This is a genomic window from Sphingomonas hankookensis, from assembly GCF_001619955.1.
GTDB lineage: Bacteria > Pseudomonadota > Alphaproteobacteria > Sphingomonadales > Sphingomonadaceae > Sphingomonas > Sphingomonas hankookensis_A.
The window spans coordinates 171234-284250 of record NZ_LQQO01000034.1; the positions used below are offsets into that span (position 1 = coordinate 171234).

General features: G+C 67.6%; 105 protein-coding genes and 1 pseudogene (2 of these 106 only partly in view). 63 read left to right on the top strand and 43 right to left on the bottom strand.

Annotated elements, in window-relative coordinates; all coding sequences use genetic code 11:
- The 5 genes in view from mprF to AVT10_RS12775 are tightly spaced (at most 50 nt apart) and all read left to right on the top strand, a layout consistent with a single transcriptional unit that may run on beyond the window.
- Window positions 1–2324 carry the 3' portion of a bifunctional lysylphosphatidylglycerol flippase/synthetase MprF gene (mprF, locus tag AVT10_RS12755; RefSeq protein ID WP_066692029.1) on the top strand. The gene continues 301 nt to the left of window position 1, outside the view, so only the last 2324 of its 2625 coding nucleotides appear in the window; its start codon lies beyond the left edge, outside the window; the stop codon is at window positions 2322–2324.
- On the top strand, window positions 2321–3121 hold the full coding sequence (locus tag AVT10_RS12760; protein ID WP_084401688.1) for an AcvB/VirJ family lysyl-phosphatidylglycerol hydrolase: 801 nt from the start codon (window positions 2321–2323) through the stop codon (window positions 3119–3121). The genes mprF and AVT10_RS12760 overlap by 4 nt, the downstream gene beginning before the upstream one ends.
- A 50-nt stretch (window positions 3122–3171) precedes the next feature.
- The gene (locus tag AVT10_RS12765; protein WP_066692030.1) at window positions 3172–4302 is read left to right on the top strand and encodes an HlyD family secretion protein; all 1131 of its coding nucleotides are present in this window, start codon (window positions 3172–3174) and stop codon (window positions 4300–4302) included.
- 1 nt (window position 4303) lies between these two features.
- Complete coding sequence (locus tag AVT10_RS12770; protein WP_066692032.1) at window positions 4304–5857, top strand: MDR family MFS transporter; 1554 nt, start codon at window positions 4304–4306, stop codon at window positions 5855–5857.
- Window positions 5857–7323, top strand: coding sequence for an efflux transporter outer membrane subunit (locus AVT10_RS12775; RefSeq protein ID WP_066692034.1), 1467 nt, complete (start codon window positions 5857–5859; stop codon window positions 7321–7323). Before AVT10_RS12770 ends, AVT10_RS12775 begins: the two co-directional genes overlap by 1 nt.
- On the opposite strand, the gene AVT10_RS12780 is transcribed toward AVT10_RS12775, so the two are convergent.
- Window positions 7265–7846 (bottom strand): TetR/AcrR family transcriptional regulator, encoded by a 582-nt coding sequence (locus AVT10_RS12780; protein WP_066692041.1) that lies wholly within the window; start codon window positions 7844–7846, stop codon window positions 7265–7267. The two genes, AVT10_RS12775 and AVT10_RS12780, sit on opposite strands and share 59 nt — an antisense overlap.
- Before the next feature lie 387 nt (window positions 7847–8233).
- On the opposite strand from AVT10_RS12780, the gene AVT10_RS12785 reads away from it, so the two are divergent.
- From AVT10_RS12785 to AVT10_RS17920, 5 genes are all read left to right on the top strand, one after another.
- A complete protein-coding gene (locus AVT10_RS12785; protein ID WP_066692043.1) occupies window positions 8234–9625 on the top strand; it encodes an MATE family efflux transporter in 1392 nt (463 codons plus the stop codon).
- A gap of 136 nt (window positions 9626–9761) precedes the next feature.
- Complete coding sequence (groES, locus tag AVT10_RS12790; protein ID WP_066692772.1) at window positions 9762–10049, top strand: co-chaperone GroES; 288 nt, start codon at window positions 9762–9764, stop codon at window positions 10047–10049.
- A gap of 91 nt (window positions 10050–10140) precedes the next feature.
- Window positions 10141–11784 carry a chaperonin GroEL gene (gene groL / locus AVT10_RS12795; RefSeq protein ID WP_066692045.1) on the top strand — a complete coding sequence of 548 codons (1644 nt, stop codon included), beginning with the start codon at window positions 10141–10143 and terminating at the stop codon, window positions 11782–11784.
- Window positions 11785–12012: 228 nt separating this feature from the next.
- Window positions 12013–12777 (top strand): EAL domain-containing protein, encoded by a 765-nt coding sequence (locus AVT10_RS12800; RefSeq protein ID WP_232308022.1) that lies wholly within the window; start codon window positions 12013–12015, stop codon window positions 12775–12777.
- Window positions 12778–12870: 93 nt separating this feature from the next.
- Window positions 12871–13533, top strand: a complete 663-nt coding sequence (locus tag AVT10_RS17920; RefSeq protein ID WP_126013596.1) for a heavy metal-binding domain-containing protein — start codon at window positions 12871–12873, stop codon at window positions 13531–13533.
- Between the two features lie 3 nt (window positions 13534–13536).
- Here the strand turns inward: AVT10_RS17920 and AVT10_RS12810 are convergent, their stop codons facing one another.
- Complete coding sequence (locus AVT10_RS12810; RefSeq protein WP_066692055.1) at window positions 13537–13947, bottom strand: DUF2147 domain-containing protein; 411 nt, start codon at window positions 13945–13947, stop codon at window positions 13537–13539.
- Window positions 13944–14225, bottom strand: coding sequence for an ETC complex I subunit (locus AVT10_RS12815; protein WP_066692775.1), 282 nt, complete (start codon window positions 14223–14225; stop codon window positions 13944–13946). Before AVT10_RS12815 ends, AVT10_RS12810 begins: the two co-directional genes overlap by 4 nt.
- Before the next feature lie 303 nt (window positions 14226–14528).
- On the opposite strand from AVT10_RS12815, the gene mdh reads away from it, so the two are divergent.
- The 9 genes and pseudogenes from mdh to AVT10_RS12860 all read left to right on the top strand — a co-directional run bounded on the left by mdh (window position 14529) and on the right by AVT10_RS12860 (window position 25958).
- A complete protein-coding gene (gene mdh / locus AVT10_RS12820; RefSeq protein ID WP_066692058.1) occupies window positions 14529–15491 on the top strand; it encodes a malate dehydrogenase in 963 nt (320 codons plus the stop codon).
- Window positions 15492–15592: 101 nt separating this feature from the next.
- Window positions 15593–15814, top strand: a pseudogene (locus tag AVT10_RS12825) (GIY-YIG nuclease family protein); the annotation flags it as partial.
- A gap of 103 nt (window positions 15815–15917) precedes the next feature.
- The gene (gene sucD, locus AVT10_RS12830) at window positions 15918–16802 is read left to right on the top strand and encodes a succinate--CoA ligase subunit alpha (RefSeq protein ID WP_066692063.1); all 885 of its coding nucleotides are present in this window, start codon (window positions 15918–15920) and stop codon (window positions 16800–16802) included.
- Between the two features lie 76 nt (window positions 16803–16878).
- Window positions 16879–19842 carry a 2-oxoglutarate dehydrogenase E1 component gene (locus AVT10_RS12835; RefSeq protein ID WP_084401693.1) on the top strand — a complete coding sequence of 988 codons (2964 nt, stop codon included), beginning with the start codon at window positions 16879–16881 and terminating at the stop codon, window positions 19840–19842.
- 42 nt (window positions 19843–19884) lie between these two features.
- Window positions 19885–21129, top strand: coding sequence for a 2-oxoglutarate dehydrogenase complex dihydrolipoyllysine-residue succinyltransferase (odhB, locus tag AVT10_RS12840; RefSeq protein WP_066692070.1), 1245 nt, complete (start codon window positions 19885–19887; stop codon window positions 21127–21129).
- Between the two features lie 16 nt (window positions 21130–21145).
- Window positions 21146–21640 carry a YfbM family protein gene (locus AVT10_RS12845; RefSeq protein WP_066692074.1) on the top strand — a complete coding sequence of 165 codons (495 nt, stop codon included), beginning with the start codon at window positions 21146–21148 and terminating at the stop codon, window positions 21638–21640.
- 25 nt (window positions 21641–21665) lie between these two features.
- Complete coding sequence (gene lpdA, locus AVT10_RS12850) at window positions 21666–23066, top strand: dihydrolipoyl dehydrogenase (protein ID WP_066692078.1); 1401 nt, start codon at window positions 21666–21668, stop codon at window positions 23064–23066.
- 172 nt (window positions 23067–23238) lie between these two features.
- Window positions 23239–24756: a CpaF family protein gene (locus tag AVT10_RS12855; protein ID WP_066692081.1), complete on the top strand. Its 1518-nt coding sequence runs from the start codon at window positions 23239–23241 to the stop codon at window positions 24754–24756.
- 35 nt (window positions 24757–24791) lie between these two features.
- Complete coding sequence (locus tag AVT10_RS12860) at window positions 24792–25958, top strand: aspartyl protease family protein (protein WP_066692085.1); 1167 nt, start codon at window positions 24792–24794, stop codon at window positions 25956–25958.
- A 319-nt stretch (window positions 25959–26277) separates the two neighbouring features.
- Here the strand turns inward: AVT10_RS12860 and AVT10_RS12865 are convergent, their stop codons facing one another.
- The gene (locus tag AVT10_RS12865; RefSeq protein WP_066692090.1) at window positions 26278–26469 is read right to left on the bottom strand and encodes a hypothetical protein; all 192 of its coding nucleotides are present in this window, start codon (window positions 26467–26469) and stop codon (window positions 26278–26280) included.
- A gap of 26 nt (window positions 26470–26495) precedes the next feature.
- Here AVT10_RS12865 and AVT10_RS12870 point away from each other — a divergent pair, with 26 nt between their 5' ends.
- Window positions 26496–27296 carry a class I SAM-dependent methyltransferase gene (locus AVT10_RS12870; RefSeq protein WP_066692094.1) on the top strand — a complete coding sequence of 267 codons (801 nt, stop codon included), beginning with the start codon at window positions 26496–26498 and terminating at the stop codon, window positions 27294–27296.
- Window positions 27297–27680: 384 nt separating this feature from the next.
- Here AVT10_RS12870 and phaR read toward each other — a convergent pair whose 3' ends face one another.
- Entirely contained in the window at window positions 27681–28241 is a 561-nt protein-coding gene (gene phaR / locus AVT10_RS12875) for a polyhydroxyalkanoate synthesis repressor PhaR (protein ID WP_066692097.1), read from the bottom strand.
- 31 nt (window positions 28242–28272) lie between these two features.
- On the opposite strand from phaR, the gene AVT10_RS12880 reads away from it, so the two are divergent.
- Together AVT10_RS12880 and AVT10_RS12885 are read left to right on the top strand one after the other, a co-directional pair.
- A complete protein-coding gene (locus AVT10_RS12880) occupies window positions 28273–29325 on the top strand; it encodes an alpha/beta fold hydrolase (protein WP_232308023.1) in 1053 nt (350 codons plus the stop codon).
- A gap of 30 nt (window positions 29326–29355) precedes the next feature.
- Window positions 29356–30528: an acetyl-CoA C-acetyltransferase gene (locus AVT10_RS12885; protein ID WP_066692100.1), complete on the top strand. Its 1173-nt coding sequence runs from the start codon at window positions 29356–29358 to the stop codon at window positions 30526–30528.
- Between the two features lie 278 nt (window positions 30529–30806).
- Here AVT10_RS12885 and AVT10_RS12890 read toward each other — a convergent pair whose 3' ends face one another.
- Window positions 30807–34091, bottom strand: coding sequence for a TonB-dependent receptor domain-containing protein (locus AVT10_RS12890; protein WP_066692102.1), 3285 nt, complete (start codon window positions 34089–34091; stop codon window positions 30807–30809).
- Window positions 34092–34411: 320 nt separating this feature from the next.
- On the opposite strand from AVT10_RS12890, the gene AVT10_RS12895 reads away from it, so the two are divergent.
- From AVT10_RS12895 to AVT10_RS12940, 10 genes are all read left to right on the top strand, one after another.
- Window positions 34412–35647 (top strand): glutamate-5-semialdehyde dehydrogenase, encoded by a 1236-nt coding sequence (locus AVT10_RS12895; protein ID WP_066692104.1) that lies wholly within the window; start codon window positions 34412–34414, stop codon window positions 35645–35647.
- Window positions 35644–36273 (top strand): nicotinate-nucleotide adenylyltransferase, encoded by a 630-nt coding sequence (locus AVT10_RS12900; protein ID WP_198158588.1) that lies wholly within the window; start codon window positions 35644–35646, stop codon window positions 36271–36273. Before AVT10_RS12895 ends, AVT10_RS12900 begins: the two co-directional genes overlap by 4 nt.
- Window positions 36274–36308: 35 nt before the next feature.
- The gene (gene rsfS, locus AVT10_RS12905) at window positions 36309–36662 is read left to right on the top strand and encodes a ribosome silencing factor (RefSeq protein WP_055757643.1); all 354 of its coding nucleotides are present in this window, start codon (window positions 36309–36311) and stop codon (window positions 36660–36662) included.
- Between the two features lie 13 nt (window positions 36663–36675).
- Window positions 36676–37098 (top strand): 23S rRNA (pseudouridine(1915)-N(3))-methyltransferase RlmH, encoded by a 423-nt coding sequence (locus AVT10_RS12910; protein WP_066692108.1) that lies wholly within the window; start codon window positions 36676–36678, stop codon window positions 37096–37098.
- Complete coding sequence (locus AVT10_RS12915; protein ID WP_084401695.1) at window positions 37095–38249, top strand: murein hydrolase activator EnvC family protein; 1155 nt, start codon at window positions 37095–37097, stop codon at window positions 38247–38249. The genes AVT10_RS12910 and AVT10_RS12915 overlap by 4 nt, the downstream gene beginning before the upstream one ends.
- A gap of 84 nt (window positions 38250–38333) precedes the next feature.
- Window positions 38334–40169 carry a methyl-accepting chemotaxis protein gene (locus tag AVT10_RS12920; RefSeq protein WP_066692110.1) on the top strand — a complete coding sequence of 612 codons (1836 nt, stop codon included), beginning with the start codon at window positions 38334–38336 and terminating at the stop codon, window positions 40167–40169.
- 265 nt (window positions 40170–40434) lie between these two features.
- Window positions 40435–41790 carry a S41 family peptidase gene (locus AVT10_RS12925; protein WP_066692111.1) on the top strand — a complete coding sequence of 452 codons (1356 nt, stop codon included), beginning with the start codon at window positions 40435–40437 and terminating at the stop codon, window positions 41788–41790.
- A gap of 4 nt (window positions 41791–41794) precedes the next feature.
- Window positions 41795–42274 carry a disulfide bond formation protein B gene (locus AVT10_RS12930; RefSeq protein ID WP_066692112.1) on the top strand — a complete coding sequence of 160 codons (480 nt, stop codon included), beginning with the start codon at window positions 41795–41797 and terminating at the stop codon, window positions 42272–42274.
- Window positions 42271–42810, top strand: a complete 540-nt coding sequence (locus AVT10_RS12935; protein ID WP_066692114.1) for a demethoxyubiquinone hydroxylase family protein — start codon at window positions 42271–42273, stop codon at window positions 42808–42810. Before AVT10_RS12930 ends, AVT10_RS12935 begins: the two co-directional genes overlap by 4 nt.
- Before the next feature lie 32 nt (window positions 42811–42842).
- Window positions 42843–43241, top strand: a complete 399-nt coding sequence (locus tag AVT10_RS12940) for a hypothetical protein (RefSeq protein WP_084401722.1) — start codon at window positions 42843–42845, stop codon at window positions 43239–43241.
- 177 nt (window positions 43242–43418) lie between these two features.
- Here the strand turns inward: AVT10_RS12940 and AVT10_RS12945 are convergent, their stop codons facing one another.
- Together AVT10_RS12945 and AVT10_RS12950 are read right to left on the bottom strand one after the other, a co-directional pair.
- Complete coding sequence (locus AVT10_RS12945; RefSeq protein ID WP_066692124.1) at window positions 43419–44711, bottom strand: homoserine dehydrogenase; 1293 nt, start codon at window positions 44709–44711, stop codon at window positions 43419–43421.
- A gap of 190 nt (window positions 44712–44901) precedes the next feature.
- On the bottom strand, window positions 44902–45855 hold the full coding sequence (locus tag AVT10_RS12950) for an isopenicillin N synthase family dioxygenase (protein WP_066692127.1): 954 nt from the start codon (window positions 45853–45855) through the stop codon (window positions 44902–44904).
- Window positions 45856–45973: 118 nt separating this feature from the next.
- On the opposite strand from AVT10_RS12950, the gene AVT10_RS12955 reads away from it, so the two are divergent.
- The 4 genes from AVT10_RS12955 (at window position 45974) to AVT10_RS12970 (ending at window position 48795) form a co-directional block, all read left to right on the top strand.
- Complete coding sequence (locus AVT10_RS12955; protein ID WP_084401697.1) at window positions 45974–47227, top strand: multidrug effflux MFS transporter; 1254 nt, start codon at window positions 45974–45976, stop codon at window positions 47225–47227.
- Between the two features lie 190 nt (window positions 47228–47417).
- Entirely contained in the window at window positions 47418–47759 is a 342-nt protein-coding gene (locus tag AVT10_RS12960; RefSeq protein WP_066692129.1) for a DNA primase, read from the top strand.
- Window positions 47756–48400, top strand: a complete 645-nt coding sequence (locus AVT10_RS12965) for a hypothetical protein (RefSeq protein ID WP_066692131.1) — start codon at window positions 47756–47758, stop codon at window positions 48398–48400. Before AVT10_RS12960 ends, AVT10_RS12965 begins: the two co-directional genes overlap by 4 nt.
- A complete protein-coding gene (locus AVT10_RS12970) occupies window positions 48397–48795 on the top strand; it encodes an acyl-CoA thioesterase (protein ID WP_066692133.1) in 399 nt (132 codons plus the stop codon). The genes AVT10_RS12965 and AVT10_RS12970 overlap by 4 nt, the downstream gene beginning before the upstream one ends.
- Before the next feature lie 134 nt (window positions 48796–48929).
- On the opposite strand, the gene AVT10_RS12975 is transcribed toward AVT10_RS12970, so the two are convergent.
- Complete coding sequence (locus AVT10_RS12975) at window positions 48930–49652, bottom strand: SIMPL domain-containing protein (RefSeq protein ID WP_066692140.1); 723 nt, start codon at window positions 49650–49652, stop codon at window positions 48930–48932.
- Window positions 49653–49847: 195 nt separating this feature from the next.
- Between AVT10_RS12975 and AVT10_RS12980 the strand changes: the two genes are divergently transcribed.
- The 4 genes from AVT10_RS12980 (at window position 49848) to pdeM (ending at window position 56573) form a co-directional block, all read left to right on the top strand.
- Window positions 49848–51056 carry an efflux RND transporter periplasmic adaptor subunit gene (locus AVT10_RS12980; RefSeq protein WP_066692142.1) on the top strand — a complete coding sequence of 403 codons (1209 nt, stop codon included), beginning with the start codon at window positions 49848–49850 and terminating at the stop codon, window positions 51054–51056.
- A 4-nt stretch (window positions 51057–51060) separates the two neighbouring features.
- A complete protein-coding gene (locus AVT10_RS12985) occupies window positions 51061–54258 on the top strand; it encodes an efflux RND transporter permease subunit (RefSeq protein WP_066692144.1) in 3198 nt (1065 codons plus the stop codon).
- A 205-nt stretch (window positions 54259–54463) separates the two neighbouring features.
- A complete protein-coding gene (locus AVT10_RS12990) occupies window positions 54464–55723 on the top strand; it encodes a DUF445 domain-containing protein (RefSeq protein ID WP_066692146.1) in 1260 nt (419 codons plus the stop codon).
- Between the two features lie 187 nt (window positions 55724–55910).
- Window positions 55911–56573 (top strand): ligase-associated DNA damage response endonuclease PdeM, encoded by a 663-nt coding sequence (pdeM, locus tag AVT10_RS12995; protein WP_066692148.1) that lies wholly within the window; start codon window positions 55911–55913, stop codon window positions 56571–56573.
- A 134-nt stretch (window positions 56574–56707) separates the two neighbouring features.
- Here pdeM and AVT10_RS13000 read toward each other — a convergent pair whose 3' ends face one another.
- A complete protein-coding gene (locus AVT10_RS13000) occupies window positions 56708–57538 on the bottom strand; it encodes a zinc-ribbon domain-containing protein (protein WP_066692151.1) in 831 nt (276 codons plus the stop codon).
- A 184-nt stretch (window positions 57539–57722) separates the two neighbouring features.
- On the opposite strand from AVT10_RS13000, the gene ftsE reads away from it, so the two are divergent.
- Genes ftsE through AVT10_RS13020 form a run of 4 tightly spaced genes read left to right on the top strand, consistent with a single transcriptional unit; the run spans window position 57723 to window position 60530 of the window.
- A complete protein-coding gene (ftsE, locus tag AVT10_RS13005; RefSeq protein WP_066692153.1) occupies window positions 57723–58409 on the top strand; it encodes a cell division ATP-binding protein FtsE in 687 nt (228 codons plus the stop codon).
- On the top strand, window positions 58406–59287 hold the full coding sequence (locus tag AVT10_RS13010; protein WP_066692156.1) for a cell division protein FtsX: 882 nt from the start codon (window positions 58406–58408) through the stop codon (window positions 59285–59287). Before ftsE ends, AVT10_RS13010 begins: the two co-directional genes overlap by 4 nt.
- Entirely contained in the window at window positions 59284–59823 is a 540-nt protein-coding gene (locus AVT10_RS13015) for a YdcF family protein (protein ID WP_066692158.1), read from the top strand. The genes AVT10_RS13010 and AVT10_RS13015 overlap by 4 nt, the downstream gene beginning before the upstream one ends.
- Window positions 59820–60530 carry a lysophospholipid acyltransferase family protein gene (locus AVT10_RS13020; RefSeq protein WP_066692161.1) on the top strand — a complete coding sequence of 237 codons (711 nt, stop codon included), beginning with the start codon at window positions 59820–59822 and terminating at the stop codon, window positions 60528–60530. Before AVT10_RS13015 ends, AVT10_RS13020 begins: the two co-directional genes overlap by 4 nt.
- A 33-nt stretch (window positions 60531–60563) precedes the next feature.
- Here the strand turns inward: AVT10_RS13020 and AVT10_RS18300 are convergent, their stop codons facing one another.
- Together AVT10_RS18300 and AVT10_RS13025 are read right to left on the bottom strand one after the other, a co-directional pair.
- Window positions 60564–60980, bottom strand: coding sequence for a hypothetical protein (locus AVT10_RS18300; RefSeq protein ID WP_126013553.1), 417 nt, complete (start codon window positions 60978–60980; stop codon window positions 60564–60566).
- A gap of 95 nt (window positions 60981–61075) precedes the next feature.
- Entirely contained in the window at window positions 61076–63163 is a 2088-nt protein-coding gene (locus AVT10_RS13025) for a malate synthase G (protein ID WP_066692167.1), read from the bottom strand.
- 193 nt (window positions 63164–63356) lie between these two features.
- On the opposite strand from AVT10_RS13025, the gene AVT10_RS13030 reads away from it, so the two are divergent.
- From AVT10_RS13030 to AVT10_RS13045, 4 genes are all read left to right on the top strand, one after another.
- A complete protein-coding gene (locus AVT10_RS13030; RefSeq protein WP_066692169.1) occupies window positions 63357–64262 on the top strand; it encodes a LysR family transcriptional regulator in 906 nt (301 codons plus the stop codon).
- Between the two features lie 53 nt (window positions 64263–64315).
- Window positions 64316–65374: a 4-hydroxyphenylpyruvate dioxygenase gene (gene hppD, locus AVT10_RS13035; protein WP_066692172.1), complete on the top strand. Its 1059-nt coding sequence runs from the start codon at window positions 64316–64318 to the stop codon at window positions 65372–65374.
- Between the two features lie 243 nt (window positions 65375–65617).
- The gene (hmgA, locus tag AVT10_RS13040) at window positions 65618–66898 is read left to right on the top strand and encodes a homogentisate 1,2-dioxygenase (protein ID WP_066692175.1); all 1281 of its coding nucleotides are present in this window, start codon (window positions 65618–65620) and stop codon (window positions 66896–66898) included.
- Entirely contained in the window at window positions 66895–67254 is a 360-nt protein-coding gene (locus AVT10_RS13045; protein ID WP_066692177.1) for a Rieske (2Fe-2S) protein, read from the top strand. Before hmgA ends, AVT10_RS13045 begins: the two co-directional genes overlap by 4 nt.
- Here AVT10_RS13045 and AVT10_RS13050 read toward each other — a convergent pair.
- On the bottom strand, window positions 67251–68285 hold the full coding sequence (locus AVT10_RS13050; protein ID WP_066692186.1) for a patatin-like phospholipase family protein: 1035 nt from the start codon (window positions 68283–68285) through the stop codon (window positions 67251–67253). The genes AVT10_RS13045 and AVT10_RS13050 overlap by 4 nt on opposite strands.
- Window positions 68286–68429: 144 nt before the next feature.
- Here AVT10_RS13050 and AVT10_RS13055 point away from each other — a divergent pair, with 144 nt between their 5' ends.
- Window positions 68430–69047: a YbhB/YbcL family Raf kinase inhibitor-like protein gene (locus tag AVT10_RS13055; RefSeq protein ID WP_066692188.1), complete on the top strand. Its 618-nt coding sequence runs from the start codon at window positions 68430–68432 to the stop codon at window positions 69045–69047.
- Window positions 69048–69079: 32 nt separating this feature from the next.
- On the opposite strand, the gene ribH is transcribed toward AVT10_RS13055, so the two are convergent.
- The 7 genes from ribH to gltX all read right to left on the bottom strand — a co-directional run bounded on the left by ribH (window position 69080) and on the right by gltX (window position 75075).
- Complete coding sequence (gene ribH / locus AVT10_RS13060) at window positions 69080–69502, bottom strand: 6,7-dimethyl-8-ribityllumazine synthase (RefSeq protein WP_066692191.1); 423 nt, start codon at window positions 69500–69502, stop codon at window positions 69080–69082.
- A gap of 2 nt (window positions 69503–69504) precedes the next feature.
- Window positions 69505–70635, bottom strand: coding sequence for a 3,4-dihydroxy-2-butanone-4-phosphate synthase (gene ribB, locus AVT10_RS13065; protein WP_066692193.1), 1131 nt, complete (start codon window positions 70633–70635; stop codon window positions 69505–69507).
- Window positions 70622–71227 (bottom strand): riboflavin synthase, encoded by a 606-nt coding sequence (locus tag AVT10_RS13070; RefSeq protein WP_066692202.1) that lies wholly within the window; start codon window positions 71225–71227, stop codon window positions 70622–70624. The genes ribB and AVT10_RS13070 overlap by 14 nt, the downstream gene beginning before the upstream one ends.
- A 144-nt stretch (window positions 71228–71371) precedes the next feature.
- The gene (gene ribD / locus AVT10_RS13075) at window positions 71372–72325 is read right to left on the bottom strand and encodes a bifunctional diaminohydroxyphosphoribosylaminopyrimidine deaminase/5-amino-6-(5-phosphoribosylamino)uracil reductase RibD (RefSeq protein WP_066692790.1); all 954 of its coding nucleotides are present in this window, start codon (window positions 72323–72325) and stop codon (window positions 71372–71374) included.
- A 41-nt stretch (window positions 72326–72366) separates the two neighbouring features.
- Window positions 72367–72714, bottom strand: coding sequence for a hypothetical protein (locus AVT10_RS13080; protein WP_066692205.1), 348 nt, complete (start codon window positions 72712–72714; stop codon window positions 72367–72369).
- A 274-nt stretch (window positions 72715–72988) separates the two neighbouring features.
- A complete protein-coding gene (locus tag AVT10_RS13085; RefSeq protein WP_066692207.1) occupies window positions 72989–73663 on the bottom strand; it encodes a TonB family protein in 675 nt (224 codons plus the stop codon).
- Between the two features lie 92 nt (window positions 73664–73755).
- Complete coding sequence (gltX, locus tag AVT10_RS13090; RefSeq protein WP_066692209.1) at window positions 73756–75075, bottom strand: glutamate--tRNA ligase; 1320 nt, start codon at window positions 75073–75075, stop codon at window positions 73756–73758.
- Between the two features lie 120 nt (window positions 75076–75195).
- Here gltX and AVT10_RS13095 point away from each other — a divergent pair, with 120 nt between their 5' ends.
- Complete coding sequence (locus tag AVT10_RS13095) at window positions 75196–76131, top strand: ribose-phosphate pyrophosphokinase (RefSeq protein ID WP_066692211.1); 936 nt, start codon at window positions 75196–75198, stop codon at window positions 76129–76131.
- A gap of 24 nt (window positions 76132–76155) precedes the next feature.
- Here AVT10_RS13095 and AVT10_RS13100 read toward each other — a convergent pair whose 3' ends face one another.
- From AVT10_RS13100 to AVT10_RS13125, 6 genes are all read right to left on the bottom strand, one after another.
- Window positions 76156–76656, bottom strand: coding sequence for an Mpo1 family 2-hydroxy fatty acid dioxygenase (locus AVT10_RS13100; RefSeq protein ID WP_066692213.1), 501 nt, complete (start codon window positions 76654–76656; stop codon window positions 76156–76158).
- A 123-nt stretch (window positions 76657–76779) separates the two neighbouring features.
- Window positions 76780–77283 carry a hypothetical protein gene (locus AVT10_RS13105; protein ID WP_126013541.1) on the bottom strand — a complete coding sequence of 168 codons (504 nt, stop codon included), beginning with the start codon at window positions 77281–77283 and terminating at the stop codon, window positions 76780–76782.
- A gap of 458 nt (window positions 77284–77741) precedes the next feature.
- Window positions 77742–78908 carry a hypothetical protein gene (locus AVT10_RS13110; protein WP_066692217.1) on the bottom strand — a complete coding sequence of 389 codons (1167 nt, stop codon included), beginning with the start codon at window positions 78906–78908 and terminating at the stop codon, window positions 77742–77744.
- A gap of 61 nt (window positions 78909–78969) precedes the next feature.
- Window positions 78970–79668, bottom strand: coding sequence for a sulfite exporter TauE/SafE family protein (locus tag AVT10_RS13115; RefSeq protein ID WP_066692796.1), 699 nt, complete (start codon window positions 79666–79668; stop codon window positions 78970–78972).
- A 51-nt stretch (window positions 79669–79719) separates the two neighbouring features.
- A complete protein-coding gene (locus AVT10_RS13120) occupies window positions 79720–80103 on the bottom strand; it encodes a hypothetical protein (protein ID WP_066692219.1) in 384 nt (127 codons plus the stop codon).
- Window positions 80100–80624 (bottom strand): sterol desaturase family protein, encoded by a 525-nt coding sequence (locus AVT10_RS13125; protein ID WP_066692798.1) that lies wholly within the window; start codon window positions 80622–80624, stop codon window positions 80100–80102. Before AVT10_RS13125 ends, AVT10_RS13120 begins: the two co-directional genes overlap by 4 nt.
- A 299-nt stretch (window positions 80625–80923) precedes the next feature.
- Here AVT10_RS13125 and sucC point away from each other — a divergent pair, with 299 nt between their 5' ends.
- The 3 genes from sucC (at window position 80924) to AVT10_RS13140 (ending at window position 84002) form a co-directional block, all read left to right on the top strand.
- Window positions 80924–82123 (top strand): ADP-forming succinate--CoA ligase subunit beta, encoded by a 1200-nt coding sequence (sucC, locus tag AVT10_RS13130; protein ID WP_066692220.1) that lies wholly within the window; start codon window positions 80924–80926, stop codon window positions 82121–82123.
- A gap of 203 nt (window positions 82124–82326) precedes the next feature.
- Window positions 82327–83076 (top strand): electron transfer flavoprotein subunit beta/FixA family protein, encoded by a 750-nt coding sequence (locus AVT10_RS13135; RefSeq protein WP_066692222.1) that lies wholly within the window; start codon window positions 82327–82329, stop codon window positions 83074–83076.
- Window positions 83073–84002 carry an electron transfer flavoprotein subunit alpha/FixB family protein gene (locus AVT10_RS13140; RefSeq protein ID WP_066692224.1) on the top strand — a complete coding sequence of 310 codons (930 nt, stop codon included), beginning with the start codon at window positions 83073–83075 and terminating at the stop codon, window positions 84000–84002. Before AVT10_RS13135 ends, AVT10_RS13140 begins: the two co-directional genes overlap by 4 nt.
- Window positions 84003–84169: 167 nt before the next feature.
- On the opposite strand, the gene AVT10_RS13145 is transcribed toward AVT10_RS13140, so the two are convergent.
- Complete coding sequence (locus AVT10_RS13145; RefSeq protein ID WP_126014991.1) at window positions 84170–84697, bottom strand: hypothetical protein; 528 nt, start codon at window positions 84695–84697, stop codon at window positions 84170–84172.
- 80 nt (window positions 84698–84777) lie between these two features.
- Between AVT10_RS13145 and AVT10_RS13150 the strand changes: the two genes are divergently transcribed.
- A complete protein-coding gene (locus tag AVT10_RS13150; RefSeq protein ID WP_066692229.1) occupies window positions 84778–86010 on the top strand; it encodes a dipeptidase in 1233 nt (410 codons plus the stop codon).
- On the opposite strand, the gene nhaA is transcribed toward AVT10_RS13150, so the two are convergent.
- The 4 genes from nhaA to mnmA form a co-directional block, all read right to left on the bottom strand.
- The gene (nhaA, locus tag AVT10_RS13155; RefSeq protein ID WP_066692232.1) at window positions 85997–87187 is read right to left on the bottom strand and encodes a Na+/H+ antiporter NhaA; all 1191 of its coding nucleotides are present in this window, start codon (window positions 87185–87187) and stop codon (window positions 85997–85999) included. The two genes, AVT10_RS13150 and nhaA, sit on opposite strands and share 14 nt — an antisense overlap.
- Before the next feature lie 156 nt (window positions 87188–87343).
- The gene (dapD, locus tag AVT10_RS13160) at window positions 87344–88162 is read right to left on the bottom strand and encodes a 2,3,4,5-tetrahydropyridine-2,6-dicarboxylate N-succinyltransferase (protein WP_066692234.1); all 819 of its coding nucleotides are present in this window, start codon (window positions 88160–88162) and stop codon (window positions 87344–87346) included.
- Window positions 88159–88821 carry a pyrimidine 5'-nucleotidase gene (locus AVT10_RS13165; RefSeq protein WP_066692236.1) on the bottom strand — a complete coding sequence of 221 codons (663 nt, stop codon included), beginning with the start codon at window positions 88819–88821 and terminating at the stop codon, window positions 88159–88161. Before AVT10_RS13165 ends, dapD begins: the two co-directional genes overlap by 4 nt.
- 185 nt (window positions 88822–89006) lie before the next feature.
- Window positions 89007–90101, bottom strand: a complete 1095-nt coding sequence (mnmA, locus tag AVT10_RS13170) for a tRNA 2-thiouridine(34) synthase MnmA (protein WP_066692238.1) — start codon at window positions 90099–90101, stop codon at window positions 89007–89009.
- Window positions 90102–90214: 113 nt separating this feature from the next.
- Here mnmA and AVT10_RS13175 point away from each other — a divergent pair, with 113 nt between their 5' ends.
- From AVT10_RS13175 to AVT10_RS13185, 3 genes are all read left to right on the top strand, one after another.
- Window positions 90215–90484: a hypothetical protein gene (locus AVT10_RS13175; protein ID WP_198158589.1), complete on the top strand. Its 270-nt coding sequence runs from the start codon at window positions 90215–90217 to the stop codon at window positions 90482–90484.
- A gap of 98 nt (window positions 90485–90582) precedes the next feature.
- Window positions 90583–90885 carry a CtrA inhibitor SciP gene (sciP, locus tag AVT10_RS13180; protein WP_066692240.1) on the top strand — a complete coding sequence of 101 codons (303 nt, stop codon included), beginning with the start codon at window positions 90583–90585 and terminating at the stop codon, window positions 90883–90885.
- Between the two features lie 108 nt (window positions 90886–90993).
- Window positions 90994–91245, top strand: coding sequence for a GlsB/YeaQ/YmgE family stress response membrane protein (locus tag AVT10_RS13185; RefSeq protein WP_066692242.1), 252 nt, complete (start codon window positions 90994–90996; stop codon window positions 91243–91245).
- 61 nt (window positions 91246–91306) lie between these two features.
- Here AVT10_RS13185 and AVT10_RS13190 read toward each other — a convergent pair whose 3' ends face one another.
- Window positions 91307–93292, bottom strand: a complete 1986-nt coding sequence (locus AVT10_RS13190; protein ID WP_066692245.1) for an HWE histidine kinase domain-containing protein — start codon at window positions 93290–93292, stop codon at window positions 91307–91309.
- A 109-nt stretch (window positions 93293–93401) separates the two neighbouring features.
- Complete coding sequence (gene msrA / locus AVT10_RS13195; RefSeq protein WP_066692247.1) at window positions 93402–93944, bottom strand: peptide-methionine (S)-S-oxide reductase MsrA; 543 nt, start codon at window positions 93942–93944, stop codon at window positions 93402–93404.
- A 64-nt stretch (window positions 93945–94008) separates the two neighbouring features.
- On the opposite strand from msrA, the gene galE reads away from it, so the two are divergent.
- A complete protein-coding gene (gene galE, locus AVT10_RS13200) occupies window positions 94009–95004 on the top strand; it encodes a UDP-glucose 4-epimerase GalE (protein ID WP_066692249.1) in 996 nt (331 codons plus the stop codon).
- Between the two features lie 111 nt (window positions 95005–95115).
- Here the strand turns inward: galE and ligD are convergent, their stop codons facing one another.
- Both ligD and ku read right to left on the bottom strand, forming a co-directional pair.
- Window positions 95116–97518: a DNA ligase D gene (ligD, locus tag AVT10_RS13205; protein WP_066692250.1), complete on the bottom strand. Its 2403-nt coding sequence runs from the start codon at window positions 97516–97518 to the stop codon at window positions 95116–95118.
- A gap of 1 nt (window position 97519) precedes the next feature.
- Entirely contained in the window at window positions 97520–98392 is an 873-nt protein-coding gene (gene ku / locus AVT10_RS13210) for a non-homologous end joining protein Ku (protein WP_066692799.1), read from the bottom strand.
- Window positions 98393–98509: 117 nt separating this feature from the next.
- On the opposite strand from ku, the gene pdxH reads away from it, so the two are divergent.
- The 4 genes from pdxH to AVT10_RS13230 all read left to right on the top strand — a co-directional run bounded on the left by pdxH (window position 98510) and on the right by AVT10_RS13230 (window position 101876).
- Window positions 98510–99085, top strand: coding sequence for a pyridoxamine 5'-phosphate oxidase (gene pdxH, locus AVT10_RS13215; protein WP_066692252.1), 576 nt, complete (start codon window positions 98510–98512; stop codon window positions 99083–99085).
- Window positions 99082–100038, top strand: coding sequence for a cation diffusion facilitator family transporter (locus AVT10_RS13220; protein WP_066692255.1), 957 nt, complete (start codon window positions 99082–99084; stop codon window positions 100036–100038). The genes pdxH and AVT10_RS13220 overlap by 4 nt, the downstream gene beginning before the upstream one ends.
- Complete coding sequence (locus tag AVT10_RS13225; RefSeq protein WP_066692258.1) at window positions 100038–100823, top strand: PhzF family phenazine biosynthesis protein; 786 nt, start codon at window positions 100038–100040, stop codon at window positions 100821–100823. Before AVT10_RS13220 ends, AVT10_RS13225 begins: the two co-directional genes overlap by 1 nt.
- 66 nt (window positions 100824–100889) lie before the next feature.
- Window positions 100890–101876, top strand: a complete 987-nt coding sequence (locus AVT10_RS13230) for an LLM class flavin-dependent oxidoreductase (RefSeq protein ID WP_066692261.1) — start codon at window positions 100890–100892, stop codon at window positions 101874–101876.
- A gap of 164 nt (window positions 101877–102040) precedes the next feature.
- Here AVT10_RS13230 and AVT10_RS13235 read toward each other — a convergent pair whose 3' ends face one another.
- From AVT10_RS13235 to AVT10_RS13245, 3 genes are read right to left on the bottom strand one after another with little or no spacing between them, the layout of a single operon-like run.
- A complete protein-coding gene (locus tag AVT10_RS13235; RefSeq protein WP_066692264.1) occupies window positions 102041–103408 on the bottom strand; it encodes a sensor histidine kinase in 1368 nt (455 codons plus the stop codon).
- Window positions 103409–103418: 10 nt separating this feature from the next.
- Window positions 103419–104108, bottom strand: a complete 690-nt coding sequence (locus AVT10_RS13240; protein ID WP_066692267.1) for a response regulator transcription factor — start codon at window positions 104106–104108, stop codon at window positions 103419–103421.
- 21 nt (window positions 104109–104129) lie between these two features.
- Entirely contained in the window at window positions 104130–104432 is a 303-nt protein-coding gene (locus AVT10_RS13245) for a PepSY domain-containing protein (RefSeq protein WP_126012367.1), read from the bottom strand.
- A 98-nt stretch (window positions 104433–104530) separates the two neighbouring features.
- On the opposite strand from AVT10_RS13245, the gene AVT10_RS13250 reads away from it, so the two are divergent.
- Window positions 104531–106300, top strand: coding sequence for an ATP-binding cassette domain-containing protein (locus AVT10_RS13250; protein ID WP_066692273.1), 1770 nt, complete (start codon window positions 104531–104533; stop codon window positions 106298–106300).
- 27 nt (window positions 106301–106327) lie between these two features.
- Here AVT10_RS13250 and AVT10_RS13255 read toward each other — a convergent pair whose 3' ends face one another.
- The 5 genes from AVT10_RS13255 to AVT10_RS13275 all read right to left on the bottom strand — a co-directional run.
- Window positions 106328–107137 carry an ATP-binding protein gene (locus tag AVT10_RS13255; RefSeq protein WP_066692277.1) on the bottom strand — a complete coding sequence of 270 codons (810 nt, stop codon included), beginning with the start codon at window positions 107135–107137 and terminating at the stop codon, window positions 106328–106330.
- A 126-nt stretch (window positions 107138–107263) separates the two neighbouring features.
- A complete protein-coding gene (locus tag AVT10_RS13260) occupies window positions 107264–109318 on the bottom strand; it encodes a tetratricopeptide repeat protein (RefSeq protein WP_232308024.1) in 2055 nt (684 codons plus the stop codon).
- Entirely contained in the window at window positions 109302–110657 is a 1356-nt protein-coding gene (gene prsR, locus AVT10_RS13265) for a PEP-CTERM-box response regulator transcription factor (RefSeq protein WP_066692280.1), read from the bottom strand. The genes AVT10_RS13260 and prsR overlap by 17 nt, the downstream gene beginning before the upstream one ends.
- Window positions 110654–112705, bottom strand: coding sequence for an XrtA/PEP-CTERM system histidine kinase PrsK (gene prsK / locus AVT10_RS13270; protein WP_066692282.1), 2052 nt, complete (start codon window positions 112703–112705; stop codon window positions 110654–110656). The genes prsR and prsK overlap by 4 nt, the downstream gene beginning before the upstream one ends.
- 4 nt (window positions 112706–112709) lie before the next feature.
- Window positions 112710–113017, bottom strand: partial view of a TIGR03013 family XrtA/PEP-CTERM system glycosyltransferase gene (locus AVT10_RS13275; protein WP_066692291.1) — the 3' portion only. Its footprint extends 1081 nt past the window's final position; the window shows 308 of its 1389 coding nt (coding positions 1082–1389); its start codon lies beyond the right edge, outside the window — the gene reads right to left on this strand; it ends in the stop codon at window positions 112710–112712.

The window sequence follows — 113017 nt, forward strand, 5'->3', positions numbered from 1 at the left end:
ACAATCTTGGCCTCGCGCTGCTGACCGGCGGGTCGGCGCGCTACCGCATCTACAGCGCCGCCGGGCTGGACGGCCCCGACGTCGCGCGCGTCGTCGCCATCGCCAGCGGCACCTTCTGGGCCGGAGTCGTCAGCGTCACCGGAGTCGCGCTGCTGCTGCACCCGGGCGCGCTCGACCTTGCCGGCCTGAAACTGTCGGCAACGCAAGTCCAGGCCGCCGGCTGGAGCATCGCCGTGTTGACGATCGCGCTGCTCGGCGCCTGCGCGGTCGTGCGCGCGCCGATCCGCCTGTTCGGCTTTACCCTGCCCCTGCCAAGCCCCGGTCTGCTCCTCCTCCAGATCGCCATCGCGCTGGTCGACATCGCCTGCGCCAGTGCCGCGCTGTTCGTCCTGATCCCCGGCGCCGCGCCCGCTTTGCTGCCCGCCTTCATCCTCGCCTATACGCTCGGCATCGTCGCCGCCGTCGTCACCCATGTCCCGGGCGGCATCGGCGTGTTCGAAGCGGTCGTGCTGGCGGTGGTCCCGGTCGACCGCGCCACCCTGTTCGCCGCGCTGATCGCCTATCGCGTGCTCTATTACCTCCTGCCGCTCGGCTTCGGCGTCTTCGTCCTGGCGTGGCACGAAGGTGCGCGCCAGCGCCGCCGCTCCAGCCGCTTCCTCTCGGGCGTCCGCGCCGTCGCCACCGGAGTCGCTCCGCTGGCGCTGAGCGTCGCGACCTTCATGGCCGGTGCGATGCTGCTGCTGTCCGGCTCGCTCCCCTCGGTTCGCGCCCGCATGGGCGACCTCGCCGCCATCCTGCCGCTGCCGATGATCGAGTTCAGTTCGATCGCTGCCAGCCTGACCGGCACCGCGCTGCTCCTGCTCGCCCCCGCCCTCTATCGTCGCCTCGACGGCGCGTTCCTCGCCACCCGCACGCTGCTGATCGCCGCCGCGCTGTTTTCGATTCTCAAGGGGCTGGATTATGAGGAGGCGACCGCCTGCCTCACCGTCGCCGCGTTGCTGCAATGGACCCGCAGCGCCTTCTACCGCCGCACGGCCGTCACCGGGCAACCGGTCGGTCCCGGCTGGGTCGCGTCGGTCGCCGCCGTGATCGCACTGACGATCTGGGCGGGCTTCTTCGCCTATCGCCATGTCGATTATTCCGAAAATCTGTGGTGGAAGTTTGCGCTGCACAGCGATGCGCCGCGTTTCCTGCGCGCGACGCTGGGCGTCATCGTCATGCTCGCCGGTGCCTGTGTCTGGCGGCTGATGTCGCCGACCGCGACGGCGGCCCGCAGCGCGCTGTCGGAGGTCGATTCGGTGACCGTGCGTCGCATCCTCGCCAGCGCGAACCGGACCGACACGATGCTGGCGCTGACCGGCGACAAGCGCTTCCTGCTGTCGGACGCCGGCGACGCCTTCGTCATGTACCAGGTCCACGGTGCCAGCTGGGTGGTGATGGGCGATCCGGTCGGCCCGCGCGAGGCATGGGGCGAGCTGCTGTGGAATCTCCGCGACCTCGCCGACCGCGACCAGGGGCGGCTGCTGCTCTATCAGATTTCGTCGCCGGTGCTCGATATCGCGATCGGCATGGGGCTGAGCATCGTCAAATATGGCGAGGATGCCGTAGTCGATCTGACCAGCTTCACCCTCGACACCCCCCGCCTGCGCGCGCTGCGCAAGTCGGAACGCGCGGTCGCGCGCAAGGGCGCGCGGATGCACATCGTCGCCGCCAGCGAACTCGGCCCGATCATGGACGAACTCGAATCGGTCTCCGACGAATGGCTCCAGGCCAAGGCACAGCGGGAAAAGGGCTTCAGCCTCGGCCATTTCGACCGCGCCTATCTGTCGTTCTTCGACATGGCGGTGGTGACGATCGACGACCGCATCGTCGCCTTCGCCAATCTGTGGCTGACCGAAAACCGCAAGGAGGCGTCGGTCGACCTGATGCGCCACCGGTCGGACACCCCGCCCGGCACGATGGACTATCTGCTCGTCAACCTGATGCTCTGGGCGCAGCAACACGGCTATGCCCGCTTCTCGCTCGGCATGGCGCCGCTGTCGGGGATCGAGGATCGCCGGCTCGCTCCGGCATGGGCCAAGGCGGCGGCGTTCATCTTCCGCCATGGCGAGCGCTTCTACGGTTTCCGGGGCCTGCGCACCTACAAGGAGAAGTTCGCGCCGGGATGGGAGCCGCGCTACATCGCCGGGCCCGGCGGTGTCGGCCTGTTGCGGGGCCTGCGCGACCTGTCCCGCCTGATCTCGCGGCCCCAGCCCGCGCTCTACCTGCCCCCCGCTCCCGCCGCCGACACCCTCGCGCCCGAACCGAAAGTATCCCAGCCATGAACCGTCTCGACCGTCGTCGTCGCCTGCGCCGCCGTTTCGGCATCGGCGCGCTCCTTGCCGGGCTGCTGGTGCTGCTCGGTCTCGCTGCCCCAGCGCTCCATCTGATCGACAGCCAGTCGCTGCGCCTGTTCGACGGGGGCCGAAAGCATCCGGCGGTCGCCGCCGTCTATATCTCGGGCGACATGGGGCTGCGCTTCGGTCTGGGCAGCGAGGTCGTGCCCGCGCTCGCCGCGCACGGCATCCCGGTGGTCGGGGTCAGCTCCCCGGTCAATTTCGGCACGCGCAAGACCCGTGAACAGGTCGATGCGATCGTCGCGAACGCGATCCGCACCGCGCTGGCACGGACCGGGGCGCAGCGGGTGATCCTGATGGGTCAGTCGTTCGGCGCCGACATGGTATCGGCCACCGCCCCCGACCTGCCCGCCGACCTGCGCGCGAAAGTCGCGGCGATCAGCGTCGTTGTGCCTGCCGAAACCGTCTATTTCCGCTCCGACCCCACCGGCATCCTCTATCACGGCACGCCCGATGCCCGTCCCTCCGCGGCGATGCGTACGCTCGACTGGGCACCGGTCATCTGCATCTATGGCCGCGAGGAATCGGACAGCCTGTGCCCGACGCTCCGCGGCAGCCCTGCGCAGGTCGTCGGCCTGCCTGGCGGGCATTTCCTGCACCATGACGACCAGCTGGTGATCGCCACCATCCTTGCCACGCTGCGCATGGCCGATCCGCGCATCTTTGCCGGAATTTTTGTGCGCCGCACCCAAGCCCGCCTTGATCCGGACAAATCGTCCACTTAATACAGGGTCTGCCGCGACGGGCGGCCGGACAGGGCGGACCCAGGCGACCGATGAGCGACCAACAGCACGACAATCAGCCGGCGGACGAAGCGACCGAGGCGAAGCGCGGCAACGGCCGGGCCAAATGGATCCTGATCGCGCTGGTCGTGGTCGCGGCGGTGGTCGGCGGCTGGTGGTACATCGACTATCAGAACAACGGCAAATTCTTCGAAGAGACCAATGACGCCACCGTGCAGGCCGACATGGTGACGATCGCGCCCAAGGTTTCGGGCTATGTCGAAGAAGTGCTGGTCCGCGACAATCAGGACGTGACCGCCGGCCAGCCGCTGGTCCGCATCGACCCGCGCGACACCCGTGCGCGGGCGGCGCAGGCCGAGGCGCAGATCGCCGTCGCCGGCGCGCAGGCCGATACCGCCCGCGCGCAGATCACCGAACAATATGCCGCGATCGATCAGGCCCGCGCCCAGCTGGCCGCCGCGCGCAGCAAGGCCGCCTATGACGCCGGCGAAGTCGCGCGCTACCGCCCGCTCGCCGCTTCGGGCGCCGAAACCCGCCAGACCCTGGCCCAGCTCGAAGTCACCGCGCGCCAGTCGGCCGACAATGTCCGCGCCGCCGAAGCCGCCGTCGCCGCGCAGCAGCGCCGCGTCGCCTCGCTGCAAAGCCAGGTCGCGCAGGGCCGCGCGCAGGGACAGGCCGCCCGCGCGCAGCTCGCCGCCGCCAGCGTCGATGTCGGCGCGACGCAGCTGACCGCACCGATCGCCGGCCGCATCGGCGACAAGACCGTGACCATCGGCCAGTTCGTGCAGGCCGGCACCCGGCTGATGTCGGTCGTGCCGCTCGACCGGCTCTATATCACCGCGAATTTCAAGGAAACGCAGCTCGCGCTGATGCGCCCGGGCCAGCCGGTCGAGATCGACGTGGATGCGCTCGACGGCGTCCACATCAAGGGCCGGGTCGAAAGCATTGCGCCGGGCACCGGCGCGCAATTCTCGCTGCTGCCGCCGCAGAACGCGACCGGCAACTTCACCAAGATCACGCAGCGCGTGCCGGTGCGCGTCTCGATCGAGGCGACACCGGAGGCCCGCCGCCTGCTGGTTCCCGGTCTATCGGTCACGGTCACCGTCGACACCCGCAGCGCACGCGACGAGCTGAAGCAACTGCGCGAGCAGGCGGGCCGCTGAGATGGCCAGCGCGGCCGTGACCGCCGCCCCGCCACAGCGGGCCGATCTTGCGGCATGGCTGGCGGTGATCGCGGGCAATCTCGGCGCGCTGATGGCGACGCTCGACATCTCGATCGTCAATTCGGCGCTGCCGACCATCCAGGGCGAGATCGGCGCCAGCGGGACCGAGGGGACGTGGATCGCTACCGCCTATCTCGTCGCCGAAATCGTCATCATCCCCATGGCCGGCTGGTTGCAGCGGATGCTGGGGATGCGGACCTTCCTGCTGATCGCCGCCGGACTGTTCACTATCTTCTCGGTCATCTGCGGCATCGCCACGACATTGCCGATGATGATTGTCGGTCGCGTCGGACAGGGGTTCACCGGCGGGGCGATGATCCCGACCGCGCAGACGATCATCGCCCAGCGCCTGCCGCCGCACCAGCAGCCGGTCGGCATCGCCGTGTTCGGCGTGACCGCGATCCTGGGGCCGGTGCTGGGGCCGCTGGTCGGCGGCTGGCTGACCGAGAATATCAGCTGGCACTATGCCTTCTTCCTGAACGTGCCGATCTGCGCGATCCTCGTCACGCTGCTGCTGGTCGGGCTGCCGCATGAAAAGGCGAAGCTGCACCTGTTCCGCGAGGCGGACTGGCTGGGCATCGCCGGCCTCGCGCTGGGACTGGGCGGCCTCACCGTGTTCCTCGAGGACGGGCAGCGCGAACAATGGTTCGATTCCGAACTCATCCGCTGGATGGCGTTCACCAGCGCGGTCGGCTTCGTCCTGCTGTTCTGGGGACAGGCGACCGCGCGGCGCCCGATCATCAAGCTCAAGCTGCTGCTCGACCGGCAATTCGGCGCGGTCGCCCTGATGGGCATCGTGCTAGGCGTCGTCCTCTACGGCACCAGCTATGCCATCCCGCAGTTCCTCGCCGCGCTGGCGAACTATAATGCGTTGCAGGCGGGCAAGGTCGTGCTGCTGTCGGGCATCCCCAGCCTGATCCTGATGACGATGGTCCCGATCCTGCTGAAGCGGATCGACATCCGCATCGCGGTGTCGATGGGGCTGCTGATCATGGGCACCGCCGCGCTGCTCGACGCCAGCCTCACCGCGCAATCCTCCGGCCCGGACTTCACCGCGTCGCAGCTGCTGCGCGGCGTCGGCCAGATCCTGTGCATGCTGTTCCTCAGCCAGGCCTGCGTCCGCTCGGTCCCGCCCGAGGATGCGGGCGATGCGTCGGGCCTGTTCAACGCCTTCCGCAATTTGGGCGGCAGCTTCTCGCTCGCCGGCATCTCGATCCTGCAGGACCAGCGGATGTATTTCCATTCGCGCCGGATGGAGGAGACGCTGAACGCCAACAGCCCCGAGGTGCAGACCTATGTCGCGCAGCTCGGCCACGCGGTCGGCGATCCGGCGGTGGGACTTCGGCTGCTCGCGCAACAGATTTCGGCCGAGGCGCTGACCATGACGTACAACGACATCTTCTGGATCATGGGCATGGGCACCTTCTGCGTCCTGCCCCTCGTCCTGTTCCTCCGCCCCCTGCCCAAGGGCGCCAAACCGGCGACGGTGCATTGATGACGACGCGACCCCTTTCCCTGATCGCCCTGCTGCTGCTCGGCGCCTGCACCGTCGGCCCGAACTATGCCGGCCCGCCCGCGACCGCAGGCGACGCGGTACGGCGTGGATCGTTCGCCCGTGCGACCGACCCCGCCTTCACCGCCGCCCCCGGCCTCGCGCGCTGGTGGGAGGGGCTGAACGACCCGCTGCTCACCCGCCTGGTCGACGACGCGCTGGCACACAGCCCGAGCATCGACCTTGCCCTTGCCCGCGTGCGCGAGGCGCAGGCCCAGCTGACGCAGCAGCGCACCGCGCAACTGCCCAGCGTCAGCGCCAATGCGACCGTGCTCGGCGCGCGCCTGCCCCCGATCGAGCCGGGCAGCGGCAGCACCGATGTCCAGTTCTACAATGTCGGCGCCAATGCCAGTTGGGAACTCGACCTGTTCGGCGGCGGCCGGCGTCGCACCGAACAGGCCCGCGCGACCGAGGACGCCCGGTTCGCCGATCTGGCCGACGTACAGGTATCGCTGTCGGCCGCCGTCGCGCAGGCCTATGTGGCCTTGCGCGACGTTCAGGCCCGCATCGGCTTGAGCGACGCGACCACCCGCCTGCAACAACAGCAGCTGACCCTCACCCGCCAGCGCCTCGCCGCCGGCACCGCGTCGCAACTGTCGGTCGAACGGCTCCAGACCCAGCTGGACAATACGCGGGCGCAGGCGATCCCGCTCGCCGCCCAGCGCGACGAATATTGCAACCAGCTGGCGGTGCTGACCGGCCGCACGCCGGGCGCGCTCGACGCGACCCTCGGCCCCGTCGCGCTCGTGCCGCTGCCCCCGGCACAGGTCGCGGTCGGCGACCCGGCCGCGCTGATCGCGCGGCGGCCCGACGTCCGCGCCGCCGAACGCCAGCTTGCCGCCGGCACCGCCGGGATCGGCGTGGCCAGGGCACGCGAGCTGCCCGGGATCCGTTTCCTCGGCCTGCTGGGGTTGGGCGGCACCTCGCCCGGCGATATCTTCGACCTCGGCAACATCGCCGCGATCGCCGCGCCCTCGCTCAGCTGGTCGTTCCTCGATTTCGGCAAGGCCCGCGCCGCCACCCGCGTCAGCGAGGCGCAGCGTGATCAGGCGGACGCGACCTATCGCAAGACCGTGCTCGACGCGCTGCAGGATGCGGAGACCGCCTTGTCGCGCTATGGCAACAGCCGCCGGCAGCTGGGCCAGCTGGTACAGGCGGAGACGACTGCAAGGCGCGCCACCGCGCTCAACCGCCAGCGCGTGGCGGCGGGCACGACGACGCTGATCGACCAGCTCGACGTCGAACGCCAGCAGCTGTCGGCGACCGCCGCGGTGACGCAGGCCCGCGCCCAGCTGACCCAATATTATATCGCGGTGAACAAGGCGCTGGGCCTTGGCTGGACCGATCCGGTCAGCGCGGACGCAGGCCGTTCAGCAACAGCCGCAACGCCGCCGCCAGCTGCAGGCTGACCTCACCCTCGGTCATATAGGGCTGGACGAGGCTGCTGGCCATCCGGATCGTGAACAGCAGGTCGCGCGGGGTGATGTCGATCGCCACCTCGCCGCGCTGCTGTGCGGCGGCCAGCGCGGGGGCGAGGATCCGCTCCATCCGCAGCCGCAGCTCCTGAAAACGGGAGATGTTGGCGCGGTCGAGGTGCAGTTCGGCCGCGATCCGGGCCTTCAGCGCCAGCGCGTCGGCGCCGTTGCGGACCATCGCCTCGATCGTCTGCGCGATCGGCAGCGACGGGTCGAGCGCTTCCTCCAGCCGGTCGGCCTCACGCGAAAAGATCGCCAGCGCCAGCGCGGCCCGGTCGGGGAAATTGCGGTACAGCGTCGCCCGCCCGACCCCCGCGGCCGCCGCGATGGTTTCCAGCGGCACGCCATAGCCATGGGTCGTGAAGCTGTGGGCAGCAGCAGCGATCAGCGCATCGCGCCGCCGGGCGGCATCGCGACGCGGCGCGCGCGTCGGCCGGGGATCGGCATCGTCGGTCATCGCCCCGTCCTAACCGGAAAAGGGGCAAAGGTCATCGGGCATCCCTGTCGTAGCAGCGCGTGTCGGGACCGATCGACCTTTGACGAATTGCCCTCGTCCATCGTCACCCCGGGCTTGACCCGGGGTCCCGCTTCTTTCCCGCGCCAGAAGAAGAAGCGGGACCCCGGATCAAGTCCGGGGTGACGAAAACTCGTTCAGCCGGTGCCACCCCCCTTTACCGACAAGCATACCCCCCTCGTCACTCCCGCGAAGGCGGGAGTCCATAAACGCTACCTGCGCGGTTCCTGCCGAAACGTCGGCGTGTATGGATTCCCGCCTTCGCGGGAATGACTAGGGAGTTGCCCCCGAAACTGGCGTCCCCGCGCCCAACCGACTACACGCCCCCCCATGACCAACGCCGCCGCCCCCGCCGCGCCCGCGACCGCCCGCGCCGAACTGGGTTCGACGCTGCGCCTCGCCGCGCCGCTGGTCGGCGCGAACCTGTTGCAGATGGCGGTCTATGCCGTCGACGTGGTGTTCGTCGCGCGACTGGGCGAGGTCGAACTCGCCGCCGCGACGCTGGGCGTCTATGTCTATGGCGTCATTCTGTTCGCCATGTCGGGGCTGGTCGGTGCCGCCGCGCCGATCATTGCCGCCGAACTGGGCCAGCGGCGCCATGCGGTGCGCGAGGTCCGCCGCTCCTTCCGCATGGCGGCATGGATCGCGGTGCTGGGCAGCATCCCCTTCATGGCGCTGATGGCGCATGGCGAATCGCTGCTGCTCTTCGCCGGACAGGATGCGCGGGTCGCGGCGCGGACCGATGCGTTCCTCGACATATTGCTCTGGGCGATGATCCCGGCGCTGGCGGGCACCGTCATGCGCATCACCGCTTCGGCGCTGGGCCGGCCCGGCTGGGCGATGGCGATCACCGCCATGGGGCTGGGCGTGTCGATCTTCGCCAACTGGCTGCTGGTGTTCGGCAATCTCGGCGTTCCGGCGCTGGGGCTGGAGGGGTCGGCGATCGCCAGCCTGTCGACCGCGATCGCGATGATGCTTGCCTATGCCGCCGTCCTCGTGGTCGACCGGCGGCTGCGGCGCTTTCGCCTGTTCGGCAACTGGTGGCGCGGCGAAGGGTCGCGCCTGCGCCAGATCGTCGTGCTGGGCGTGCCGATCGCCGCGACGATGACGTTCGAAGGCGCGCTGTTCTCCGCCGCCGGCTTCCTGATGGGGCGGATCGGCGTGACCGAGATCGCGGCCCACGCCATCGCGCTGCAGATCGCGGCCTTCCTGTTCCAGGTGCCCTTCGGCATCGCGCAGGCGGCGACGATCCGGGTCGGCATGGCCTATGGCGCGGGCGACCGGCTGTGGATGGCGCGCGCGGGCTGGTCGGCGCTGGCGGTCGGCACCGGCTTCATGGGGTTCACCGCGCTGCTGCTCTGGCTGTTCCCGCGCGCCTTCCTGTCGGTCTATGTCGATGTCGACGCGCCGGCCAATGCGGCGATGATCGCACTGGCGCTGCAATATCTGGCGATCGCCGCCATCTTCCAGCTGGCCGACGGGGCGCAGGCGGTGGCGGCCGGCGTGCTGCGCGGGGTGCAGGATACGCGGGTGCCGATGGTGATCGCGCTGATCGGCTATTGGGCGGTCGGCTTCTCGGTATCGGTGGCGCTCGGCTTCTGGACGCCGCTCGCCGGGGTCGGCGTGTGGATCGGCCTCGCCTTCGGGCTGCTGGCGGTCGCGCTGCTGCTGGTCGATCGCTGGCGGCGGCGGGAGAAACTCGGCCTGGTGCGCTCCGTCTGACGCACGGCACACATCAGCATCAAATTTGTTCCCGCGCCGCTTGACGGCACCTGAACGGCTCCACATATCCGGGGCGCTGGCACTCCCCACGGGCGAGTGCCAAGACATGTTCAGTTATCGCAAAAGGGAATCGCGCATGAACTTCCGTCCGCTGCACGACCGCGTGCTCGTCCGCCGCGTCGAAGCCGAAGAGAAGACGCTCGGCGGGATCATCATCCCCGATACGGCCAAGGAAAAGCCGCAGGAAGGCGAAGTCGTCGCCGCCGGCGCCGGTGCCAAGAACGACAAGGGCGAAGTCGCTCCGCTCGACGTCAAGGCCGGCGACCGCATCCTGTTCGGCAAGTGGTCGGGCACCGAGGTCAAGGTCAATGGCGAAGACCTGCTCATCATGAAGGAAAGCGACATTCTCGGCATCGTTGGCTGAGAATAAGTTTCCTTTCGCTACTTATATCGTGGCGTGAACCCTCATTTCGCGCCACCTTCGCAAACTTCCAGAATTTGAAAGGGTAGCCACCATGGCAGCCAAGGACGTAAAATTCGGTCGTGACGCCCGCGAACGCATCCTGCGCGGCGTCGACATCCTCGCCGACGCGGTGAAGGTCACGCTGGGGCCGAAGGGCCGCAACGTCGTCATCGACAAGTCGTTCGGCGCGCCCCGCATCACCAAGGACGGTGTGTCGGTCGCCAAGGAAATCGAACTGAAGGACAAGTTCGAGAACATGGGCGCGCAGATGGTGCGCGAAGTGGCCTCGAAGACAAACGACATCGCGGGCGACGGCACCACCACCGCCACCGTGCTGGCGCAGGCGATTGTCCGCGAAGGCATGAAGTCGGTTGCCGCCGGCATGAACCCGATGGACCTGAAGCGCGGCATCGATATCGCCGTGACCAAGGTGGTCGAGGACGTGAAGTCGCGCTCGAAGCCAGTGTCGGGTTCGTCGGAAGTCGCGCAGGTCGGCATCATCTCGGCCAATGGCGACCGTGAAGTCGGCGAAAAGATCGCCGAAGCCATGGAAAAGGTCGGCAAGGAAGGCGTCATCACGGTCGAGGAGGCCAAGGGTCTCGAATTCGAGCTGGACGTCGTCGAAGGCATGCAGTTCGACCGCGGCTATCTGTCGCCCTATTTCATCACCAACCCGGAAAAGATGCAGGTCGAACTCAACGACCCGTACATCCTGATCCACGAGAAGAAGCTGTCGTCGCTGCAGGCGATGCTGCCGATCCTCGAAGCGGTGGTGCAGTCGGGCCGTCCGCTGCTCATCATCGCCGAGGATATCGAAGGCGAAGCGCTGGCGACCCTCGTCGTCAACAAGCTGCGCGGCGGCCTGAAGGTCGCAGCGGTCAAGGCGCCCGGCTTCGGCGATCGTCGCAAGGCGATGCTCGAAGACATCGCGATCCTGACCAAGGGCGAAGTCATCAGCGAAGACCTCGGCATCAAGCTCGAGACCGTCACGCTCGGCATGCTCGGCACCGCCAAGCGCGTCACGATCGACAAGGACAACACCACCATCGTCGATGGTGCCGGTGAAGCCGACGCGATCAAGGGCCGCACGGACGCGATCCGTCAGCAGATCGAAGTCACCTCGTCGGACTATGACCGTGAGAAGCTGCAGGAGCGTCTGGCGAAGCTCGCCGGTGGCGTCGCAGTCATCAAGGTCGGCGGTGCGACCGAGGTCGAGGTGAAGGAGCGCAAGGACCGCGTCGACGACGCGCTGCACGCGACCCGCGCAGCCGTCGAAGAAGGCATCGTCCCCGGCGGCGGCACCGCGCTGCTGTACGCGACCAAGGCCCTCGAAGGCGTGACCGGCGTGAACGACGACCAGACGCGCGGCGTCGACATCGTCCGCAAGTCGCTGACCGCGCTGGTGCGTCAGATCGCGCAGAATGCCGGCCATGACGGCGCCGTCGTCTCGGGCAAGCTGCTCGACCAGAACGACACCTCGTTCGGCTTCAACGCCTCGACCGACCAGTATGAGAACCTGGTTGCCGCCGGCGTGATCGACCCGACCAAGGTCGTCCGCACCGCGCTGCAGAACGCGGCCTCGGTCGCCGGCCTGCTCATCACCACCGAAGCCACCGTTTCGGAACTGCCGGAAGACAAGGCTCCGTCGATGCCTGCCGGCGGCGGCATGGGCGGCATGGGCGGCATGGACTTCTGATCGAATGTGGCCTGCGCGAGCGATGGCTCGCGCAGGACTCACATCGATCCGGCCGGCGGGTGCCTGTCACCCGACCGACGCGCGGCGGCTTTGCCGTCGCGGGATCCAAACCCCAACAGAAAAAGGTCGGAAGGGACACCCCCTTCCGGCCTTTTTTACGTCACCCATATCCACATTAACACCCCCGAAACCTCCCTCCCCTACGCCAGCGTGCGAAGGGATCACCCAATGACGCGATCAGGATGCAGGGGCTGCCGCGAAGACCAGCCCGATTTCGCGATCGCGATGGCGTTCCAGCCGATCGTCGACGCCGATACCGGCCTGCCCTTCGCGTTCGAGGCACTGGTGCGCGGCCGGAACGGCGAAGGCGCCGCGCAGATCCTGGCGCAGGTGACCCCCGACAATCGCTACGCCTTCGACCAGCAATGCCGCACGGCGGCGATCGAAGGCGCGGTCAAGGCGGGCATCCTGTCCACCGACGCACGGCTGTCGATCAACTTCCTCCCCAACGCGGTCTATTCGCCCGTAGCCTGTATCCAGGCGACGCTGACAGCCGCACGGACCCACGCCTTCCCGACCGACCGGCTGATCTTCGAATTCACCGAGAATGAGGAGATGGCGGACACCGACCATGTCCGCACCATCGTCGACACCTATCGCGCGATGGGTTTTGCGACCGCGCTCGACGATTTCGGCGCGGGCCATGCCGGCCTTGGGCTGCTCGCGAACTTCCAGACCGATTATCTGAAGCTCGACATGGACCTGATCCGCGGCATCGACGTCAGCGTGCCGCGCCGGCTGATCGTCGAGGGCATGGTGCGCATCGCCACCTCGCTCGGCATGCAGGTGATCGCCGAGGGGATCGAGACGGCCGAGGAATATGCCGTACTGCGCGACCTCGGCATCCGCTACATCCAGGGCTATCTGCTTGCGCGACCGGGCTTCCGCATCCTGCCGCAGATCATCGTACCGGCCACCACGCTGGCGGCATAAATTGCTGATACTCACGCACGACTGCACATCACCTCACGCTTGTGGCATGATGCAGATCGGATAAGATTAGCTTTGAAATAGGAGCACATAAACTTGGCCGATGAATGCCAAAATTGCGGGTCTGCAATTACGCCCGGCTCGACTTTCAAATCTGCCAACGAGCGTAAATCGAGCGAGACGGTGACGTTCGTCAATCTTATCATGGGCACGAATTACAGCGGCTTGTGCTACAAATGCGGGACGACGCCCGAAGCGCAAGCCAAACAAGCCATCCTTTCGGAACTTGCCGATAAATCCGCACTTGCCCAAGATCGAGTGACGGACTTTCCTATGCTTACGATGTCATGGCTTCCGGCGACCGCCGATATTCGCTTAAAGAACCTAGTAACAGCCAATATTACTGTGGGAACCGGGTTCTTCAACGAATTTACTCAAGGATTTTCTGATTTCGCCGGGATGGTCAATGTTAACTCCGGCATGAGCCACAAGGTCAACAAAGGAGAAGCCGCGGCCAGGTCGCTTCTCGCCATGAAAGCGAGATCGTTGGGCGCAAACTGCATTGTTGGCGTCGACATCGACTACGGCACTACCAACAACAATGCCGCAACCGTCAATATGCAAGGGACGGCCGCAGTCATCACCAATCTTCGCGACATATTGGCGGATGATGCATTCAAAAAGGCGCAAGAACTCGAAGAAATCTACGCCCGCATCGCTCAACTGCAACGCTGGCATACGGGCGACATAGCAAACTAAATTCTACCGCACCGGCTTCCACACCTGAGTCTGGCAGAAGATCGCGATGCAGCCCTGTACCTTGAGCGACCCGTCGGCGTTCTTCGACACGATCGACTTGTAGCTCTTGCCGTTGCGCGGATCATAGATGCGCCCGCGCCAGTCGCTCCCGGCATCGGCAAAGCCCGACAGGATCGGCATCCCCAGGATCGGCCGCGACCGCAGCGCCGGGTCGCTATTGTTGACGTCGGTGGTCGGTGCGCCCGGCGTCGCCTTGATGATGCGCACCAGCCGGCCACAGACCTTGTCGCCGCAGCGTGCCACCTCGATCACGCCCGCGCCGTCCTCGGTCAGATAACGGCCCGCGATCGGCGTCGCGGCAAGCGCCGGCGTCGCCGCCAGCACCGCGACCAAGGCCAGCGCGCGCAACCTCACTTGAAGTTGTCCGCGTAGGCCTGCAGCTTCAGCTTGCGCTCGGGCGCCGGCACGACATGGAACGCGATGCCTTCGCGCGTCGCATAGTCCGTCGCGGCGTCGAGCGACGGGAATTTCAGCTTCACCTGCTCGCGCGTATCGCCCGATCCCGCCCAGCCGGTCAGCGGATCGGCCTGCTTCGGCTCGGCCGGTTCGAATTCCAGCATCCAGGTGTGCGTCTTGGCGCGCCCCGACTGCATGGCGTTCTTGGGGATCTGGTAGATACGGGCGTTGGGCATGGACGAAACCTTGTAAGCGATCGCGAATGTCCCGCCCTGCATAGCAAAGCCCGCGCGGCTTGCCAGCAGAGTCGCACCGCGGTTACGCGCGAATCGGCATTTGGGATACGGAACGCAGCCCGTGGTCGCGATTTTTTAGGAGTTACCTCGCTACTTCCGCGCAATTCCGCCCTGATTGCCGACTATTGCATTTGCGATCTATTATCATTAAAGGGCGCTTTAGGGTTGTTTTGCCGTCCAAAACCCCGTACAGCGCCCGCGTCGCGGCAGGACCGCGCCCGACTTGCTACGGAGAGAGACGTCTTGGCTCGCAAGAAGATCGCGCTGATCGGCGCTGGCAACATCGGCGGCACGCTCGCCCACCTCGCCGCCCTCAAGGGGCTGGGTGACATCGTTCTGTTCGACGTCGTCGAAGGCGTGCCGCAGGGCAAGGCGCTCGACCTGTCGCAGTGCGGACCCGTCGAAGGGTTCGACGCGACGATCACCGGCACCAACGATTATGCCGACATCGCGGGTGCGGACGTAATTATCGTCACCGCCGGTGTCGCCCGCAAGCCGGGCATGAGCCGCGACGACCTGCTCGGCATCAACCTGAAGGTGATGAAGGCCGTCGGCGAGGGCATCAAGGCCAATGCCCCCGACGCCTTCGTCATCTGCATCACCAACCCGCTCGACGCGATGGTATGGGCCCTGCGCGAATTCTCGGGCCTGCCGCACAACAAGGTCGTCGGCATGGCCGGCGTGCTGGACTCGGCGCGCTTCAGCCACTTCCTCGCAGACGAGTTCAAGGTGTCGGTCAAGGACGTCAACAGCTTCGTGCTGGGCGGCCATGGTGACACGATGGTCCCGGTGCTCGAATATTCGACCGTCTCGGGCATCCCGGTCACCGACCTGATCGAGATGGGCATGTCGACCAAGGAGCGCGTCGACGCGATCGTCAAGCGCACCCGCGGCGGCGGCGGCGAGATCGTCGGCCTGCTCAAGACCGGCTCGGCCTTCTACGCGCCGGCGACCAGCGGCATCGCGATGGCCGAAGCCTATCTCTATGACCAGAAGCGCGTCCTGCCCTGCGCCGCCTATCTGTCCGGTGAATATGGCGTCGATGACCTCTATGTCGGCGTCCCCGTCGTGATCGGTGCCGGCGGCGTCGAGAAGATCGTCGAGGTAAAGCTGGGCGCCGAAGCCAAAGCAAACCTCCAAGTCTCGGTAGACGCGGTCAAGGAACTGCTGGTCGCCTGCAAGGGGATCGACGAGACGCTGGCGTAAATAAGTACCGTACCCCCGCGCAGGCGGGGGTCCAGGGTAACAGAGCGTAACGCCCGTGGCTCTGGATCCCCGCCTGCGCGGGGATACGACGGAGCGGCAAGATGAAGGCAGGTTTTGTCTACATCGTCGCCAGCCGTAGAAACGGAACGATCTACACCGGTTCGACCAGCAATCTGATCCAGCGCATTCATCAGCATCGCGGTGGCACGGTTGAGGGATTTACGACCGAGCACGACTGCAAACTCTTGGTCTGGTACGAATGCCATGATGATCTGCAAGAGGCGCGGCTTCGCGAACGGCGGATCAAGAAATGGAACCGCGAGTGAAAGTTGCGGCTGATCGAAGAGAACAACCCCGGCTGGCACGATCTGTTCGGACAGCTGACCTGATTTTCGCTCCGTTACAGGAGCAGCAAGGGAAACGAAGATGAGCATCCTCGTCAACAAGAACACCAAGGTCATCACCCAGGGGATGACCGGCGAAACCGGCAGCTTCCATACCAAGGCGGCGCTGGAATACGGCACGCAGATGGTCGGCGGCGTGACGCCGGGCAAGGGCGGCAGCGAGCATCTGGGCCTGCCGGTGTTCAACACCGTCGCCGAAGCCAAGTCGAAGACCGGTGCCGATGCCTCGGTCATCTACGTGCCGCCGCCCTTCGCTGCGGACTCGATCCTCGAAGCGATCGACGCCGAAATCCCGCTGATCGTCGCGATCACTGAAGGCATTCCGGTGCTCGACATGGTCAAGGTCAAGCGCGCGCTGTCGGGTTCGAAGTCGCGGCTGATCGGCCCGAACTGCCCGGGCGTGCTGACGCCGGGTGAGTGCAAGATCGGCATCATGCCGGGTTCGATCTTCAAGAAGGGCTCGGTCGGCGTCGTCTCGCGCTCGGGCACGCTGACCTATGAGGCGGTGTTCCAGACGTCGAACGCCGGGCTGGGTCAGACGACCGCCGTCGGCATCGGTGGCGATCCGGTCAACGGCACGAACTTCATCGACGTGCTCGAGCTGTTTCTGGCGGACGACGAGACCCAGTCGATCATCATGATCGGCGAGATCGGCGGCGATGCGGAAGAACAGGCCGCGCAGTTCCTGATCGACGAGGCCAAGCGCGGCCGCAAGAAGCCGATGGCCGGCTTCATCGCTGGCCGCACCGCCCCTCCGGGCCGTCGCATGGGCCATGCCGGCGCGATCGTGTCGGGCGGCAAGGGCGACGCGGAAAGCAAGATCGCGGCGATGGAAGCCGCCGGCATCAAGGTTGCGGCTTCCCCCAGCGAGCTGGGTTCGACGCTGCTCGAAGTGCTGAACGGTTGAAGGTGACTTGCCCCGTGCGCGGAACCGCACGGGGCACCGCCCGGTTCGACCGGGCAAAAGCGGACAGGATGTGACCATGGGCTACGAAGGCCAGGATTTCGACATCGCCGCCGGCGTCAGCCCGGCATTCGTGGAAACGCTCTATGGTCGCTACCGCGAGGATCCCTCGTCGGTCGATGCCGGCTGGCGCCAGTGGTTCGAAGGGCTGGAGGGTGCGACCCAGCATCCCAGCTGGCAGAGCAAGCGCTGGCCGCTGACCGACACCGACGAGCTGACCGCCGCGCTCGACCCGACGCAGATGGAGCCGGCGCCCAAGCCCGCGCGCGGCGGCAAGCCTGCCCCGGCAGCGGCCGCCCCCGCCGCGCCGAAGGTCGATGTCGCAAAGGCCGCCGGCGACGCGATCCGCGCGCAGCTGCTGATCCGCACCTATCGCGTGCGCGGCCACCTCGCCGCCAATCTCGATCCGCTGGGCCTCGCCCGCCGCGAGCTGCCCGAGGACCTGCGCACCGAATATTACGGCTTCTCGGATGCCGAAATCGACACGCCGGTGTATCTGGGCGGTTCGCTCGGCCTCGAATGGGCATCGATCCGCGAGATCGTCGACATCCTGCGCGCCAATTACTGCGGCAATGTCGGCCTCGAATATATGCACATCGCGGACGTGGAGGAGCGCAAGTTCCTGCAGGACCGGATGGAAGGCCGCGACAAGGCGATCCAGTTCACCCCCGAAGGCAAGAAGGCGATCCTCGCCAAGGTCATCGAGGCGGAACAGTGGGAAAAGTTCCTCGGCCGCAAGTACGTCGGCACGAAGCGCTTCGGCCTCGACGGCGGTGAATCGATGATTCCCGCGCTCGAAGCGGTCATCAAATATGGCGGCCAGCTGGGCGTGCGCGAGATCGTGTACGGCATGGCGCATCGCGGTCGCCTGAACGTGCTGACCAACGTGATGGCCAAGCCGTTCCGCGTGCTGTTCCACGAATTTGCCGGCGGCAGCGCCAACCCGGACGATATCGGCGGGTCGGGCGACGTGAAATATCACCTCGGCACCTCGACCGACCGCAGCTTCGACGACGTGTCGGTACACATGTCGCTGGTTGCCAACCCCAGCCATCTCGAGGCGGTCAATCCGGTCGTGCTGGGCAAGGTGCGCGCGCAACAGACCTTCCGTGGCGATATCGAAAAGCACGAACAGGTCCTGCCGGTCCTGATCCATGGCGACGCGGCGTTCGCGGGCCAGGGGATCGTGTGGGAATGCCTCGGCTTCTCCGGCATCCGCGGCTACAATACCGGCGGCTGCGTCCACTTCATCATCAACAACCAGGTCGGCTTCACGACCAGCCCGCAGTTCGCGCGCTCGTCGCCCTACCCCTCGGACGTGGCGAAGGGCGTGCAGGCGCCGATCTTCCACGTCAACGGCGACGATCCCGAGGCGGTGACCTTCGCCACCAAGATGGCGATCGAGTTCCGCCAGCAGTTCAAGCGCGACATCGTCATCGACATGTGGTGCTATCGCCGCTTCGGCCATAACGAAGGCGACGAACCGTCCTTCACCCAGCCGCTGATGTACGCCAAGATCAAGGGCCATCCCGGCGTCAGCGAGATCTATGGCAAGCGACTGGCAGAAGAGGGCGTCGTCGACGGCGATTTCGTCGCTTCGAAGACCGCCGAGTTCACCCAGCTGCTGGAAGGCGAGTTCGAGAACGCCAAGAGCTACAAGCCCAACCGGGCCGACTGGTTCGCCGGTCGCTGGTCGGGGCTGCATGCGCCGATGGACCCGGAAGGATCGCGCCGTTCGGTCGACACCGGCATCGAACAGAAGCTGTTCGATTCGCTCGGCCGCACGCTGACCACGGTTCCGGACAATATCCAGATCCACAAGACGCTGGCCCGCGTGCTCGATGCCAAGCGCGGCATGTTCGCGAACGGCGAGGGCTTCGACTGGGCGACTGCCGAGGCGCTGGCCTTCGGCTCGCTGCTGTCGGAAGGCTTCGGCGTCCGCCTGTCGGGTCAGGATTCGGGTCGCGGCACCTTCTCGCAGCGGCACGCGGTATGGGTCGACCAGACCGACGAGCATAAGTTCGTGCCGTTGAAGACCATCGAGCATGGCAGCTTCGAGGTGCTCGACAGCCCGCTGTCCGAATATGGCGTGCTGGGCTTCGAATATGGCTATGCACTGGCGGACCCCAAGGCGCTGGTGATCTGGGAAGCGCAGTTCGGCGATTTCGCCAACGGCGCGCAGATCATGATCGACCAGTTCATCGCGGCGGGTGAAGCCAAGTGGCTGCGCGCCAACGGCCTGGTGATGATGCTGCCGCATGGTTACGAAGGCCAGGGACCGGAACACAGCTCGGCGCGTCTCGAACGCTTCCTGCAGCTGTGCGCCGGCGACAACATGCAGGTCGCCAACGTCACCTCGCCGGCGAACCTGTTCCACCTGCTGCGCCGGCAGATGCATCGCAATTTCCGCAAGCCGCTGGTCATCATGACGCCGAAGTCGCTGCTGCGGCACAAGATGGTCGTGTCGAAGACGGAGGACTTCCTGCCGGGCACCCACTTCAAGCGGCTGCTGTCCGATCCGTCGGCCCCGGCGGATGCGAACACGACGCGGCTGGTGCTGTGTTCGGGCAAGGTCGCGTTCGACCTGATCGAGGCGCGCGATGCGGCGGGCGATACGTCGACGCAGATCGTCCGCGTGGAACAGATCTATCCGTTCCCGTCGGACGCGCTGGTCGCGCGGCTTCGCAACCTGCCGAACCTGACCGATGTGGTCTGGGCGCAGGAGGAGCCGAAGAACAACGGTTCGTGGTTCCTGGTCGAACCGCTGATCGAAGAAGCGCTGGCCGAAGCCGGTTCGAACGTTCCGCGTGCCCGCTATGCCGGTCGCGCGGCGGCGGCATCGCCCGCCACCGGGCTGATGAAGCGCCACCAGGCCGAACAGGGCGCGCTGGTCGCCGATGCGCTCGGCCACAATGTCCGCGACGAAATCCGCCGCACCCGTCAGGCCGAGGGCGATCGCGCCACCGGCAAGGCCGCATCCTAACCGTGTTATTACCCCCGACACGGGGGAGATGAGGAAGATCCGATGGCAACCGAAGTTCTGGTCCCCACGCTGGGCGAATCGATCACCGAAGCGACGCTGGGCGAATGGTTGAAGAAGCCCGGTGAGGCGGTCGCCGCCGACGAACCGATCGCCAGCCTCGAAACCGACAAGGTGTCGGTCGAGGTTCCGGCGCCCGTGGCCGGTGTCATGGGCGCGCACGCCGTACAGCCGGGCGACACCGTGTCGGTCGGCGCGATGATCGCGACGATCGAATCGGGTGACGGTGCCGCTGCCGCGCCGGCTCCCAAGGCGGACGCCGCGCCGGCACCTGTCGCCACCCCTGCCCCGGCAGCCGCACAGCAGGTCCCGGCCGCCGGCGACGCCAATGTCGACGCCGCCGCGCTGTCGCCGTCGGTGCGTCGTGCGATCCTCGAACACGGCGTCGATCCGGCGAAGGTCAAGGGCACCGGCCGCGACGGTCGCATCACCAAGGAAGACGTCGTTGCCGCCGCCGGTGACAAGTCGGCCGCAGCAGCGCCCGCCGCTGCCGCCCCGGCCGCGGCTGCGCCGGCCGCCGCTGCACCGACCCGTGGCGAAGAACGCGTGAAGATGACGCGCCTGCGCCAGACGATCGCCCGCCGCCTGAAGGAAGCGCAGGACACCGCCGCGCTGCTCACCACTTTCAACGACGTCGACATGACGGCGGTGATCGAGGCGCGCGCCAAGTACAAGGACCTATTCGAAAAGAAGCACGGCGTCCGCCTGGGCTTCATGGGCTTCTTCGTGAAGGCCGCGACGATGGCGCTGAAGGATATTCCGGCGGTCAACGCGCAGATCCAGGGCGACGAGATCGTCTATCACGACTATGCCGACATCTCGGTCGCCGTCAGCGCGCCGCAGGGGCTGGTCGTGCCGGTCATCCGCGACGCCGACAAGCTGTCGGTCGCGGGTGTCGAGAAGACGATCGCCGATTTCGGCAAGCGCGCCAAGGACGGCACGCTGAAGATGGACGAGATGAAGGGCGGTACCTTCACCATCTCGAACGGCGGCGTGTTCGGGTCGCTGATGTCGACTCCGATCATCAACCCGCCGCAGTCGGCGGTGCTGGGCCTGCACCGCATCGAGGAACGCCCGGTCGTCCGTAACGGACAGGTCGTGGTGCGTCCGATGATGTACCTCGCGCTCAGCTATGACCATCGCCTGATCGACGGTCGCGAGGCGGTGACCTTCCTCGTCGCGCTCAAGAACGCGATCGAAGACCCGACGCGCCTGCTGATCGACCTCTAAGGAACGGCGAGCACCGATGGGCATGGTGATCTATCTGCGTCGGGCTGGTCAGTCCGACCTCGACCGATTGATTGCCGACCCATCGGTGTTCGAGGAGTTCGTGTTCGAAGAAGCCGTGGAGAATCTCGACCTCGTCGACTTCGACAAGGCGTGGCACGCGGTCCACTACCTCCTCACCGGATCGGCCGACGATGTCGGTCATCCGCTAGGCATCATTATCGCCGCGCTGCCCGAATTGGGCGCAGACGAGAATGGCGAGGGCGGGATCGGCCTGATCTCCCCGCCCATGATGCGGGCGTTCGCCGACGCGCTCGATCGACTGGACGACGCGACGCTCGAACGCCGTTACGATCCTCCGGCCATGCTGCGCGCCGATGTATATCTTGCGGACGTTTTTGTAGACGAGGGTGCCGAGGCGCTCGAATATGTGATGCAGGGGGTGCCGGCGCTGCGCCGCTTCGCTGCGAATTGCCGGGCGACCGGCGACGGTGCGATCCGCGTGATCGCCTGAAACGATTTGGACGGGATGCAAACCAATGGCTGAATACGACTTCGACGTCCTCGTAATCGGTGCCGGCCCGGGCGGCTATGTCGCCGCGATCCGCGCGGCGCAGCTGGGCCTCAAGACCGCTTGTGCCGAGGGGCGCGAGACGCTGGGCGGGACCTGCCTGAACGTCGGGTGCATCCCGTCCAAGGCGCTGTTGCACGCGTCGGAACTGTACGAGGAAGCGACCGGCGGTCACCTTGCCAAGTTCGGCGTCGAGATTCAGGGCGCGTCGCTCAACCTCGACCAGATGCATGCCGAAAAGAAGAAGGCAGTCGGCGAGCTGACCGGTGGCATCGAATATCTGTTCAAGAAGAACAAGGTCGAATGGCTGAAGGGCTATGCGTCGTTCGAGAACGACCACAGCGTAAAGGTCGGCGATCGTACCGTCACCGCGCGCGACATCGTGATTGCGACCGGTTCGTCGGTGACGCCGCTGCCCGGCGTGCAGGTCGACAATGACGCGGCGGTGATCGTCGATTCGACCGGTGCGCTTGCGCTGCCCAAGGTGCCCGAGCATCTGGTCGTGATCGGCGGCGGTGTTATCGGCCTCGAACTCGGTAGCGTGTGGCGCCGCTTGGGTGCCAAGGTTACGGTTGTCGAATATGCCGACCAGATCCTGCCCGGCTTCGACGGCGAGGTCCGCAAGGAATCGGCCAAGCTGTTCAAGAAGCAGGGCATGGACCTCAAGACCGCGACCAAGGTCACCGCGGCATCGGTCGATGGCGGCACCGCCACCCTGACGCTCGAACCGGCGGCCGGTGGCGAGGCCACGACCCTGACCGCGGACGCGGTACTGGTGTCGATCGGCCGTCGCGCGAACACAGAGGGTCTCGCGCTCGACAAGGCCGGCCTGTCGGTCAACCAGCGCGGCCAGGTCGATATCGACGAGGAATTCCGCACCAAGGTCGACGGCATCTGGGCGATCGGCGACGTGGTCCACGGCCCGATGCTGGCGCACAAGGCGGAAGACGAAGGCGTCGCCGTCGCCGAGTTCATCGCCGGCCAGACCGGCATCGTGAACCACGACGTCATTCCGTCGGTCGTCTACACCATGCCCGAAATCGCTGGCGTCGGCCTCACCGAAGAAGCCGCCAAGGAAAGGGGCGAGGTGAAGGTCGGCAAGTTCCCCTTCGTCGCCAACAGCCGCGCCAAGACCAACCGCGACACCGACGGCTTCGTGAAGGTCATCGCCGACGCCAAGACCGACCGCGTCGTCGGCGTGTGGATCGTCTCATCGCTGGCCGGCACGATGATCGCACAGGCGGCGCAGGCGATGGAATTCGGCGCGACCAGCGAGGACATCGCCTATACCTGCCATGCCCACCCGACCCATGCCGAGGCGCTCAAGGAAGCGGCAATGGCGGTGCAGGGCAAGCCGATCCACATCTGATCGGGCGACAACGGCTGCAACAGGGGCGGGGCATGGCGACATGCTCCGCCCTTCTTGCGTCCGGACGGTGCCGTTCCGCGTGGTTAGGAAGTTGTAAAATCTTGTCGCCTAGGCTCGCTCCACAGGATTCGATGGGGTGGCAGGCGTGAACGCATTCGGACGGCGCAGCGGAATGGGCGGATCGGGCGGCAGGCCATCGTTCGGCGTCGCCCGCCCGATGCAGGGATCGGGATCCGCGCGGCCCGCCGATCTCGACCTCGCCCCGCAATTCCCGCCGCTGGGGCAGGTGCCGCTGCCCGGCGGCGACCTGGAACCCATGCCCGGCGAACAGGCGAGCGCGATGCCGCAGGGCGTCGGCGACGCGATGCAGCGCCTCGCCGATCGGCAGGCGCTGTCGGGTGAGGCCGGCAACAGCCGGGTCGAAGGGTTCGAAACCTCGATCCACCGCATCAAGGAACAGGTGCTCCCCCGCCTGCTCGAACGCGTCGACCCCGAAGCCGCCGCGACCCTGACCAAGGACGAGCTCGCCGAGGAATTCCGCCCGATCGTGGGCGAGGTGCTGGCCGAGCTGAAACTGACGCTCAACCGGCGCGAACAGTTCGCGCTGGAAAAGGTGCTGGTCGACGAGCTGCTGGGCCTCGGACCGCTCGAGGAATTGCTGGCCGATCCGGCGATCAGCGACATCATGGTCAACGGTCCCGAACAGACCTTCGTCGAACGCAAGGGCAAGCTGGAGCTGGCCAATATCGCGTTTCGCGACGAGGAGCATCTGTTCCAGATCGCACAGCGCATCTGCAACTCGGTCGGCCGCCGCGTCGACCAGACCACGCCGCTGGCCGACGCCCGGTTGAAGGACGGCAGCCGCGTCAACGTGATCGTGCCGCCCTTGAGCCTCAAGGGCACCGCGATCTCGATCCGTAAATTCTCGGCCAAGCCGATCACCATCGACATGATGGCCGGCTTCGGGTCGATGAGCACCAAGATGGCGACCGCGCTGAAGGTCGCCGGGGCCAGCCGCTTCAACATCGTGATTTCGGGTGGCACCGGCTCGGGCAAGACCACGATGCTCAACGCCCTGTCGAAGATGATCGACCCGGGCGAGCGCGTGCTAACCATCGAGGACGCCGCCGAACTGCGCCTGCAACAGCCGCACTGGCTGCCGCTCGAAACGCGCCCGCCGAACCTGGAAGGGCAAGGCGAGATCACCATCCGCGACCTGGTGAAGAACGCGCTGCGTATGCGCCCGGACCGGATCATCCTGGGCGAAATTCGTGGGTCGGAGTGTTTCGACCTGCTGGCGGCGATGAACACCGGCCACGACGGATCGATGGCGACGCTCCACTCCAACTCCCCGCGCGAATGCCTCGCGCGTATGGAGAACATGGTGATGATGTCGGACATCAAGGTGCCCAAGGAAGCGATCAGCCGCCAGATCGCCGATTCGGTCGACCTGATCGTGCAGGTGAAGCGCCTGCGCGACGGTTCGCGCCGCGTGACCAACATTACCGAGGTGATCGGGATGGAAGGCCCGGTGATCGTCACCCAGGAACTGTTCAAGTTCGAATATCTGGACGAGAGCGCCGACGGCAAGATCATCGGCGAATACCGTTCGATGGGAATGCGCCCCTATACGCTCGACAAGGCCAAACAGTACGGTTTCGACCAGGCGCTGCTGGAGGCATGCCTGTAGCGCCGGGGATTTAGCCGGCCTACAGTCGCGCGGTGATGCTCCGCCTGTCCTTTGCGCTGCTGCTGTGCGCGCCCGTCGCCGCCCATGCGCAGGGGCAGCTTGCCGCCGATGCGGAGGCGCGCTGGGTGCCGTTCACGCTGACCGCCGCCAACCATCTGCGCTTTGCAATGACCATCGATGGCGTCGCGGCGCAGGCGCTGCTCGATACCGGGCTGAACCATAGCGCGGTCAGCCGGGAGTTCGCGCGACGGGCGAAGTTGACCGTCGATACGCAGGATGCTGCCGCCGGCGTCGCGCTGGGCGGGGCGATCCGGGTCGACTGGGCCGCGACGAAAACGGTCGCGTTCGGTGCGTTCAGCCGCAGCGGCGGTCGCGTCGCGGTGATCGACCTGCCGAAACTGCTCGCCAGCGCATCGGGCGATGCCGAGGTGCTGGTCGGCACCGACCTGATCGCGCGCCATGCGATCGACATCGATTTCGCCAATCGCCGCTTCCGCCTGTTGCCGAGCGGCCGGATGCCCTTTGCCGGCACCAGGGTTCCGATGAGCCTGCAGGCGGGCAGCGGACTGTACCTGACCGAAGCGACGCTGGGGAAACATCGCGTCCGCCCGCTGCTGGTCGATACCGGCGATGGCGGATCGCTGAGCGTCGCGCGCAGCCAGTGGCGAGCGGCAGGACTAAAGGGTGCGCGGGTGACCTCGACCATCGCCTTCGGCGCAGGGGGCGTGGTCGATGCAGGGATGACCGTGACCGACAAGGTCGCGTTGGGCGGGGTGCCGACCGGCCCGATCGAACTCCGGATCGAGGGCGATGGCGGCTTCACCAAACAGGTCCGCGTCGCCGGACGCGTCGGGACCGGGCTGCTGCTGCGCTACCGCGTACTGCTCGATCCTGTCGCCGGGCAGATGGTCGTCACCCCCAACCCGTTCGCCCCGCCCCCGCCGCTCAAATCGACCAGCGGGCTGCTGCTTGGCTATGACCGTGCCCGGCTGCGCGTGCTGCATGTCATGTCGGGCGGACCGGCGGCGAAGGCCGGGTGGAAGGCGGACGAACTGATCTGCGCGGTTGAGGGCAAGCCGGTGTCGCTGACCCCCGATGGCGGGGTCGATGTGCGCTGGGGCACCGATACGCCCGGACGGGTCGTGAAGCTGGCGCTGTGCGACGGCGCGGAACGCTCGCTGACGCTGGCGAATTTTTACTAGAGCGATTTCCGACCAGATTGGATCACTGGCACGGAGGTGATTTAGGATCGGGACAAGGCGCGAGGAGGCCGCGATGCATCGGCATCGTCACCGACGAGCAACGCAGCCCCGGACCGACATCACCCCGCCGCGTGAGCGGTTGTCCGCAGGGCGATGACGGTGGTTCAATCTGATCGGAAACCGCGTTAAAGCCTGATCCACCCGCTTCGATTCGAGCGTCATCCCGGCGAAGGCTGGGATCTCCCGGTTGTAGCACGCAGCAGGAACTGGGGAGGCCCCGCCTTCGCTGCGGCGACGTCCGGAACCGGCGGACTTTCCCCTACTTCAACGCCATCGCCACGCCGAACACCATCACCAGCACGGCGATCAGCTGCACCAGCGTCCACGGCATCCAGCCGACCCGGTCGGGATCGCGGCGCAGGGTACGGCGACGTTCCGCCAGCACCGACACTGCAAAGAGCATCGCCGCCGCGCCCGCAATCGTCCATAACCACCGATGTGCGTCGTCCACCCGTTCCTCCCGTTCAGGAGTCTCCCATGCGTCGAACCGCCCTGTTCCTGCCAGTCCTAAGTGCCGCGCTGGTCGCCCTCACCCCCGCCCCGGCCCAGGCACCGCGCCGCCCGCTCGCCGCGGCGGTCGGGTCGCCGCTGCGCAGCCCGGCCAATGTGGCGCGTGACCGCTATCGCCATCCGGTCGAGACACTCACCTTCTTCGGCGTGAAGCCAACCGACACGGTGGTCGAAATCTGGCCCGGCAATGGCTGGTACAGCGAAATTCTGGCGCCGATGCTGCGCGAAAAGGGGCGTTATGTCGCCGCCGGTCCGCTGCCGCGTACATCGGACATGCTGACGAAGCTGCAGGCACGCGACGCGACCGCGTTCGGCAAGGCGCAGGCCGTCGCCTTCCCGGCGGAGGCCGGACAGGCGGGCGTGCCCGACGGCGTCGCCGACAAGGTCCTGACCTTCCGCAACGTGCATAACTGGCGCTTCGGCGGCGCCGACCGGGCGCAGGCGGCGTTCGATGCGATGTTCCGCATGCTGAAGCCGGGCGGCGTGCTGGGCGTGGTCGAACACCGCCTGCCCGAGGCGCGCGACGCGGCCGCCGAGGAGAAATCGGGCTATATGAAGGAAAGCTCGGTCATCGCCTTCGCGACCAAGGCGGGGTTCAAGCTGGCTGCGCGGTCGAACGTCAACGCCAATCCCAAGGATACCGCCGACTGGCCGCAAGGCGTATGGACGCTGCCGCCGACCTATCGCCTGAAGGACGTCGACCGCGCGAAATATGCCGCGATCGGCGAGAGCGACCGGATGACGCTGCGGTTCTTGAAGCCGAAGTGAGCGAAGTGGGGGAGGCAATGTCCCCTCCCCCATACTCCCCGTTCGGTTCGAGCAACTTCGAGCCTGTCGAGAAGCGGCCGTCGAGAACGCTTGTGTGGCCCAACGCTCCCCCGTTGGGGAGTAGAGACTAGGCGAAGCCGAACGCCCCGAACCACCGGTCCGTCGATACGCCGCTTCGACAAGCTCAGCGGCTACTCAGGACGAACGGGTGGGGGTGTCGGCTTTCCCACTTCCCGCTCCCCACTCCCCACTCCGTTCGGTTCGAGTAGCGATCGAGCGAAGTCGAGAGCGCGTATCGAGAACGGGGTTCCGCCGGGCGGGCATTCTCGACCGACGCCTCTCGACACACTCAAAGCCGCTCGAACCGAATAGATCGGTCGAACCTCACCCCAGCTTGTCGACCTTGTCCTGCAACCGTGCCAGTTCGGCCCGCAGCGCGGCCATTTCGTCATTCTTGGCCGGGGCTTCGGTCGCGCCCGGCGCAGGTGTGGCGCCCGGCGCACCCGGCTTGAACGCATGCGCCGCCGCCTCGAACATCGCCAGGTTGCGCTTGGCGATCTCGGCGAAGGGCGAATGGGCGAACGCGCCCTCGACCGCGGTCTTGAACTGTTCCTGGTTGCGGCGGAAGCTGTCCATCGACGCCTCCAGATAGCCGGGCACCATCGCCTGCATCGAATCGCCGTACAGGGTGATCAGCTGGCGCAGGAAGCTGACCGGCAGCAGCGTCTGCCCCCGGCTTTCCTCTTCCATGATGATCTGCGTCAGCACATTATGGGTGATGTCGTCGTCGGTCTTGGCATCGACGACCTTGAAGTCGCGATGCTCGCGCGTCATCGCCGCGAGATGCTCCAGCGTGATGTAGGAGGACGTCTCGGTATTATAGAGCCGGCGATTGGCGTATTTCTTGATGATGACGGGGCTGCCGTCGGCCGCTGCCTTCTTCATGGGAAAAAACCTTTGCGCGAAAGATGACTGGATGGGTACACCGCTTGATACCGCGCCGCAACACGGCCCGCGCCCGCTGACGCTGTTTCTGTCGATGCTGCGCAGCGAAACCGCTAAGGATCCCCATGCCCGCGCCCGCGCACTGGCGGGATTGAGAGCGTATCAGGACGCACCGCGCCTGCCGCGCGTGGCGATGCCGGAGGCGATCGCGTGCGACGGACGCATCCGCTTGCGCGACTATGGCGGCGACGGGCGGCCGGTGGTGGTGGTGCCCTCGCTCATCAACCCGCCCTTCGTCCTCGACCTCGCGCCCGACAATTCGCTGCTGCGCTGGCTGGCCGGACAGGGGCTGCGGGTGCTGCTGGTCGACTGGGGCACGCCGACGCCTGCCGACCGGGCGATGGACCTGGGCGACCATGCGCAGGCGGTGGCGCGGCTGTGCGATGGACTGGACGAACCGCCGCTGCTGGTCGGCTATTGCCTGGGGGGCACCATCGCACTGGCCGCCGCGGCGTTCGCGCCGGTCGCCGGGCTCGCGCTGATCGCGACGCCATGGCGCTTCGACGGGTTCGGCGAGGCCGGGCGCGCCGCGATCGCCGATATGTGGACCGCGGCACAAACGACCGTGGAGCAGCTGGGGCTGCTGCCGATGGAATTGCTGCAATCCATGTTCTGGCAGATCGACCCGGCGCGCACCGTCGACAAGTTCGTCCGGTTCGCCGATCTCGATCCCGTCGGCGCGGCGGCGCAGGCGTTCATCGCGCTGGAGGACTGGGCCAATGGCGGCGCGCCGATCCCCTATGCCGCAGGCCGCGAATTGTTCGACGACCTGTTCGACGCCGACCTGCCCGGACGCGGGCGCTGGAGTGTCGGCGGCCGGATCATGTCGCCGCGCCCGCCGCTGCCGATGGTCGAATTCGTCGCGGAAAGCGACCGCATCGTTCCCGCCGCCAGCGCGATCGGCCTGTCCGACCAGCGGATCGTGCCCGCGGGGCATGTCGGCATGATCGTCGGCAGCCGGGGCCGCGGCGTGTTGTGGGAACCGCTTGGGCGCTGGCTAAGCGACGTTCCTGCCATTAGATAGCGCGCGAACCCTCAGGGAGAAGGATTGCCCATGTCCGACGTCGTTATCGTTGCCGCCAAGCGTACGCCTGTTGGTAGTTTCCTGGGCTCCTTTGCCGCGGTGCCCGCGCACGAACTCGGGCGGCAGGCGATCGCGGCCGCGCTGGAGCAGGCGGGTGTCGCGCCGGAGGATGTGTCGGAAGTGATCCTGGGCCAGGTGCTGACCGCCGGCCACGGCCAGAACCCGGCGCGGCAGGCGTCGATGGCGGCGGGTCTTCCCAAGGAAGTCCCGGCATGGGGCATCAACCAGGTCTGCGGATCGGGCCTGCGCGCGGTTGCGCTGGCGGCACAGGCGATCCAGACCGGCGATGCGACGATCGTCGTCGCGGGCGGACAGGAAAGCATGTCGCTCGCCGCCCATGCGGTACAGCTGCGCGCCGGCACCAAGATGGGCGACGGATCGATGGTCGACACGATGATCAAGGACGGCCTGACCGACGTCTTCAACGGCTACCACATGGGCATCACCGCCGAGAACCTGGCGGCGCAATATGATCTGACGCGCGGCGAACAGGACGCATTCGCCGTCCAGTCGCAGAACCGCGCCGAGGCCGCCCGCGCCGAGGGCCGCTTCAAGGACGAGATCGCGCCGGTCACGATCAAGGGCCGCAAGGGCGACACCGTCGTGGACCAGGACGAATATATCCGCGCCGGTGCCACCGTCGACGGCGTGTCGGGCCTGCGTCCGGCGTTCAAGAAGGACGGCACGGTGACCGCCGCCAACGCATCGGGCCTGAACGACGGCGCCGCCGCGCTGGTCGTGATGTCGGCCGACGAGGCGGCCAAGCGCGGGCTCGAACCGCTGGCCACGATCAAGAGCTGGGCGACCGCCGGCGTCGACCCGTCGATCATGGGCATCGGCCCCGTCCCCGCGTCCCGCCGCGCGCTGGAAAAGGCCGGCTGGAGCGTCGAGGACCTCGACCTGGTCGAAGCCAACGAAGCCTTTGCCGCGCAGGCGCTCGCCGTCGGCAAGGACATGGGCTGGACCGCCGACAAGGTGAACGTCAACGGCGGCGCGATCGCCATCGGCCACCCGATCGGTGCATCGGGCGCGCGGGTGCTGACGACTCTGCTGTACGAAATGAAGCGCCGCGACGCGAAGAAGGGCCTGGCGACGCTGTGCATCGGCGGCGGCATGGGTATCGCGATGTGCGTCGAGCGGTAACGGCCGCTTCGTCGACCGGATAGCAGGGGGCTGTCGGCATGACCGGCAGCCCCTTTTTTTCGGAAACTGGAGTCGAACTCGACCACCTTGATCGCCCTCACCCTTCCGCGGCTGCGCCGCTCCTTCCCTCTCCCGCCGGGAAAGGGACAAGACGCCGAAGGCGGCGATAGGTGAGGGGCGCGGGTCGGCGCGGATTTCGCCGATCTTCCCAGCCGGGATCGGCCATAGAAAAAGGGCCGGCGCAATGCGCCGGCCCCCATAGTTGCGTACCCGTGCGATCAGAAGCGGGCGGTGACGCCCGCGTAGAGGCGACGGCCGATATTGTCGAAGATGCCGCTGCCCGCAGCGGTGCCCGTCGCGCCGAGCGGCGGCAGGCGATCGGTCAGGTTGTCGACCCCGATGTAGAAGTTCGACGTGTCGGTCACGTTGATGCCGAGCCGCGCGCCGATGTAGAGCACGTCCGGATAATATTGGATGTCGAAATCGTCGGCGTTCTGGGGCGGACGGCCCTGGAAGCTCCGCGTATTCTCGATCGCACCGACCGCCTGCTTGCCGAGATAGCGGAACTGCGTGTCGAAGCTGATCGACCCGAAGTTCGCGCCGATGTTCACGTTGACCTGATCCTTCGGCAGACCCAGTTCGCCGACGATCGTGTTGGCGAAGTCAGGCTGCAGCGGGTTCAGGAAGCTGTTGTTCGAGAAAACGTGCGTGTAGATGACCTGACCCGACACCCGGACGTCGCCGATCTTGCGGGTGTACGACAGGTTGGCGTCGATACCGCGGGTTTCCAGCCGGGCGAAGTTCAGCGACGATTGCAGCAGACTGCCTTCGATGATCCGGAACGCTTCTTCCCCGTTCGGACCGGTCGCGCCGGCTCCCACACGCTGGAAGAGCGTGCAGAACTGGTTGTTCTCGATCGAGGGCGTGTCGTAGCAGTTGTTGATGATCCCCTGTGCCGACACGGCGCTGATCACGTCGTCGACCTTGATGTTGTAATAGTCGACCGACAGCGACAGCCCGGGGACGTAGCTGGGCCGATAGACGCCGCCATAGGTCCACGAGTCGGAGGTCTCGACCAGCAGGTCGGGGTTGCCGCCGGTGCGGATTTCCAGCGTCTGGACGTAGCGATAGTTATACGACGCCGGAATGCCCGCCGCACGACAGTTCGCTTCGCGGAACTGGGTGCCGGCACCGATATTGTCCGATGAGCACGGATCGCTCACGCTCGCGAAGTTCTGACCCGCGGCCGAGAATTGTTCGTCGAGGTTGGGCGCACGGACCGCGCGACCGTAATTGGCACGCAGACGCAGGTCTTCGATCGGCGACCATTCGACGCTGCCGTTATACGCCCAGACCCGGCCGGCCGTCCCGCGATAGTCGGACACGCGGGCAGCGCCCGAAACCGTCAGGTCGCGCAGCAGCGGCAGGTCCTTCACGATCGGGATCGAGAGTTCGCCGAACGCTTCCTTCACTTCGAACGCCGGCGGGTCGAACGTCGCCAGCGCGTTGTAGAAGGTGTAGCCCGCCTCGACCGCCGGATCCGCCTGGAAGAAGTTGGTTTCCCGGCGATATTCGCCGCCCAGCGAGAACTGGACCGGGCCGCCCGGCAGCGTGAACAAGGCGGAGCTGTCCCCCGCGATCGAGCCGACGACGTTGAACTGGCTGATCTTGCCCGCCGAGGTGGTGTTGCGCAGGATGTAGTTGATCGCTTCGGGCGAGGCCGAACCGACCCCGAACGGGTTCAGCGGCTGACAGTTGGTGATGTCCGCGGTCAGGTTGGCCGCGTCGCCGTTAAAGTCGATCCCCGGCGTCGAACCGGCATTCGCGCGCGCACGATTGAGCTGCGATCCGCAAACGATGCGACCGGTCGCGGGGTCGCGAACCGCATCCAGGGCGAGGTTCAGGCGCTGGACGTCGACGTTGCCGAGGACCTTCGTCTGTTCCTTGAACTCGCCATAGTTGACGGCGAAGTCGTAGTTGAAACCGCTGCCCAGATCGCCGCGCGCGCCCGCCACGACGCGGAAGGTTTCGCGCAGCGCATCCTCACGACGCGAACCCAGATCGGTCAGGTTCTTGCGCAAGATGAAGCGATACGATCCGTCGGCGATCTGGGCCCGCAACGTGGCCTGCTGCGCCGCGGTCAGCGCCACCGCAGAACCGTTGGGGTTGATGCCGTTGTTGACCGAGTTCAGCAGCTGCGCCGACAGCGTCGCGCGCGCCGGGGCGCTCAGGAACGGGTTGTCGAGCCGCGGACGTTCGTAGATGTCGCCGAGCGTGCCGCCGACGAAGAATGCCGGGCCGGAACCGCCCAGACCGACGCTTTCGACGCGCACATATTTCGCTTCGATATACGGCACGAACGCCGGCGACACGTCGAAGTGGCCGATCAGGTTCGCCGAATAGCGGTTGAGCTGCGGCAGAAGCTGCAACAGCGTGCCTTCGCGACGGGTATTGCCGTTACCCCCGAGGAAGCTGCCGCCGGGGGCGGCGCTGGCCTGTGCCGCGCTGCCGTTGGCGATGCCGACGCGCGTTCCCGTCTGCTGCGCGAGGCTGCCGCCGGGCTGGAACAGGAAGTTGCAGGTATAGGCGCGGCCCAGCGGATCGCGACCGCACGCCGCCGGCGACGTCGCACCGATGCCGGCGCCCGCGATCGATACGAGACCGCCGTCCGAGAACGTCCCGACGCGGATATCGCGCATGAAGATGGCATCGGGAACGCCGTTGAAGTTGGGCAGGCCGTTCAGGCCCGGCCCCGCGGCGTCGATCCCCGTCGTGATGAACCCGTCCGCCTGACGATATTGGCGACGGTCCGACGCGAAGAAATCTTCCGACCGGGCGTATTCGAGGCTGATCGCGACGTTGCCGCGGCCGTCGGCGAAGTTCTTGCCGCCGGTCGCGCTGATGAAATATGAACCCGCATCGCCTTCGTCGGTGATGCTGCCCTGCGCACGAAGCTGCAACCCTTCGTAATTGGTCTTCAGGCGGAAGTTGACCACGCCGGCGAGCGCGTCGGAACCATAGACCGCGGAAACGCCGCCGGTCAGGATGTCGACGCCTTCGAGCAGGTCGGTCGGGATCGTGTTGATGTCGACGGCGGTCGCGCCGCCCAGGATGTTGGACGCGACGTGACGGCGACCATTGACCAGCACGAGCGTACGTGCCGTGCCCAGACCGCGCAGGTCGAGCAGGTTCAGACCGGCGGTGCCGAGGAAGCGGGTCGAGTTCTGCTGGCTGAAGGTGCTCTGCAGCTGCGGCAGGTCGTTCAGCACGTCACCGATCGAGACGCGGGCGGTCTGGGTCAGTTCCGCGGCCGAAACCGTGGTGATGGGAGCGGGCGACACGTCGTTCGGACGCGAGAGACGCGAGCCCGTTACGACGATCACGCCGTCGGTGGCAGGTTCGCCATCGGCGTTGGTGCGCGTTTCATCCTGCGGTGCGCTGAGCGAGGTGCCCGCACCGGGGGCAGCGGCACTGTCGGTGCCCTGTTGCGCCGATGCCGTACCGGCAAACAGCAACAAAGAAGAGGCCAAGGCGGTCGATCGCGCCAGAACGGTAAACTTCATGAAACCCCCTTTTTCGGGCCAATTAACCCTTGCCCGATTGTCGATCCCCGAAAACTCTCGGGGTCGCTGCACGCATCAGATCGTGCATGTTCTACGATGTGAAGGGGGTTCCTGACATTTCGTTCACACTGTTACCAGTTCGCAACACTTAGCAATGTTTAGAAACACTTGTTTATTACTGTATTATTACAGCAATACAGCAGAGGTTTTGTTGGCGTAAGGCTTTCTTGCTGGACGTTGCGGTGCCCCACCCTCTACCCCGTGGACAAGGCCCCGATGGTGACGAAAAGAGCGACGCAGTGACGACGACGATACAGCCGATGTTGCGCGGGTTGGGAAACGATGCCCGCACCGCCGCCCAGGCGCTCGCCACCATGCCGACCGCCACCAAGGCCGCCGCCCTGCGGGCCGCCGCCGCCGCGATCCGCGAGGACGCCGCCCGCATCCTCGCCGCCAATGCACAGGACATTGCCGCGGCAGAGGGGAACGGCCTGTCGGGGGCAATGCTCGACCGGTTGCGGCTCGATCCCGCCCGGGTCGAGGCGATGGCGGTCGGCGTCGATGCGGTGGCGGGCCTGCGCGATCCGGTGGGCGGGGTGATCGACCGCAGCGAACGGCCCAACGGGCTGGCGCTGTCGCGGGTGCGCGTGCCGATCGGGGTAATCGGCATCATCTATGAAAGCCGGCCCAATGTGACCGCGGACGCTGGCGCGCTGGCGGTGATGGCGGGCAATGCCGCGATCCTGCGCGGCGGGAGCGAGGCGATCCGCAGCAACCGGGCGATCCATGCGGCGATGGCGCGGGGGCTGGCGAGTGCCGGCCTGCCCGAGGGCGCGGTGCAATTGATCCCGACGACCGATCGCGCGGCGGTGGGGGACATGCTGCGGGCGGATGGCATGATCGACTTGATCGTACCGCGCGGAGGCAAGAGCCTGGTCGCGCGGGTGCAGGCGGAGGCGCGGGTGCCGGTGCTGGCGCATCTCGATGGCCTCAACCACAGCTATGTCGACCGCGCCGCCGATCCGACGATGGCTGAGGCCGTGGTGGTGAACGCCAAGCTGCGCCGGACCGGTGTGTGCGGCGCGACCGAGACGCTGCTGATCGACCGCGGCTATGCCGATCCGCTGCCGATCCTGTCCGGACTGATCGCCGCCGGGTGTGAGCTGCGCGGCGATGCGGAGGTTCGGGCGCTGCATCCCGCCATCCTCGAGGCGAATGACGACGACTGGGACACCGAATATCTCGACGCCATCCTGTCGGTGAAGCTGGTCGACGGGGTGGACGACGCGATCGCGCATATCGCGGCGCATGGATCGCACCATACCGATGCGATCCTTACCGAGGATGCGGCGACCGCGGAGCATTTCCTGGCGCGCGTCGATTCGGCGATCGTGATGTGGAACGCCTCGACGCAGTTTGCCGATGGCGGCGAGTTCGGGCTGGGCGCGGAGATCGGCATCGCTACCGGCCGCTTGCACGCGCGCGGGCCGGTCGCGCTGGAGGGGCTGACGACGTACAAGTGGATCGTGCGGGGCACCGGGCAGACGCGGCCTTGAAGGCGAAGGCGATCGGGCTGCTCGGCGGATCGTTCAACCCGGCGCACAAGGGCCATCGCCGGGTGTCGCTGGCAGCGAAGCGTGCGCTGGCGCTGGACGAGGTGTGGTGGCTGGTGTCGCCGGGCAATCCGCTGAAGCCCGCGGCGGGCATGGCACCGCTGGCCGCGCGGCTGGCCTCGGCTGAGCGGGTGGCGCGCCACGCACCGATCCGGCCGACCGCGATCGAGCGGCGGCTGGGCACCCGCTATACCGTCGATAGCTTACGCAAATTGGTGCGGTTGTATCCGCAGCATCGCTTCATCTGGTTGATGGGCGCGGACAATCTGGCGGAGTTCCACCGCTGGCGGGACTGGCGCGGGATCGCGCGGACGGTGGCGATTGCGGTGGTCGCGCGTCCGGGCTATGATGGACGTGCCCTCGCTAGTCCTGCGATGGGTTGGTTGCGGCGCCATGCGCGGCCCGCAGGCCAGGCGAAACGATGGACGATGTGGAGTTTGCCGGCACTGGTCCGTTTGCGCTTCCGTCCCGATCCGACGTCGGCGACCGCGATCCGCGCCGCCGACCCTGCCTGGCACCGCCGGATGATCTCGTCCGACCGGTCCGGCGCACAGGCCCCTGAAAGCTGATGAACTTGCCGACCCCTACCGACCCGAGCGATGCGATGAACGAGACCGAAGCGCTGCATCGCATGGTGCTGGCCAGCCTCGACGACGACCAGGCGGTCGAAACGGTGTCGATCCCGCTCGCCGGCAAATCGAGCATCGCCGATTACATGGTGATCGCCAGCGGCCGGTCGAGTCGGCAGGTGGCGTCGATGGCGCAGAAGCTGGCCGAGCGGGTGAAGGCCGAATTCGGGCGTCCGTCGCGCATCGAAGGGCTGCCGACCGCCGACTGGGTGCTGATCGATACCGGCGACGTGATCGTCCACCTGTTCCGCCCCGAAGTCCGCACTTTCTACAATCTGGAGCGGATGTGGGCGTTCGGCGATACGCTGAACCCGACCGCGCACGCCTGAACCGGACCCGCCCGTGCTGCTGCATATCGTCGCGCGCGGGCGGATCGGGCGCAGTCCCGAGGGCGAGTTGATCGAGCGCTATCTGAAGCGCGTCAGCTGGCCGACGAAGATCACCGAACTGCCCGATACCGGGGGCAGGATGCCGGCGGTCGATCCGGGGACGCGGATCGTGATGCTGGACGAGAAGGGCCGTGACCTGCCGTCGATGGCGTTCGCGACGCAGCTGGGCCGCTGGCGCGACGATGGCGTGCGCGAGACGCGGTTCCTGCTGGGTGCGGCCGACGGCTTCGACGATGCGCAGCGGGAAGCGGCCGATCTGTTGCTCGCATTCGGACGGGCGACATGGCCGCATCTGATGGCGCGGGCGATGTTGGCCGAACAATTGTGGCGCGCGACCAGCATCCTCGCCGGCCACCCCTATCACCGCGAAGGATGAGGCGCGCGTTCGTCCCGATTGCCGCCCTCGCCGTGCTGGCAGGGGCGGCGGTTTGGGCGCAGGACGACCCCGTAGCGGCCGGGCGCGAACGGTTGGGTGCCGCGAAGCGCGCAGCGGTCGAGGCGGCCGCCCGGTCGAAACGGCTGGAACAGGCGGCGCGGGCGGCACAGGCAGGAGCCGAACGGACCGGTGCGGCGCAGGCAGCCCTCGCCGCGCGGATCGCGGCGGCAAAGGCAAGTCGCGCGGCGGCGCAGGCCCGCGTGGCGTTGATCGGCGAGCTGCTCGCCAGGCGGCGTGCCGATCTGGCGGCGCGGCAGGCGCCGGTCGCGCGGCTGGTCGGCGCGTTGCAGTCGCTCGCCACGCGGCCGGCATGGCTGGCGGTGGCGCAGCCGGGGTCGACCAACGATCTGGTCCATGTCCGTGCGGTGCTGGGAACCGTCGTGCCGGCGATGCAGCAGCGCACCGCCGCGGTGCGGGCCGGGGTAACGGACGCCGCACGGCTGCGGTCGCAGGCCGGGGTCGCGCTGGCGGCGCTGGCGGCGAGCAATGCCCGGCTGGAAGGCGAGCGGCTGGCGCTGGTCCGTGCGGAGGCGGCGCAGCGGCTGCGGTCGCGCGAATTGGCTCGTGGGGCGATGGTCGAATCCGACCGCGCGATCGCGCTGGGCGAACAGGCCCGCGACATCGTCGACCGGCTGGAGGAACTGGGCGAGGCGCGCGATACCCGTGCCGCGCTTGCCGCCCTGCCCGGCCCGCTGCCCCGCCCCGATGCCGCTGCGCCGGCGTTACCCCCGCCGGCCTACCGCCTGCCGGTCAAAGGTGCGGTCGCCAACGGCTTCGGCGAGATCAGCGACAGCGGGGTGCGTGCCCGCGGGCTGACGCTGACCGTCGCGCCCGGCGCGACCGTCGTCGCGCCCGCGCCGGGGCGGATCGCGTTCAGCAAGCGGTTTCGCGGTTATCGCCGCGTCGTGATTCTCGACCATGGCGATGGCTGGACGACGACGGTTACCGGCCTTGCCGCCAGTGTCGGTCCGGTCGACGGCCGGGTCGTCGCCGGCACGCCCATCGGCCGCGCGCCGACGGGCGACGCGCCGCCGGTGACGATCGAACTGCGCCGCCGCGGCGTGCCGGTCGACCTGGCGGCGATGCTGTAGGCCAGAGCGTCAATGGCAGGGTAACCGTATATTATCCGTTGGCGTCCATACCGTACCGAACGACAGATTCGGAGGAACGGCCGCATGCAATCGATCAACCGGATGGTTCTGGCGGCCATCGCCGCAATCGTGCTGTTGGTATTGGGATCGGCCGGTGCCCGGGTCTGGTCCAACGGACGACAGGCCGATGCCCGCGCCAGCATCACGCAGGGGACCGCCCTGCTGCGCAACCACATGACCGCCGACATGATGCACGATGCGATTCGGGGCGACGTCTTGTCGGTGCTGCGCGCCACGTCGGCCGGCGATCTCGATCTGGCGGCGAACCGGCAGGCGCTGACGGACGACTCGGCGGCGTTGCGCAAGGCGCTGGCTGCCGACGCCGCCTATGCCGACGCGCCCGCCATCTCGGCACAAGCCCGCCGCATCCAGCCGCTGGTCGACGCCTATATCGCCACCGCAGAGCGCATCGCCGACGCCGCCGCGACGAATCCGGCGCGTGCCACCGCGCTTCTGCCCGGCTTTCTGGAAGCGTTCGAAAAGCTGGAGGGCGGCATGAGCACGCTGTCCGATGCGATCGAAGCGCATCTGGCCAGTGTCAGTGCCGAAGCGAACGCCATCGCCCGGTTCGCCAACATCCTGTTGATCTTCACGACCTCCGCGACGCTTGCCGTCGTCCTCGCGATCGGCTTCGCGACCCGCCGCTTCGTCCTGTCGCCGCTGCTGGCGCTGGTCGATGCGCTGAAGCGCATGACGTCGGGCGACATGGCGGTGACCATTCCCGCCAACGACCGCCGCGACGAATTGGGCCAGCTGGCCGGTGCGACGCAGGAATTGCGCGATCAGCTGGTCGCCGCCGAACGGGCCAAGGAGGAACAGACGACGCTGATCGTCGACAGCTTCGGCACGGCGTTGACGAAGCTGGCCGAAGGCGATCTCGTCTCGCGGATCGATGCCGATCTGACCGGGCCGTTCGCCCGGATCAAGGCGGACTTCAACGCCGCCGTCGCCGCGCTCCAGTCGACGCTCGCGACCGTCACCGAGGCGGCGAGCAGCATCAACAACGGCGCCGACGACATCCGCCAGGCGTCCGACGACCTGTCGCAGCGGACCGAGCAGCAGGCCGCGAGCCTTGAGGAAACGGCGGCGGCGATGGACGAGATCACATCGACCGTGCGCGAAACCGCCGCCGGCGCCGCGCAGGCCAACCGCATCGTCAGCGAGGCGCGGGCCGAAGCCGACCAGTCGGGCGAGGTCGTCCGCCGCGCGGTGGAGGCGATGCACGGCATCGAACGCGCCTCCGCCGAGATCAGCGACATCATCAGCGTGATCGACGGCATCTCGTTCCAGACCAATTTGCTGGCGCTGAACGCGGGGGTCGAGGCAGCGCGGGCGGGCGACGCCGGCAAGGGCTTTGCGGTCGTCGCCAGCGAAGTGCGCGCGCTGGCGCAACGCTCGGCCGATGCCGCCAAGGACGTGAAGACCCGCATCACCGCATCGTCGAGCCAGATCGGCAGCGGCGTGCAGCTGGTCGTCGAAACCGGCGATGCGCTGACCCGGATCATCAACCGGATCGGGCAGATCGACGGACTGGTCGCCAGCATCGCGGCATCGGCCGAGCGTCAGGCGACCGGCCTGCACCAGATCAACACCGCCGTGTCGGAAATGGACGGCATGACCCAGCAGAATGCGGCGATGGTCGAGGAGGCGACGGCGGCGGTGCGCAGCCTCGCTTCGGACGCCGACGGCATGGCGCGGCAGATCACCAGCTTCCGCCTGGGCGAACCCGGCCACCGCATCGCCCCGGTCCGCGCCGTCCCGGCGCCGGCTCCCCGACCGGCAACCGTCGTCCCGATGCGCCCGCAAGTTGCCGGCAACACCGCGCTGGCGGTCGTGGAGGATGACTGGTCGGCGTTCTGAGGATCGATCGACTTCGACGAATCGAACAAACGTCTGCGTCACGCCGGACTTGATCCGGAGTCCCGCTTCTCTCCAACGGTAGAAAAGAAGCGGGACCCCGGGTCGAGCCCGGGGGAACGGCTTCCTGTGATACCGGCGTCGCCCGTCGACGCCGAGCGGACCATGGCCGAACGTCACCGCCCGTTCAGCAAGACAGCGCTTTGATCGCGGCGCGAATTATCGCTAATGTGACAAACGTACCGCAGTCGAAAGCATCCAAGCGTTTATGCGTAGGTCCCGTTCGTTCTTTCAGGCCACCGCCATCGTCGGTGCGCTGGCGCTGGTTCCCGTTGCCACCGGCGCGATGGCGCAGGCCGATGCCGGCAGTTTCCGCGAACTCGACAACTTCATGGACGTGTATAATCGCGTGAAGGCGAGCTACGTCGACAAGGTCGACGACAAGACGCTGATGGAAGGCGCGATGCGCGGCATGCTGGCCGCGCTCGACCCGCATTCGAGCTATCTGGATGCGAAGGATTTCGAGAATCTGCGCATCGCCACCACCGGCAATTATTCGGGCCTTGGCCTGTCGGTCACGCTGGAGGACGGCGCGGTCAAGGTCATTACGCCCACCGAGGATACGCCGGCGGCGCGCGCCGGGATCAAGTCGGGCGATTACATCACCCATGTCGATGGCAAGCTGATCGTCGGCGGCACGCTGGATGAGGCGGTCGCGCAGATGCGCGGACCCACGGGGTCGAAGGTATCGCTGACCATCGTCCGTCCCGGTCGCGACAAGCCGATCGAGCTGACGCTGGTGCGCAGCACGATCGTGCAGAAGCCGGTGAAGTGGGAGGTCAAGGACGGCATCGGCGTCATCAACATCAACACCTTCAGCGAGACGACCGGCGCCGATACCCGCGCCGCGATCGCCGGGATCGACAAGGCGCTGGGCCACAAGCCCAAGGGCTATATCATCGACCTGCGCGACAATGGCGGCGGGCTGCTGACCCAGGCGATCGAGGTGTCCGACACCTTCCTGGCGCGCGGCGAGATCGTGTCGCAGCGCGGGCGCGACAAGGCGGATACCGAACGCTATTTCGCCGAGGAAATGGTGCCGGGCGACCTGGCGCAGGGGCTGCCGATCATCGTGCTGACCAATCCGGGCACGGCATCGGCGTCGGAAATCGTCGCCGGCGCGTTGCAGGACCATCACCGCGCGATCGTGATGGGCGAGCGCAGCTTCGGCAAGGGATCGGTCCAGTCGATCTTCGACCTGTCGAAGAACACCGCCGTCCGCCTGACCACCGCGCGCTACCATACGCCATCGGGCCGGTCGGTGCAGGAAGGCGGCATCGACCCCGACCTGAAGGTGCCGCAGATTTCCGACCCGGATTACAAGGACCGGCCGGTGTATCGCGAGGCCGATCTGCGCCGCCACCTCGTCAACGAGGCCGGGGTCGACGACAAGACGCTGACCGAGGATACCAAGGACGATCCGCGCTTCGCCGAAAGCGCCGAATCGCTCAAGAAGCGCGGTATCGAGGATTTTCAGCTCTATTATGCGCTCCAGACCATGGGTCGCGTCGGCCCCACCACGCGCATGGCAGCGGCGCCGGCGCCCAGGCCGGCGAAGCGCTGAGCGGATGCGGGCCAACGACCTGCCGCTCGCGCGCTGGATCGCGCTGCTGCTGCCGCTCACGCTGATCGCCGGCGCGCTGGCGTCGCAATATCTCGGCGGGCTGTACCCGTGCGAGATGTGCCATTGGCAGCGCTGGCCGCATTATGCCGCGATCGGCCTTGCCGCGCTGTCGTTCGTGGTGCCGCGCACGTCGGGCAAGCGGGCGCTGGTGATCCTGGCCGGGATCGCGATCCTCGTCAGCGGCGCGATCGGCGTGTTCCATGCCGGGGTCGAATATCATTGGTGGCAGGGGATCACCGCCTGCGCCAACACGCTCGGCGCGACCGGGGGGGATTTACTGGCGGCGATCGTGCGGCAACCGGTCGTACGCTGCGACGTGCCGCAATGGACGTTGTTCGGCATTTCGCTGGCCGGATTCAACGCGATCCTTTCGATCACTGGTGCGTTGGCGGTACTGATCCTCGCGACACGGAGGCGGACATGACCAAGTGGCGACCCGGCGACCGCAGGCCCGGCGGGCTGGAATCGATGATCCGCGTCGATCAGGCGGGCGAATATGGCGCAACCCGCATCTATGCCGGGCAGCTGGCGGTGATGGGCGACCGCAGCCCCATGTCGGCGGCGATCCAGGGCATGGCGTTGCAGGAGGCGGAACACCGCGCCTATTTCGACGCGCTGATCGCCGAGCGCGGCGTGCGACCGACGCTGATCCAGCCCTTCTGGGACGTGGCGGGCTTTGCGCTGGGCGCGGTGACGGCGGCGATCGGGCCGGAGGCGGCAATGGCCTGCACCGCGGCGGTCGAGACCGAAATCGACAAACATTATGAGGATCAGCTCGCCGAACTGGGCGACGATCATCCCGAGTTGAGCGAGGCGATCGCCCGGTTCCAGGCCGAGGAACTGGAGCACAAGGAAGCGGCGCTGGCGCATGGTGCCGAACGCGCGCCGGCCTATCCCGTGCTGTCGGCGGCGATCCGCGCGGGATGCCGCGTCGCCATCGAAGTTTCGAAACGTATTTGACCGACCGGGCGTTATCCGGACAGGAGGAAATGATGACCCGCATGCTTCTGGCCGGTGCCGCCGCGATCGCCGCCTTCACCCTGCCCGCCGCCCCTGCCGCCGCACAGGTGCAGAACGGGACGCTGGTCATTTACGGCAATGACAAATGCCCGACCAATGCCGATGGCGAGGAAATCGTGGTCTGCGTCCGCCGCAGCGAGCGCGAGCGCTTCCGCATCCCGAAGGAACTGCGCGACGCCGAACCGACGCGCGACGGCGAAAGCTGGGCGACGCGGGTCGAAGACAATCTGAACGCCGGCTCGTTCGGCACCGGCAGCTGCTCGACGGCGGGCGTCGGCGGGCAGACCGGGTGCTTCGTGCAGCGGGCCAATGCGGCGCGGGCGGAACGGCGGGCGCGGGCGAAGGCGGAGTCGAGCATTCCGCTGCCGTAAGGGATTGTCGGTCGGTCCCGGTGGCCTTGGCGTTACCGTCCTTGGCATCCGTCACCCCGGGCTTGACCCGGGGTCCCGCTTCTTATTTTACGACGGTCGGTAGAAAGCGTCACCCCGGATCAAGTCCGGGGTGACGCATTAGCTCAGTTGTCCGCCGCGGTCAGGCCGTGGGCGCCCTCACCCGCCCAGCACGTGCATCCACATCGGACGGCCGAGCACGCTGGCCGAGCTTTCCAGCTTTTCCAGCGCCTGCGCGATGCAGCGTTCCGGGCCTTCATGGGTGACGATCGCGACCAGCACGCTGCCATCGGCGTTCGCGCCGCGCTGCATCAGGCTTTCGATCGATACGCCCGCGTCGCGCATCGCGGCGGCGATCTCGGCCAGCACGCCGACCTTGTCCGCGACATGCAGCCGGACATAAGCGCGCCCGCGCCGCTCGCTCGCCTGTTCGGGCGCGGCGGCGGTGAGCGACGCTGCGGGCATCGCATAGGGCGGGCCGAATTCGCCGCGGGCGATGTCGATCAGGTCGGCGACCACCGCGCTGGCGGTCGGGCCGTCCCCGGCCCCGCGGCCCTGGAAGAACAGGCGGCCGACGAAATTGCCCTCCGCGACCACCGCGTTGAGCGAGCCGGTGACATGCGCCAGCGGATGGTCGAGCGGGACCAGATGCGGATGCACCCGCTGGAACAGCCCGTGCGGCCCGGCCTCGCCCACCCCGACCAGCCGGATGCGATAGCCCAAGGCCGCCGCCTCGGCGATGTCGGCGGCCAGCACGTGGCGGATGCCGGTCACCGCCACCGCATCGAATGCCGGGCGGGTGCCAAACGCGATGCTGGCGAGGATTGAGAGCTTGTGCGCGGCATCGACGCCGTCGATGTCGAAGCTGGGATCGGCTTCGGCAAAGCCCAGTGCCTGCGCCTCGGCCAGCACCTCGGCGAAATCGCGGCCTTCGCTTTCCATCTTCGACAGGATGAAGTTGCAGGTGCCGTTGAGGATGCCGAAGACCTGCGAAATCTCGTTCGCCGCCGCCCCTTCGCGCAGGCCCTTGATGACCGGCACGCCGCCCGCGACCGCCGCCTCGAACTTCAGCGCCACGCCCTTGGCCTCGGCGACTTCGGCCAGTTCGAGACCGTGATGCGCGATCATCGCCTTGTTGGCGGTGACGAAGCTCTTGCCCGCCGACAGCGACGTGCGCGCCAGCGTCAGTGCCGGGCCGTCCGATCCGCCGATCAGCTCGACCACGACATCGGCATCGCCGGCATGGACCAGAGCGGCGGTGTCATCGACCCATTGATAGCGCGACAGGTCGACGCCCCGGTCGCGCGAACGGTCGCGGGCCGACACGGCGACGACCTCGATCGGGCGACCGGCACGCCTAGCGATCAGCTCGCCATTGGTCTCGATCAGCCGAATGACCCCCGCGCCCACGGTTCCGAGACCGGCGATGGCGATGCGGAGCGGTTGGGTCATATATTCCTCTTGTTGCACACGTAACAAAATTGCGGCCGGAGCATCGCTCCGGCCGGTTTCATGTCTCTAGAGGGTGTGGCGCGGGAGGGGAAGGGTGTTGGCATACCCCGCTGTTCCCGTTGGCAACGCGTTCTCGACGGACGCTTCTCGACTTCGCTCGAAGCTGCTCGAACCAAACGGTTTCTACAAACTACTTCTTGATAAGACCGATCTCGACCAGTCGCTGGTAGAGATAGTCGTGCGCGGTGATCGGGGTTTCGTAGCGGTTGGGACGCTCCTCGCTGACGCAGCCGGGCAGCGTCTCGATCAGGAAATCGGGCGCGGGGTGGAGGAAGAACGGCATCGAATAGCGCGAATGGCCGCGGCGTTCGGGTGCCGGGTTGACGACGCGGTGGGTGGTGGAGGGCAGGACATGGTTGGTCAGCCGCTGCAGCATGTCGCCGACATTCACCACCATCGCGCCGGGCGGCGGGGCGACCGGCAGCCAGCGGCCGTCGCGGTCGAGCAGTTCGAGGCCGGCTTCCTCCGCGCCCAGCAGCAGGGTGATAAGGTTGATATCCTCATGCGCGCCGGCGCGGACTTCGGGGGCGTCGGCGGGAACCGGCGGATAATGGAGCAGGCGCAGGACCGAATTGCCGTCCTTCACCGCGCGGTCGAACCAGTTCGGCTCCAGCCCCAGATAACGCGCGATCGCCGAGAGCAGCCGGTCGCCAGCCGCATCGAGCGCCGCGAACAGGTCGAGGAACGCCTCACGAAACCCCTCCGGCCGGTCGGGCCAGACATTGGCGGGCATGACGTCGCCATAGCGGTGGCCGGCGGCCAGTTCGCGGCCGACATGCCAGAATTCCTTGAGGTCGACATGGGTCGCGCCCTTGGCGATTTCGGTCTTGAACGGGGTATAACCGCGCGCGCCGCCGCCGCCCTCGACAAAATAGCGGCGCTTTTCCGCCTCGGGCAGGTCGAAGAACGCCTTGGTCATCGCCCAAGCGCGATCGATCACGCCCTGATCGACGCCATGGTCGGACACCATCGCAAAACCGAAGCGTTGGAACGACCCGCCGAAGTCGCGGGCGAAACCGTCGGGGTCCTGCTCCGCCTGCGCCATCGAAATCAGCGGAACCTGCGAAAGCGGCGTGTCAGCCATGAGTCTCAACATCCTGAACAATACGGGTATGCGCATGAAGATAGACGTAGGCGAGCGGCAGGAACAGGGTCATCCTGTGCGTGACCCGGCGGGCGACATGGGCCATGGAGGCTCCGTTATGTCGCAGACCATCGAATCCCCCGCCGAAACGCGCACGCCCCCGCCCTCCGCCGACCGTTCGCCGCTCCCGTTCGGCGAGTTCGTGACGCTGATCGCGGCGCTGATGGCGCTGACGGCGCTGGGCATCGATTCGATGCTGCCCGCGCTCCCCGCAATCGGCGAGACGCTGGACGTCGCCGAGCCCAATATGCGGCAGTTCGTCATTACCGCCTTCCTGATCGGCTTTTCGGTCGCGCAGCTGGCCTATGGGCCGCTCGCCGATCGCTATGGCCGGCGGCCGGTGCTGATCGTCGGGCTGGTCGCCAGCGCGATCACCAATCTGGTCGCGGCGATTTCGGGCAGCTTCATGCTGCTGCTGATCGCCCGGCTGGCATCGGGTGCCGCCGTGGCGGCGGGACGGGTGGTGACCATCGCGCTGGTGCGCGACTGTTATTCGGGGCGGGCGATGGCACGGGTGATGAGCCTGGCGTTCATCTTCTTCATGGCCGCCCCCGTGCTGGCACCGTCGTTCGGCGAACTGGTGCTGGTCTTCGCGTCGTGGCGCTGGATCTTTGGCGGGATCGCGATCGTCACCGCGATCATCCTCGCCTGGTTCGTGCTGCGCATGCCCGAGACGCTGCCGGAATCGGAGCGCCAGCCGCTCCAGCCCAGCCGCATCCTCGCCGGCTATCGCATCGTGCTGCGCGATCGCTATGCGGTGGGCTACACCATCGCCGCCGCATTGCTGTCGGGCGGGCTGTTCGGGTTCGTCGGGTCGATCCAGCAGATCATGGAGGTGACGTTCGAGCGGCCGAAGCTGCTGACGGTCGTCTTCGCCTGCGTCGCCAGCACGATGGCGGCGGGATCGTTCTTCAATTCGCGGATCGTGATGCGCTTCGGCACCCGGCTGATCTCGCACGCGGCGCTGCTCGGGCTGGTCGCGGTGGCGGGCGTGCACCTGGCGGTGACGCTGGCGGGTGTCGAATCGCTGGTCAACTTCATCGTGCTGCAGGCGATGATGATGGCGTGCTTCGGCCTCGCCACCTCCAATTTCTCGGCGATGGCGATGGAGAATATGGGGTCGATCGCCGGGACCGCGTCGTCGTTGCAGGGATTCGTGTCGATGCTGGGCGGCGCGGTGCTCGGCGCGATCATCGGCCAATCGTTCGACGGGACGACGGTGCCGCTGTACGGCGGGTTCCTCGGCCTCGGCCTGCTTGCTCTGCTCGTCGTGTTTCGCACCGAACATGGCCGGCTGTTCCGGCGTGGGTAGTGGCCGATCCAGCGAAGCTGGATCAGGGCGGTGCCGGCCCACTCCCCCACCCGGCCACTCACAGCGTATCCTTAATGGGTGGCCGGGTGGGGGAGTGGGCCGGCACCGTTTCCACGTCAGTGGATCGAACTTTAGGAACCCGCCCGGCGGCATGCGGGTTTCCCCAGCCTGACTGGATAGGAGACGCGCCATGGGCGGGCATCAGGTGAATGGACAGGGCACCGGCGACGACGGCTATGACGAGGACGGCTATGACGAAAGCCAGCGCGCCGAAATCCTCGAGGCGACGCGCGACGGGCCGAGCGACGGCACTATCCTGACCGACCTCGAACCCGATCTGGGCATGTCCGACGACGAGGACGAGGACGAACTCGACATGGTCGACGACGAACTCGCCGAGGAGGACGAGGATGTGACGATCACCGGACAGGGCGACCAGTCCGAGGACGAGTTGCAGGAAGATTTCGACGACGACAATCTCGCCGAGGACGACGACCTCGACGATGCCGATCGCGACGCGATCGAGCCATGAGGATCGCGGGCGGAGCCGTGCTGGCGTTGCTGCTGGCAGGATGCGGGGGCGGCGGTTCGGCAGACAATGCCGCGGTCGTCAACCAGACGGCCGAAGCCGATCTGGTGGCGGCGCCGCCCGAGCCCGCCGCCGGAGCGCCGACGCCGGTGACGCCCGCGACCACCATGCCGGCCGGCGAGGGTATCCCCGGCGTGTCCGCGCCGCCCCCCGCGCCTGCCCCCGCCCCCAGCGGGACCATGGCCGAGCCCGGCGCGGATGCGGCGGTGCAGGTGCTGCGCGACTATTTCGCCGCGATCGGCGAGCGCCGCTATGGCGATGCGTGGCGGCTATGGGGCAATGGCGGACAGGCATCGGGCATGTCGCAGGCGGCCTTTGCCCAGTCCTTCGCCAAATATGCCGACTATCGCGCGGTCGTCGGCGCGCCCGGACGGATCGATGCCGGGGCAGGACAGCGCTATATCCCGATTCCGGTGCGGGTGACGGGCAAATTGCGCGACGGAACCCCGGTGGCGATGACCGGGCCGGTCACGTTGCACCGGAGCGGCGATATCGATGGCGCGACCGCCGAACAACGGGCATGGCGGATTTCGGACAGCGGCCTGAAGCCCCGTCCCGCAACGGAGCCGATCGTCCCGCAATGACCGCCCCCCGCTTTACCCGTTCGATCACCGCCGGCCCCGACGATATCGACGAACTGGGCCATGTGAACAACGCGGTCTGGGTCCGCTGGATTCAGGATGTGGCGGTCGAACATTGGATGGCGGTCGCGACGCCCGAACAGCAGGCCGCCTATGTCTGGGTCATCACCCGGCACGAGATCGATTATCGCGGTAATGTCGCCGCCGGGGAAACGGTGACCGCCGAGACCTGGGTCGGCGAGGCGCCGCGCGGGGCACGGTTCGACCGCCTGATGCGCTTCACCGGCGCGGACGGGCGGGTAAAGGTCGATGCGCGGACGACCTGGGCGGTGCTCGACCGGCAGAGCGGGCGGCTGGTGCGGGTGCCGGCGGATGTTGCCGAGCGGTTTCTGGGGTAACCGCCCGACCACCCTTCGTCACTCCCGCGAAGGCGGAAGTCCATACACGCTGCCGTCGCGGCTGGTTCGCAAGCGGAGGCGTCAATGGATTCCCGCCTTCGCGGGAGTGACGAAGAAGGGGCGCACCGCGCCCTTTACCGCAGCAGGAAACGCACCGACACGGTTGCCCGCAGGTCCTGCTCCCCCGCCGCCAGCGGGGTGGAGTCGGCCATCTTCACCATCCGCGCCTGTGCCATGACCGGCATCGGCATCGGCGGCTGGTCGCCGCCATTCTCGACGATCGACACGATCCGGTCGACGCGCATCCCCGCCGCCTTGGCATAGAGTTCGGCGCGGGCGCGGGCGCGGCGGATCGCGTCGGTGCGCGCCTCGTCCAGCGCGGCATCGGCGGCATCGACCGAGAGGTTCGGCCCGTCGATCTGGTTCGCGCCCTGCGCCACCAGCGCGTCGAGGATCGAGCCGCTCTTCGCCACGTCACGGAAGCGGACCGAGACGCTGTTGCTCGCCTGATAACCGGTGATCGCCGGCGGCTGATTCTCGGCATAGCGATATTGCGGCTGGAGCTGGATCTGCGCGGTCTGGATATCGCGGTCGGCGACGCCCGCCTTGCGCAGCGCCGCGACGACCCGGGTCATGCGTTGCGCATTGTCGGACAGCGCGGCGGCGGCGGTCGGCGACTGGCTGACGACGCCGGCGCGAATCGTCGCGATATCGGGGACGCGAGTCGCCTTTCCTTCGGCCACCACGTCCAGCAGCGTCGCATCGGTCAGGACCGGCGCGACGGCGGGCGCGACCTGTTGCGCGGCGGCGGGCAGCGCGCCGCCGATGGCGGCCAGGATCAGGGCGGAACGGAGCATCGGCACATCCTCTTTCGAAATCAATTTGCAACGGCACGGCGGTCGTTACGGGACCGCGCCAAAACGCACGCTGAACGCAATCGATGCGAGGCTTGTCGTTCTTATCGAAAAACGCGATGTGTATGCTTGAGAAAGGTGCTGTATTAAGATAATACAGCTCGGCCGGGGCTGGGGGCCCTCAATGGGATGGGGTGGATGAATTACGAATCGACGTCGATCGCGGGGGACCGCCAGATGCTGACCGGCCCGGACGGCACCAAGCGATCGCGCCACCGCGCGGTCATCGTCGGGATCGTCGTCATCCTGCTGGTCGCCATCGGCGCCTTCTGGGCATTCGGTCGCAAGGGCGGCGATGCCCCGGCAGCCAAGGCGCCGCCCGCCGGTGCCGCCGCTGGCGCATTGCCCAAGGTAACCGTTGTCGTACCCGGCCGCGACACCGTGACCCGTACCGTCACCGGCACCGGTTCGCTGGCCGCCCGGCGCGAGATGCCGGTCGGCGTCGTCGGCGAAGGCGGGCTCGTCACGCAGGTCCTGGTGGAACCGGGCAGCTGGGTCGGCGCCGGACAGGTGCTGGCCACGGTCGACCGGTCGGTGCAGGCGCAGACCGCCGAGTCGCTGGCCGCGCAGGTCCGCGTCGCCCGCGCCGACGCGCAGATCGCGCAGACCGAACTCGACCGGTCGAAGCAGCTGGTCGAGCGCGGCTTCGTGTCGCAGGCCGATATCGACCGCAAGACCGCGACCCGCGACGCCGCCAATGCGCGCGTGAGCGTCGCGCAGGCGCAGCTGGCCGAGACGCAGGCGCGCAACCGCCGGCTCGACATCCGCGCGCCCGCCGCCGGCCTCGTCCTGACCCGCGCGGTCGAGCCGGGGCAGGTGATCGGCGGGGGCAGCGGCGTGCTGTTCCGCATCGCGATGGGCGGGCAGATGGAAATGCGCGCGCAGCTGTCCGAAGCCGATCTGGCGACGGTGCGCGCGGGCGTGCCGGCGGAGGTCGTGCCGGTCGGCGACACCCGCGTGTTCAAGGGGCAGGTGTGGCAGGTCTCGCCGATCATCGACCCGCAGACGCGGCAGGGCATCGCCCGCATCGCGCTGAACTACGACCCGGCGCTGCGGCCCGGCGGCTTTGCCAGCGCCCGGATCGGTGCCGGCGCGTCGACCGCGCCACTGCTGCCCGAATCGGCGGTGCTGAGCGACGACAAGGGCAGCTATGTCTATGTCATCGATGCGCAGGACAAGGCGGTGCGCCGCGACGTGAAGGTCGCCGAGGTATCGGACGAAGGCGCGCTGATCGCGTCGGGCCTGATGGGCGACGAGCGCGTGGTCGCCAGCGCAGGCGCCTTCCTCAATCCGGGTCAGCAGGTGGTGCCGGTCCGCGCCGCCGCCACCCCCGCCCGCAAGGAATAGCGCCATGGGTTTCCGCAACATATCGGCATGGTCGATCCGCAACCCGGTGCCGCCGCTGGTGCTGTTCCTCGCGCTGACGATCGCGGGGATCGTCAGCTTCATGCGGATGGACGTGAACCAGGACCCGGACATCGAATTCCCGGTCGCGATCGTCGTCATCAGCCAGCCAGGCGCCGCCCCGACCGAGCTCGAGACTCAGGTGACGCAGCGGGTCGAGGCCGCGGTGCGCGCCCTGCAGGGCATCGACCAGATCGAATCGACCGTGACCGAAGGGTCGTCGACCACCGTCATCCAGCTCGACATCGGCACGCCGATCGACCGCGCGGTCAACGACGTGCGCGAGGCGGTGAACCAGATTCGCAGCCAGCTGCCCGACGGCATCCTCGAACCGCAAATCTATCGCGCCAATACGACCGATTCGGATATCGCGTCGTGGACCGCGATCGCCGACGACATGACGCCCGAACAGCTCAGCTGGTATGTCGACAATACGGTGGCCAAGGAATTGCTGTCGATCGACGGCATGGCGACCGTCGAACGGGTCGGCGGCGTCGACCGTGAAATCCGCGTCACGCTCGACCCCGCGCGGTTGCAGGCGCAGGGGCTGACCGCATCCCAGGTCAACCAGGCGCTGCGGCAGGTCAATCTGAACGCGGCAGGCGGTCAGGCGGAAATCGCCGGGTCGCAGCAATCGGTCCGCGTGCTGGGCAATGCCTCGACCGCCTATGCGCTGTCGCAGACGCAGATCCCGGTCGCCGGCGGACGGTCGATCCGCCTCGCGGACATCGCCGATGTCCGCGACGCCTATGCCGAGCCCAAGAGCCGCGCCGAATATAATGGCCGTCCGGTGCTGGCGTTCGACATCAAGCGTGCCAAGGGCGCGTCCGACGTCACCGTCTTCCACGAAGCGGAAAAGAAGCTCGCCGAGCTGCAGAAGCGCAACCCGCAGGTCCGCTTCGCCCTGCTGTCCAATTCGGTCGAGTTCACCGAAACCCAATATCATTCGGCGATGACTGCGATGTACGAGGGCGCGCTGCTCGCGATCGTCGTCGTGTTCATCTTCCTGCGCGACTGGCGCGCGACCTTCATCTCGGCACTGGCCATCCCGTTGTCGGCGATCCCCGCCTTCTGGTTCATGGACATGCTGGGCTTCACGCTCAACCAGATGACGCTGCTGGCGCTCAGTCTGGTCGCGGGCGTGCTGGTCGACGATGCGATCGTGGAGATCGAGAATATCGTCCGGCACATGCGGATGGGCAAATCCGCCTATCAGGCATCGATCGATGCGGCGGACGAGATCGGCATCGCCGTGCTGGCGACCACGATGGCGATCGTCGCGGTCTTCCTGCCGGTCGGCCTGATGCCGGGTATTTCGGGCCAGTTCTTCAAGAATTTCGGCCTGACCGTCGTCGCGTCGGTGTTGATGAGCCTTGCCGTCGCGCGGCTCATCACCCCGATGATCGCCGCCTATTTCCTGAAGGCCCACGGCACCGCCAGCCATGGCGAAGGCTGGCTGATGGACCGCTATATGGGCGTGCTGCGCTGGACGCTGCGCCATCGCTGGTCGACGGTCGTCGCCGCCATCGCCGCGCTGGCGCTGACCGTCGTCATGTTCATGGTCCTGCCCCAGACGTTCCAGCCGCCGCAGGATCGCGAGCGGGTGACCGCGACGGTCGAAATGGTCCCCGGCACCACGCTGGAACAGACCGCCGCCGTCGTGAAGCGGGTCGAACGGCTGCTCGCGTCGCAGCCGATGGTGAAGTCGGTCTATTCGTCGAGCTATGCCGGCAATGGCCGCGTCACCGCCGAGCTGATCGACAAACCCAGCTTCGGCGAGCGCGTCCGCCACAGGTTTGGCCTGCTGGACGACGAGGAATTTGCCGCCAAGCGAACGGTCAAGAGCACCGAGTTCGAACGCGGCCTCGCGCCCCAATTGGCGGCGATCCCCGATGCGCGCGTGTCGTTCCGGTCGCAGTTCGGCTGGGGCGGCTCCAGCCGCGACCTGTCGATTACGCTGGGCGGTGACGATCCGGCGAAGCTGAACGAAACCGCGAACAAGCTGGTCAAGGAGATGGAGAAGCTGCCGATGATCGTGGCGCCGCGCGTGTCGGGCGATCTGAAGCGTCCGGAAATCATCATCCGCCCGCGCAGCGACCTCGCCGCCAGCCTCGGCGTCACCACCGCCGCGCTGTCGGGTGCGATCCGCATCGCGACGCTGGGCGATATCGACCAGAACAGCGCGCGCTTCTCCTTGAGCGACCGGCAGATTCCGATCCGGGTCGCGCTGTCGCGCGATGCCCGCTCGCGGCTGTCGACGATCCAGAACCTGCCGTTGCCGACCGCCAATGGCGGATCGGTCCCGCTGTCGGTCGTCGCCGATATCGGCTTCGGCGCCGGCCCGACCAAGATCGACCGCATCAACCAGCAGCGGCGCCTGGTCGTCGGTGCCGACCTGGCCCCCGGTGTCGTGTCGGGTGTCGCGATGAAGGCGATCCATCAGCTGCCGACGATGCAGAACCTTCCGCTGGGCGTCACCGAACTGACCGTCGGTCAGGCGAAGTGGCAGGGCGAGATGATCCAGAACTTCATCGTCGCGGTGATTTCGGGCATCTTCCTCGTCTTCGCGGTGCTGGTGCTGCTCTACAAGCGGGTCATGCCGCCCTTCGTGAACATGGGGTCGCTGTTCCTGGCGCCGCTGGGCGGCCTGCTGGCGCTGTGGGTGACGGGCAACCCGATCTCGATGCCGGTCTATATCGGGCTGCTGATGCTGCTCGGCATCGTCGCCAAGAACTCGATCCTGCTGATCGACTTCGCGCTGGAGGAGATGGAGAAGGGCGTCGAGAAGGAGGTCGCGATCCTCGATGCCGGGCACAAGCGGGCGCAGCCGATCGTGATGACCACGGTCGCGATGGTCGCCGGCATGGTGCCGACCGCACTGGCGCTTTCGGGCGATTCGTCCTTCCGCGGGCCGATGGGGATCACCGTGATCGGCGGCCTGACGCTGTCGACGCTGCTGACGCTGCTGATCGTGCCGGGCGCGTTCAGCCTGGCGGTCGGCCTCGAACGCTGGATCGGCCCGCGCCTGTCGCGGCGCCTGCTGACCTATCGTCCGGGCGATGCCGATGGCCTGGCGATCGACCACAAGCCCGGTGCGCCGCTGCCGCCGGGTGATGGGCCGAAGTCGCTGCCGGCGGCGGAGTAAGTCGGCTTTCCCCCGTTCGGCCAGACCGGACGGGGATGGAACCCGCCCGGCCCCAAGCGTCACCCCAGCGCAGGCTGGGGTCTCCCGGTGACAGCACGCAGCAAGAGCCGCAGGAGACCCCAGCCTTCGCTGGGGTGACGTATTTGAGTGGGGGCGGCGTACCGCTCCTATTGAACTTTCCGGCCATCCGGCGATTGTTTCGGGGATGGCATCCCCTCTCACCCGCGCCGGCGATGCGGTTCCCGTTCCGCTCCGCCGGATGCGGCGGCTGGCCACGTTCATGCTGGTGGCGATGGCCGCGCTGTTCCTGCTGTCGCGGCGGATGGAAGGCGTCCATCCCGCCTGGGGCTTCGTGCAGTCCTTTGCCGAAGCGGCGATGGTCGGTGGCCTTGCCGACTGGTTCGCGGTCACCGCGCTGTTCCGCCATCCGCTCGGCCTGCCGATCCCGCATACCGCGATCATCCCGCGCAACAAGGACCGGATCGGCGATACGCTGGCCGCGTTCCTGCGCGACAATTTCCTGACGGCGCGGGTCGTTGCGCGGCGGATGCACCGGGTGGATGCGGCGGGGGCGGCGGGCAAGTGGCTGGCCGATCCGGCAGCGCGCAGCGGGCGGCTGCGCCATGGCGCGTCGCGGCTGGCGGTCAATGTCCTCGAAGGGCTCGACCCCGACCAGTTCGGGACGATGGTGCGCGGTGCGCTGGCCAACCGGCTGCGCGCGATGCAGGTGTCGCCCGCACTCGGCCGCACGCTGGAGGCGGCGATCGCCGACGACCGGCACCTGCCGCTGGTCGATGCGATCATCCGCTGGACGTCCAAGACGTTGGACGCGAACGAGGAACTGGTCCGCGCGATGATCCAGAAGCGCGCCGGGGCGGTGCTGCGCTGGACCGGCCTCGACGAGACGCTGGCGACGTCGGTGGTGCGCGGCCTGCACAAGATGCTGGCTGAAGTCGCCGAGGACCCGGCTCACCCACTGCGCGCGAAGGCGAATGAGGGCCTCGCGCTGCTGGCGCACGACCTGCAACATTCGCCGGAGATGCAGGCGAAGGTCGAGCGGTTGAAGAACGACCTGATCGACAATCCCGCGCTCGCCGGATGGTGGATGGGGGTGTGGGAAAAGATTCGCGGCGGCATGCTGCGCGCCGCGCGCGATCCCGACCGCGCGCTCGCCGGGCCGATCGGTGAGGCGATGCGCCAGCTCGGCCGGACGCTCCAGTCCGATCCGGTGCTGAAAGCCAAGGTCAACCGCTTCGCCCGCCGTGCGGTGGTCGGCGCGGTCGCCGATTATGGCGACGGCATCGTCCGGCTGGTGTCGGACACGGTACGCGGCTGGGATGCGCAGACGATCACCGGCCGGCTGGAAAACGCGGTCGGTCGCGACCTGCAATATATCCGCATCAACGGCACGCTGGTCGGCGGCATGGTCGGGCTGGCGATCCATGTGGTTGATGTTTGGTTGTAAGAGCGGGGGTGCTTACACATACCGTCACCCCGGGCTTGACCCGGGGTCCCGCTTCTTCCCGCGGCTAGAAGAAGAAGCGGGACCCCGGATCAAGTCCGGGGTGACGATTGGGTTGGGGCAGTGCCGCAAACACGATCGTTACGCCCCCGCGGCTTGAGCGCCACACGCGCTGCGCTATAGGCATGCCATGGTTCGCCTTTCGTTCGCCGGCCACGCCTTTGCCGCCCTCCCGGCCGGTGCCCTGTACTGGCCGGCGCGGCGCGCGTTGCTGCTGGCCGACCTGCATTTCGAAAAGGCCAGCTGGTTCGCGCAGTTCGGGCAGATGCTGCCGCCCTATGACACCCTTGAAACGCTGGCCGGGATCGAGGCGGTGGTCTCCCGGACGCAGCCGGCGGAAATCTGGTGCCTGGGCGACAGTTTCCACGATATCGGCGGGTGCGACCGGCTGTCGGAAGAGGCGCAGGCCCGGTTGCGTGCGCTGACCGGCGGGGTCGACTGGACGTGGATCACCGGCAACCATGACCGGATCGTCGCCGACCATTGCGGCGGGCGGTTGGTCGACGAGGCAGTGGTCGACGGCGTGGTGCTACGCCACGAAGCCGATCCGGCCGAGCCACGTCCCGAATTGTCCGGCCATTTCCATCCCAAGCTGCGGGTGAAGCTGCGCGGGCGCGGCGTATCGCGGCGCTGTTTCGTCGCGACCGCCAGCAAGCTGATCCTGCCGGCGTTCGGATCGTTGACCGGCGGGCTGGACGCGCATCATCCGGAGATCGTGCGCGCGGTCGGGACCGGCGCAGAGGCGCTGATCGCGCTGGAGGACCGGCTGCTGCGCTTTCCGATCGCGGCGTGAATCCTGCTTTTCACGTCACCCCGGGCTTGACGCGGGGTCCCGCTTTTTATCTGCCGCGCGAAAAATAAGAAGCGGGACCCCCGATCAAGTCCGGGGTGACGATGGGGGGAGGTAGCGCGCTGTGCCCGACCGTCTTACAGCCCCGAAGCGAAACTCAGTTCGAGTTCCTTGGCGTTCGCCGGCACGTCCAGCGCGGCGCTGTTGAAGCTCAGGCTCCCGCTCGGCCCGATGACCCGCGTCTGCGGCTTGATCGTCCAGCTATAGACGTCGCGGTTCTGGCTGTCCTTCAACACTGCGCGAATGTCGGGAATGCGCTGGCGGCTGCCGGTTTCGTTGATGATCCGCCCCGACACCGCGAACAGTTCGTTGCCGCTCGACAGCAGGCGGCGTTCGGGCGTGTTGATCGCGAATTTCAGCGCGTCGCTGGCGCTCGACGCGATCGGCAGGCCGAGCTGTTCGGCGATGCCGGGCGTTCCGGTGTAGAGGATGCCGCCACAGGCCGCGAGCATCGCGACGCCGGCGGCGACCGCGATGGCGGTGCGGCGGCGCGCCGGGTTGCGGCGCGGCACGAACGGGGCCTGATGGGCGAAGGCGTTGATCGGTTCGCCCCGCTCGGCGCGTTCGGCCTCCGGATCGACATAGCAGCGCGGTTCGGTGCTGCGCGCGCGCAGCGGCGCGGGACGCGGCGCTTCGGCATAGGGCGCGTCGGGCGTCGCCGCCGGCGCCACCGGCGGCGCGCTGCGCGGACGGGGGGCGTCGGCAGCCGCATCGGCCATCGCCGGCTGGGCCACGCGCGCCGGCTCGCTAGGCGGGGTGACCGCGGCGGTGGTGCCGAGGTCAAGCATCGCGGGCGGCTGGAACCAGCTATGCCGGCAACCGGCGCAACGCACGGTGCGCCCGGCCGGTCCGATCGCGGAATCGGCGACCAGATAGCGCATATGGCATTGCGTACATTCGAGGATCATCGTCCCCTGCCCCCTGCATGGGCCGCGCCGGGCCGCCAACCTGCGGAGCCAACTGGGCGCGACTATAATCCGAGCGCCGAATCTACGGCGGGTTGGCGGTCCATGGCAAGGCGCGATTGCGTGATGCTTGAGACAATCGCGACCTTGTGCGATGGGCGGAAGACCGGTGGAAGCAAGGGCGCCCGTGGCCAGCATCGTTCAGTTCGAAAATGTCGGCCTTCGCTATGGTCAGGGGCCGGAAACGCTGAGCGATGTCAGCTTCACGCTCAGTGCCGGGACGTTCCATTTCCTGGTCGGCGCATCGGGCGCGGGCAAGACGTCGCTGCTGCGCCTGCTCTATCTGTCGCAGCGGCCCAGTCGGGGCGTCATCCGCCTGTTCGGCGAGGATATGGTGACCTCGCCGCGCGGTCGCCTGCCAGGGTTTCGCCGCCGCATCGGCGTGGTGTTCCAGGATTTCCGGCTGGTGCCGCACCTCTCGGCACGCGACAATATCGCGCTGCCGCTGCGGGTTGCGGGTATGCCGGAGGAGGACATTGCCGAGCCGGTGGGGGAGATGCTGGCCTGGGTGGGCTTAAGCGATCGCGCCGATGCGCGTCCGCCGACGCTGTCGGGCGGGGAGCAGCAGCGCGTCGCCATCGCCCGCGCGGTCATCAACCGGCCCGAAATCCTCGTCGCCGACGAACCGACCGGCAATGTCGATCCCGACATGGCCGAACGGTTGCTGAAGCTGTTCGCCTCGCTTAACCGGCTGGGCACAACGGTTGTCATGGCGACGCACGACCACCATTTGCTCGACCGCGTACCGGATGCCCGGCTGATGCAGCTCGATCGCGGGCGGCTGGTCGATCCCTTTGTCGCAGGCGCGGCATGACCGCACGCTCGGCCGCACAGCCGCTGCTCGACGACCGGCAGGGGCGCCGCGCGATGGTGTGGATCATGGCGATCATGATCTTCCTGACGACGCTGAGCGCCGCGCTCGGCCTATCGACGCGCAATGCCGGGGGGGCGCTCGACCGCCAGCTGGCCGCGCGACTGACGGTGCAGGTGATCGAAGGCGACGCCGCCCGGCGCGATGCCGAGGTCGTCCGGCTGCTGGCGCGGCTCAAGGCCTCGGCCGACGTCGCCCGCGCGGCGGAGGTCGACCGTGCCCGCCTCGCCGAATTGCTGCGACCCTGGCTGGGCGAGGCGGGGCTGGACGCCGACCTGCCGATGCCGGCGATGATCGACGTCGACCTGCGCAGCGGCGACGACGCGGCGGTCGCGCGGGTCGAGGCGCTGGCCAAGGGCGTCGGCGCAGGCATCCGGGTGGACCGCCATGCGACGTGGCTCGCCCCGGTGCGCAGCTTCGTTGGCGCGATCGGGCTAACCGCGTTCGGACTGGTGCTGGTGATGGCCAGCGCAACCGCCGCCGTCGTGCTGCTCGTGGCACGCGCAGGGCTTGATACGCATCGCGGAACGATCGACATCCTGCATATGCTGGGTTCGACCGACCTTCAGATCGCACGCCTGTTCCAGCGCCGCATCGGGCAGGATACGCTGACCGGTGGGCTGATCGGCGCGCTGGCGGGCGCGCTGGTGATCGTGGCGCTCGGCGAACGCATGGCGACGCTCGAATCGCAGCTGGCCGACGGCGTGACGCTGGCGGGTGCCGACTGGGCGCTGATCGCCGCCCTGCCCTTCGCCTTTACCGGCCTTGCGATGCTGGCGGCGCGGATCGCGGTGCTGCGGCGACTGGCGCGGGTGCTGTGATGGGGCGCATCTTCGCGGTCGTCCTGCTGCTCTATGCGCTGGGCTTTGCTCTGTTCTCGGTCACGCTGCCGACGCCGCTCACCGATGCGCGCCGCACCGATGGCGTGGTGGTGCCGACCGGCGGCCCCGGTCGCATCGAGCGCGGCCTTGCCGTGATCGAGCGGGGCGAGGCGAGGCGGATGCTGGTCACCGGCGTCGATCCCGATGTGCGCCCCGACGAACTTGCCGCCGCGAACGGTGCGCCGCGCCGGCTGTTCCGCTGCTGCGTCGATCTGGGCCATGAGGCGGTCGACACCCGGTCGAACGCCGACGAGACCGCCGACTGGGTCCGGCGCAACCGCTATCGCTCGATCCGCCTCGTCACCTCCAACTGGCATATGGCCCGGGCAGCCATGGAGCTGCGCCATGCGCTCGGCAACTCGGTCGAGATCGTGCGCGATCCGGTCACCGCCAATCCCGGCTTCGCGCTGCTGTTCGGCGAGTACAACAAATATCTGGTGCGGGGATTGGTGATGCGGCTGGGGATCGATTTGTGATCGCGTGGGTCCGCACCTGGCTGTTCCGCATCCTGTTCTATGGCGCGTCGGTGCCGATCGTACTGACCGCGCCGATCTCCGCCGCGATCGGCCGCGACGCGATGCACGGCCACGCCCATGTCTGGATCCGCGTCCACCGCTTCCTCGCCCGCTGGATATTGGGCGTTCGGGTGCGGGTGGAGGGGGAGCGCCCGCGCGGCACCTATCTGTTCGCGGTCAAACACCAGGCGATGTTCGAGACGCTGGAGATGGCCGAATTGATCGATGGTCCGCTGATCGTGATGAAGCGTGAGCTGATCGACATGCCCTTCTGGGGCAAGACGGCCAAGGCCTATGGCGCGATCGGTGTCGACCGGGACGCATCGTCCAAGGCGCTGCGCCAGATGCTGAAGGAAGCCGCCGTGGCGCGGGCGGAGAACCGCTCGGTGCTGATCTTTCCCGAAGGCACGCGGGTGGCGGTCGGCGAAGCCCCGCCGCTGCGATCGGGCTTCGCCGGGCTGTACAAGGCGCTGAATATGCCCGTGGTCCCGGTCGCGCTCGACAGCGGGCATTGCATGCCGCGCAAGGGGCCGAGCCGGCCGGGGGTGATTACCATCAGCTTCCTCGATCCCATCCCGGCCGGTCTGCCGCGCGAGGAGATCGAGGCGCGGGTCCATGCCGCGATCAATGCGCTGGAGCCGGCGGCGGGCGGTGTCGCGGCGGGGTGACAAGTTTCCGGTGGGAAGCGGACGTTCGCCTGTTCAGCGCCAGATCGCGAGAAAGACTTGAATGTGCCGTTGGCGTCCGTCCTCGGTGGGTGTCGGCCATGGCCGCGCCGGCAGCCCAATCGCAACCCTGTCCGGAAGGACGCCTCTATTCTTCAAGTGGTCAAACACTACAGATGCCCGCCGCCTTTGCAAATCAGGCGGCCCGTCATCGGAAGGATAGCTTTCGATCATCATTACACCACCGCAGTGCTTTGCTTCCGATCGAACCGTGGCAAGCACCTCTCTATGCCATTCCGTAAGCTGTGCCGAGCCGCGCTCGAAAGTGAGCACGAAGGGACCCGCGAAGCAGTGATCGTAAGGCGGGGGAGCGCCGGCTTGAGCGGACGCGAAATTCGCGACACACCCGGCCATCGTCGCCATCGCAATGCAAAGTGCGGGCATCATCTTCATGGCGGCTAGTCTAGTGGATGCCGGTGCGTCCGCAACCAGGCGTCAGCAGACGCACTAGCGGGGAGAGCCATGCAACGATGATCCATACCGCCCGCTCACCCCGCTGCCTTCCTGACCGCCCGATACGCGTGCAACAACGGCTCGGTATAGCCATTGGGCTGCTCCAGCCCCTCGAACACCAGCGCCCGCGCCGCCTGTAGCGCGATGCCGCTCGCCAGCGGCCGATACGCCGGGTCGTCGGCATTCTGCGAATCGACCTTGACCGCCATCCGTTCGAACGCGGCATCGACGTCGGCGGTCGTGCAGACCCCGTGCAGCAGCCAGTTGGCGACATGCTGCGACGAAATGCGCAGCGTCGCGCGGTCCTCCATCAGGCCGACGTCATGGATGTCGGGCACCTTCGAACAGCCGATCCCCTGATCGATCCAGCGCACGACATAGCCGAGAATGCCCTGGACGTTGTTGTCCAACTCCCGCGCCACCTCCGCCGCGTCCCAGTTGCGCCGCCCGGCCAACGGCAGCGTCAGCAGCCGGTCGAGCGACGCCACCGGCTCGCCGGCCCTTGCCGCCTGCCGCGCCGCGACGTCGATGGCGTGATAATGCAGCGCATGCAGCGTCGCCGCGGTCGGCGACGGGACCCAGGCGGTGCTTGCCCCGCTCATCGGATGCGCGATCTTCTGGCTAAGCATGTCACCCATCCGGTCGGGCGCGGCCCACATGCCCTTGCCGATCTGCGCCCGCCCGCCGAGACCACAGGCAAGGCCGATCTGGACGTTGCGATCCTCGTACGCCACGATCCAGTCCGCGCCCTTCATCTCGCCCTTGGGAATCATCGCCCCGGCATGCATCGCGCTGTGCAGTTCGTCGCCGGTGCGGTCGAGGAAGCCGGTGTTGATGAACACGATCCGGTGCCGCACCGCATGGATGCAGGCGGCCAGATTGGCGGAGGTCCGCCGCTCCTCGTCCATCACCCCGACCTTGATCGTGTACCGCGGCAGGATCAGCAGGTCCTCGACCGCATCGAACAGCCGGTCGGTAAAGGCGACCTCCTCCGGGCCATGCTGCTTGGGCTTGACGATATAGATCGATCCGGCGCGGCTGTTGGCGCGCGGGCCGTTCAGGTCGTGCAACGCGATCAGGCTGGTGACGATCGCGTCGAGCATGCCTTCGGGCGCATCGCTGCCGTCCGGCAGGCGGACGGCGGGCGTCGTCATCAGATGCCCGACATTGCGCACGAACAGCAGCGAGCGCCCCGGCAGCACCAGTTCGCCATCCTCGGGCGTGACATAGCGGCGATCCTCCGCCAGCGCCCGCGTCACCTCGCGCCCGCCCTTGGCGAAGCGCGCGGTCAGCGTCCCCTGCATCAGCCCCAGCCAGTTGGCGTACGCCGCGACCTTGTCCTCGGCATCGACCGCCGCGACCGAATCCTCCAGATCGCAGATGGTGGTCAGCGCGGATTCGAGCAGGATGTCGGCCAGCCCGGCGGGATCGCCGGCGCCGATCGGGTGGGCGCGGTCGATCACCAGTTCGATGTGCAGCCCATGGTGACGCAGCAGCCAATTGTCGCCCGCCCGCCCGACCAGCTGCGAAGCGTCGGCAAGCTCGGGCGTACCACCGTCCCAGTGGCGCCAGCTGCCGTTCGCCAACGGAACTGCCTCGTCGAGAAACGCCCTGGCCCGCTCGATCACCGCCGCCCCGCGCGCCGCGTCATAGCCGCCCGCCGCCGGCGCGCCGGGAAGCGCATCGGTGCCGTACAGCGCGTCGTACAGGCTGCTCCAACGCGCATTGGCCGCGTTCAGCAGGAAGCGCGCATTCAGGATCGGCACGACCAGCTGCGGCCCGGCCAAAGTCGCGATCTCCGGGTCGACATTGTCGGGATGCACCGTGAACGGCGCCGGCTGCTCGACCAGATAGCCGATATCGCGCAGGAACGCCGACTGCTCGGCCGGATCGATCGCCTGCCCCTGCCGTTCGACGAACCAGGCATCCAGCTGCGCCTGCAACCGGTCGCGCTGGGCCAGCAGCTCGCGATTCTCCGGTGCGAACCGGGCGAAGATCGCGGCGGTCCCTTCCCAGAAGGAGTCCGCCGGAATGCCGGTGCCGGGCAGCGCATCGCGTTCGAGGAAGGCGGCCAGTTCGACCGCGACCCACAATCCTGCGCGTTCGACGAAGGTTTCCGGCATAGCATTGTCTCCTATTCGTCATCCCGGCGCAGGCCGGGATCCATGGTCACGAAGCGCCGCGAAGGGGCCGCCACGTCCCGAATCCATGGATTCCGGCCTTCGCCGGAATGACGATATGGCAGGAACCATACGCCCTCGTCTTTCCCGCCGGAACCACCCATAATCGCAGCACAGCCATTCCGCCGAGGAACGAATGCCGCTCGATCCCGACCACGAACTGTTCGCCGCGATCCTCGACACCGGCAGCATCGCTGCCGCCGCGCGGGTGCTGAACATCTCGCCCGCGATGGTGTCGAAGCGGCTGGCCCGGTTCGAGGCACGGCTCGGCGCCCGGCTGATCGAACGGACCACGCGGCGGCTGCACCCGACCCCGGTCGGGGCGCAACTGCATGCCGACCTGGCGCCGATCCTGTCGGCACTGGCGGCAGCCGAAGCGCGGGTGACCGGGGCCGCCGCCGCCCCCGCCGGCCCCTTGCGCATTGCCGCGCCGACCTCGTTCGCGCGGCTGCATGTCGCGCCGCATCTGGGCGACTTCCTGCGCGATCATCCGGCGGTGCAGCTCGAACTGTCGCTGTCCGACAGTTATGTCGATCTGGCGGCCGAGCGGATCGATTGCGCGATCCGCATCACGGCCGATCCGCCCGCCGGCCATGTCGCGCGGCGGCTGGCCGATAATCGCCGCATCGTCTGCGCCAGCCCGGCCTATCTGACCGAGCATGGCGTACCCACCCACCCCCGGGAACTGGCCGGCCACCGGCTGCTCGCCGCCGAGGGCCAGTTGCCGTGGGCGCTGCTGCGCCCCGGCGGTCGGGCGCAGGTGACCGGCCGCAGCCATGTCCGCACCAATTCCAGCGAGATCGTTCGCGAACTGGCGCTGGCCGGGGTCGGCATCGCGCTGCGTTCGCTATGGGATGTCGGGCCGGCGCTGGCCGAGGGGCGGCTGGTGCGCGTGCTGCCGGCATGGGAGGGGCCCCGCGACCTCGCCATCCACGCCGTTCATGGCGAAGACCCACGCCCGGCGGTGACCGCCTTCATCGACCACCTCGCCGCACGCTGGTCGCCGCCGCCATGGGAGACGCTTGACTCGACTGATCCATAGGAACAGATTGGTATCAATTGATACGAATTGGAGAGGATGCAGCCGTGGACCACATGGACGTCAACCCGATGGGCCTCGACGGGTTCGAATTCTGCGAATTCACCGCCCCCGATCTCGACCGCATGGCTGGGCAGCTGGAACAGTTCGGCTTCGTCGCCGCCTCGAAGCACCGCACGCGCGACGTGGTCCGCTACAAGCAGGGCCGCATCAACCTGCTGCTGAACCGCATTCCGGACGGCCATGCTGCGGAATTTGCTGCGCAGCACGGCCCATCGGCGTCGGGGATGGCGTTCCGGGTGGCGGATGCGAAGGCGGCGTTCGACGCAGCGGTCGCGCGCGGTGCCAAACCGGCCGACGCGTCGCGCGGCGTACTGGGCGAAGGCTATGCGCTGGAGGGGATCGGCGGGTCGATGCTATATCTGGTCGACCAGCATGGCGATGCGGGTTCGCTGTACGACGATTGGGAAGCGGTGCCGGGCGCGGCGGAAGCGGAGGCCGAGAACAATGTCGGCCTCGACCTGCTCGACCATCTGACCCACAATGTGAAGCGCGGGCAGATGCGGACCTGGTCGACCTTCTACAACCAGATTTTCGGGTTCGAAGAGCAGAAATATTTTGACATCAAGGGCAAGGCGACCGGCCTGTTCAGCCAGGCGATGATCGCCCCGGACAAGGCGATCCGCATCCCGCTGAACGAAAGCCAGGACGACAAGAGCCAGATCGAGGAATTCATCCGCGACTATAATGGCGAAGGCATCCAGCACCTCGCCTTCACTACCGAGGATATCTTCGAAACCGTCGAAAAACTGCGCGCGCGCGGCGTGAAGCTGCAGGATACGATCGAGACCTATTACGAACTGGTCGACAAGCGCGTGCCGGGCCATGGCGAGGACCTCGAACGCCTGAAGCGCAACCGCATCCTGATCGACGGCAATGTCGGCGACGAAGGGCTGTTGTTGCAAATCTTCACCGAGCCGATGTTCGGGCCGATCTTCTTCGAGATCATCCAGCGCAAGGGGAATGAGGGCTTCGGCAACGGTAATTTCCAGGCGTTGTACGAGAGCATCGAGCTGGATCAGATTCGGCGCGGGGTGATTACGGTCGACGCCTAAGCGTCGAGCGAATGCCGGGGCGAAGGCCCCGGCCCCGCGCCCGGCCAGCGCGACGGAGCCGGGCCACAGGGCGCGGCTTCGCTGCGACTGACGGCCCGGCGGGCAACGACCGGGTCGACCCAACCACGACGTCACCCCGGGCTTGACCCGGGGTCCCGCTTCCTCTCCGACAGTAGCGAAGAAGCGGGACCCCGGATCAAGTCCGGGGTGACGACAGAACGCCGGACGAAAGATGAGGTGACCATGACCTACCACCCCGGTTTCGCCAACCACATCGCCACCGAAGCCGTCACCGGCGCGCTCCCCATCGGCCGCAACAGCCCGCAACGCGTCCCCTTCGGCCTGTATGCCGAGCAACTGTCCGGCACCGCCTTCACCGCGCCGCGTGCCGAGAACCGCCGGTCATGGCTCTACCGCCTGCGCCCGACCGCCAATCACGGTGCGTTCGTGCCCTATGTGGGCGCCAGCCACCTCCAGTCCGCCCCCATAGACACCCCGCCCAGCCCCAACCGGATGCGCTGGGACCCGCTACAGCTCCCGAGCGATCCGACCGACTGGGTCGACGGCCTAGTCACCTATGGCGCAACCGGCGATGTCGCCGCGCAGAGCGGCGTCGGCGTCCACCTCTATGCCGCGACGAAGGACATGGACCGCGCCTTCTTCTCGTCCGATGGTGAATTGCTGATCGTGCCGCAACAGGGCGCGCTGGCGATCGACACCGAACTGGGCCGGATCGACGTCGCGCCGTTGCAGATCGCGCTGATCCCGCGCGGCGTCCGCTTCCGGGTGAAGCTGCCGGACGGACAGGCGCGCGGCTATGTCTGCGAGAATTACGGCAGCCTGTTCCGCCTGCCCGACCTGGGGCCGATCGGCGCCAACGGCCTCGCCAATCCGCGCGACTTCGAAACGCCCTCCGCCTGGTTCGAGGACAGCGACGCCCCCTGCGACGTCATCCAGAAATTTCAGGGCGGGCTGTGGATAACTACCCTCGACCATAGCCCGTTCGACGTCGTCGCATGGCACGGCAACCTCGCCCCCTGCCGCTACGACCTGACCCGCTTCAACACGATCAACACGGTCAGCTTCGACCATCCCGATCCGTCGATCTTCACCGTGCTGACATCGCCCAGCGAGACGCCCGGCACCGCCAATTGCGACTTCGTGATCTTCCCGCCGCGCTGGATGGTGGCGGAGGACACGTTCCGCCCACCCTGGTTCCACCGCAACGTCATGAGCGAGTTCATGGGGCTGGTGACCGGCGCCTATGATGCGAAGGAAGGCGGCTTTGCGCCCGGCGGTGCATCGCTCCACAACCAGATGAACGGCCATGGCCCCGACCAGGCGAGCTATGAGAAGGCCGTCGCCGCCGATCTGAAGCCGCACCGCATCGCCGACACCATGGCGTTCATGTTCGAGACCCGCCACGTCGTCCGCCCGACCGCGTGGGCGATGGCCACGCCGACGATGCAGCTCGACTATGACGATGTGTGGACCGGTTTCGCCAAGGCGCAGCTGCCCGGATGACCGACGAACGCGTCTTCGCGACCCCGGCCGGGGTGACGATCGGGCCATTGAGCGACATCCCCGACGGCACCGCGCGCAATTACGTCCTGCAACTGCGCGCCGGACGCTTCCACGGCTTCGTCGTCCGGCAAGGGCAGGCAGTATTCGGCTATGTCGACCGCTGCCCGCATATGGGTCTGCCGCTGGCGCAAACGCTCGACGCCTATCTGACCCCGGACCGCAGCGCGATCACGTGCAGCTGGCATGCCGCGCTGTTCGCGATTCGAGACGGCCGCTGCCTCGGCGGCCCCTGCCCCGGCCGGTCGCTCACCCCCTGGCCGGTCACCGTCGTCGGCGGGGCGATCGTGACGGCCTAAGCCGTCACCGCCTCGGGCAGGGCGGTCAGCGTCGACTTGCGGCCGAGCTTTGCGCCATGGTCCCGCAACCACGCATCCGCCGTTTCGCGGCCCAGTTCGCGCAGGCCATCGAGCTGCGAGCGGCGCGTGTCGATCTTGCCGGTCGGCCCCCGCGCCGCCAGCGCGTGCGGTGCCTCCATCAGATGCAGGTTGGTGTTCGCCAGCGCGGTGAAGTTATCGTCGATCGGCGGCGCGCGCCGGGCGATCTCCTGCACCTGTGTCAACGCCTTCAGGTCGCGCAGCAGGCAAGCGTTGAAGCCGATATCGCTCATCCGCCCCATCACCTCGACCAGCGACTCGGGCGTGTCCTGCGTCACGAACGGCGTGATCTGCACGATCAGCAGGTCGCTCTGTCCGTGCCCGTCGAAGATCAGCGGCTCGAGCGCAGGGTTCGCCGAAAAGCCGCCGTCCCAATAGGGTTCGTCGTCGATCGTCACCGGGCCGAACAGGTCGGGCAGGCAGGCCGAGGCCATCAGCGCGTCGAGCGTGATCTCCGCATTGCCGAACAGCCGCGCCGCACCCGTCGACACCCGCGTCGCCGCGATCGACAGCGGAATGGCACGGGGATCGGTCAGCAGCGACAGGTCGAGGCTCGCCTCCACCACCCGCCGGAGCGACCGCATGTCGCGCAGGGTCGGCGACAGCGGCGCGACATAACGGCCGAGCAGCTTGCCGACCTCCAGCGAGCGGCGCAGCGCCGGTTCGAACAAGGGCGGTGCCCACATCCCGAAGTCGAACACCTGCAGCGGCGAATTGCGCGACACCGTGTCCCATAGCCGTTCGAGCGCGTCCTTCGCCCCCTGCCGTCCGCCCGCCGCCAGCCCGGTGACCAGCGCCGCACCGTTCAGCGCCCCCGCCGACGCGCCGCTGACCGCGACGATAGGCAGATCCTCTTCCAGCAGCCGGTCGATGACGCCCCAGCCATAGGCGCCATGCGCGCCGCCGCCCTGCAACGCGAGCGCGAGGCGCGGTGTTTCGGTGGATGCGGACATGGACGGCTCCTTGCGGCAAGTTCCCTTGCTGCAACGCAGCAACCCCGCCGGGTATCCGATCGTGCCCCGTCCAAAATTTCCGCACCACGGACCCCGCCGCGCCCTTCGCCGGTTCTGGTTCCGACCATTATCGAAAGGACCGACATGCTCGAACATGTTCCGGGATGGCTGGGCGCGTTGTTGCGCAACGTCCGTGCGGGCGCCTCCAAGCTGACGATCGTCGATCCGGCGCTGGGCAGCTTCGACAGCCTTGACCTCGCCAGCCTCGCCTTTGCCGATGGCCAGCGGCTGCCCGACCGCTTCACCGCCGATGGTGAGGGGGTGTCGCCGCCGCTCCACTGGCGCGGCGTGCCGGCGGCTGCCACGTCGCTGGCGCTGATCGTCGAGGATGCCGACGCCCCCTCGCCCCAGCCGCTGGTCCATGCGATCCTGTGGGACATCGCCCCGGCCGATGGACAGCTGGCCGAAGACGCGATCCAGCCCGATGGCGACGGCGACGCGGTACACGGCGATGTCGGCCGCAACAGCTATCTGCGCGAAGGGTGGCTGCCGCCCGACCCGCCGACCGGCCATGGCGAGCATCGCTACGCCTTCCAGCTGTTCGCGCTGAAGGACGCCCCGCACCTCGATCCCAATCCGGGCCGCAGCGCGGTGGTGGAGGCGATGGCCGGCCGCGTGCTGGCCGCCGGGCTGCTCACCGGTGTCTATTCGCGCGGGGAACCGGCGGAGGTGGGGCCGGTCGGAGAGGTAGCGCCGGCTTGAAAACTCCTCCCCGCGGGCGGGGAGGAGCTAGGTCACACCGAAAACCGCTCGCGCAGCGCCAGCATCGCCAGCGCCGCCTTGGCCGCCTCGCCGCCCTTGTCCTTCTCGTCCTTCTTCGCCCGGGTCAGCGCCTGCGCCTCGTTCTCGACGGTCAGGATGCCGTTGCCGACCGGCACGCCTTCGAGGCTCAGGTTCATGATCCCGCGCGCGCTCTCGTTCGACACGACCTCGAAATGATAGGTCTCGCCGCGGATGATGACGCCCAGCGCGACGAACGCGTCATAGGTCTCGGCGGCGTCGGCGATCGCGATCGCTCCCGGCACTTCCAGCGCGCCCGGGACGGTGACCGTCTCATGTTCATGCCCCGCCGCCTCGATCGCCGCACGCGCGCCTTCCAAGAGCAGGTCGTTCAGATGGTCGTAAAACCGCGCCTCGACGATCAGCACCTTCGCCATGTTCAATCCTCCGTGATCGGCCGTTCGCCGACGATTTTCAGCCCATAGCCGTCGAGCCCGACCAGCGTGTGATGGGTGTTGGTCAGCAGCACCATGTCCTCGACGCCCAGTTCGTTCAGGATCATCGCCCCGACGCCATAGTCGCGCAGTTCCTCCATGTCGGGCACCGGCGCCCCGCTGCGGGCGTGGATGGCGAGGGTCAGCCCGTCGGGACGCGGGCGGTTGATGACGACGACCACACCCGCCCCTTCCTCGCCGATGATCCGCATCGATTTGCTGAGCAGCCCGCCGCGCTCGCCCCCCTCGCCGAACAGGTCGGCAAAGGGCGACAGCGCGTGCATCCTGACCAACGTCGGCTTGCCCGGATCGATCAGCCCCTTGACCAGCGCGACCTGCTCGCTGCCCGTCGCCTTGTTCCAGAAGGTCATGGCGCGCCATTCGCCGCCCCACTCGCTCTCGAACACCGTCTCCGCGCGCTTTTCGACCAGATGGTCGTGGCGCCGGCGATAGGCGATCAGGTCGCGGATCGTCCCGATCTTCAGGCCATGCAGCTGCGAAAAGCCGACCAGGTCGTCCATCCGCGCCATGGTGCCGTCCTCGTTCATGATCTCGCAGATCACGCCCGAGGGGTTGAGCCCGGCAAGGCGCGATACGTCGACCGCCGCCTCGGTATGGCCGGCGCGCACCAGCACCCCGCCTTCGCGCGCGACCAGCGGGAAGACATGGCCGGGCGTCACGATCTCCGACGCTTCCTTGCTCGCATCGATCGCCACCGCGATGGTCCGCGCGCGATCGGCTGCCGAGATACCGGTCGTCACCCCCTCGCGCGCCTCGATCGAGACGGTGAAGGCGGTTTCGTGCCGCGTGCCGTTGTTGCGCGCCATCAGGTCGAGACCCAGTTGCTCGACCCGCCCCCTGGTCATCGCGAGGCAGATCAGCCCGCGCCCGTGGCGCGCCATGAAATTGACCGCATCGGGCGTCGCCATCTGCGCCGGGATGACCAGATCGCCCTCATTCTCCCGGTCCTCGTCATCGACCAGGATGAACATCCGCCCGTTGCGGGCCTCGTCGATGATCTCTTCGGGGGACGACAGGAAGGCGTGGCGGAGACCCGCCAATTCAGCGTTGGCCACGGACTTGTTCCATTCGCATCAGATAACGGGCGAGCACGTCGATCTCGATATTGACCGACTGCCCGATGGCAAGGGTCCCAAGCGTGGTGACCGCCTGGGTATGGGGGATCAGGTTGACGGTAAAGCGCGTGCCCGCCGCATCGTCGGCGACGTCGTTGACGGTCAGCGACACGCCGTCGATCGTCACCGACCCCTTGGTCGCGACGAACGGGCTGAGCGCGCGGGGAATCGCAAAGGTCACGCGGGTCGAATCCTGGTCGGCCTCGACGTCCACGACCGTGCCGACGCCATCGACATGGCCGGTAACGATATGCCCGCCCAGCTCGTCGCCCAGCTTCAGTGCGCGTTCGAGGTTCAGCGGACGGCCCGCGACCCATTGGTCGGCGGTGCGCGACACGGTTTCGCCCGACACATCGACCGCGAACCAGTTCGGGCCCTTCTCGACCACGGTCAGGCACACGCCCGAACAGGCGATCGACGCGCCCATGTCGATGGTCGTGGTGTCATAGGCGCATGCGATCTTCACGCGCAGGTCGCCCGGCCCGTCGATCGATTCGATGCGCCCTACGTCGCTGACTATCCCGGTGAACACGCTTCGCTCCTTCTCACGGATCGCTCGGTAACTGCTCCTTCGTCATTCCCGCGAAGGCGGGAAGCCATAGCCGCTGACGGTTCGGCACGTTCGCTACCGACGGCGTATACGGATCCCCGCCTGCGCGGAGATGACGAACGGGTGCTATCGCCCGATCCTGACGCGCTCGTAGACCTCCAGCCGGTCGCTGCCAAGCATCCGGGCGTCGTACAGCCGCCACCGCCCATGCGCCTGTGCCAGATCGGGCAATCCGATATCGGGCAGCGTCCGGCCATGGCCGATCAGGATCGGCGCCCGGTACAGCAGCAGCCGGTCGACCACATCCGCGCGCAGGAACGCCGCCGCCGTCGCCGCCCCGCCCTCGACCAGCACATGATCGCCGGAGAGGCTGGCCAGCGCATCGATCGACGACAGCATCGCGAACCCGTCCAGCGCCGCGCTGTCCGCCGACAGCACCACCCGCTGCGGACTGCGTTCGGCCAAGCCGGGCAGGCGGACGTTCAGCGCCGGCCGGTCGATCTCCGCCGTGCCGCGTCCGACCAGGATCGCCTCATGCCGGCTGCGCTCCAGATGGCCGTGCGCGCGCGCCTGGGGTCCGGTGATCCACTGGCTTTGCCCGTCGGCGCGCGACACCGCCCCGTCGAGCGACAGGGCGAGCTTCAGGGTGACGAACGGCCGCCCGAGCGCCCGCCGCTTCAGGAACCCGGCCATGCTGCGTGCCGCATCGTCCGCCCGCACGTCGCAGACGACATCGATGCCCGCTGCCCGCAGGCGCGCGATGCCCTGTCCGTTGGTCCGCGGATCGGGATCGGTCAGGGCGATGACGACCCTTGCTACCCCGCTGGCCACCAGCAGGTCCGAACAGGCCGGCCCCCGCGTCGAGACATGCGCGCACGGCTCCAGCGTGACATAGGCGGTCGCGCCGCGCGCCCGTTCCCCGGCCTGTGCGAGCGCCGCCGCCTCGGCATGGGGTCGCCCGCCGCTCTGGGTCCAGCCGCGCCCGACCATCCGACCGTCGTGGACGATCACGCACCCGACATTGGGATTGGGCGCGGTCCGTCCCCGCGTCCGCTCGGCCAGCGTCAGCGCGACGCCCATCCAGCGCGCGTCGTCGGGCGTCCCGGCGGTTGCCAAGCGGGTCAGATGCCCCAGCTTTTCAGCTTGTCGTCGATCTTCTTCCATTCCGCCTGCCGCGCGGCACGTTCGCGTTCGAACTCGGCGGCCTCGGCGCGTTCCTTGGCCAGGTCGATCTGCTGCTGGGCGATGATCTCTTCGTCGGTGCGGTTCGCCGGCCAGCTTTCGACATAGATGATGTTCGGCTTGTACTCGCGTTCGAAATGCGAATCGTGGACGAACGCCCAACCGATCACCAGCACGACGCAGATCGATGCCAGCAGGAACCACCATTCATGCTTTTCGCGCGCGCGGGCGAAGTTCACGAAATCGCGAATGGCATGAACCGGCGAGAATAGATGGCGAATCTTCACTCCGGCCAAGATAGTCGCGGGGGCGTCTGATCGCCAGCCCCTCGGGACGGGTGCAGAAGAAGGATGGTTCACGCGGAGGCGCGGAGGCGCGGAGGGGTTGCGTTCCAGGCGAGTCTCTCGCGAACGGGAGACGATTTCGCCGCTTGCCCCGGTCGATCCGAGGCTGCTGGCGCGGATCGGGTTGCAGCGGACGCACCCCCTCCGCGCCTCCGCGCCTTCGCGTGAACCAACTCTTCTAAAGGCCCGCACCCCGGCGAGGTACGGGCCACCCCGATCAGCGATCCTCCATGGTGAAGCGCACCGTCATCTCGCGCCAGCTCTCCACCGCCACCCCGTCGCGGGTCGCCGGGCGGAAGCGCCATTTCGACAGCGCGCGCCGCCTGGTCGCTTCGAAGAACGCATCGCTCGTAGCGCTGACCTGCTCGACCGCGCTCACCCGGCCATTGGCACCGACCAGCACGCGCAGGACCACCACGCCGTCGCGCGCCAGATTGCGTTCGATCGCGGGATAATCGGGCTGGAAATCGGCGCGGTAGCGCGGGTCGATGCTGGCATTGACCAGCACCGGCAGCGGGCTGGCGACCGTCACCGGGCTGCCGGTGCCCGTACCGCCGGGCGCGGTCACCACCGGGGCGACGGGCGGTGGCGCCACCGGCATGTCGGTCGTGGTGGTCATGATCGGGCCCGGCACCGGGATCGGCGCGGGCGGTGCGTAGAGCGGCGGGACCGGCGCGGGATCGGGCAGCGCCTTTTCGACCGGCTTGGGCATATCGACGGGCGGGGGCGGCGGTTCGATGGGGACGTTGACCGCTTCGATCGGCTTCCACGGATCGATCCGCGTGACCACCGTCGTCGCCGTCAGGATCGCCACGGCCAGCAGGCCGCCGTTGATCGCAATCGCAATGCCCAATCCCACCGGGTTCAGGCCACGTTGTCCCTGATATGCCATGCCACCTTCCTTCTCGATTCGTATCTCCTGCCGTCCAGTCGGCCGATGCGATGAGATACCCTATCGAGGGCGGTGTAAAGCTGACGTGCGCGTCAGCCCGTCAGGCGTGCGACCGCCCGCTCGCGCCCGATCAGCGGCAGCAGCGCGGCCATGTCCGGCCCATGGTCCATACCGGTCAGTGCGCGTCGCAGCGGCAGGAACAGCGCCTTGCCCTTGCGGCCCGTCTCGGCCTTCAGCGCACTGGTCAGCTCCGCCCACGGATCGACCCATGCCAGCCCGGCGGCAACCTCCGCCGCGCGGGTCAGGAACGCACGATCCTCCTCCGCCACCGGCAGCGCATCGACCGGCCCGGTCACCACCCGCCACCAGTCGGCGGCGTCCGCGACCCGCTCCAGATTGCCGCGCACCGCATCCCATGCCGCCGCGTCCATCCACTCGGGCAGCGCCTGCCGCACCCGCTCGAACGGCAGCTGGTGCACGATCCGCGCATTCACCTGCGCCAGCTCGCCCTCGTCGAACCGCGCCGGCGCGCGCCCGAAGCGGCCGAAATCGAACGCCGCGATCAACGGCGCCGGATCGACCACCGGCTCGACCGGATCGCTGGTCCCCAGCCGCGCCAGCAGCGCGACGACCGCCTCCGGCTCGATCCCTTGCTCCCGGAAATGCTCGACGCCCAGCGACCCCAGCCGCTTCGACAGCTTGCCTTCGTTGCCGACCAGCAGCGCCTCATGCGCGAACGCCGGCGGCGTTGCGCCCATGGCGGCAAACATCTGCATCTGCGTCGCGGTGTTGGACACATGATCCTCGCCGCGCACGACATGGGTCACCCCCATATCGGCATCGTCGATCACCGAGGGCAGCAGATACAGCCACGACCCGTCGGCGCGCCGCACCACCGGATCGGACAGCAGCGCCCCGTCGAACCGCTGCGGCCCCCGCACCATGTCGTCCCATGCGATCGGCTCCGCCTCCAGCCGGAACCGCCAGTGCGGCCGCCGCCCCTCTTCCTCCAGCCGCGCCCGATCCTCGTCGCTCAGCTTCAGCGCCGCACGATCATAGACCGGCGGCAGCCCGCGCCCGGCCAGGATCTTGCGCCGCAAATCCAGCTCTTCCGGCGTCTCATAGGCCGGATAGATCCGCCCGCGCGCCACCATGTCGGCGAACACCGCCTCGTACCGATCGAACCGCGCCGACTGCCGCTCCTCGCCATCGGGCACCAGCCCCAGCCACGCCAGATCGCGCCGGATCGCCGCGACGAACCGCTCTTCGCTGCGCTGCGCATCCGTATCGTCGATCCTGAGCAGGAACCTGCCCCCCGCCTTCTTCGCGAACATCCAGTTGTGAAGCGCGGTGCGCAGGTTGCCGATATGGAGAAAGCCGGTCGGGCTGGGGGCGAAGCGGGTGACGGTCATGGCGCAGCCCTCTCGCCCATTTGTCGCATCGGCGCAAACGCGGGCGTCACATGGGTTTCACAATTCGTCCGCGCGCTCTATGGCGCACCCATTCTTTCCATCATGGATACGGGCGCACCCATGAAGCTGCTGGCGGGCAATTCCAACCTTCCCCTGTCGACCGCGATCGCGGACTATCTGGAAATCCCGCTGACCAAGGCCAGCGTGCGGCGCTTCGCCGACGAGGAAATCTTCGTCGAGGTGCTGGAAAATGTCCGCGGCGAGGACGTGTTCGTCGTCCAGTCGACCAGCTATCCGGTCAACGACAATCTGATGGAGATGCTGATCATGATCGACGCGCTGAAGCGCGCGTCGGCACGGCGCATCACCGCCGTCATCCCCTATTTCGGCTATGCGCGGCAGGACCGCAAACCCGGCCCCCGCACGCCCATTTCGGCCAAGCTGGTCGCCAACATCGTGACCGAGGCCGGCGCCGACCGCGTGCTGTGCGTCGATCTCCACGCCGGGCAGATCCAGGGCTTCTTCGATATCCCGACCGACAATCTCTATGCCGCGCCGGTGATGTCGGAGGATATCAAGACCCGGTTCGGCGAACATAACCTGATGGTCGTGTCGCCCGACGTCGGCGGCGTGGTCCGCGCGCGCAGCCTCGCCAAGCGGCTGCACAACGCCCCCCTCGCCATCGTCGACAAGCGCCGCGAGCGCGCCGGCGAATCGGAAGTGATGAACATCATCGGCGATGTCGAGGGCCGCTTCTGCGTCCTGATCGACGATATCGTCGATTCGGCCGGCACGCTGTGCAACGCCGCCGCGGCGCTCAAGCAGGCCGGCGCGGTCGGCGTCGTCGCCTATTGCACCCACGGCGTCCTGTCGGGCGGCGCGGTCGCCCGGGTCGAGGCATCGGCGCTCGAGGAACTGGTCATCACCGATTCGATCGGCAACCACGACGTGATCGCGCAGGGGCAGAAGATCCGCCACCTGACCATCGCCCCGCTACTCGCCGAAGCGATCCGCCGCATCGCCGACGAATCGTCGGTGTCGAGCCTGTTCGACTGATCCGGACGGGCCGCCCCGCCCGCGTCAATGCGGGCGGAGGGCCCCTTCCATCGCCCGCCGCACCGGCTGCCGCAGGCCCAGCATAAACGCCGCCTCGGCCACCACGAACAGCGGCCCGACGAACAGGCTCGACAGGTCGTCGACGAATGCCGGTTTGCGCCCTTCGAAATAATGGCCGACGAACTGCAGCGTCCACCCGACCACGAAACTGCCCAGCCCGACCGCCAGCCACGCGCCGGTCGACCAGGCGGCCACCCCGCTCCCCGCCCACGTGATCAGCGCGAGGAACGCCGCGAGCACCGCACCGAACATCAGGTCGAGCCGCAGATAGCCGGCCGCCGCAACCGCCGCGACGATCATCATCGGCGTGACCACCAGCCCCTCGCCCAGCGCGATTGCCGGCCGCGACAGCAGTACGGCGATGGCGAACAGGATCAGCGGAATGCCGACCATGTGCGTCGCGACATTATGTCCGTTGCGATGATATTCGGCATAGGCCGACAGCTGCCTGACCAGACGCGACATCGATCCTCTCCTTCACCAGCCGCCGGGCGAGTCGTTCGTCCGTTTCGGCAGCGTGCGGTTCGATCCTGTCACGTCCCATCGCTCGCGTCACCTTGCAGCGCGACGTAGGACGTAGCGGGTCGCCTATTCCCCGCCTGCACGAAACGTCACCGCGCGCGCTCCGTCGGGCATCGGCACCGCCAGCGTCACCCTATCGCCGATCGACAAGGGCGTGTCGTTCGCCCGCGCGAACTCGATCTGTACCCGCGCCTCGCCGTTGGCCGCGATCGTCAGCGGCGCCTCGTCCAGCAACGGTCGACCGATCGCATTGCCGGGAAAGGGTTTCGTGCGGTCCCACGCGGAGGTCGCCGGGCGGGCGATACCTGTCGCTCCGCCCCGTATCGCGATACGAACCGGCACCGCTCCTGCCCGATAGCGTATCTCGATCGTCTCGTTCTGCTGCGACCAGCGCCCGGTAACGTCAGCCGTAACCCCGCTGCCGGACAGGCGTGCGGTGTCGTCCGGCAGGCCTTCGGTCGATGCCAGCGTCACGCCCGGACCGGCGACTGGTGAAAGGTCGCCGCGATTTGCTGGCGAACAATTGGTCAGGAGCAATAGCAGCGCAACGGAAAAGCCTGTTCGTCCCATCGACGGCGCTGCCAAACCACCGTGCTGCCGCTCTTGCCGGTCAGAACGATAGGACACCGTAGGAATAGCCGACCTGCAGCGGGATCTGCAGCGAAATGTAAACACCAACCAGTTGCAGCATCCACGGCAGGCCACGAAAACCGTGCCCAAAAGCAACGCCGCAGGCAGCAGCCAACCCAACCGCCACGCATCCCCATAGCCAAAGCGTCCCCGGCGGGGCCGGGAACGTGCTACGCAAAAATCGGGAGACGAATATTCCACCTACACCTACCGCCAAGGCAAGAATGTCAGAGAGTGCTTAGCGGGATTTCTTAGCGGGCAAGTCCATCAAAAATTATCCTCGCCTAAAGTGCGTGGGAGCGTTGAGATTGACCCCGCAAGATTCGTCAGGCTGATAACGAAAAGGCGCCGGGACAACGCTCTGGACACGCATGCCGAATACGATGGCACAGCCCCCCCTACTCCTTCGCGGCCATCGGTACGTCCACCACCTTCAGCTGATACCGCCCGGGCGGCAGTAGCAGCGCGATATCCTCGCCCGGCCGGATCGCCACCCGGTCCATCGGCACCGACGCCTCGCTCTCCCCGACCGGCCGCGCCTCGACGATCCGCCAGCCTTTGGCCGGGCGCAACGCGGTTGGGATCGACACCACCCGGTCGCCTGCCGCCACCCGCCATGCCGGACGCCCGCGCACGAACTTCGCCGTCGGATGATCTACGACCACGTCGAACGTACCGGGCCGCTGCTCGGCGGGCAGCACGGCAAGCCGCTCCCGGCTACCGCCGCCCCGGCAGGTCGTCTGCGACACGGTCAGTGGGTCGATACCCGTGATCGCCTTCAGTCGCGTCGCCATCCATCGTTGGCCGTCGGCACGCGGCACTTCGGTTGCATGCGAATAACCGACATGGATCAGCAGCTTGGCCTTGGGATGCGCGGCGATGTAGGCGGCGAGCTGCTCCGCCTGTGCCGTTTCGCGCCGGGCGATGCCCTCATCCAGGGACAGGGTCGCTGCCGTCTCGCTGAACCGCTCTTCATAGGGCAACAGGCGATACCCCAGCGCCTTTGCCTCCCGCCCCAGTCGTCCGAAACCGGCTTCATAGAGGTAATAGCCGTCGGTATCTTCGAAATACAGCTGATCCGGTCGCTTGAGATAGGGCGGCAGGAATTTGTCCGGCGTTCCCAGCGCCGGGATCGACAATGTCTCCATTGCCAGTACGTCATAGCCGAGCGGACGCAGCGCACGCGCAACCCGCGCCGTAAAGCCGCGATGCTCGGATCGCTCATGGCTTTCATTGACGATCACGATCGAGGTTTTGCGGGCACGTTCGATGATCGTCCCGATCGCATCCCCCGCCCCTGCGATCGGCGAACACGCCGTCGGCTTGTAATCGCTGCTGGTGCGGGCGATCAGGTCCTCGCGGCCGAACAGGCTGAGCGTCTGCCCCGCCATTGCTCCGGCCAGGGGTTGTGCGGGATCGACGTCCGCGAGTGACCGTACCTTGTAATCGTCTTTCGCTATTGGCGCTGCGATCGGTGTCGGCGGCGGGATCAGCGTCACCTGTCCGGCACATGCCGAAACAAACAGGCAAATGACGGGTGCGAGCGGACGACGGTGAACGGCCATGGCATAGCCTAGGGTGCCGAAACGACACAGGCCATCGTCTTTTCGCGGCATGCCTGCCCGGCTAAACCACCCCGTCCCACACCAGCTTCACCCCCACCACGATCATCAGCACATAGATCAGCGTGTAGAACCGCTTCGCCGACACCCGCTGCACCAGCCACACCCCGCCGAACGTCGTCGCGATCGCCACCGGCAGCAGCGCGGCCGATGTCAGCAGGTTCGCGCGCGTGAACTGGCCAAGGCCGATATAGGCCGGCACCTTCAGCCAGTTGACCGCGCAGAAATACAGCGCGGTCGTCCCCACCAGCACGTCGCGCGGAAGTTGGCGCGGCAGTACCCAGAGCTGGAACGGCGGCTGTCCGGCATGGGCGATCTGACTGGTGATGCCCGATGCGACGCCGAACAAGGTGCCGACCCAGCCCGGCGAACGGCTGGCGACCGGCATGCCATGGCGCTCGGTCCACAATCGCCAGCCACCGAACAGGATCGAGATCAGCCCGACCGTCGCCAGTACCGCCGAAGGTGACACCAACGCCGCAAAGCCATAGCCGAGGGCGATGCCGATCACCGCGCCCGGCAGCATCCATGCCAGCACCCGCCCGTCGAAGGTCCGCCGGAACGCCCATACCCCCACCACGTCCTGCACGATCAGGATCGGCAACAGGATCGCGGCGGCGCGGACCGGATCGATCGCCAGTGCCAGCAGCGGCATCGACAGCGCGCCCATGCCGGCGAACCCGCCCTTGGCCAGCCCCTGCATCGCCACCGCGATGACGGCGACGACATAGAAGAACGGGTCGACGATCACCGGCTAATCGCGCCGCTCGGACAGCACCTGTGCGATACGGAACAGCGCCAGCACCCCGACCGCCAGCACCGCGACCAGCGCCAGCACGGCATAGGTCAGCACCGCCAGCCAGTCGGCGACCTTGCGCGTCGCGGCGGCCTGCGCGGCGACGGCGATGCTCTGCGGCGTCTCGACGCGCGGCGCGCCGGTGGTGAAGGGCGCGGGCGGCGGCACTGGCGCGCCGGTGCGCGGATCGACCTGCCGGGTGGCGTCGCTGTCAACTTCGGCGCCCGATCGTGTCGGTCCGCCATTGGTCGACATCGTCGCCACCGCGCCGACCATCGCCAGCGTGGCGAAGATCGCGAGCAGCCACGACAGCGCCCGCGCCTGCCATCCGCCGGCGGTCATGGATGCTCGACGCGGTCGCGGGTCGTCGCGGTCGCCGCGCGCACCCCGGCATTGCCGCGCCGCTTCAGTTCGGCCTTCAGCTCCTCGGGCCTGGGCGCCCACAGGAAGCCGAAGCTGACCGTGCCGTCCTTCGTCTCGACCGCATGGTGCAGCCGGTGCGCGGAAATGATCCGCTTCATATAGCTGGATTTCGGCAGATAGCGGTGCTGCAACCGGCGATGGACGATGATGTCGTGGAAGCCGAAATAGATCGCGCCATAGGCGGCGATGCCCGCGCCGATCCAGATCGTCCCCGGCCACCACCCCCATTGCACCCCGCCCAGCAGCAGCACGATCGACGGCACCGCAAAGATCGCGGCGTACAGGTCGTTCCACTCCCAGTTGCCATGGCGCGGGCGGTGGTGGCTGGCGTGCAGGAACCAGCCCGGCCCGTGCATCAGCCAGCGATGCGCGACATAGGCGAAGCCTTCCATGAAGATCACGGTGGCGAGGAAGATCAGGATGCCGATTGCCCAGTGCATCGCGGGCATATAGCGGCTCGGCCATGACATTGCGACGCCTTACCGCCCTGTTGGTCCTCGCCGGCCTCACGGGCTGCGCAGTGCCCGAGGCGCGGTTGCGCAGCGGCCTGCAATCCGCCGGCCTGTCGCGCTCTCTGTCGGCGGGCATGGCGGCGCTCTGCGCGACCGCTCTCTCGTAAAGCATCTGCGACGCAATCGCATTAAGGTCGATTTGGGCTGGATTCGACCTCCCGCATGTGCTTTAGCGCGGCAACTTTGCCAACTATCAGGCACCCACCCGAGAGGCGGAAGGCGAATCCATGAACATTCACGAATATCAGGCCAAGGAACTGCTCGCGAAGTTCGGCGTGCCCGTCCCCGCCGGCTTCTCGGCGATGAGCGTCGAGGAAGCGGTCGAAGCATCCTCGAAGTTGCCCGGACCGCTCTATGTCGTGAAGGCACAGATCCATGCCGGCGGCCGCGGCAAGGGCAAGTTCAAGGAACTGGGTCCGGATGCCAAGGGCGGCGTCCGCCTCGCCAAGACCGCCGACGAAGTCCGCGCCCACGCCACCGACATGCTCGGCAACACGCTGGTCACCATCCAGACCGGTGACGCCGGCAAGCAGGTCAACCGCCTGTACGTGACCGACGGCGTCGACATCGCGAAGGAATTCTACCTCGCGCTGCTCGTCAACCGCGCGACCGGCCGCGTCTCGATGGTCGCCTCGACCGAAGGCGGCATGGATATCGAAACCGTGGCGCATGACACGCCCGAAAAGATCCACTCGATCGACATCGACACCGCGACCGGCTTCATGCCGCACCACGGCCGCGCCGTCGCCGCCGCGCTCGAACTGACCGGCGACCTCGCCAAGCAGGCCGCCAGCGTCGCATCGAAGCTGTACGACGCGTTCCTCGGCACCGATGCCGAGCAGATCGAGATCAACCCGCTTGCCGTCACCGACGACAACAAGCTGGTCGTGCTCGACGCCAAGGTCGGCTTCGACGGCAACGCCATGTTCCGTCACAAGGACCTGATGGAACTGCGCGACACCACCGAAGAAGACGCGATGGAGCTGGAGGCGTCGAAGTACGACCTGGCCTACATCAAGCTCGACGGCGATATCGGATGCATGGTCAACGGCGCCGGCCTCGCCATGGCGACGATGGACATCATCAAGCTGAACGGCATGTTCCCGGCCAACTTCCTCGACGTCGGCGGCGGCGCGAACAAGGAGAAGGTCACCGCGGCGTTCAAGATCATTCTCGCCGATCCGGCGGTGAAGGGCATTCTCGTCAACATTTTCGGCGGGATCATGAAGTGCGACATCATCGCGGAAGGCATCGTTGCCGCCGCGAAGGAAGTGAACCTGTCGGTGCCGCTGGTCGTCCGCCTCGAAGGCACGAACGTGCAGGCCGGCAAGGACATCCTCGCCAATTCGGGCCTCGCGATCGTCCCCGCCAACGACCTGGGCGATGCCGCCAAGAAGATCGTCGCGGAAGTGCAGAAGGCGGCCTGATCGCCCTTTGCCTGCGACGGACAAGGGGTCCGGACGGAAACGTCCGGGCCCTTTTTCGTTGGGGTGGCAGGGCGATTCGCGCTAGGGTCGCCACCTGCCGCTACGGCGTCGCTGCGTTTCCATACCGGACTTGCGAAACCCACGCAAAACCGCCAGAGAAACGCGCGATGCCACCGCGTAAAACGTTTTGAGAGGGAGTGCTCATGAAGGTGCTGGTGCCGGTCAAGCGTGTGCTTGATTACAATGTGAAGCCCCGCGTGAAGGCGGACGGGTCGGGTGTCGACCTGGCCAACGTCAAGATGAGCATGAACCCGTTCGACGAGATCGCGGTCGAGGAAGCGATCCGCCTGAAGGAAAAGGGCGTGGCGACCGAGATCGTCGTCGTTTCGATCGGCGAACAGAAGGCGCAGGATACGCTGCGCACCGCGCTGGCGATGGGCGCCGACCGCGCGATCCTCATCACCAGCGAGACCAAGGTCGAGCCGCTGGGCGTCGCCAAGCTGCTCAAAGCCGTGATCGACGAGGAAGCGCCGCAGCTAATCATCCTCGGCAAGCAAGCGATCGATGACGACAACAACCAGACCGGCCAGATGCTGGCCGCGCTGACCGGCTATCCGCAGGGTACTTTCGCCAGCAAGGTCGAGGTCGCGGGCGACAAGGTCAACGTGACCCGCGAAGTCGATGGCGGGCTGGAGACGGTCGCGCTCACCCTGCCGGCGATCGTCACCACCGACCTGCGCCTCAACGAACCGCGCTACGCGTCGCTGCCCAACATCATGAAGGCCAAGTCGAAGCCGCTGGCGGCCAAGACCGCCGCCGATCTGGGCGTGGACGTCGCGCCGCGCCTGACGACCGTGAAGGTCGAGGAACCGGCCAAGCGCCAGGCGGGCGTGAAGGTCGCCGATGTCGACGAACTGGTCGGTAAGCTCAAGACGCTGGGAGTGGTCGCATGAAGACGCTGGTTTGGGTCGAACATGACGGGCAGTCGGTCAAGGACGCAACCTATGCCACCGTCACCGCCGCTGCGAAGCTGGGCGAGGTCGAACTGCTCGTCGCGGGTCAGGGCGTCGATGGCGTGGCACAGGCCGCCGCGCAGATTGTGGGCGTCACCAAGGTGCTGGTCGCCGACGATGCCGCCTATGCCCATAACCTCGCCGAAAACGTCGCGCCGCTGGTCGTCGAGTTGATGGGCAGCCATGACGCCTTCCTGGCGCCGGCCACCACCACCGGCAAGAACATCGCGCCGCGCGTCGCCGCGCTGCTCGACGTGATGCAGATCAGCGAGATCCTCTCGGTCGAGGGGCCGGACAGCTTCACCCGCCCGATCTATGCCGGCAACGCGATCGCGACGGTCAAGACCAGCGATCCCAAGCTGGTGCTGACGGTGCGCGGCACCGCGTTCGACAAGGCGGCAGCGACCGGTGGATCGGCCACGGTCGAAGCGGTCGCCTCGACCGGCGACAAGGGCGTGTCGAGCTTCGTCGGCGCCGAGATCGCCGCATCGGAACGCCCCGAGCTGACCAGCGCCAAGATCATCGTGTCGGGGGGTCGTGCGCTCGGATCGGAAGAGCAGTTCCACGCGCTGATCGATCCGCTCGCCGACAAGCTGAACGCCGCCGTCGGCGCTTCGCGTGCGGCCGTCGATGCCGGCTATGCGCCGAACGACTATCAGGTCGGTCAGACCGGCAAGATCGTCGCGCCGGAAGTCTATATCGCGGTCGGCATTTCCGGCGCGATCCAGCATCTGGCGGGCATGAAGGACAGCAAGGTCATCGTCGCGATCAACAAGGACGAGGACGCGCCGATCTTCCAGGTTGCCGATGTCGGGCTGGTGGGTGACCTGTTCAACGTGGTGCCGGAGCTAACCGCCAAGCTTTGAGCGAAGCAGCGCAAGCTGCTGACCGGTGCGCAAGGGGCAATGCCCCAAGCGCACAAGGCGGCGACGGCCGGCGTCGCCATAGCGACGACCGACGACGCGGGATTCACTCCCGCGTCACCCCCGGAGGCGAAGATCCTCCCCGGCACGGGGAGGATCTTCGAGCCCCCCTACTTCGCCGCTACGGCCGCTACCGGCAACGGCACCGCCGGATCGAGCGGGATCGCCACGCGCTTCGCCCGCTCCTTCTTCGACGGGCCGCCCTTGATCCCGCGCACGATGTCGCCGACCAGCTTGCCGACATCCTTGTATTCGTCCGGTTCCTCACAGCAGCTGCCCGGGTCGATCAACTTGCCGATCGCGCGAATGGCAAAGGTGCCGCCACCGAAAATATCGACGCCGGTGGTGCAGCCCTGCGACAGGGTGGCACATGGGCTGTCGGCCGCCAGCTCCGCACCCCGCCCATCGGCATAAGGATTGGATGCGAGCGGACGGTCGGGGGGCGCGCGTTCCGATGGCAGCGGCAGACGCGGCTCGCGCACGCCCTCCCCGCAAACCAGGATTTCGTCGTCCTGCGAATTGCGCCGCTGCGACGCGCAGGGATCGACCAGGATCGAGATTCGCTCGGGCGGGCCTGGCAGCGGGACGGCGGGCGTCGCGGCCTGTCCCAGCAGCAACAGCATGGCGTACATCGGCACGTCTCCCATATCCCCGGCGCATGGCCGATGCCATGCGTAGCACTTGTCCGGCCTACGCGCGACGGATTAGCGTGGGATCCATGATCCTGCCGCTCCTGCTCCTCGCCGCCGCACAGGCCCCCGCCCCTTCCGCACAGGACCGCGCACGGGCCGAACGGGTGCTGGAACGCGCGCCGATCATCGACGGGCATAACGACTTGCCGTGGGGCATTCGCGAACATCATCACGCGGCGGTCGAATCGGTCGACCTGACCAGCGATACGAGCAAGATCGATCCGCCGCTGCAGACCGACCTCGCCCGCCTGAAGCGTGGACATGTCGGCGGGCAATTCTGGTCGGTCTGGATCCCGGCAACGACGACAGGTCCGCAGGCGGTCGAGACGACGATCGAGCAGATCGACATCGTCCGCCGGATGATCGGCGCCAATCCGACCCGGATGGCGCTGGCTCGCGATGCGGCGGACATGGCGCGCATCGCCAGGAGCGGCCGCGTCGCCTCGCTGATCGGCGTGGAGGGCGGGCACCAGATCGACGGGCGGCTGTCGGTGCTGCGGCAATATTACAATCTCGGCGTGCGCTACATGACGCTGACGCATACCAAGAGCGTCGGCTGGGCCGATGCGTCGACCGATACGCCGCAGGCCAACGGCCTGACCCCGTTCGGTCGGCAGGTGGTGCACGAGATGAACCGGCTGGGGATGCTGATCGACGTCGCACACGTGTCCGATGCGACGATGGCGGCGGCGCTGGCCGAATCGAAGGCACCGGTGATCGCGTCGCACTCCAACGCCCGCGCGCTCGCCGACCGGCCACGCAACATTCCCGACGATCTGCTGCGGGCGATCGGCGCGAAGGGCGGGGTGGTGATGGTCAATGCCTATCCCGCCTTCCTGTCGGCGGAGTGGAACGCATGGGACAATCGCCGCGGCGCCTTTGCCAAGGCACAGGGGCTGCCGGGCAACCTGTATGGTGCGCAGGCACCGGCAGCGGTAAAGGCTTGGGAAGCCGCCAACCCCGCTCCGCGCGTGACGGCGGCAACGATGGCCGACCATGTCGAACATATCGCGAAGGGCGCCGGTCGCGCGTCGGTCGGCATCGGCGGCGACTATGACGGTATTTCCGGCACTGGTCCCGAAGGCATGGGCGGGGTCGACGGCTATCCGCTGCTGTTCGCCGAACTGGCGCGGCGCGGGTGGAGCGATGCCGACCTCGCGGCGCTGGCGCAAGGCAACGTGTTGCGCGTGCTGGGTCAGGCCGAAGCGGTGGCGAAGGCGATGGCCGGGCAGCGCCCGGTCGACGCTACCTACCCCTGACCGGCGCGAGGCGGAGGAGCGTCGCGCCGAGCAGCGCGGACAGCAGCGACCCGGCCAATACCCCGATCTTCACCTGATCGATGGCCGCCGCGTCATCGGCAAAGGCCAGCCCGCCGATGAACAGGCTCATGGTGAAGCCGATCCCGGCCAGCGCGGCGACGCCCCAGAGCTGCATCCAGTTCGCATCGCCCGGCCGGCACGACAGCCCGCTGCGCACCGCCAGCCAAATCGCGCCCAGCACACCGACCTGCTTGCCAACGAACAGCCCGACCGCGACCGCCAGCGGCAGCGGCGCCCACAGGATCGACAGCGGCACGCCGGTCACCGCGACCCCGGCATTGACGAAGCCGAACAGCGGCACCACGCCGAACGCGACCCAGGGATGGATGGCATGTTCCAGCCGGTGCAGCGGCGAATCGATCGCCTCCGGTGCGCCCGGCGTCGGCTTGACCGGGATCGTCATCGCCGCCAGCACCCCGGCAACCGTCGCGTGGATGCCCGACAGGAACACGAAGTACCACAAGGGTACGGCCAGCAGCAGATAAGGTGCCAGACGCATCACCCCCGCCCGGTTGAGCGCGACCAGCATCGCCAGCACCAGCACCGCACCGCCCAGCGCCGTCAGGTCGAGATCGCTGGTATAGCCGAGCGCGATGATCGCCACCGCCCCCATATCGTCGACGATGGCGAGCGTCGTCAGGAACAGCTTCAGCGCCGCCGGTACCCGCTTGCCCAGCAACGCCATGACGCCCACAGCAAAGGCGATGTCCGTTGCTGCCGGGATCGCCCAACCCTGCGCGAGACCCGGCGTCGACCGCGCGACCAGCAGGTACAACATCGCCGGGACGCCCATGCCGGCGATCGCCGCAATCACCGGCAGGCGGCGTTGCTCCCACGTGGCGAGCCGCCCGTCGACCAGCTCGCGCTTGATCTCTAAACCGACCAGCAGAAAGAACAACGCCATCGCCGCGTCGTTGACCCACAAATGCAGCGTCATCGGCCCATGCCGGTCGCTCAACACCGGCCCGGTCACGATATGCAGCGCGTGGAAATAGGCGGTGTCGATGCCGGGCAGATTGGCAAGCAGCAGTGCCAGCGCCGAGGCGAGCATCAGGACGATACCGCCCGACGCTTCGCCATGGAGAAAGCTGCGGATCATGGAACGGGGGCGGGTCATGGTGTCGGCCTACCAGTTCCTCTCCAGTACGGGGAGGGGGACCACGCCCAGAGGGCGGGGTGGAGGGGGGGTACTCACAAAACGCAACGGTGGTGGACGAGGACACCCCCCTCCACCAGCTTCGCTGGTCCCCCTCCCCGTGCCGAGGAGGATATATTAGTCGCGCAGCAGGTCGTTGATGCTGGTCTTCGAGCGGGTCTGGGCATCGACCCGCTTGACGATTACCGCGCAGTACAGCGCCGGCTTGCCGTCGCCGCCACCGATCGATCCGGGCACGACCACCGCATAAGGCGGCACTTCGCCCCGGAACACTTCGCCGGTCGCCCGGTCGATGATCTTGGTGGACGCGCCGAGATAGACGCCCATCGACAGCACGGCACCCTCACCGACGCGGACACCCTCCGCCACCTCGGCCCGCGCGCCGATGAAGGCGCCGTCGCCGATGATGACCGGATCGGCCTGCAGCGGCTCCAGCACACCGCCGATGCCCGCACCGCCCGACAGGTGGACGTTCTTGCCGATCTGCGCGCAGCTGCCCACGGTCGCCCAGGTGTCGACCATCGTGCCTTCGCCGACATAGGCGCCGATATTGACGAAGCTCGGCATCAGGATCGCGCCCTTGCCGATGAAGGCGCCGCGCCGCACGATGCTGCCCGGCACCGCACGGAACCCGGCGTCGCGGAAGCGATGCTCGCCCCATCCGGTGAACTTGCCCGGCACCTTGTCGAACCAGTTGGTGCCGCCCGGGCCGTCCATGATCTGGTTGTCGTTCAGGCGGAACGACAGCAGCACCGCCTTTTTCAGCCACTGGTTAACCTGCCAGCCGTCCCCGACCGGTTCGGCCACCCGCGCCTCACCCGAATCGAGCAGCGCCAGCGCAGCGTCGACGGCGACGCGGACCTCGCCCTGGGTATGGACGGTCAGTTCGGCACGGTTTTCCCAGGCGGCGTCGATCTGGGCGGCAAGGTCGGTCATGATTCCTCCACGAAGCGTAGCCACGCGACGATGTCGTGCGTGATGTAATCGATATGGTCGCGTGCCGTCCCCGGCCCCTGTTCGGACCCGTTGTCGACCCACACGGTGGTCATTCCCGCCGCCTTGGCCGGTACGAGATTGCGGGCCATGTCCTCAGCGAACAAGGCGGTCGTCGGGTCGATCTCCCATGCCGCGCACAGCCCTTCATAGGCGCTGACATGCGGCTTGGGATGATAGGCGGTGGCATGGATATCGTGGATGCCGGCGAAACTGTCCGACAGGCCGAGCTTCGCCAGGACGCGGCCGGCATAGGCCGCGTCGCCATTGGTGAAGACCAGCTTGCGTCCCGGCAGCGCTGCCAACAGGCGCGGCAGGTCGGGATCGGGCACCAGCGGCGACAGGTCGATATCGTGGACGAAATCGAGGAAATGGTGCGGATCTACCGCCTGTTCGGCCATCAGCCCCGACAGCGAGGTGCCGTGATTGTGGAAATGCAGCTTCTGTACCCGACGGGCTTCTTCCGCATCGCAGCCGAGCAGGTCGCAGATATAGTGCCCCATGCGCGCCTCGATCTCGGCGAACAGATTGGACGACGCCGGATAGAGCGTATTGTCCAGATCGAAGATCCAGTCGCGGACATGGGCTAGCGCGGGCAGCATCGGGTCGGGGCTGTAAGGGGACGAAGCGCAAGCGGCAAGCCGATCCTCCCCATATCATGGGGAGGGGGACCATGCGCAGCATGGTGGAGGGGGTAGGCCGCGCAAGGCAACCTCGCCGCATGCCGCCAGCCCCCTCCACCACCGCTTCGCGGCGGTCCCCCTCCCCGCAAAGCGGGGAGGATCCTTCAGGCCGCCTCGGTCCCTTCGATCCAGCCGCCGCCCAGCACGCGGTCACCGGCATAGAGCACCGCCGCCTGTCCCGGCGCGACGCCATATTCGGGCGCGTCGAACACCAGCCGTTCGCCCGCCAGCCGCGCCGGCACCGGCTTGGCCATCGATCGTACCTTGGCGGTCAGCGGTCCGGCATGGTCGCCGCCGATCCAGTTGATGTCGGAGAGCCGCGCCGCGCCGACCGCCAGCGCGCTGCGCGGGCCGACGACCAGCCGCTTCGTCGCGGGTTCGAGGCGTACGACATAGAGCGGTTCGGCCAGCCCGCCGATCTCGAGGCCGCGCCGCTGCCCGACGGTATAGCCGACCAGTCCGCCATGGCGGCCCAGCACCCGCCCTTCCAGATCGACGATCTCGCCACCGTCCTTCGCCTCGGGCCGCAATTTGCGCACCAGCCCGGCATAATCGCCATCGGGGACGAAGCAGATGTCCTGGCTGTCGGGCTTTCCGGCGACGCCCAGCCCCAGTTCGGCGGCGATCTCGCGCACCCTTGCCTTGGGCATCGCGCCCAGCGGGAAACGCAGGAAGTCGAGCTGGGCCTGCGTCGTCGCGAACAGGAAATAGCTCTGGTCGCGCGCCGTATCGATCGCACGGTGCAATTCGGCCCCGGCCGGCCCCATCACCCGCCGGATATAATGGCCGGTCGCAAGGCAATCGGCACCCAGGTCGCGGGCCAGCGCGAACAGGTCGGTGAATTTCGGCCCCATATTGCACTTCACGCAAGGGATCGGCGTGCGCCCGGCCAGATAGGCATCGGCGAAATCGTCGATCACCGTCTCGCGAAAGCTGCTTTCATGGTCGAAGACATAATGGGCGATGCCGAGCCTGTCGCACACCACACGCGCATCGCGAATGTCGCGCCCGGCGCAGCATGATCCGGCACGTCCTACCGCCGCGCCATGATCGTAGAGCTGCAGCGTGACGCCGATCGTCTCCGCCCCGGTCGCATGGGCGAGTGCGGCGACCACCGAACTGTCCACGCCGCCCGACATCGCCACGACGATGCGGCGCGCCGAAACGGGCGCATCCAGTTGAAATTCACCAAGGTCCATGGCCCGCCAGATAGGCGCTTCGCGCGTCGGTTGCAAAAATGCGGTGCCATTTACCGGACCTTCAACGTTGTCGAGGTAACACCATCCCCTAAGTCCTGTTGCTGGAAGAACATTTGGATCTGAGTTTCGCCCGTTTCGACCGTGGTTCCACGGTCACCACCCTGCCGACGGAGCTGGCCGTGTTGCTGGCGGCTGCGACCGGGCGGCAGGCGGCGACGCCGACGGCGCGACTGCAGACCCGACTGGCATGGAACCGCGCGCCGGTGTCCCTGCTCAATCCGGCGGACGGGGCGTTCAACGGGTGGACTGCCGCCCTGCTGAGGGCATGTGTCGTACCGGAACACCGGCCCGTCGCGAAGGGATGGCACGATGCGAACGGATGAAGACGATGTTTACCTAGCCGTTTTAGCCGATGTTCAACCGCGTTCGCGTATGACCGCGCAAGAAGGTTTGAGGGGGCGACCCCGGCTCGAGGTCCAGTATGATTGAGAACCACAAAATCCGTCCGGCAAAAGTGATCGGTCCGCTCGGCGAACCGCTGACGATCGATTCGCTGCCGCCGCCCGATACGACCCGCTGGGTCGTGCGACGCAAGGCGGAAGTGGTCGCAGCGGTCAATGGCGGCCTGCTGAGCGTCGACGACGTGTGCCAGCGCTACAACCTGTCGGCGGAGGAATTCGCCAGCTGGCAGCGCGCGGTCGACCGGTCGGGGATGCCGGGCCTGCGCGTGACGCGGATCCAGCACTACAAGTCCCTGTATGAGCGGCAGCAGCGCAAATATTGAGCCTATCAGTTAAAACGGAGGCGGAACAAGCCGGACGTTTGTGAGTCTTTCCCTCAGTACTCCCGGTACGAAATTGCCGGGTTGCAGGCAGCAATGGAGGGACGTCACATGGGTATCATCATCTGGCTGGTTGTTGGTGGCATCGTCGGCTGGCTCGCCAGCATCATCATGCGGACCGATGCGCAGCAGGGCATCATCCTGAACGTCGTCGTCGGCATCGTCGGTGCCGTGATCGCCGGTTTCGTGACCGGTGCGAACATCAACAACGGCATCACCGTGATGAGCTTCCTGTATTCGCTGGTCGGCGCGATCGTGCTGCTGGCAATCGTGAACCTCGTGCGTCGCGGTTCGGTGCGCTAAGCACCTGCCGTAACGGTACAGGATACGGGCCGTCCCTGTCGGGGCGGCCCGTTTTCGTTGGTCAGCCGCCGACCAGATCGGCAAGATTGGCGCGCATCGACACGCGGACGCCCGCCGGATCGTAACAGATTTCACTGTCCCCCGTTCCCGCCAGGCCCAGCCGCAACAGCTTCGACCCGAACCCCCGGCGGGCCGGTTGCTGCACCGACGGGCCACCGCATTCCCGCCACGTCATGCTCAGCTGATCGTCGGCCACCTGCCAGTCGAGCAGCACCGACCCTTCGACGGTCGACAGCGCGCCATATTTGACCGCGTTGGTGCCCAGTTCGTGCAGCATCAACGCCAGCGCCAGCGCCGCCCGGGCGCCGAGCGCCACGTCGGGACCGGTCAGCGTAATGCGGTCGTCGCAGCCGAACACCGCCATTACCTGTCCGATGGTCGTCGCCATGTCGGCACCAACCCAGTTGCGTTCGACCAGCACGTCATGCGCCACGCCCAGCGCCTGCAACCGGCGTTCGAACGCGTCGAGCGGCGCGCGGTCGACCGACCCGCGCAGCGTCTGCGAGGCGATCGCCTGCACCATCGACAGGGTGTTCTTCAGCCGGTGAGCGAGTTCTTGGATCAGCAGATTCTGCCGCGCTTCCGATTCGACCTGCGCCATGCCGACCTCGACCCGGTCGGCCACCTTGCGCAGGAACACGATTTCCTCCCCGGTCCATTGGCGCGGACCGGTCATGCAGACGAGGAATGCGGAAACGATTCGTCCGTCGCGGCGCACCGGTACGATGACGAACGCGCCGATGCCGCGCGCGATCAGCGCATCGGCATGCCCCGCCGTCCGACGATCGTGCTGGACATCCGCGACCACTATCGCGTCGCCCCGTCCGATATCGCCCGCCAGTTCACCGAAGGTGTCGAGCGCCTGTCGCCCCGTTAGCGACGCGCCGCCGGTCACGGTCCAGTCGGGACCGATTTCCACCTGCGTCAGACCGGCGTCGATCCGGCCGAACCCGGCACAGCTGACGTCCAGCGCCTGCCCGATCAGCGCCGACGCCGCCCGCGCGACATCGGCGACATCGTGGCAGTCGCGCAGCAGGTCGCCGAGCTGGATCAGCGCGGACTGGCGGCCATCCGCTGCGCGTTCGGCGGTGATGTCGCGCAGGATCGCGCCGAACCGGTCGCCCTCGATGCGGAAACAATGGCCGCGGAACCAGCGGCGCAGATGGGGGATGTGGTGGACGAAACCGATCGGCACGCCGTCCGACAGCATGCCGTGCAATTCGTCGGCCCAGTGCGCGGGGGCAGCCGGATCGAGCCGCCGTCCGGTCAGTGCCAGCATCCGTTCGCGGTCCACGCCCGACAGCGCGAACCACGCCGGATTGGCGTCGACGAACTGCCAATCGACCACCTGCCCGTCCGGGTCGCGGATCGCCTCGCCCAATGCAAAGCCGTCGCTGATATTTTCGAACAGTCGCTGCCAGCGTTGCTCGTTGCCGCTCAGCGCCGCCTCGGTCTCGGCGATGCGGCGCAGGGTTTCGTCGCGTTCGGCGAGCAGCCGTCGCAGTTCGAGCGTGGTTACCGCCTGCCGCGCGAGCCGCAGCAGCATGTCGCGCTGGGTGTTGCTCAACCCTTGGGGACGGGCGACGACATCGATCACGCACAGCGTCCCGACCGGAACCCCTTCGGCAATGCGCAGCGGCACGCCGGCATAGAAGCGGATATGCGGTTCCCCTGTCACGATCCCGCTGTTGCAGGTACGCGGATCGGTCGAGAGGTCGGGAATGACGAGGATGTCTTCGACATCGAGCGCGAGGGTGCAGATCGCATCGCCCAGCGACGTGCCGCACAGATCGGTGCCGACCGCCGCCACGAACCATTGCTGGTCCGCCGCGAGCAGGGTGACCAGCGCCACCGGCGCTTCGCAGATTTCGGCGGCAAGCCGGGCAAGGTCGTCCTGCCCGCCATCGCCAATCGCCTCGATCAGCCGATAGTCGCGGATCGCGGCGAACCGCCGGTCCGATCCGGTCGTATCGATCGTCGCCCCCATGTCTCGTCGCCCCTGTGGCCGGGATCGGGATAGCAATTTACCCGAAACGACACAAGGGCCGCGCAGTCTTGGCACGGCCCTTGCAAACTTATGATAACCGAGTGGCGGTTCAAGCCGATTCGGCCGCCTTGCTCCGCGCGGCGAAACTCTTGCGCAGCTTTTGCAGCTTGGGCGGGATCACCGCCAGGCAATAGGGATTACGCTGGCCTTCGCCGTCCCAATATTCCTGATGATAATCCTCGGCCGGATACCAGGTGGCGAGCGGTTCGATGGTCGTGACGATCGTGCCACGCCCTTCGCCCGCGCGCTCGATCCCGGCACGCGCCGCCGCTTCCTGTTCCGGCGAATGGGGGAAGATCGCCGAGCGATACTGGGTGCCGACGTCGTTGCCCTGCCGGTTCAGCTGCGTCGGATCATGCGTCGCGAAGAAAATGTCGAGCAGATCGTCGTAACCGATGACGGCCGGGTCATAGGTGATGCGGATAGCCTCGGCATGGCCGGTGTCGCCACCGCACACCTGCTTGTAGGTCGGATGCTCAACCGTGCCGCCGATATAGCCGCTTTCGACCTGCTCCACGCCGATCACGTCGCGAAACACCGCCTCGGTGCACCAGAAACATCCGCCGGCGAAGGTCGCCTGTTCGGTAGCCATTGCGTAATCTCCTTTGGTCGCAGAGATAGGCGCGCATCACGGCGACGCAATCGGGGGTACGGTAATGGGCAAGGTTCTGGTCACGGGCGGTGCGGGCTATATCGGCAGCCATGCGGTGCTGGCGCTGCTCGACGCGGGCCATGAGGTGGTGGTGGTCGACAACCTCGTCACGGGCTTCGACTGGGCGGTCGATCCGCGCGCGACATTGGTCGTGGCCGATATCAGCGACGACGTGGCGGTGCGCGCGGCGATGCGCGACCATGACGTCCATGCCATCCTGCACTTCGCCGGATCGGTGGTGGTGCCGGAGTCGGTCGAGAACCCGCTAAAATATTATCGCAACAACACCGCCGCCTCGCGCAGCCTGATCGAGAGCGCGGTGGGCGAGGGGGTGAAGCACTTCATCTTCTCCTCGACCGCCGCGACCTACGGCATACCCGAAGTCGTGCCCGTGCGCGAGGACAGCCCGAAACAGCCGATCAATCCGTACGGCATGTCGAAGCTGATGACCGAGATCATGCTGGCCGACGTCGCCGCCGCGCATCCGATCAACTATGCGGCACTGCGTTACTTCAACGTAGCGGGCGCCGATCCGCAGGGGCGCAGCGGCCAGTCGACGGCGGGTGCGACCCATCTCATCAAGGTCGCGGTCGAGGCGGCGACCGGCAAGCGCGGCCATGTGGGCGTCTATGGCACCGATTTCGCGACCCCCGACGGGACCGGCGTGCGCGACTATATCCACGTCACCGACTTGGCCGATGCCCATGTCCATGCACTCGACCTGCTGATGGCCGATCCGGCGAAGAGCCACACGATGAACGCGGGCTATGGCCGCGGTTATTCGGTGCTCGAAGTGCTCGACGCGGTCGACCGGGTGACGAACATGACGATCGACCGCCGGCTGGAAGGCCGCCGCGCCGGCGATCCCGACGCGCTGGTCGCCGACAACAGCACGATCCTCGCCACCCTGCCATGGCGGCCGCAGCATGCCGATCTCGACCAGATCGTGCGCGACGCGCTGGCGTGGGAGCGCAAGTTGGCGGAGCGGAGCGGCCAATAGCCGAGGCGTGCCCCCGCGCGGGCGGGGGTCCGGAGCCCCGAACGCAACCGGTGCAAGAAGCAACCCTGGATTCCCGCCTGCCCGGGAATACGGTAGTGGCCGGTGGCGCGCTTACCGGTCCGGCAACACCTGATCCGCGACGCCCCAGCCGGTCAGCAGTCGGCTGTCGGCGCGCTTCAGCAGTTCGTCGGCGTCGCGGATCGTCCAGCGGCCTGCGCTGTCGATGTCGTCCAGCTCGCGCCACGCGACCGGGGCCGCCACCGGCGCGCCGGTCCTTGCGCGGGCCGAATAGGGTAGCACGGCGGTACTGCCGCGCTGGTTGCGCAGCCAGTCGATGAAGATGCGTCCTTTCCGCTTCGCCTTCGCCATCGTCGCTACGAAGCGGTCCGGCTCGGCCTGCGCCAGCGCGCGGGAGAAGCGGTCGGCGAAATCCTTGACCGTCGGCCACTCGGCTTGCGGGGTGAGGGGAACGACGACATGGACCCCCTTGCCGCCCGACAGCATCGCGAAGCTCGCCAGCCCCAGATCGCCCAGATGCCGGCTGATATCATGTGCCGCGCGCTTCACATCGGCAAAGTCCAGCCCCTCGTCGGGATCGAGGTCGAACACCATCCGGTCGGGCCGCTCGACATCGCCGACGCCCGATCCCCAGCCATGGAATTCGATCGTCCCCATCTGCACGCAGGACAGCAGCCCGGCGGCATCGCGGACATAGAGATACGGTTCGCGCTTCCCCTCCTTCTCCGCAATATCGATCGCATGGACCGCATCGCCGAAGCTGCCGGCGTCGTGTTTCTGGAAGAAGCACGCCTTGCCCCGCCCCTGCGGACAGCGCACCAGGCTGAGCGGCCGGTCGGCGGCTGCGGGCAGCAGCAACGGCGCGACCCGCTCGACATAGGCTGCCAGATCGCCCTTGGTCAGCCGGTCGCCGGGAAAGATCACCCGCTCGGGATGGCTGATGCGCACCGCCGGCGCGGCATCGGCGGCGACCGGCGTTTCGCGCACCACGTCCTTGGCCGCCTTGTCCCCCCGCAAGGCAATGAAGCTCGCATGGCGCACCAGCCCGTCGGCGGTGAATTCGGCAAAGGCGATCTCCGCCACCAGCTTCGGCGTGACCCAGCGCGCACCCCGGCGTTGCACGGCGGGCAGCTCGACTGGTGGCGTCTTGCGCGCCAGCGGGGCCAGTGCCGCCGCCACCTCCGCCATGTTCGCCGCGTCGAATCCGGTGCCGACCTTGCCGGCATAGCGCAGGCCGCCTTCCTCCTGCACACCCAGCAACAACGACTTGAACGGCCGCCCCTTCGCCTCGCTCGGCAGCCAGCCGAGGATGACGAATTCCTGCCGATGGGTGCATTTGACCTTCAGCCAGCTGCGCGAGCGGGTGCCGCGATAGGGGGCATCGGCGCGCTTCGACACGATCCCCTCGAACCCCTCCGCACACATCGCCGCGAACAGCTTCTCGCCCGACCCGGTGACATGGTCGGAATAGGCGATGCGCGGATCGGCCCCGGCCAGCACCCGCTGCAACCGCTCCTTGCGCCGCACCAGCGCCTCGTCGCGTCGGTCGCCATCGGCATCGCGCAGCAGGTCGAAGGCGAAGCAGCGCATTTCCCCACCGTCCTTGATCGCCGCCTGCAAGGTCGAGAAATCGGGCTTGCCGTCTTTCAGCGCGACCACCTCGCCATCGAGCAACAGGCCCGGCGGCAGGCTTGCCGCCGCCTCGGCAATGCCGGGAAACTTCGCCGTCCAGTCCAGCCCGGTGCGGGTGTAGAGTCTGGGACCGGTGCCACCGGTCGCGATCAGGATGCGATAACCGTCATATTTCACCTCGTGCAGCCATTCGCCGCCCGTCGGCACCGCATCGACCAACGTCGCAAGCTGCGGTTCGACGAACGCCGGGCGCTTCGCTTCGGCCGCCACCTTGCGCGGGGCGGGCTTGCTCTCGGCAATCTCCTCCATCGTCCGCCCGGTGGTCACGCTGGTCAGCATCGTTGCAGTCAGCGTGTCGGTGCCGCCCGCTTCCCCATCGGCGACCTTGCGCAACAGCCAGTTCTCGCGCTTCTCCTTGCCACGGGGCTTGAGCCGGACCAGCAGCCATTCGCCGCGCATCCGCGTGCCCGCCAGCACGAAATGGAGATGCCCCTTCTTCAAATCCGTCGCCGATTTGCCCGCGACCGGCGACCAGGTGCCCTCGTCCCACAACATCACCGTGCCGCCGCCATATTCGCCCGCCGGGATCACCCCTTCGAACCCGGCATAATCGAGCGGATGATCCTCGGTGCGTACCGCCAGCCGCTTCTGATCGGGGTCGAGACTGGGTCCGCGCGTCACCGCCCAGCTTTTGAGCACCCCGTCCACCTCCAGCCGGAAATCATAGTGTAGCCGTGTGGCGTCATGCTTCTGCACGACGAAGCGGTTGCCTTGCCCCTTGGCCAGCGTCCCCGCTGGCTCGGCGGTGCGCGCGAAATCGCGCTTGGCGTTATAGGTGGCCAGCGGATCGGACTTGCGCGCCATGTCAGGCCCGCTTGCGCGTCGTGGCGGCCTTCTTCGCCGGTGCGCGCTTCTTCGGCGTGGTCTTCTTCGCCGGTGCCTTGGCCGCCGGCTTCTCGAGCGATTTCTTGAGCGCCGCCATCAGGTCGACGACATTGCCGCCGCTCGGTCGATCTTCGTTGGGGTCGGTATCGACGATCTTACGCCCCTTCGCCTTGGCCTTGCGCTCGATCAGGTCCTTCAACGCATCGACATAGCGGTCGTGAAACTCCTGCGGGTCGAACGCGGCGGTCTTCTTGGCGATCAGCGTCTCGGCCAGGTCGAGCAGATCGGCATCGGGCCTGGCATCGGGAATGTCGCGGAAATAGGACTGGGCGCGATTGACCTCGTCGGCATAGCGGAGCGTCTCCAGCACCAGCCCGCGCCCGCACGGCTTCAGGCTGACGACATATTCCCGGCCGCGCAGCGCCAGCTGGCCCAGCCCGACCTTCTTCGTGCGCTTCAACGCCTCGCGCAGCACGACGAACGCTTCCTCGGCAAGGTCGTCGGCGGGCACCACGAAATAGGGTTTCTCGTAATAGATCACGTCGATCTCATGCGCGTCGACGAACTGGGTCAGCTCCAGCGTCTTCTTCGACTCCAGCTTGACCGCGTCGATCTCGTCCTGGTCGAGCAGGACATATTCGCCCTTTTCGAGCTGGTATCCCTTCATGATCTCGTCCGGGTCGACCGGGCCGATGCCGGTCACCGATTTCTCGTAATGGATCGGCTTGCCGCTGGGTTCGTGAATCTGGCGAAAGCTGATGCTCGCCCCCGATTTGGTGGCGCTGTAGATTTCGACCGGGATCGATACGAGGGCGAGGCGAATCTGCCCCTGCCAATATGCGCGTGCCGTCATGCCGGTTGTCCCGAAATCGTTGCTCAACCGATTCAATTCGCAGGGGAAAGAGTCGTTCCGCGGCGCTGCCCATCGGGCCGGGGTGAAATCGCCTGCGAAAGGGCGTATGGGCGGGCCATGACCGATCCCTTTGCCCTGTTCGACGAGTGGTTCGCCGAGGCGCAGACCAGCGAGCCGAACGACCCCAATGCCATGGCGCTCGCCACCGCCGATGCCGCGGGGAGGCCGTCGGTGCGGATGGTGCTGCTGAAAGGGCATGGCCGCGACGGATTCGTGTTCTATACCAATCGCGAAGGGCGCAAGGCCGGCGATCTGGCCGCCAATCCCAACGCGGCGCTGCTGTTCCACTGGAAGTCGCTGCGCCGGCAGATCCGGATCGAGGGGCCGGTGACGCTCGCCTCCGACGCCGAATCCGACGCCTATTTCGCCTCGCGCGGGCGCGATTCGCAGCTGGGGGCATGGGCCTCCGAACAGTCGCGCCCCCTCGACAGCCGCGACACGTTCGAAGCACGCTTCGCCGAGGTACAGGCGCGATTCGACGGGCAGGACGTGCCGCGCCCGCCCTTCTGGGGCGGATACCGGGTTACCCCGCGGACGATCGAGTTCTGGCAGGACCGCGCGCACCGGCTGCACGAACGCCGGGTCTTTACCGCGACCGACGACGGCTGGAGCCAAGGACTGTTGTTCCCGTGACCGAGACCGAACGCAAGCGGGTGATCCCACTCGCCACCCGCGCCGCCATCGCGTCGGTGACGATGGCGCTGTTCCTGCTGGGGCTGAAGGGCTTTGCCGCATGGCATACCGGGTCGGTGGCGATGCTCGGCAGCCTTGCCGATACCGCGCTCGACCTGCTCGCCAGCCTCGTGACCCTGTACGGCGTGCGCCTCGCCGCGACGCCCGCCGATCACGACCATCGCTTCGGCCATGGCAAGGCGGAGGCGCTGGCCGCGCTGTTCCAGGTCATGCTCATCACCGCATCGGCGGCGGGTATCGCGTGGCGCGCCATCGCCGCGTTCGGCGCGCCGGGCGAGACGCAGGACGTGGAGTTCGGCATCGGCGTGTCGGTGATCGCGATGATCGCCACCTTCGCACTGCTGGCGTATCAGAAGTCGATCATCAACCGCACCGGATCGGTCGCGATCCGTGCCGACAATGTCCATTATCAGAGCGACCTGCTGCTCAACCTCGCGGTCATCGTCGCGATGGTGCTCGACCAGATTTTCGGGATTCGCGGCGCCGATCCGGTGATGGGCATCCTGATCGCGCTATGGCTGGGCTGGGGCGCGTTCCAGGCGTCGAGCCAGGCGATCGACCAGCTGATGGACAAGGAATGGCCGGAGGAGGAGCGCCGCGCCTTCCTCGACGTCGCCGCCCGGCAGGAGGGGCTGCGCGGCATCCACGACTTCCGCACCCGCCGGTCGGGCAGCCACGATTTCGCGCAGTTCCACATGGAGGTCGCCCGGGACATGACCGTCGCCGATGCGCATGACGTGGTCGAAGGGGTCGAACGCGCGCTGCGCCAGGCATTCCCCAAGGTCGAGGTGCTGATCCATCTTGACCCCGAAGGCCATGTCGACACCGACAATCCGCTGGTCGAGGCGGACGTGACGCCGCACTGGTTCGGCAAGCGCGTGGGAAGCTATTGATGGCGATGCCCTTCACCGTGGTCGACGCCTTTGCCGACAGGCCCTTCGCGGGCAATCCGGCGGCGGTGATGCCGCTCGACGCATGGCCCGACGATGCGCTGCTCCAGTCGATCGCGCTGGAGCATAACCTGTCCGAAACCGCCTTCGTCGTGCCGGCAAGCGACGGCGAGGCGGAGTACGAACTGCGCTGGTTCACGCCGACCGTCGAGATCGCGATGTGCGGCCATGCCACGCTCGCCAGCGGCCATGTGCTGATGGGGACGCGCGACGCGGTGCGGTTCGCGACACGCAAGGCGGGGGTGCTGATCGTTCGGCGGGAGGGCGATGGCTATACGCTCGACCTGCCGGTGACGCGGGTTGCGCCTGCCCCCGATGTGGCGTTGCTGGCGGCGCTGGGCGTCGAGGGCGAGGTGTTCGCGAGCGTGTCGGGCGCGCAGGAAACCAGCATCATCCTGGTGAAGGATGCGGCGACGGTGCACGCCTGCACGCCCGACATGGCGGCGCTGTCGGCCTGTCACGTCATGGCGATCGTCACTGCGCCGGGCGATATCGCCGATGTCGTCAGCCGCGTCTTCGTGCCCGCCTGGGGCGTGGACGAAGACCCGGTGACCGGATCGGCGCATGCCGCGCTCACCCCGTTCTGGGCAGAGCGTCTGGGCCGCGACCGCTTCACCGCGTTTCAGGCGAGCGCACGCGGCGGGCATCTGACCTGCACGCTGGACGGGGATCGCGCGGTGCTGGGCGGACAGTGCGTGACGGTGATGCGCGGCGAGCTGCTGCTGTAAGCCCGGCTTGGGCGCGGCCAATGTGGGATTGGTGGCAATTCGCAACCTGCTCCCCATCTCTCTCGAATGACCCGCTATTCGATGCTCGACCTCGTCCCCGTCCGTCAGGGGGGCACCCCAGGCGAAGCGCTCGCCGCCGCCGCCGACCTTGCCGCCCATGCCGAGGCGGAGGGATTTCACCGCTACTGGGTGGCCGAACATCACGGCATGCCGGGAATTGCCAGCGCGGCGACGGCGGTGGTGATCGGCCATGTCGCCGCCGCGACGAAGGCGATCCGCGTCGGTGCGGGTGGCATCATGCTGCCCAACCATGCGCCGCTGACCATCGCCGAACAGTTCGGGACGCTCGACGCGCTCTATCCGGGGCGGATCGACCTGGGGCTGGGCCGTGCGCCGGGATCGGACCAGATGGTTGCGCGGGCGCTGCGCCGCACGCTGGACAGCGACCCCAACGCCTTCCCGCAGGACGTCGTCGAATTGCAGAGCTATTTCGCGGACGACGGCCGCACCGGCATCCGCGCGGTGCCGGGCGCCGGTGCCAACATCGACCTGTGGATATTGGGGTCGTCGCTGTTCGGCGCGCAACTCGCGGCCATGCTCGGCCTCCCCTACGCCTTTGCCTCGCACTTCGCCCCCGCCGCGCTCGACCAGGCGCTGGAGGCGTATCGGCGTAACTTTCGTCCCTCTTCGGTGCTCGACAAACCCTATGCCGCCGCCGCGTTCAACGTGCTGGCAGCGGATACCGACGAAGAGGCCCGGCTGCTCGCCAGCTCGACCGAACAGATGTTCGTCGCGATCCGTACCGGCCAGCCGATCGAACTGCCCCCGCCCGTCGCGAACTACCGCTCGCAGATCGGGGCGCAGGGCAATGCGATCCTCGACCATGTGCTTGAATGCTCGGCGATCGGCGGACCGGACACGGTGCGGGCGGGACTGGCGAAGTTCATCGAGCGGACGCAGGTGGACGAGGTAATCGTGACCGGCGCGATGTTCGATCCGGCGGCGCGCAAGCGGAGTGCGTCGATCGCGGCGGCAGCGATGCGGGGGTTGTAGGCTCCGTCCCCCGTCCCCCGTCCCCCGTCCCCCGTTTGCTTCGAGCGCAGGTTCGAGCCTGTCGAGAACCGTAGTCGAGAAGGGGTTGCCCCAAACGCATGGTTCTCGACGGGCGCTTCTCGACAAGCTCGAAGCTGCTCGAACCGAACGGAGGGAGACGGGGGTTACGCCGACGGCAACCTCAGCCGCACCAGCAACCCGCCCAGATCCTCGCTCTCCTCGAGCGACGCTGTACCCTCGTAAATCTCCGCCACGTCGCGCACGATGGCGAGGCCGAGACCGGTGCCGGGTTTGCCCGAATCGAGCCGCACGCCGCGATCGAAAATGCGCAGCCGGTCCGCCTCCGGAATGCCGCGACCGTCGTCCTCGACCAGCAGTTCGACGAAGCCCGCATCGGCACGCGCGGTGACGAAGACGCTGCCGCCGCCATATTTGGCGGCATTCTCGACCAGGTTGCCGAGGATTTCGTCGAGGTCCTGCCGCTCGATCCGGGCGATCAGGTCCTTCTGCCCGTCCACGTCGATGCGGACATTGGGATAGAGCCGGGCGACGGCGCGTTCGACCGCCTCGACCGAGGCCCATACGTCCGCCCGGCTGTGTGCCGATCCGCGCCGCCCGACCGCGCGGGCGCGGGCGAGGTGGTGGTCGACCTGCCGGCGCATCGTCCGCGCTTCGCGGATCACCGTGTCGGCAAGGTCGTCCTGTCCCGCGGCGGAGGCATTCATGATGACGGTCAGCGGGGTTTTCAGCGCATGGGCAAGGTTGCCGGCATGGCGCCGCGCCTCCTCCGCCTGCTTGTCGTTATGTTCGACCAGCGCGTTCAGTTCCTCGACCAAGGGTGCGACCTCGGCCGGCATCGCCCCTTCGACCCGCGCCGATTGGCCTGCGCGCAACCGGGCGATCGCATCGCGAACGGCGCGCAAGGGCAGCAGGCCGTACCAGGTCTGGAGCGTCGCCATGACGATCAGCCCCAGCCCCAGCAGCGCGAACGAGCGCACCAGCGTCTTGCGCAAAGCCGCGATCAACCCGTCGAGCACGTCGCGCGATTCGGCCACCTGAAACCGCCAGACGGTCGGCGATCCGGGCAGCGTCAGGTCGCGTTCGACGATGCGCAATTTCTGGTCGGGGAACGGCCGCGCGTCATAGACATGGACGTCGGTATAGCGCTTGCCATCGACCGGCAGTTTGCGGTCCCACAGCGAGCGCGACGGCCAAGTCTCGTGCCCCGGCCCGCTCACCTGCCAGTAGAGGCCGGAATAGGGTTCGAGGAAGCGCTGATCCGACAGCTGCCGGTTGAACGTCACCTCGCCCGTCGAATCGATCTCCGCCGACACGATCAGCGAATTGAGCAGATATTCGAGCCCGTCATCGGTGTTGCGGGTCACCGCCGACACCAGCACCCGGTCGAGCGCGAAGCCGCCACCGGCCAGCAGCAGCATGATCCACAGCGCCGCGACGAGGATCATCCGCCGCGACAGCGATCCCGTCACCCGGACATAGGTGCGCGGGGCAGGATCGGTGCCGCTCGTCATGACGCTCGCTTCAGTCCTCCGCGCCCGCCGGCTTCGGCGCGCCCGGTTCGTCGAGGCTGTAGCCCAGACCCCGGATCGTCGTGATGACGTCGGCGCCCAGCTTCTTGCGGATGCGCGTCACGAACACCTCGATCGTGTTCGAATCGCGGTCGAAATCCTGGTCGTAGATATGCTCGATCAGCTCGGTGCGGCTGACCACCTTGCCCTTGTGGTGGAGCAGGTACGACAGGAGCTTGTATTCCTGGGCGGTCAGCTTCACCGGTTCGCCGGCCTTGGTCACCTTGCCCGAGCGGGTGTCGAGGCGGATGTCGCCGGCGGTCAGTTCGGCCGAGGCATTGCCCGAGGCGCGGCGGATCAGCGCGCGCAGGCGGGCGATCAGTTCCTCGGTCTGGAACGGCTTGGCGACATAATCGTCGGCGCCCGCATCCAGCCCGGCGACCTTGTCCGACCAGCTGTCGCGCGCGGTCAGCACCAGCACGGGGGCGGTGCGCCCTTCCTTGCGCCAGCGATCGAGCACGGTCAGCCCGTCGAACTCGGGCAGGCCCAGGTCGAGGATGATCGCGTCATAGGTTTCAGTGGACCCGAGGAAATGCCCCTCCTCGCCATCGGTGGCGAGGTCGACGGCATAGCCCGCACCCTCCAGCGTGGCGCGCAGCTGGCGGCCGAGATTGGGTTCGTCCTCGACGATCAGGACGCGCATCGGCTGTTCTCCCCTAGTTGCTTAACGGCTGCGGCCGGTAACCTGACCGGTCCGGGCATCGACATCGACCCAGATCACCGCCCCATCGCGCAGGAATTTGAGCGTGTAAATCCCGCGATCGGGATCATAGTCGAAGCCGAGATACTGGGCACCGCGCATCTGTGGCAGGACGCGGCGTTCGATCTCGCGCATCGGCAGGATGCGGCCCTCCGCCCGCGCGGTGCGCGCGGCCTGGTGATCGCGCAGCACCTGGTCGGGCAATGCCTGCGCATTTCCCGACACCGCCAGCAATCCCAGCACAAGGAACCGAACGACCATCGACATGAGGCGTGGCATAGGGGCAACGCGTTGAACAGCCCGTGAATAGGGCAGACAGGCTGGCGTAACTTGCTTCGTTCGCGAGTGCGGCTTACCTGCCACACATGGCTGCACCGATATTGTCCTATGAGGGCCTTGGATTGATCCAGGGCAATGGCTGGCTGTTTCGCGGGCTCGACATCCATGTCGGCACACGCGACCGGCTGGCGCTGATCGGGCGCAACGGGGCGGGCAAGACGACGCTGCTGAAGCTGATCGCGGGGGGAATCGATGCCGACGAGGGGCGCCGGACGATCGTGCCGGGCACCCATGTCGTGCTGCTGGAGCAGGACCCGAAGGTCGATGGCTACGCGACCTTGCGCGACTTTGCGCTCAGGGGGCCGCGGGCGCCGGCCGAGCATGAGGTCGATGCGATCGCCGACCAGCTGGGCATCGACCTGAACCGCGAAGCCGCCACCGCTTCCGGAGGCGAGCGGCGGCGGGCAGCGATCGCCCGCGCGCTGGCCGAGAATCCCGACGTGCTGCTGCTCGACGAACCGACCAACCATCTCGACCTGTCGGCAATCGAATGGCTCGAGGAATGGCTGAACCGCTATAATGGCGCGTTCATCGTCATCAGCCACGACCGGACCTTCCTGACGCGGCTGACCAAGTCGACCTTGTGGCTCGACCGCGGTGGTATCCGTCGGGCGGAGATCGGGTTCGGCGGGTTCGAGGCATGGATGGAACAGGCCGCCGCCGAAGAGGAGCGCGCCGCGCAACGGCTCGACGCGAAGCTCAAGATCGAGGAGCATTGGCTCCACCGTGGCGTCACCGCGCGACGCAAGCGCAACATGGGGCGGCTGGAAAAGCTGCATGAACTGCGCGCCCAGCGCGCGGCGATGCAGGGGCCGCAGGGCACGGCCAAGATCCAGGTCGAAGCCGACGATACCAAGACCAAGGTCGTGATCGACGCCGAGCATGTGACCAAGGCGTTCGGCGACCGGACGGTCCTCAAGGACTTTTCGCTGCGGGTGCGGCGCGGCGACCGGATCGGCATCGTCGGCGGCAATGGTGCGGGCAAAACGACGCTGCTGCGGCTGCTGACCGGCGATCTGGACCCGGACGCGGGCAAGATCATGCGCGCGCAGACGCTGGACGGGATCGTCATCGATCAGCAGCGCAAGCTGATGGCACCGGAAAAGCGGGTGCGCGACGTACTGGCGGACGGTGGCGACTGGATCGAGGTCAATGGCTCCAAGAAGCACGTCCATGGCTATCTGAAGGAATTCCTGTTCGATCCGTCGATCGCCGAAGCGCGGATCGGCACGCTGTCGGGGGGCGAGCGGTCGCGGCTGCTGCTGGCGCGGGAATTTGCGCGGCCGTCGAACCTGCTGGTGCTGGACGAACCGACCAACGACCTCGACCTCGAGACGCTCGATCTGTTGCAGGAGGTGATCGGCGATTATGCCGGGACCGTGCTGATCGTCAGCCACGACCGCGACTTTCTCGACCGGACGGTGACGGTGACGCTGGGGCTGGATGGTTCGGGCCATGTCGATGTCGTGCCGGGCGGCTATGCCGACTGGGTCGCGAAGCGGCGCGAGCGGACGGTGGCGAAGGCGAAGGTCGCCAAGCCGGTCGAGGCGGTAGCGAAGCCCAAATCGACCAAGATGAGCTACAAGGACCAGCGCGACCTCGACCTGCTGCCCGGCCGGATCGAGGAGCTGGAGGCGGCGATCGCGCGGGACGAGGCGCTGCTGGCCGATCCGGCGCTGTACACGAAGGACCCGAAGCGCTTCGCCGCGCTCACCGCGCAGATCGACAAGGCACGCGCGGAGAAGGATGCCGCCGAGGAACGCTGGCTGGCGCTGGCCGAGATGGCCGAGGCGTAAGGCTCCTCCCCGTGCGGGGAAGGACCTTTACACCGCTTTCCCGTGCCGGCCGGCCAGGTCGGTCACATATTGCCACGCCACCCGGCCCGAGCGGCTGCCGCGCTTTGTCGCCCAGTTGATCGCTTCCTGCGCATCGAACGGCAGGTTATAGGCGGCGCAATAGCGTTCGACGATCGCGACATAATGGTCCTGATCGACGACGTGGAAGCCCAAGGACAGGCCGAAGCGGTCGGCGAGTGCCAGCGCATCGTCGATGCCGTCGCGCGGGTTGATGGCGCTGTCCTGTTCCTTGAGGTCGCGGGGTACGAGGTGGCGGCGGTTGGCGGTGACGATCAGGCGGACGTTGCCGGGCCGTCCCTCGGTGCCACCCTCCAGCAGCGAGCGCAGCGCGCGGCCATCGGCAGGGGTGTCGAAGCCGAGATCGTCGACGAATACCGCAAAGGCGCGCGGCACGGCGGCCAGCAGCGCGAACAGGCGGGGCAGTCCGGCCAGCGCGTTGGCCGGTGCCTCGACCAGCGCCAGTGCGCCGCCGGTCGCCTGCACCTGCCCGACCGCGGCCTTGACCAGTGCCGACTTGCCGGTGCCGCGTGCGCCCCAGAGCAGCACGTCATGCGCCGCCGCGCCGGCCGCCAGCCGGGTGAGATTGTCGGTCAACGCCGTCTTCTGCGCGTCGATGCCGACCAGCCGGTCGAGCGGAAGCGGGCGGAAGCTGCGTGCCGCACGCAGCACCATGCCGTCCCAGCCATAGGCGGGATGGCCCAGCGGATCGGCGGCGGGTGGCGGCGGAGGCGACAGGCGTTCGAGCGCCTCGGCGATGCGGAGCAGCGGGTCGGTCATGGGGCGGCCCTAGCGCAAAGGCCCAGGGCACGTCATCCCGGCCTTGCGCCGACGTCCCGCCTTTGATCGAACGCAGAAGAAGAAGCGGGACCCCGGATCAAGTCCGGGGTGACGGGTTTGGTGATCTCAGCTCCCGGCGATCAGCGTTTGTGCCGCTGCGCGGTCGGCGAAGCGGGCGTCGGCCAGTGCCGCCTGCGCATTGGCGATGGCGACCGGGCGGTTGCCGGCGGCGTCGGCGATCTGGGCCATGTGCCAGCGGATCGTGGCATCGCCGGGCGACAGCCGCACCGCCTTGACCGCCAGCGGCACCGCTGCCCCCACATTGTCACCGGCATAGAGCGCCCAGCCGAGCGCATCGGCCGTCATCGGGTTGGACGGAGCGAGCGCATAGGCCGCGCTGGCATAGCCCTGTGCCGCCTCCGGCTCGCCCGCGCCGGCATAGGCGAAGGCGAGCAGCGCCAGCACCGCCGCGTCGCGATCGCCGATGCGTTCGCGCAAGCGCTCGAGCGTCTCGATCGCCGCGTCATGCTCACCCGCCGCGACCTGCCATTCGCCCAGCAGGCGGAGCGCGACGACATTGCCGGGGTTCTGGGTCAGGAACAGCGACAGGGTGGCGCTCGCCTGATCGCGCTGCCCGGCGCGGTCGCGGGCATCGACCAGCCGCAGCATCGTGGCTTCGTCGAAGCGAGTGGCGGCGGCACGGGCATAGGCGGTCGCCGCCTCTCCCATCCGCCCCGCCCCGGCCAGCGCATCGCCCAGCACCAGTTGTGCGGCGGGCGAGCCGGAATTGGCATCGGCCAGCGCCTGCGCCGCCGACAGGGCGCCGGCCGCATCGCCGCTTGCCGACAGCGCGCGGACATAGGGCAGCGCCGCCGCCGGATTGCCCGGCGCGGCGGCCGCGTCGTTGGCGAGCGTCGCGAGATTCTCGCCGGTGGCAAAGGCACCCGAGCGGCCGCGGGTCAGGGCGGCGGCACGGTCGAACAGCGGCGCGGCATTGGCGCGGTCGCCGATCCGCTCCAGCGCGCGGGCGGCGAGCAGCAGTGTGTAGCTGTCGGCATCGCTGCGCGAGGCGACCGGCAGGATGGTGTCGAACGCCTCGCGCGCCGAATCGGTTTGCAGCAGCGCCAGCGCCAGCAGCTTGCGCGCGGTGATGTTAGTCGGTTGCCGTGCGACGAGTTCGCGTAAGGGGATAGCCGCCTGTGCCTCTTCGCCGGCGGCGAGGCCGATCGAGCCGCTGAGCAGCAGCGCGCCGGGCATGCCCGCCAGCCCCCGCCCCGCCTTGTCCAGCACGCTGCGCGCGGTCGCGAGGTCGCCGGCGCGCGCCGCGAGCACCGATTGCAGGTACAGCCCCTGCGGACTGCCCGGCCGCACCGCCATCGCCCGGCGTACCGCCACCAGCATGTCGCGGGCGCGCCCAACATCGCCGAGCGTCGCGGCATAGTCGATCAACGTGTCATGGGCGTAGGGGTCGCGCGCCAAGGCCGATTCGAACCATGGCAGCGCGGCGACGAGGCCATATTGCGTCCGCATCGTCTGTGCCCGGAGCCGCAGCGCGTCGGGCGAGGCGGGGTCGGCGCGGACGGCGGCGGCACTGGCGTTGATCGCGCCGACCATGTCGCCCGCATCCTGCTGCATCCGGCCGAGCGCGACCCACGCAAATGCGTCGCGCGGGGCTGCTGCGACCCGGTCTTCCAGCGTCGACAGCCCGGCGCGGACATCGCCGCCGGCCGCCAGCGCCTGGGCGCGGATGGTCGTGGCATAGCCGCGATAGCGCGGGGTGGTGCGGTCGGCCTCGGCAATCGCGCCGGCAGGATCGCCCTGCAGCAAGCGGGCATGGGCGTAGAGCTGATGCGCGCGGGCGACAGCGAACCCGGCCTTGGTCGCGCGGTCGAGCGATGCCTGCGCCCCCGCCCCGTCGCCCAGCGCCAGTTGCGTGCGGGCCAGCACCGCCTGCGCAAAGCCCGATGCCGGATCGGCCTCGGTCGCGGCACGGGCACGGTCGCGAGCCACGGTCCAGTGGCCGGCTTCGAACTGCGCCAATGCCTGCGCGACCCGGGTCCGCGCATCGGCGTCGGCACGCGCCGGCAGCACGCCGCCGAGCGAGGCCAGCGCGGCGGCGACGACCGCCAGCCCGCCCATGCCCAGCAGCGCGCGGAACGATCGGTCAGGGTTGCAGGTCATAGCTCTTCATCAGGTCATAGAGGGTCGGGCGGCTGATGCCGAGCAGGCGGGCGGTGCCCGAGATATTGCCCTGCGCCTGTGCCAGCGCCGAGCGGATCGCCGAGCGGTCCGCTGCTTCCCGCACCGCCTTCAGGTTGATCGGGCCGGACGCCATGTCGGGACTGGCGAGGTCGAGATCGGCGGCGGTCACCGCCTTGCCATCGGCCATGATCGCGGCGCGCTTCACCCGGTTCTCCAGCTCGCGGACATTGCCGGGCCAGCCCCATGCCTCGATCGCGGCCAGCGCATCGGGGGCGAAGCGCTTCGGCCCCAGCCCCATCTGCGCGGCGTGGCGGTCGAGGAAGTGGCGGGCGAGCAAGGCGGGATCGCCGGGCCGTTCGGACAGCGAGGGGATGCGGACGACGATCTCGGCAAGGCGGTAATAGAGGTCCTCGCGGAAGCGGCCGTCGGCGACCATCGCGTCGATGTCCTGATGCGTCGCGCAGACGATGCGGGTGTCGACCGGGATGGCTTTCCGCCCGCCGATGCGTTCGATCACCCGTTCCTGGAGGAAGCGCAGCAGCTTCACCTGCAAGGGCAGCGGCACGTCGCCGATCTCGTCGAGGAACAGCGTGCCGCCCGCGGCCTGTTCGATCTTGCCTTCGGTGGTCTTCACCGCACCGGTGAACGCGCCCTTTTCATGGCCGAACAGCTCGCTTTCGAGCAGGGTTTCGGGGATGGCGGCGCAGTTGATCGCGACGAAATTGCCGCGCTTGCGCCGCGATGCGTCATGGACGCCGCGCGCGAGCAGTTCCTTGCCGGTACCCGATGCGCCGAGCAGCATCACCGAGACGTCGGCCGGGGCGACGCGTTCGATGGTGCGGGTGACCTTCAGCATTTCGGGCGCGGCGGTGATCATGCCGCCCAGCACCGCCTGCCCCTCGATCCGGTCGGCGAGACGGCGGTTCTCTGCCTCCAGCGCATGGACGTGGAAGGCGCGCGCGACGATCAGGCCCAGCGCGTCGATGTCGATCGGCTTGGCATAGAAATCCCATGCGCCCAGATCGATGGCGCGCAGCGCGCTCGACCGGTCGCCATGGCCGCTCGCCACCACGACCTTGGTATCGGGCTTCATGGCGAGGATGGCTTCCATCGTCGCGAAGCCTTCGCTCACCCCGTCGGGATCGGGCGGCAGGCCGAGGTCGAGGGTGACGACCTGCGGTTCCTCGGCGCGGACGGCGGCGATCGCCGCCTCGCGGTCGCCGGCGACGACGATGTCATAGCCCTCATAGGCCCAGCGCAACTGGCGTTGCAGCCCGGCATCGTCCTCGACGATCAACAGGCATTTGCGTGTCGTCATGCCGCCTGCTCCAATGTGGGCGTCGCCGCCGCCAGCGTGACGCGGAAGCGCGAGCCGCGCCCCGGATGGCTCTCCACCTCGATCGTGCCGCCCATGGCGTGGGCCAGCTGCCGCGCCTCGAACGCGCCGATGCCGAAGCCGGTCGGCTTGGACGAGACGAAGGGGCGGAACAGATCGTCGCGGACGAACTGCTGGGTCATGCCGGCGCCGGTGTCGACCACGTCGATCCACACCCGGTCGCCGTCCTGCCCCAGCACCACGCGCACCGGATCAGGGCCGCCGGCATCCAATGCGTTCAGCACCAGATGGTCGAGCACCTGTTGCAGCCGGGCGGGATCGGCCGCGGCGTGGAGGGTGCTCGTCCCCTCCACCACCACTGCCCCGCGCGCCCGAAAGCGCTGGACCGACTGGGCGGCGATCGTCGCCAGCGCGACGGCGCGCGGCGCTTCGATGCGGGGCGGTTCGCGTTCGGACAGGCGGGCGAGCAGGTCGTTCATGCGGGTCGCCGATTCGTTCAGCGTCGCGACCATGTCGGCGCGGAAGTCGGGATTGTCGGCGTGGCGCGGGGCGTTGCGCGCAACGAGGCTCAGCTGGCTCACGATATTCTTCACGTCATGCAGGATGAAGGCGAAGCGGCGATTGAATTCCTCGAACCGGCGCGCTTCGGACAGGGCGGACTGGGCGCGTTCCTCGGCCAGGTAGCTGGCGACCTGTCGCCCGGCGATACGCAGCAGGTCGAAATCCTCCCAGTCGAGCGAGCGGGCGAGGATCGGCCGGGCGAGCAGGATCGCGCCCATCAACCGCCCGAGATGCGGGAGCGGCACGACCACCCACGCATCGGGATGGTCGAGCATCGCATCGGGCACCGCCGCGCGCTCCGGGTCTTCGGGGTGGTCGCGCAACGGATCGAGTTCGAGGATGCGCCCGGTCGCCTGGAGATAGGTCGCCAGCCGCGCGCCGCCGGCGGTGTCGGGCAGCGCCGCCCCGTCCCAGCACCACGACGCCTGGAGCGACAGCGTATCGCCATCGGCGACCAGCAGGAGGCCGGCGGGCGAATCGGTCAGGTCGCCGACCGCCTTGATCAGCCGTTCGTCGAGCGGGGCGCCGCCCTTGGGCTCACCCAGCGTTTCGGTAAAGCGGGTCCATTCGGCGCGATAGTCGTAGCGGTGGCGGAAGAGGTGCTTGACCAGCTTCACCTTGATCCACGCGCGCAGCCAGCCCGACGAGGCGGCGGTCAGCACCGCGACGGTCGATCCGAAGACGAAGGCGGTCTGCGCGATCCGGGCATGGGAGCCGCCCAGCGCCTCGATCAGGCTGGTCGCCATGATCGTGATCGCGCAATAGGCGACGAGCCCGAGCAGCGACAGGGTGTGGAAGGTCGCGGTGCGCGAGAATTGCACGCCGCCATCGCCGGGCCGCGACAGGGCGAGGCCGACCAGCAGCGCCATGGCCGCGACGCCCACGCCCCGCGCGGCGATCAGCTCGGCCGGGACGCCGCCGAACAGATAGCTGGCGATGCTGGCATTGACGTCGATCAGCCAGAAGGCGCCGGCCGTCACCAGCACCAGCCGGGTCGCGGCCGAGGCGGTCGAGCGGAACAGGCCGTGCAGCAGCAGCAGCGCCCCCAGCGCCGCGAGCATGCCGAGCACCGTCGCGACATCGCCGATCAGGCCGGCGACCGTGGCGTTGCGCGCGCTCGCGCCGATCAGCTCGAGCAGCAGCTGCGCGACGTCGACCACCGCCACCGCGCCATAAGCCATGGTCCGCCCGAGCGCTTCGCCCCCCCGCGTGCCGGTGCGCCGCTGGATCGCGAACAGCAGCACCAGCCAGCCGAGCGTGCGCAAGCCGGCCAGCAGATGCGTCAGCGGATGGTCGGTGGCGATCCCCGCCACCGCCAGCGCCCACAAGGCGGTCAGCGCCAGCGCGACCGACAGCCAGCGGCGCGGCAGCGCGCCATCGGCCGGACCATGGCGTGCAGCCCAGAAGGCCAGCGCGCCGAACAGCAGCGCGGCGATGGCATGGCCCCAGACGACGACCCCGGTCAGCATCGCATCAGCGCGCCCCGCCCGACCAGATCACGACCCGGATCGTCTGGAGCAGGATCAGCAGGTCGAGGAAGGGCGAATAGTTCTTGGCATAATAGAGGTCGTATTCGAGCTTCTGCCGCGCATCGTCGATCGACGCGCCATAGGGATAGTTGATCTGCGCCCAGCCGGTGATGCCCGGCTTCACCATGTGCCGTTCGGCATAATAGGGCAGCTTTTCCTCCAGCGAGGAGACGAATTCGGGGCGTTCGGGGCGGGGGCCGACAAAGCTCATCTCGCCGATCAGCACGCTCCAGCATTGCGGCAGTTCGTCGA

Bases quoted from the DNA above. Each gene is read 5' to 3' on its own strand.
- AVT10_RS12760 (WP_084401688.1), top strand. From the start codon at position 2,321: ATGAACCGTCTCGACCGTCGTCGTCGCCTGCGCCGCCGTTTCGGCATC.
- AVT10_RS12765 (WP_066692030.1), top strand. From the start codon at position 3,172: ATGAGCGACCAACAGCACGACAATCAGCCGGCGGACGAAGCGACCGAG.
- AVT10_RS12770 (WP_066692032.1), top strand. From the start codon at position 4,304: ATGGCCAGCGCGGCCGTGACCGCCGCCCCGCCACAGCGGGCCGATCTT.
- AVT10_RS12775 (WP_066692034.1), top strand. From the start codon at position 5,857: ATGACGACGCGACCCCTTTCCCTGATCGCCCTGCTGCTGCTCGGCGCC.
- AVT10_RS12780 (WP_066692041.1), bottom strand. From the start codon at position 7,846: ATGACCGACGATGCCGATCCCCGGCCGACGCGCGCGCCGCGTCGCGAT.
- AVT10_RS12785 (WP_066692043.1), top strand. From the start codon at position 8,234: ATGACCAACGCCGCCGCCCCCGCCGCGCCCGCGACCGCCCGCGCCGAA.
- groES (WP_066692772.1), top strand. From the start codon at position 9,762: ATGAACTTCCGTCCGCTGCACGACCGCGTGCTCGTCCGCCGCGTCGAA.
- groL (WP_066692045.1), top strand. From the start codon at position 10,141: ATGGCAGCCAAGGACGTAAAATTCGGTCGTGACGCCCGCGAACGCATC.
- AVT10_RS12800 (WP_232308022.1), top strand. From the start codon at position 12,013: ATGACGCGATCAGGATGCAGGGGCTGCCGCGAAGACCAGCCCGATTTC.
- AVT10_RS12815 (WP_066692775.1), bottom strand. From the start codon at position 14,225: ATGCCCAACGCCCGTATCTACCAGATCCCCAAGAACGCCATGCAGTCG.
- sucD (WP_066692063.1), top strand. From the start codon at position 15,918: ATGAGCATCCTCGTCAACAAGAACACCAAGGTCATCACCCAGGGGATG.
- AVT10_RS12835 (WP_084401693.1), top strand. From the start codon at position 16,879: ATGGGCTACGAAGGCCAGGATTTCGACATCGCCGCCGGCGTCAGCCCG.
- odhB (WP_066692070.1), top strand. From the start codon at position 19,885: ATGGCAACCGAAGTTCTGGTCCCCACGCTGGGCGAATCGATCACCGAA.
- AVT10_RS12845 (WP_066692074.1), top strand. From the start codon at position 21,146: ATGGGCATGGTGATCTATCTGCGTCGGGCTGGTCAGTCCGACCTCGAC.
- lpdA (WP_066692078.1), top strand. From the start codon at position 21,666: ATGGCTGAATACGACTTCGACGTCCTCGTAATCGGTGCCGGCCCGGGC.
- AVT10_RS12855 (WP_066692081.1), top strand. From the start codon at position 23,239: ATGGGCGGATCGGGCGGCAGGCCATCGTTCGGCGTCGCCCGCCCGATG.
- AVT10_RS12860 (WP_066692085.1), top strand. From the start codon at position 24,792: ATGCTCCGCCTGTCCTTTGCGCTGCTGCTGTGCGCGCCCGTCGCCGCC.
- AVT10_RS12870 (WP_066692094.1), top strand. From the start codon at position 26,496: ATGCGTCGAACCGCCCTGTTCCTGCCAGTCCTAAGTGCCGCGCTGGTC.
- phaR (WP_066692097.1), bottom strand. From the start codon at position 28,241: ATGAAGAAGGCAGCGGCCGACGGCAGCCCCGTCATCATCAAGAAATAC.
- AVT10_RS12880 (WP_232308023.1), top strand. From the start codon at position 28,273: ATGGGTACACCGCTTGATACCGCGCCGCAACACGGCCCGCGCCCGCTG.
- AVT10_RS12885 (WP_066692100.1), top strand. From the start codon at position 29,356: ATGTCCGACGTCGTTATCGTTGCCGCCAAGCGTACGCCTGTTGGTAGT.
- AVT10_RS12890 (WP_066692102.1), bottom strand. From the start codon at position 34,091: ATGAAGTTTACCGTTCTGGCGCGATCGACCGCCTTGGCCTCTTCTTTG.
- AVT10_RS12895 (WP_066692104.1), top strand. From the start codon at position 34,412: ATGTTGCGCGGGTTGGGAAACGATGCCCGCACCGCCGCCCAGGCGCTC.
- rsfS (WP_055757643.1), top strand. From the start codon at position 36,309: ATGAACGAGACCGAAGCGCTGCATCGCATGGTGCTGGCCAGCCTCGAC.
- AVT10_RS12915 (WP_084401695.1), top strand. From the start codon at position 37,095: ATGAGGCGCGCGTTCGTCCCGATTGCCGCCCTCGCCGTGCTGGCAGGG.
- AVT10_RS12920 (WP_066692110.1), top strand. From the start codon at position 38,334: ATGCAATCGATCAACCGGATGGTTCTGGCGGCCATCGCCGCAATCGTG.
- AVT10_RS12925 (WP_066692111.1), top strand. From the start codon at position 40,435: ATGCGTAGGTCCCGTTCGTTCTTTCAGGCCACCGCCATCGTCGGTGCG.
- AVT10_RS12930 (WP_066692112.1), top strand. From the start codon at position 41,795: ATGCGGGCCAACGACCTGCCGCTCGCGCGCTGGATCGCGCTGCTGCTG.
- AVT10_RS12935 (WP_066692114.1), top strand. From the start codon at position 42,271: ATGACCAAGTGGCGACCCGGCGACCGCAGGCCCGGCGGGCTGGAATCG.
- AVT10_RS12940 (WP_084401722.1), top strand. From the start codon at position 42,843: ATGACCCGCATGCTTCTGGCCGGTGCCGCCGCGATCGCCGCCTTCACC.
- AVT10_RS12945 (WP_066692124.1), bottom strand. From the start codon at position 44,711: ATGACCCAACCGCTCCGCATCGCCATCGCCGGTCTCGGAACCGTGGGC.
- AVT10_RS12950 (WP_066692127.1), bottom strand. From the start codon at position 45,855: ATGGCTGACACGCCGCTTTCGCAGGTTCCGCTGATTTCGATGGCGCAG.
- AVT10_RS12955 (WP_084401697.1), top strand. From the start codon at position 45,974: ATGTCGCAGACCATCGAATCCCCCGCCGAAACGCGCACGCCCCCGCCC.
- AVT10_RS12960 (WP_066692129.1), top strand. From the start codon at position 47,418: ATGGGCGGGCATCAGGTGAATGGACAGGGCACCGGCGACGACGGCTAT.
- AVT10_RS12965 (WP_066692131.1), top strand. From the start codon at position 47,756: ATGAGGATCGCGGGCGGAGCCGTGCTGGCGTTGCTGCTGGCAGGATGC.
- AVT10_RS12970 (WP_066692133.1), top strand. From the start codon at position 48,397: ATGACCGCCCCCCGCTTTACCCGTTCGATCACCGCCGGCCCCGACGAT.
- AVT10_RS12975 (WP_066692140.1), bottom strand. From the start codon at position 49,652: ATGCTCCGTTCCGCCCTGATCCTGGCCGCCATCGGCGGCGCGCTGCCC.
- AVT10_RS12980 (WP_066692142.1), top strand. From the start codon at position 49,848: ATGAATTACGAATCGACGTCGATCGCGGGGGACCGCCAGATGCTGACC.
- AVT10_RS12985 (WP_066692144.1), top strand. From the start codon at position 51,061: ATGGGTTTCCGCAACATATCGGCATGGTCGATCCGCAACCCGGTGCCG.
- AVT10_RS12990 (WP_066692146.1), top strand. From the start codon at position 54,464: ATGGCATCCCCTCTCACCCGCGCCGGCGATGCGGTTCCCGTTCCGCTC.
- pdeM (WP_066692148.1), top strand. From the start codon at position 55,911: ATGGTTCGCCTTTCGTTCGCCGGCCACGCCTTTGCCGCCCTCCCGGCC.
- AVT10_RS13000 (WP_066692151.1), bottom strand. From the start codon at position 57,538: ATGATCCTCGAATGTACGCAATGCCATATGCGCTATCTGGTCGCCGAT.
- AVT10_RS13010 (WP_066692156.1), top strand. From the start codon at position 58,406: ATGACCGCACGCTCGGCCGCACAGCCGCTGCTCGACGACCGGCAGGGG.
- AVT10_RS18300 (WP_126013553.1), bottom strand. From the start codon at position 60,980: ATGAAGATGATGCCCGCACTTTGCATTGCGATGGCGACGATGGCCGGG.
- AVT10_RS13025 (WP_066692167.1), bottom strand. From the start codon at position 63,163: ATGCCGGAAACCTTCGTCGAACGCGCAGGATTGTGGGTCGCGGTCGAA.
- AVT10_RS13030 (WP_066692169.1), top strand. From the start codon at position 63,357: ATGCCGCTCGATCCCGACCACGAACTGTTCGCCGCGATCCTCGACACC.
- hppD (WP_066692172.1), top strand. From the start codon at position 64,316: ATGGACGTCAACCCGATGGGCCTCGACGGGTTCGAATTCTGCGAATTC.
- hmgA (WP_066692175.1), top strand. From the start codon at position 65,618: ATGACCTACCACCCCGGTTTCGCCAACCACATCGCCACCGAAGCCGTC.
- AVT10_RS13045 (WP_066692177.1), top strand. From the start codon at position 66,895: ATGACCGACGAACGCGTCTTCGCGACCCCGGCCGGGGTGACGATCGGG.
- AVT10_RS13050 (WP_066692186.1), bottom strand. From the start codon at position 68,285: ATGTCCGCATCCACCGAAACACCGCGCCTCGCGCTCGCGTTGCAGGGC.
- AVT10_RS13055 (WP_066692188.1), top strand. From the start codon at position 68,430: ATGCTCGAACATGTTCCGGGATGGCTGGGCGCGTTGTTGCGCAACGTC.
- ribH (WP_066692191.1), bottom strand. From the start codon at position 69,502: ATGGCGAAGGTGCTGATCGTCGAGGCGCGGTTTTACGACCATCTGAAC.
- ribD (WP_066692790.1), bottom strand. From the start codon at position 72,325: ATGGGCGTCGCGCTGACGCTGGCCGAGCGGACGCGGGGACGGACCGCG.
- AVT10_RS13085 (WP_066692207.1), bottom strand. From the start codon at position 73,663: ATGGCATATCAGGGACAACGTGGCCTGAACCCGGTGGGATTGGGCATT.
- gltX (WP_066692209.1), bottom strand. From the start codon at position 75,075: ATGACCGTCACCCGCTTCGCCCCCAGCCCGACCGGCTTTCTCCATATC.
- AVT10_RS13095 (WP_066692211.1), top strand. From the start codon at position 75,196: ATGAAGCTGCTGGCGGGCAATTCCAACCTTCCCCTGTCGACCGCGATC.
- AVT10_RS13100 (WP_066692213.1), bottom strand. From the start codon at position 76,656: ATGTCGCGTCTGGTCAGGCAGCTGTCGGCCTATGCCGAATATCATCGC.
- AVT10_RS13105 (WP_126013541.1), bottom strand. From the start codon at position 77,283: ATGGGACGAACAGGCTTTTCCGTTGCGCTGCTATTGCTCCTGACCAAT.
- AVT10_RS13110 (WP_066692217.1), bottom strand. From the start codon at position 78,908: ATGGCCGTTCACCGTCGTCCGCTCGCACCCGTCATTTGCCTGTTTGTT.
- AVT10_RS13115 (WP_066692796.1), bottom strand. From the start codon at position 79,668: ATGCAGGGGCTGGCCAAGGGCGGGTTCGCCGGCATGGGCGCGCTGTCG.
- AVT10_RS13120 (WP_066692219.1), bottom strand. From the start codon at position 80,103: ATGACCGCCGGCGGATGGCAGGCGCGGGCGCTGTCGTGGCTGCTCGCG.
- AVT10_RS13125 (WP_066692798.1), bottom strand. From the start codon at position 80,624: ATGCACTGGGCAATCGGCATCCTGATCTTCCTCGCCACCGTGATCTTC.
- sucC (WP_066692220.1), top strand. From the start codon at position 80,924: ATGAACATTCACGAATATCAGGCCAAGGAACTGCTCGCGAAGTTCGGC.
- AVT10_RS13135 (WP_066692222.1), top strand. From the start codon at position 82,327: ATGAAGGTGCTGGTGCCGGTCAAGCGTGTGCTTGATTACAATGTGAAG.
- AVT10_RS13140 (WP_066692224.1), top strand. From the start codon at position 83,073: ATGAAGACGCTGGTTTGGGTCGAACATGACGGGCAGTCGGTCAAGGAC.
- AVT10_RS13150 (WP_066692229.1), top strand. From the start codon at position 84,778: ATGATCCTGCCGCTCCTGCTCCTCGCCGCCGCACAGGCCCCCGCCCCT.
- nhaA (WP_066692232.1), bottom strand. From the start codon at position 87,187: ATGACCCGCCCCCGTTCCATGATCCGCAGCTTTCTCCATGGCGAAGCG.
- dapD (WP_066692234.1), bottom strand. From the start codon at position 88,162: ATGACCGACCTTGCCGCCCAGATCGACGCCGCCTGGGAAAACCGTGCC.
- AVT10_RS13165 (WP_066692236.1), bottom strand. From the start codon at position 88,821: ATGCTGCCCGCGCTAGCCCATGTCCGCGACTGGATCTTCGATCTGGAC.
- mnmA (WP_066692238.1), bottom strand. From the start codon at position 90,101: ATGGACCTTGGTGAATTTCAACTGGATGCGCCCGTTTCGGCGCGCCGC.
- sciP (WP_066692240.1), top strand. From the start codon at position 90,583: ATGATTGAGAACCACAAAATCCGTCCGGCAAAAGTGATCGGTCCGCTC.
- AVT10_RS13185 (WP_066692242.1), top strand. From the start codon at position 90,994: ATGGGTATCATCATCTGGCTGGTTGTTGGTGGCATCGTCGGCTGGCTC.
- AVT10_RS13190 (WP_066692245.1), bottom strand. From the start codon at position 93,292: ATGGGGGCGACGATCGATACGACCGGATCGGACCGGCGGTTCGCCGCG.
- msrA (WP_066692247.1), bottom strand. From the start codon at position 93,944: ATGGCTACCGAACAGGCGACCTTCGCCGGCGGATGTTTCTGGTGCACC.
- galE (WP_066692249.1), top strand. From the start codon at position 94,009: ATGGGCAAGGTTCTGGTCACGGGCGGTGCGGGCTATATCGGCAGCCAT.
- ligD (WP_066692250.1), bottom strand. From the start codon at position 97,518: ATGGCGCGCAAGTCCGATCCGCTGGCCACCTATAACGCCAAGCGCGAT.
- ku (WP_066692799.1), bottom strand. From the start codon at position 98,392: ATGACGGCACGCGCATATTGGCAGGGGCAGATTCGCCTCGCCCTCGTA.
- pdxH (WP_066692252.1), top strand. From the start codon at position 98,510: ATGACCGATCCCTTTGCCCTGTTCGACGAGTGGTTCGCCGAGGCGCAG.
- AVT10_RS13225 (WP_066692258.1), top strand. From the start codon at position 100,038: ATGGCGATGCCCTTCACCGTGGTCGACGCCTTTGCCGACAGGCCCTTC.
- AVT10_RS13230 (WP_066692261.1), top strand. From the start codon at position 100,890: ATGACCCGCTATTCGATGCTCGACCTCGTCCCCGTCCGTCAGGGGGGC.
- AVT10_RS13235 (WP_066692264.1), bottom strand. From the start codon at position 103,408: ATGACGAGCGGCACCGATCCTGCCCCGCGCACCTATGTCCGGGTGACG.
- AVT10_RS13240 (WP_066692267.1), bottom strand. From the start codon at position 104,108: ATGCGCGTCCTGATCGTCGAGGACGAACCCAATCTCGGCCGCCAGCTG.
- AVT10_RS13245 (WP_126012367.1), bottom strand. From the start codon at position 104,432: ATGTCGATGGTCGTTCGGTTCCTTGTGCTGGGATTGCTGGCGGTGTCG.
- AVT10_RS13250 (WP_066692273.1), top strand. From the start codon at position 104,531: ATGGCTGCACCGATATTGTCCTATGAGGGCCTTGGATTGATCCAGGGC.
- AVT10_RS13255 (WP_066692277.1), bottom strand. From the start codon at position 107,137: ATGACCGACCCGCTGCTCCGCATCGCCGAGGCGCTCGAACGCCTGTCG.
- AVT10_RS13260 (WP_232308024.1), bottom strand. From the start codon at position 109,318: ATGACCTGCAACCCTGACCGATCGTTCCGCGCGCTGCTGGGCATGGGC.
- prsR (WP_066692280.1), bottom strand. From the start codon at position 110,657: ATGACGACACGCAAATGCCTGTTGATCGTCGAGGACGATGCCGGGCTG.
- prsK (WP_066692282.1), bottom strand. From the start codon at position 112,705: ATGCTGACCGGGGTCGTCGTCTGGGGCCATGCCATCGCCGCGCTGCTG.